At 62.0% G+C, this 113,788-nt stretch carries 101 protein-coding genes and 5 tRNA genes (2 of these 106 running past the window's edge); 60 read left to right on the forward strand and 46 right to left on the reverse strand.

Features of this window, described 5'->3' with window-relative positions; translation table 11 throughout:
* Positions 1-300 carry the start of an MFS transporter gene (locus ACIPZH_RS09155; protein WP_400635991.1) on the reverse strand. It extends 870 nt beyond the left edge of the window, so 300 of the gene's 1,170 nt are visible here — the first part of the coding sequence; it begins with the start codon at positions 298-300; its stop codon lies beyond the left edge, outside the window.
* 106 nt (positions 301-406) lie between these two features.
* Between ACIPZH_RS09155 and ACIPZH_RS09160 the strand changes: the two genes are divergently transcribed.
* Complete coding sequence (locus ACIPZH_RS09160; protein ID WP_241804683.1) at positions 407-1,300, forward strand: putrescine utilization regulator PtrR; 894 nt, start codon at positions 407-409, stop codon at positions 1,298-1,300.
* Between the two features lie 124 nt (positions 1,301-1,424).
* On the forward strand, positions 1,425-1,553 hold the full coding sequence (locus ACIPZH_RS09165; protein ID WP_008090807.1) for a PA1414 family protein: 129 nt from the start codon (positions 1,425-1,427) through the stop codon (positions 1,551-1,553).
* A 146-nt stretch (positions 1,554-1,699) separates the two neighbouring features.
* Here the strand turns inward: ACIPZH_RS09165 and ACIPZH_RS09170 are convergent, their stop codons facing one another.
* Positions 1,700-3,079, reverse strand: coding sequence for a sodium:solute symporter (locus ACIPZH_RS09170; protein WP_241804682.1), 1,380 nt, complete (start codon positions 3,077-3,079; stop codon positions 1,700-1,702).
* Between the two features lie 133 nt (positions 3,080-3,212).
* Positions 3,213-4,163, reverse strand: coding sequence for an agmatinase (speB, locus tag ACIPZH_RS09175; protein WP_012315641.1), 951 nt, complete (start codon positions 4,161-4,163; stop codon positions 3,213-3,215).
* A 224-nt stretch (positions 4,164-4,387) separates the two neighbouring features.
* Here speB and ACIPZH_RS09180 point away from each other — a divergent pair, with 224 nt between their 5' ends.
* The 3 genes from ACIPZH_RS09180 to ACIPZH_RS09190 all read left to right on the forward strand — a co-directional run bounded on the left by ACIPZH_RS09180 (position 4,388) and on the right by ACIPZH_RS09190 (position 7,658).
* Entirely contained in the window at positions 4,388-5,281 is an 894-nt protein-coding gene (locus tag ACIPZH_RS09180; RefSeq protein ID WP_400635992.1) for a LysR family transcriptional regulator, read from the forward strand.
* Between the two features lie 137 nt (positions 5,282-5,418).
* Positions 5,419-6,984: a methyl-accepting chemotaxis protein gene (locus ACIPZH_RS09185; RefSeq protein ID WP_400635993.1), complete on the forward strand. Its 1,566-nt coding sequence runs from the start codon at positions 5,419-5,421 to the stop codon at positions 6,982-6,984.
* A 74-nt stretch (positions 6,985-7,058) separates the two neighbouring features.
* Positions 7,059-7,658 carry a tRNA-uridine aminocarboxypropyltransferase gene (locus ACIPZH_RS09190; protein ID WP_400635994.1) on the forward strand — a complete coding sequence of 200 codons (600 nt, stop codon included), beginning with the start codon at positions 7,059-7,061 and terminating at the stop codon, positions 7,656-7,658.
* Between the two features lie 121 nt (positions 7,659-7,779).
* On the opposite strand, the gene ACIPZH_RS09195 is transcribed toward ACIPZH_RS09190, so the two are convergent.
* The 3 genes from ACIPZH_RS09195 to ACIPZH_RS09205 all read right to left on the reverse strand — a co-directional run bounded on the left by ACIPZH_RS09195 (position 7,780) and on the right by ACIPZH_RS09205 (position 12,731).
* Positions 7,780-9,135 (reverse strand): HlyD family type I secretion periplasmic adaptor subunit, encoded by a 1,356-nt coding sequence (locus ACIPZH_RS09195; protein WP_400635995.1) that lies wholly within the window; start codon positions 9,133-9,135, stop codon positions 7,780-7,782.
* Between the two features lie 9 nt (positions 9,136-9,144).
* On the reverse strand, positions 9,145-11,280 hold the full coding sequence (locus ACIPZH_RS09200; RefSeq protein WP_400636086.1) for a type I secretion system permease/ATPase: 2,136 nt from the start codon (positions 11,278-11,280) through the stop codon (positions 9,145-9,147).
* A gap of 77 nt (positions 11,281-11,357) precedes the next feature.
* Entirely contained in the window at positions 11,358-12,731 is a 1,374-nt protein-coding gene (locus ACIPZH_RS09205) for a TolC family outer membrane protein (protein WP_400635996.1), read from the reverse strand.
* Between the two features lie 470 nt (positions 12,732-13,201).
* Here ACIPZH_RS09205 and ACIPZH_RS09210 point away from each other — a divergent pair, with 470 nt between their 5' ends.
* A complete protein-coding gene (locus tag ACIPZH_RS09210; protein WP_400635997.1) occupies positions 13,202-20,806 on the forward strand; it encodes a retention module-containing protein in 7,605 nt (2,534 codons plus the stop codon).
* Positions 20,807-20,937: 131 nt separating this feature from the next.
* On the opposite strand, the gene ACIPZH_RS09215 is transcribed toward ACIPZH_RS09210, so the two are convergent.
* The 12 genes from ACIPZH_RS09215 to ACIPZH_RS09270 form a co-directional block, all read right to left on the reverse strand.
* Positions 20,938-21,195 (reverse strand): PAAR domain-containing protein, encoded by a 258-nt coding sequence (locus tag ACIPZH_RS09215; RefSeq protein ID WP_400635998.1) that lies wholly within the window; start codon positions 21,193-21,195, stop codon positions 20,938-20,940.
* On the reverse strand, positions 21,192-21,791 hold the full coding sequence (locus ACIPZH_RS09220) for a DUF6708 domain-containing protein (RefSeq protein ID WP_400635999.1): 600 nt from the start codon (positions 21,789-21,791) through the stop codon (positions 21,192-21,194). The genes ACIPZH_RS09215 and ACIPZH_RS09220 overlap by 4 nt, the downstream gene beginning before the upstream one ends.
* 315 nt (positions 21,792-22,106) lie before the next feature.
* The gene (locus ACIPZH_RS09225; protein WP_400636000.1) at positions 22,107-22,367 is read right to left on the reverse strand and encodes a PAAR domain-containing protein; all 261 of its coding nucleotides are present in this window, start codon (positions 22,365-22,367) and stop codon (positions 22,107-22,109) included.
* Entirely contained in the window at positions 22,364-23,167 is an 804-nt protein-coding gene (locus ACIPZH_RS09230) for a DUF6708 domain-containing protein (RefSeq protein WP_400636001.1), read from the reverse strand. Before ACIPZH_RS09230 ends, ACIPZH_RS09225 begins: the two co-directional genes overlap by 4 nt.
* A gap of 149 nt (positions 23,168-23,316) precedes the next feature.
* The gene (locus tag ACIPZH_RS09235) at positions 23,317-23,457 is read right to left on the reverse strand and encodes a hypothetical protein (protein WP_400636002.1); all 141 of its coding nucleotides are present in this window, start codon (positions 23,455-23,457) and stop codon (positions 23,317-23,319) included.
* Positions 23,454-24,257 carry a DUF6708 domain-containing protein gene (locus ACIPZH_RS09240; RefSeq protein WP_400636003.1) on the reverse strand — a complete coding sequence of 268 codons (804 nt, stop codon included), beginning with the start codon at positions 24,255-24,257 and terminating at the stop codon, positions 23,454-23,456. Before ACIPZH_RS09240 ends, ACIPZH_RS09235 begins: the two co-directional genes overlap by 4 nt.
* A complete protein-coding gene (locus tag ACIPZH_RS09245; protein ID WP_400636004.1) occupies positions 24,254-27,466 on the reverse strand; it encodes a T6SS effector BTH_I2691 family protein in 3,213 nt (1,070 codons plus the stop codon). Before ACIPZH_RS09245 ends, ACIPZH_RS09240 begins: the two co-directional genes overlap by 4 nt.
* Entirely contained in the window at positions 27,463-28,386 is a 924-nt protein-coding gene (locus tag ACIPZH_RS09250; protein ID WP_400636005.1) for a hypothetical protein, read from the reverse strand. Before ACIPZH_RS09250 ends, ACIPZH_RS09245 begins: the two co-directional genes overlap by 4 nt.
* Positions 28,383-30,455 carry a type VI secretion system Vgr family protein gene (locus tag ACIPZH_RS09255; RefSeq protein ID WP_400636006.1) on the reverse strand — a complete coding sequence of 691 codons (2,073 nt, stop codon included), beginning with the start codon at positions 30,453-30,455 and terminating at the stop codon, positions 28,383-28,385. The genes ACIPZH_RS09250 and ACIPZH_RS09255 overlap by 4 nt, the downstream gene beginning before the upstream one ends.
* Before the next feature lie 26 nt (positions 30,456-30,481).
* Entirely contained in the window at positions 30,482-31,363 is an 882-nt protein-coding gene (gene icmH, locus ACIPZH_RS09260) for a type IVB secretion system protein IcmH/DotU (protein WP_400636007.1), read from the reverse strand.
* Between the two features lie 195 nt (positions 31,364-31,558).
* Positions 31,559-31,924 (reverse strand): YbaN family protein, encoded by a 366-nt coding sequence (locus ACIPZH_RS09265; RefSeq protein WP_400636008.1) that lies wholly within the window; start codon positions 31,922-31,924, stop codon positions 31,559-31,561.
* Positions 31,925-31,931: 7 nt separating this feature from the next.
* Positions 31,932-32,519, reverse strand: coding sequence for a YecA family protein (locus ACIPZH_RS09270; RefSeq protein WP_012315632.1), 588 nt, complete (start codon positions 32,517-32,519; stop codon positions 31,932-31,934).
* 244 nt (positions 32,520-32,763) lie between these two features.
* Between ACIPZH_RS09270 and recQ the strand changes: the two genes are divergently transcribed.
* Together recQ and ACIPZH_RS09280 are read left to right on the forward strand one after the other, a co-directional pair.
* Positions 32,764-34,908: a DNA helicase RecQ gene (recQ, locus tag ACIPZH_RS09275; RefSeq protein WP_267817868.1), complete on the forward strand. Its 2,145-nt coding sequence runs from the start codon at positions 32,764-32,766 to the stop codon at positions 34,906-34,908.
* Positions 34,909-35,049: 141 nt separating this feature from the next.
* Positions 35,050-35,487, forward strand: coding sequence for a MarR family transcriptional regulator (locus tag ACIPZH_RS09280; RefSeq protein WP_241804662.1), 438 nt, complete (start codon positions 35,050-35,052; stop codon positions 35,485-35,487).
* Positions 35,488-35,508: 21 nt separating this feature from the next.
* On the opposite strand, the gene ACIPZH_RS09285 is transcribed toward ACIPZH_RS09280, so the two are convergent.
* Positions 35,509-37,692, reverse strand: coding sequence for a patatin-like phospholipase family protein (locus ACIPZH_RS09285; RefSeq protein ID WP_241804661.1), 2,184 nt, complete (start codon positions 37,690-37,692; stop codon positions 35,509-35,511).
* A 66-nt stretch (positions 37,693-37,758) separates the two neighbouring features.
* Here ACIPZH_RS09285 and ACIPZH_RS09290 point away from each other — a divergent pair, with 66 nt between their 5' ends.
* On the forward strand, positions 37,759-38,040 hold the full coding sequence (locus tag ACIPZH_RS09290) for a SelT/SelW/SelH family protein (protein WP_241804660.1): 282 nt from the start codon (positions 37,759-37,761) through the stop codon (positions 38,038-38,040).
* Here the strand turns inward: ACIPZH_RS09290 and ACIPZH_RS09295 are convergent, their stop codons facing one another.
* Together ACIPZH_RS09295 and ACIPZH_RS09300 are read right to left on the reverse strand one after the other, a co-directional pair.
* Positions 38,041-38,931, reverse strand: a complete 891-nt coding sequence (locus ACIPZH_RS09295; protein ID WP_400636009.1) for a DMT family transporter — start codon at positions 38,929-38,931, stop codon at positions 38,041-38,043.
* Positions 38,932-39,041: 110 nt separating this feature from the next.
* The gene (locus ACIPZH_RS09300; RefSeq protein WP_241804658.1) at positions 39,042-39,815 is read right to left on the reverse strand and encodes an AraC family transcriptional regulator; all 774 of its coding nucleotides are present in this window, start codon (positions 39,813-39,815) and stop codon (positions 39,042-39,044) included.
* Between the two features lie 127 nt (positions 39,816-39,942).
* On the opposite strand from ACIPZH_RS09300, the gene ACIPZH_RS09305 reads away from it, so the two are divergent.
* Positions 39,943-40,755, forward strand: coding sequence for a UDP-2,3-diacylglucosamine diphosphatase (locus tag ACIPZH_RS09305; protein WP_241804657.1), 813 nt, complete (start codon positions 39,943-39,945; stop codon positions 40,753-40,755).
* 15 nt (positions 40,756-40,770) lie between these two features.
* Here the strand turns inward: ACIPZH_RS09305 and ACIPZH_RS09310 are convergent, their stop codons facing one another.
* Positions 40,771-41,082 (reverse strand): DUF962 domain-containing protein, encoded by a 312-nt coding sequence (locus tag ACIPZH_RS09310; RefSeq protein WP_241804656.1) that lies wholly within the window; start codon positions 41,080-41,082, stop codon positions 40,771-40,773.
* 155 nt (positions 41,083-41,237) lie between these two features.
* Between ACIPZH_RS09310 and ACIPZH_RS09315 the strand changes: the two genes are divergently transcribed.
* Positions 41,238-42,299 carry an AraC family transcriptional regulator gene (locus ACIPZH_RS09315; protein ID WP_400636010.1) on the forward strand — a complete coding sequence of 354 codons (1,062 nt, stop codon included), beginning with the start codon at positions 41,238-41,240 and terminating at the stop codon, positions 42,297-42,299.
* On the opposite strand, the gene ACIPZH_RS09320 is transcribed toward ACIPZH_RS09315, so the two are convergent.
* Positions 42,256-43,710 (reverse strand): TrkH family potassium uptake protein, encoded by a 1,455-nt coding sequence (locus tag ACIPZH_RS09320; RefSeq protein WP_400636011.1) that lies wholly within the window; start codon positions 43,708-43,710, stop codon positions 42,256-42,258. The genes ACIPZH_RS09315 and ACIPZH_RS09320 overlap by 44 nt on opposite strands.
* Before the next feature lie 181 nt (positions 43,711-43,891).
* On the opposite strand from ACIPZH_RS09320, the gene ACIPZH_RS09325 reads away from it, so the two are divergent.
* Positions 43,892-44,449: an NAD(P)H nitroreductase gene (locus ACIPZH_RS09325; protein WP_267817849.1), complete on the forward strand. Its 558-nt coding sequence runs from the start codon at positions 43,892-43,894 to the stop codon at positions 44,447-44,449.
* A gap of 113 nt (positions 44,450-44,562) precedes the next feature.
* Here ACIPZH_RS09325 and ACIPZH_RS09330 read toward each other — a convergent pair whose 3' ends face one another.
* The 5 genes from ACIPZH_RS09330 to ACIPZH_RS09350 all read right to left on the reverse strand — a co-directional run bounded on the left by ACIPZH_RS09330 (position 44,563) and on the right by ACIPZH_RS09350 (position 48,218).
* The gene (locus ACIPZH_RS09330) at positions 44,563-45,903 is read right to left on the reverse strand and encodes an ATP-binding protein (RefSeq protein ID WP_400636012.1); all 1,341 of its coding nucleotides are present in this window, start codon (positions 45,901-45,903) and stop codon (positions 44,563-44,565) included.
* A 58-nt stretch (positions 45,904-45,961) separates the two neighbouring features.
* Positions 45,962-46,378, reverse strand: coding sequence for a Spy/CpxP family protein refolding chaperone (locus ACIPZH_RS09335; protein WP_400636013.1), 417 nt, complete (start codon positions 46,376-46,378; stop codon positions 45,962-45,964).
* Between the two features lie 189 nt (positions 46,379-46,567).
* The gene (locus tag ACIPZH_RS09340; RefSeq protein WP_241804650.1) at positions 46,568-47,245 is read right to left on the reverse strand and encodes a response regulator transcription factor; all 678 of its coding nucleotides are present in this window, start codon (positions 47,243-47,245) and stop codon (positions 46,568-46,570) included.
* A gap of 78 nt (positions 47,246-47,323) precedes the next feature.
* A complete protein-coding gene (locus ACIPZH_RS09345; protein WP_400636014.1) occupies positions 47,324-47,623 on the reverse strand; it encodes a YciI family protein in 300 nt (99 codons plus the stop codon).
* A gap of 1 nt (position 47,624) precedes the next feature.
* Positions 47,625-48,218, reverse strand: coding sequence for a septation protein A (locus ACIPZH_RS09350; RefSeq protein WP_241804649.1), 594 nt, complete (start codon positions 48,216-48,218; stop codon positions 47,625-47,627).
* A gap of 67 nt (positions 48,219-48,285) precedes the next feature.
* Between ACIPZH_RS09350 and ACIPZH_RS09355 the strand changes: the two genes are divergently transcribed.
* The 6 genes from ACIPZH_RS09355 (at position 48,286) to ACIPZH_RS09380 (ending at position 55,132) form a co-directional block, all read left to right on the forward strand.
* Positions 48,286-49,146 (forward strand): PHP domain-containing protein, encoded by an 861-nt coding sequence (locus ACIPZH_RS09355; protein WP_400636015.1) that lies wholly within the window; start codon positions 48,286-48,288, stop codon positions 49,144-49,146.
* A gap of 13 nt (positions 49,147-49,159) precedes the next feature.
* A complete protein-coding gene (locus ACIPZH_RS09360) occupies positions 49,160-49,789 on the forward strand; it encodes an L-threonylcarbamoyladenylate synthase (protein WP_241804647.1) in 630 nt (209 codons plus the stop codon).
* 125 nt (positions 49,790-49,914) lie between these two features.
* Positions 49,915-50,640 (forward strand): ScpA family protein, encoded by a 726-nt coding sequence (locus ACIPZH_RS09365; protein WP_241804692.1) that lies wholly within the window; start codon positions 49,915-49,917, stop codon positions 50,638-50,640.
* Positions 50,627-51,430, forward strand: coding sequence for an SMC-Scp complex subunit ScpB (gene scpB / locus ACIPZH_RS09370; protein ID WP_400636016.1), 804 nt, complete (start codon positions 50,627-50,629; stop codon positions 51,428-51,430). The genes ACIPZH_RS09365 and scpB overlap by 14 nt, the downstream gene beginning before the upstream one ends.
* A 227-nt stretch (positions 51,431-51,657) precedes the next feature.
* The gene (gene rluB, locus ACIPZH_RS09375; protein ID WP_241804645.1) at positions 51,658-52,722 is read left to right on the forward strand and encodes a 23S rRNA pseudouridine(2605) synthase RluB; all 1,065 of its coding nucleotides are present in this window, start codon (positions 51,658-51,660) and stop codon (positions 52,720-52,722) included.
* A 988-nt stretch (positions 52,723-53,710) separates the two neighbouring features.
* A complete protein-coding gene (locus ACIPZH_RS09380; RefSeq protein ID WP_400636017.1) occupies positions 53,711-55,132 on the forward strand; it encodes an amino acid permease in 1,422 nt (473 codons plus the stop codon).
* Between the two features lie 142 nt (positions 55,133-55,274).
* Here the strand turns inward: ACIPZH_RS09380 and ACIPZH_RS09385 are convergent, their stop codons facing one another.
* A complete protein-coding gene (locus ACIPZH_RS09385; RefSeq protein WP_267817833.1) occupies positions 55,275-56,159 on the reverse strand; it encodes a LysR substrate-binding domain-containing protein in 885 nt (294 codons plus the stop codon).
* 152 nt (positions 56,160-56,311) lie between these two features.
* Here ACIPZH_RS09385 and ACIPZH_RS09390 point away from each other — a divergent pair, with 152 nt between their 5' ends.
* Positions 56,312-59,329 (forward strand): FAD-binding and (Fe-S)-binding domain-containing protein, encoded by a 3,018-nt coding sequence (locus tag ACIPZH_RS09390; RefSeq protein ID WP_400636018.1) that lies wholly within the window; start codon positions 56,312-56,314, stop codon positions 59,327-59,329.
* A 29-nt stretch (positions 59,330-59,358) separates the two neighbouring features.
* On the opposite strand, the gene ACIPZH_RS09395 is transcribed toward ACIPZH_RS09390, so the two are convergent.
* The 4 genes from ACIPZH_RS09395 to phhA all read right to left on the reverse strand — a co-directional run bounded on the left by ACIPZH_RS09395 (position 59,359) and on the right by phhA (position 62,164).
* The gene (locus ACIPZH_RS09395; protein WP_400636019.1) at positions 59,359-60,546 is read right to left on the reverse strand and encodes an MFS transporter; all 1,188 of its coding nucleotides are present in this window, start codon (positions 60,544-60,546) and stop codon (positions 59,359-59,361) included.
* A gap of 95 nt (positions 60,547-60,641) precedes the next feature.
* Positions 60,642-60,767: a hypothetical protein gene (locus ACIPZH_RS09400; protein WP_256215917.1), complete on the reverse strand. Its 126-nt coding sequence runs from the start codon at positions 60,765-60,767 to the stop codon at positions 60,642-60,644.
* Between the two features lie 212 nt (positions 60,768-60,979).
* Positions 60,980-61,336: a 4a-hydroxytetrahydrobiopterin dehydratase gene (locus ACIPZH_RS09405; RefSeq protein ID WP_003254532.1), complete on the reverse strand. Its 357-nt coding sequence runs from the start codon at positions 61,334-61,336 to the stop codon at positions 60,980-60,982.
* 39 nt (positions 61,337-61,375) lie between these two features.
* Entirely contained in the window at positions 61,376-62,164 is a 789-nt protein-coding gene (phhA, locus tag ACIPZH_RS09410) for a phenylalanine 4-monooxygenase (protein WP_012315607.1), read from the reverse strand.
* A gap of 256 nt (positions 62,165-62,420) precedes the next feature.
* On the opposite strand from phhA, the gene ACIPZH_RS09415 reads away from it, so the two are divergent.
* On the forward strand, positions 62,421-63,980 hold the full coding sequence (locus tag ACIPZH_RS09415; protein ID WP_400636020.1) for a sigma-54-dependent transcriptional regulator: 1,560 nt from the start codon (positions 62,421-62,423) through the stop codon (positions 63,978-63,980).
* A 71-nt stretch (positions 63,981-64,051) separates the two neighbouring features.
* Here ACIPZH_RS09415 and ACIPZH_RS09420 read toward each other — a convergent pair whose 3' ends face one another.
* Positions 64,052-64,306 (reverse strand): DUF2790 domain-containing protein, encoded by a 255-nt coding sequence (locus tag ACIPZH_RS09420; RefSeq protein WP_241804639.1) that lies wholly within the window; start codon positions 64,304-64,306, stop codon positions 64,052-64,054.
* A 426-nt stretch (positions 64,307-64,732) separates the two neighbouring features.
* Between ACIPZH_RS09420 and acs the strand changes: the two genes are divergently transcribed.
* The 21 genes from acs (at position 64,733) to mgtE (ending at position 86,383) form a co-directional block, all read left to right on the forward strand.
* Positions 64,733-66,694: an acetate--CoA ligase gene (gene acs, locus ACIPZH_RS09425; protein WP_241804638.1), complete on the forward strand. Its 1,962-nt coding sequence runs from the start codon at positions 64,733-64,735 to the stop codon at positions 66,692-66,694.
* Positions 66,695-67,201: 507 nt separating this feature from the next.
* Positions 67,202-67,987 (forward strand): ABC transporter substrate-binding protein, encoded by a 786-nt coding sequence (locus ACIPZH_RS09430; protein ID WP_400636021.1) that lies wholly within the window; start codon positions 67,202-67,204, stop codon positions 67,985-67,987.
* A gap of 88 nt (positions 67,988-68,075) precedes the next feature.
* Entirely contained in the window at positions 68,076-68,765 is a 690-nt protein-coding gene (locus tag ACIPZH_RS09435; protein ID WP_241804636.1) for an ABC transporter permease, read from the forward strand.
* Positions 68,762-69,460 (forward strand): ABC transporter permease, encoded by a 699-nt coding sequence (locus ACIPZH_RS09440; RefSeq protein ID WP_241804635.1) that lies wholly within the window; start codon positions 68,762-68,764, stop codon positions 69,458-69,460. Before ACIPZH_RS09435 ends, ACIPZH_RS09440 begins: the two co-directional genes overlap by 4 nt.
* A gap of 22 nt (positions 69,461-69,482) precedes the next feature.
* Positions 69,483-70,247 carry an ABC transporter ATP-binding protein gene (locus tag ACIPZH_RS09445; protein WP_241804634.1) on the forward strand — a complete coding sequence of 255 codons (765 nt, stop codon included), beginning with the start codon at positions 69,483-69,485 and terminating at the stop codon, positions 70,245-70,247.
* 100 nt (positions 70,248-70,347) lie between these two features.
* Positions 70,348-71,328 carry a transcriptional regulator ArgR gene (gene argR, locus ACIPZH_RS09450; RefSeq protein ID WP_267817816.1) on the forward strand — a complete coding sequence of 327 codons (981 nt, stop codon included), beginning with the start codon at positions 70,348-70,350 and terminating at the stop codon, positions 71,326-71,328.
* A 329-nt stretch (positions 71,329-71,657) separates the two neighbouring features.
* A complete protein-coding gene (locus ACIPZH_RS09455) occupies positions 71,658-72,878 on the forward strand; it encodes an aspartate aminotransferase family protein (protein ID WP_400627409.1) in 1,221 nt (406 codons plus the stop codon).
* Between the two features lie 139 nt (positions 72,879-73,017).
* A complete protein-coding gene (aruF, locus tag ACIPZH_RS09460) occupies positions 73,018-74,037 on the forward strand; it encodes an arginine/ornithine succinyltransferase subunit alpha (RefSeq protein ID WP_039602670.1) in 1,020 nt (339 codons plus the stop codon).
* 54 nt (positions 74,038-74,091) lie between these two features.
* On the forward strand, positions 74,092-75,120 hold the full coding sequence (astA, locus tag ACIPZH_RS09465; protein ID WP_349976545.1) for an arginine N-succinyltransferase: 1,029 nt from the start codon (positions 74,092-74,094) through the stop codon (positions 75,118-75,120).
* Positions 75,121-76,584, forward strand: coding sequence for a succinylglutamate-semialdehyde dehydrogenase (gene astD / locus ACIPZH_RS09470; RefSeq protein WP_400636022.1), 1,464 nt, complete (start codon positions 75,121-75,123; stop codon positions 76,582-76,584).
* 23 nt (positions 76,585-76,607) lie between these two features.
* Entirely contained in the window at positions 76,608-77,957 is a 1,350-nt protein-coding gene (gene astB / locus ACIPZH_RS09475; protein WP_400636023.1) for an N-succinylarginine dihydrolase, read from the forward strand.
* Between the two features lie 15 nt (positions 77,958-77,972).
* Positions 77,973-78,263 (forward strand): hypothetical protein, encoded by a 291-nt coding sequence (locus tag ACIPZH_RS09480; protein ID WP_039602667.1) that lies wholly within the window; start codon positions 77,973-77,975, stop codon positions 78,261-78,263.
* Between the two features lie 10 nt (positions 78,264-78,273).
* Positions 78,274-79,281 carry a succinylglutamate desuccinylase gene (gene astE, locus ACIPZH_RS09485; protein ID WP_241804628.1) on the forward strand — a complete coding sequence of 336 codons (1,008 nt, stop codon included), beginning with the start codon at positions 78,274-78,276 and terminating at the stop codon, positions 79,279-79,281.
* 338 nt (positions 79,282-79,619) lie between these two features.
* Positions 79,620-82,244, forward strand: a complete 2,625-nt coding sequence (gene alaS / locus ACIPZH_RS09490) for an alanine--tRNA ligase (protein WP_400636024.1) — start codon at positions 79,620-79,622, stop codon at positions 82,242-82,244.
* Between the two features lie 85 nt (positions 82,245-82,329).
* Positions 82,330-83,565 (forward strand): aspartate kinase, encoded by a 1,236-nt coding sequence (locus tag ACIPZH_RS09495; protein ID WP_400627422.1) that lies wholly within the window; start codon positions 82,330-82,332, stop codon positions 83,563-83,565.
* Positions 83,566-83,732: 167 nt separating this feature from the next.
* Positions 83,733-83,921 (forward strand): carbon storage regulator CsrA, encoded by a 189-nt coding sequence (gene csrA, locus ACIPZH_RS09500; RefSeq protein ID WP_003254503.1) that lies wholly within the window; start codon positions 83,733-83,735, stop codon positions 83,919-83,921.
* Positions 83,922-83,993: 72 nt separating this feature from the next.
* Positions 83,994-84,084, forward strand: a tRNA-Ser gene (locus tag ACIPZH_RS09505).
* Positions 84,085-84,190: 106 nt separating this feature from the next.
* A tRNA-Arg gene (locus ACIPZH_RS09510) sits at positions 84,191-84,267 on the forward strand.
* A 72-nt stretch (positions 84,268-84,339) separates the two neighbouring features.
* Positions 84,340-84,416, forward strand: a tRNA-Arg gene (locus tag ACIPZH_RS09515).
* A gap of 72 nt (positions 84,417-84,488) precedes the next feature.
* Positions 84,489-84,565: transfer RNA gene (locus ACIPZH_RS09520), tRNA-Arg, on the forward strand.
* A 375-nt stretch (positions 84,566-84,940) separates the two neighbouring features.
* Positions 84,941-86,383: a magnesium transporter gene (gene mgtE, locus ACIPZH_RS09525; protein ID WP_267817799.1), complete on the forward strand. Its 1,443-nt coding sequence runs from the start codon at positions 84,941-84,943 to the stop codon at positions 86,381-86,383.
* Positions 86,384-86,531: 148 nt separating this feature from the next.
* On the opposite strand, the gene ACIPZH_RS09530 is transcribed toward mgtE, so the two are convergent.
* Positions 86,532-86,858: an Arc family DNA-binding protein gene (locus ACIPZH_RS09530; RefSeq protein WP_003254499.1), complete on the reverse strand. Its 327-nt coding sequence runs from the start codon at positions 86,856-86,858 to the stop codon at positions 86,532-86,534.
* Positions 86,859-87,202: 344 nt separating this feature from the next.
* On the opposite strand from ACIPZH_RS09530, the gene phnN reads away from it, so the two are divergent.
* Both phnN and ACIPZH_RS09540 read left to right on the forward strand, forming a co-directional pair.
* Positions 87,203-87,790 carry a phosphonate metabolism protein/1,5-bisphosphokinase (PRPP-forming) PhnN gene (phnN, locus tag ACIPZH_RS09535; RefSeq protein ID WP_400636025.1) on the forward strand — a complete coding sequence of 196 codons (588 nt, stop codon included), beginning with the start codon at positions 87,203-87,205 and terminating at the stop codon, positions 87,788-87,790.
* A 115-nt stretch (positions 87,791-87,905) separates the two neighbouring features.
* Positions 87,906-87,982 (forward strand) — tRNA-Arg (locus ACIPZH_RS09540).
* Positions 87,983-88,004: 22 nt separating this feature from the next.
* Here ACIPZH_RS09540 and ACIPZH_RS09545 read toward each other — a convergent pair.
* The 3 genes from ACIPZH_RS09545 to ACIPZH_RS09555 all read right to left on the reverse strand — a co-directional run bounded on the left by ACIPZH_RS09545 (position 88,005) and on the right by ACIPZH_RS09555 (position 89,971).
* Positions 88,005-88,976 (reverse strand): endonuclease, encoded by a 972-nt coding sequence (locus ACIPZH_RS09545; RefSeq protein WP_400636026.1) that lies wholly within the window; start codon positions 88,974-88,976, stop codon positions 88,005-88,007.
* A gap of 136 nt (positions 88,977-89,112) precedes the next feature.
* Positions 89,113-89,307, reverse strand: coding sequence for a hypothetical protein (locus tag ACIPZH_RS09550; RefSeq protein ID WP_400636027.1), 195 nt, complete (start codon positions 89,305-89,307; stop codon positions 89,113-89,115).
* 100 nt (positions 89,308-89,407) lie between these two features.
* Positions 89,408-89,971: a hypothetical protein gene (locus ACIPZH_RS09555; protein ID WP_400636028.1), complete on the reverse strand. Its 564-nt coding sequence runs from the start codon at positions 89,969-89,971 to the stop codon at positions 89,408-89,410.
* Positions 89,972-90,197: 226 nt separating this feature from the next.
* Between ACIPZH_RS09555 and ACIPZH_RS09560 the strand changes: the two genes are divergently transcribed.
* On the forward strand, positions 90,198-91,196 hold the full coding sequence (locus ACIPZH_RS09560; protein ID WP_400636029.1) for a diguanylate cyclase domain-containing protein: 999 nt from the start codon (positions 90,198-90,200) through the stop codon (positions 91,194-91,196).
* Positions 91,197-91,277: 81 nt separating this feature from the next.
* On the opposite strand, the gene lpdA is transcribed toward ACIPZH_RS09560, so the two are convergent.
* Genes lpdA through ACIPZH_RS09580 form a run of 4 tightly spaced genes read right to left on the reverse strand, consistent with a single transcriptional unit; the run spans position 91,278 to position 96,224 of the window.
* Positions 91,278-92,657, reverse strand: coding sequence for a dihydrolipoyl dehydrogenase (lpdA, locus tag ACIPZH_RS09565; protein ID WP_400636030.1), 1,380 nt, complete (start codon positions 92,655-92,657; stop codon positions 91,278-91,280).
* Positions 92,658-92,659: 2 nt separating this feature from the next.
* Positions 92,660-93,931 carry a dihydrolipoamide acetyltransferase family protein gene (locus tag ACIPZH_RS09570; protein ID WP_400636031.1) on the reverse strand — a complete coding sequence of 424 codons (1,272 nt, stop codon included), beginning with the start codon at positions 93,929-93,931 and terminating at the stop codon, positions 92,660-92,662.
* Positions 93,932-94,990: an alpha-ketoacid dehydrogenase subunit beta gene (locus ACIPZH_RS09575; RefSeq protein WP_012315573.1), complete on the reverse strand. Its 1,059-nt coding sequence runs from the start codon at positions 94,988-94,990 to the stop codon at positions 93,932-93,934. It lies immediately after the preceding gene.
* A gap of 1 nt (position 94,991) precedes the next feature.
* Positions 94,992-96,224 (reverse strand): 3-methyl-2-oxobutanoate dehydrogenase (2-methylpropanoyl-transferring) subunit alpha, encoded by a 1,233-nt coding sequence (locus tag ACIPZH_RS09580; protein ID WP_241804611.1) that lies wholly within the window; start codon positions 96,222-96,224, stop codon positions 94,992-94,994.
* Positions 96,225-96,421: 197 nt separating this feature from the next.
* On the opposite strand from ACIPZH_RS09580, the gene bkdR reads away from it, so the two are divergent.
* The 3 genes from bkdR to ACIPZH_RS09595 all read left to right on the forward strand — a co-directional run bounded on the left by bkdR (position 96,422) and on the right by ACIPZH_RS09595 (position 99,809).
* Entirely contained in the window at positions 96,422-96,907 is a 486-nt protein-coding gene (gene bkdR / locus ACIPZH_RS09585; protein WP_008098689.1) for a Bkd operon transcriptional regulator BkdR, read from the forward strand.
* Positions 96,908-97,105: 198 nt separating this feature from the next.
* Positions 97,106-98,347: a glutamine synthetase family protein gene (locus ACIPZH_RS09590; protein ID WP_400636087.1), complete on the forward strand. Its 1,242-nt coding sequence runs from the start codon at positions 97,106-97,108 to the stop codon at positions 98,345-98,347.
* Between the two features lie 130 nt (positions 98,348-98,477).
* Positions 98,478-99,809, forward strand: coding sequence for an MFS transporter (locus tag ACIPZH_RS09595; RefSeq protein ID WP_400636032.1), 1,332 nt, complete (start codon positions 98,478-98,480; stop codon positions 99,807-99,809).
* A gap of 148 nt (positions 99,810-99,957) precedes the next feature.
* On the opposite strand, the gene ACIPZH_RS09600 is transcribed toward ACIPZH_RS09595, so the two are convergent.
* The 4 genes from ACIPZH_RS09600 to flgA form a co-directional block, all read right to left on the reverse strand.
* Positions 99,958-100,701 carry a flagellar brake protein gene (locus tag ACIPZH_RS09600; protein WP_400636033.1) on the reverse strand — a complete coding sequence of 248 codons (744 nt, stop codon included), beginning with the start codon at positions 100,699-100,701 and terminating at the stop codon, positions 99,958-99,960.
* A gap of 80 nt (positions 100,702-100,781) precedes the next feature.
* Positions 100,782-101,249 carry a flagella synthesis protein FlgN gene (locus tag ACIPZH_RS09605; protein ID WP_115274169.1) on the reverse strand — a complete coding sequence of 156 codons (468 nt, stop codon included), beginning with the start codon at positions 101,247-101,249 and terminating at the stop codon, positions 100,782-100,784.
* A gap of 49 nt (positions 101,250-101,298) precedes the next feature.
* On the reverse strand, positions 101,299-101,610 hold the full coding sequence (flgM, locus tag ACIPZH_RS09610) for a flagellar biosynthesis anti-sigma factor FlgM (RefSeq protein WP_241804607.1): 312 nt from the start codon (positions 101,608-101,610) through the stop codon (positions 101,299-101,301).
* Between the two features lie 151 nt (positions 101,611-101,761).
* Positions 101,762-102,514, reverse strand: coding sequence for a flagellar basal body P-ring formation chaperone FlgA (gene flgA / locus ACIPZH_RS09615; protein WP_267817769.1), 753 nt, complete (start codon positions 102,512-102,514; stop codon positions 101,762-101,764).
* Between the two features lie 78 nt (positions 102,515-102,592).
* On the opposite strand from flgA, the gene ACIPZH_RS09620 reads away from it, so the two are divergent.
* From ACIPZH_RS09620 to flgK, 13 genes are all read left to right on the forward strand, one after another.
* Positions 102,593-103,522 carry a chemotaxis protein CheV gene (locus ACIPZH_RS09620; protein WP_241804605.1) on the forward strand — a complete coding sequence of 310 codons (930 nt, stop codon included), beginning with the start codon at positions 102,593-102,595 and terminating at the stop codon, positions 103,520-103,522.
* Positions 103,523-103,573: 51 nt separating this feature from the next.
* Positions 103,574-104,401 (forward strand): protein-glutamate O-methyltransferase CheR, encoded by an 828-nt coding sequence (cheR, locus tag ACIPZH_RS09625; RefSeq protein WP_012315563.1) that lies wholly within the window; start codon positions 103,574-103,576, stop codon positions 104,399-104,401.
* Positions 104,402-104,735: 334 nt separating this feature from the next.
* Complete coding sequence (gene flgB, locus ACIPZH_RS09630) at positions 104,736-105,146, forward strand: flagellar basal body rod protein FlgB (protein ID WP_012315562.1); 411 nt, start codon at positions 104,736-104,738, stop codon at positions 105,144-105,146.
* Between the two features lie 2 nt (positions 105,147-105,148).
* Positions 105,149-105,592 carry a flagellar basal body rod protein FlgC gene (flgC, locus tag ACIPZH_RS09635; RefSeq protein ID WP_012315561.1) on the forward strand — a complete coding sequence of 148 codons (444 nt, stop codon included), beginning with the start codon at positions 105,149-105,151 and terminating at the stop codon, positions 105,590-105,592.
* Between the two features lie 15 nt (positions 105,593-105,607).
* A complete protein-coding gene (gene flgD / locus ACIPZH_RS09640) occupies positions 105,608-106,315 on the forward strand; it encodes a flagellar hook assembly protein FlgD (protein ID WP_400636034.1) in 708 nt (235 codons plus the stop codon).
* Between the two features lie 30 nt (positions 106,316-106,345).
* Entirely contained in the window at positions 106,346-107,701 is a 1,356-nt protein-coding gene (flgE, locus tag ACIPZH_RS09645) for a flagellar hook protein FlgE (protein ID WP_267817763.1), read from the forward strand.
* Between the two features lie 72 nt (positions 107,702-107,773).
* On the forward strand, positions 107,774-107,959 hold the full coding sequence (locus ACIPZH_RS09650; protein WP_349976555.1) for a hypothetical protein: 186 nt from the start codon (positions 107,774-107,776) through the stop codon (positions 107,957-107,959).
* Positions 107,960-108,150: 191 nt separating this feature from the next.
* On the forward strand, positions 108,151-108,891 hold the full coding sequence (gene flgF, locus ACIPZH_RS09655; RefSeq protein WP_042111635.1) for a flagellar basal-body rod protein FlgF: 741 nt from the start codon (positions 108,151-108,153) through the stop codon (positions 108,889-108,891).
* 47 nt (positions 108,892-108,938) lie between these two features.
* The gene (gene flgG / locus ACIPZH_RS09660; protein ID WP_012315556.1) at positions 108,939-109,724 is read left to right on the forward strand and encodes a flagellar basal-body rod protein FlgG; all 786 of its coding nucleotides are present in this window, start codon (positions 108,939-108,941) and stop codon (positions 109,722-109,724) included.
* A 34-nt stretch (positions 109,725-109,758) separates the two neighbouring features.
* Positions 109,759-110,454 (forward strand): flagellar basal body L-ring protein FlgH, encoded by a 696-nt coding sequence (flgH, locus tag ACIPZH_RS09665; protein ID WP_241804601.1) that lies wholly within the window; start codon positions 109,759-109,761, stop codon positions 110,452-110,454.
* Positions 110,455-110,466: 12 nt separating this feature from the next.
* Positions 110,467-111,576, forward strand: a complete 1,110-nt coding sequence (locus ACIPZH_RS09670; RefSeq protein ID WP_241804600.1) for a flagellar basal body P-ring protein FlgI — start codon at positions 110,467-110,469, stop codon at positions 111,574-111,576.
* 11 nt (positions 111,577-111,587) lie between these two features.
* On the forward strand, positions 111,588-112,754 hold the full coding sequence (flgJ, locus tag ACIPZH_RS09675) for a flagellar assembly peptidoglycan hydrolase FlgJ (RefSeq protein ID WP_400636035.1): 1,167 nt from the start codon (positions 111,588-111,590) through the stop codon (positions 112,752-112,754).
* Between the two features lie 12 nt (positions 112,755-112,766).
* On the forward strand, positions 112,767-113,788 hold the 5' portion of the coding sequence (gene flgK, locus ACIPZH_RS09680; protein ID WP_400636036.1) for a flagellar hook-associated protein FlgK. It continues 1,009 nt past the right edge of the window; only the first 1,022 of its 2,031 coding nucleotides appear in the window; the start codon lies at positions 112,767-112,769; its stop codon lies beyond the right edge, outside the window.

The raw sequence follows: 113,788 nt of genomic DNA on the forward strand, positions 1-113,788 counted from the left end.
CAGCAGCAGGTGGCTCCAGAACCCGTCCGCAGCCCAGGACGCCAGGGTCAGCACCACACAGAGCCACAGCCCGCCGTGCAGGCACAGCCTGACCTGGGCGGGGGTGCGGGCGAACATGGCATACGCCGCACCAACGAAATAGCCCAGGTAGTTGGCTGCTGCGACAAGCCCGGCGCCGGTCAGGTCGAACTGGCCTTCGGCGATCAGTTGCGGCAGTTGCGGGGTGAGAGCGAAGCGGCCGATGCCCATGGCCATCATCAGCGCCACGGCGCTGGCCAACAGTTGTACGAATGGCGACATGTGGACACTCCCGCAAGGCTGTAAACGATGAAGGGAAGGTTAGGGCGCTTTTATTTTCAATAAAATTGAATAATGATGATAAAGTTGTTCTGTTTTGGAGAATGTCATGGAGTTCAGCCAGCTGCGTATCTTCCAGGCGGTCGCTGAGGAAGGTTCCATCACCCGCGCCGCCGAGCGCTTGCACCGGGTGCCGTCGAACCTTTCGACGCGCTTGCGCCAACTCGAAGAGCAACTGGGCGTGGAGCTGTTCTTGCGTGAGCGCCAGCGCCTGCAGTTATCACCCGCCGGCAAGGTGCTGCTGGATTACGCCAACCGTCTGGCGGCGCTGCGGGACGAAGCCATGGCGGCAGTGCAGGGCGGGCAGCCGGCCGGCGATTTCATCCTGGGTACCATGTACAGCACGGCTGCCATTCACCTGCCAGCGTTGTTGGCGCGTTACCATCAGGCCTATCCGGCCGTTAACCTGCAGGTGCAGGCTGCCCCCAGTGGCGAGTTGCTCGAGGGGTTGCTCAGCCACCGCCTGGACGCCGCCTTGGTGGACGGGCCGCCGAGCCTGGCGGGGCTGGATGGTGTGCCCTTGTGCGAAGAAGAACTGGTACTGATCACCAGCCCCGAACACCCACCGGTGCACAGCGCCAGCGATGTGGCGGGCAAGGCGGTGTTCACATTTCGTCAAGGGTGCTCCTACCGGATGCGCCTGGAGGCGTGGTATGCCCATGCCCATACGCCGATGGGGCGGGTAATGGAAATCGAGTCTTATCAGAGCATGCTGGCTTGTGTGATAGCTGGCGCGGGCGTGGCGCTGATGGCGCAGTCGATGCTCGACAGCCTGCCGGGGCGGGACCGCGTCCGGGTCCACCGGCTGCAGGCGCCGTTCGATCAGGCGGTGACCTGGCTGATGTGGCGGCAGGGGATGCGTGGGGCGAATTTGCAGGCGTGGGTCGATTTGCAACAAAGCGAAACGATTAACCAGCCGTCGGAATCCACCGTTTCCGCTTGATCCGCGTCAAACTTGCCCCTATCTGTAACAACAAGGGCATGCGTAATACAGGACATCGGACTATGATCTGTATGAAACATCGTAGGATTGATTGACCGAGAGGCTGACCCGTCAAGGGGGCACTATGAAAAACCAAATGTTCAACTGGCTCCACGACTTGGCTGTCGCCCTGGGGCTGATACCACCACCTCTACAGCCGGTGCCGATCCCGACTGATGAAGAGCAGCGCAGGCGCCAGCCGCGTCGTCGCTGAACACAACGAGGCCGCGATATCAGTGATGATGGCGCGGCTTTTTTCGTTGTTGCCGGGATGCATGCTTTGATTTTGCGCTTGTTTGGGACCGAGCACTGCCCGCGCGGCACTCGATCCCAAGGGCGCTGTTAAGGCCTGCGCCATCCTCAAGCCAGCGTAACCACTCCCACCGGTTTGCGCGACAGCAGGCTGACCAGCACGAAACTCACCAGGCCAACCGCCAGGCTGTAGTAGATCGGCGTATTGGCGTCCAGCCCATCCTTGAACATGAACAACAGCGCCGTGGCAAAGCCCAGCGTCATGCTGGCGATGGCCCCTGCGGTGGTCGCACGTTTCCAGAAGATCGCCCCGATCAGCGGGATCAGCATGCCGCCGACCAGCAGGTTATAGGCCAGGGTCAGTGCGCTGATCACATCGTTCACCGCCAGCGCGATGCCCAGCACCACCAAGCCGGTGAGCAGGGTGAACAGGCGGCTGACACCCAGGCTCGATTGCTTGCCGCCACGCAATTTAGGCAGCAGGTCCTCGGTAATGGTGGTCGAGGCGGCCAGCAGGCCGGCACTGGCGGTCGACATCATCGCAGCCAGGGCAGCGGCCATCAGCAGGCCACGGATACCATCAGGCAACTGGCTCTTGATCATCTCGGCGAACGCGTTGTTCGGGTTGGCCAGGTCCGGCATCAGCACGTGCGCGGCCATGCCGATCAGGGCACAAGCCAGGCCATAGAGCACGCAGTACAGGCCTGCAGTGGTACCGGCACGTTGGCAGACCTTCTCGTCGCGGGCGGTGAATACCCGCTGCCAGATGTCCTGGCCAATCAGGATGCCGAAGAAGTAGATCAGGAAGTAGGTGATGATGGTGTCCCAGCCGATGGTGGTCCAGGCGAAGCTGGCCGCCGGCAGCTTGGCTACCAGGGTGTCCCAGCCACCAGCGTTGTACAGGCACACCGGCAGCAGGATGAACATCAGGCCCACGGTCTTGATCACGAACTGGACGATGTCGGTCAGGGTCAACGACCACATGCCGCCGATGGTCGAGTAGACCACCACCACCCCGCCGCCGAGCAGCAGCGACATCCAGAACGGCAAGTCCAGCAATACCTGCAGGACAGTCGCCATGGCCAGGGTCGAGGTGACGCCGATCATCAGCGCGTAGGCCAGCATGATTGCCGCACTGGCCTGGCGCGCCATGGGGTTGTAGCGCCGCTCCAGTACCTGGGTCACGGTGAAGATCTTCAGGCGCAGCAGCGGTTTGGCGAGGAACAGGTTGAGGGCGATGATGCCCAGGCCCAAGGCTGCGCACAGCCAGAAGCCGGAGATGCCGTGCACATAGCCAAGGCGTACGGTGCCGACGGTGGAGGCGCCGCCGAGCACGGTGGTGGCCATGGTGCCCATGTACAAGGTCGGGCCCAGGTTGCGCCCTGCCACCAGGTAGTCTTCGTGTGTTTTCGCGCGCCGCATGCCATACCAGCCCAGCCCGAGCATGCCGGCGGTATAGATCATTACAACAATGATGTCCAAGGCCATTGGGGGTCTCCCGATTATCTTTATTATGGCGAGATCGACCACTCAGGCGGCCTCACGGCGCCTGGCGGTCTTGTCTTGTGTTGGCGGGCCTCTGTGGCCCTCCCTCATGGCTCCTGCCGGGGTGCAACAAGTTTCAGCGGCGCACGACGCCCGGTAGCACGCAGAGCATTTCGAACAGCAGGTTGGCACCGAGCAGCGAGGTGTTGCCGGTGGTGTCGTAAGGCGGGGAGACTTCGACAAGGTCACAGCCGATCAGGTCCAGGCCGTGGCAGCCGCGAATGATCTCCATCGCCTGGATGGTGGTCAAGCCGCCAATTTCCGGGGTGCCGGTGCCAGGTGCCCAGGCTGGGTCGATACCGTCGATGTCGAAGGACAGGTACACCGGACCGCCGCCGACCTTTTCACGTACTTCGGCCATCAGCGGTTCCAGTGACTTGTGCCAGCACTCTTCGGCCTGCACCACGCGAAAACCTTGGCGGCGGCTCCAGTTGAAGTCGTCGGCGGTATAGCCCTGGGCGCGCAGGCCGATCTGGACCACGCGGTCGCAATCGAGCAGGCCCTCTTCCACCGCGCGGCGGAAGGTGGTGCCGTGGGCGATTTTCTCGCCGAACATGTGGTCGTTGACGTCGGCGTGAGCGTCGATGTGCACCAGGCCGATCTTGCCGTGTTTCTTGTGCAGGGCGCGCAGAATCGGCAGGGTGATGGTGTGGTCGCCACCCAGCGTCATCGGGATGACGTTGTGCTCGACGATCTCGTCGTACGCTTCTTCGATGATGCGCACGGCATCGAGCAGGTTGAAGGTGTTGATCGCCACGTCACCGATGTCGGCCACCGACAGCGAGTCGAACGGGGCGGCACCGGTGGCCATGTTGTACGGGCGGATCATCACCGATTCGGCGCGGATCTGCCGTGGCCCGAAGCGGGTACCGGAGCGCAGCGAGGTGCCGATGTCCAGGGGTACGCCGATGAACGCGGCATCCAGGCCTTCAGCGCTTTGCAGGTGGGGCAGACGGAGCATGGTGGCGATGCCGCCGAAACGCGGCATTTCGTTGCCGCCCAGTGGTTGATGGAGAACTTTGTCCACGGTGGGCCTCATCAGTCGGTCGATTGTTTTGTTTGTTCGAACCTGTGCCGCCGCGCGCCTTGAAATACGGTTATGCCGGCGGGCAGGGACATTTCGGCCAAGTCTGCTGAAGGTAGTGCGTGGGAAAAATCGCTACCGGCAAATACTTACTTCAGGAATTTCTGAACTAAACGCCACCGTAGCGGGTAGACTGCGCGCAAATGACACTGCGGAACCGCTGCACCATGGCCTCGACCCTGCCTGACCTGAAACTGCTGCGCATCTTTGTCAGCGTGGTGCGCCACCAAGGCTTTGCCAATGCACAGCGCGATCTCAACCTGTCGACCTCGGCCATCAGTACCTACATGAGCCAGCTCGAAGGGGCCTTGGGCATCGTGCTGTGCCACCGGGGCCGTGGCGGCTTCAGCCTGACCAGCAAGGGCGAGCTGTTCCACCAGGAGACCTTGCGCCTGCTGGCGGAGCTCGATGGCTTCGAGCAATACGCCGCAGCACTCAAGGGGGAGCTGCGCGGTACGCTCAACCTCGGGGTGATCGACTCAACCGTGGGCGACCGCGCGCTGCCTTTGGCTGAAGCGATCGGCGCCTACAGCCAGGAGCACCCGGCGGTGCACCTGCACCTTTCGGTGTCCAGCCCCTATGAGCTGCAGCTGGGCGTGCAGGACAACCGCCTGGACCTGGCGATCGGGGCATTCTCCTCGCGCATGAGTGGCCTGGTTTACCAGCCGCTGTACCGCGAGCAGCATTGGTTGTACTGCAGCAGTCGCCACCCGTTGTTCCTCGAGCGGCGTATCCCCGAGCCGGTGGTGACCCAACAGCGCATGGTCGGGCGTGGTTACTGGAGCCAGGCGGAGTTGGCCCGGCACGGCTTCAAACACAGCGCGGCGACCGTCGAGAGTATGGAGGCGCAGCTGATTCTGATCCTGTCCGGTGCCTATATCGGCTACCTGCCCGAGCACTATGCCCAGGCCTGGGTGGACAAGGGCGACTTGCGTGTACTATCTCCGGCCACCTTCGGCTATCAAGCGCCATTTTCGTTGATCATCCGCCGCGGTCGCAGCCGGGAGCCCTTGATTCAGACCTTCCGCGACCTGCTCAAAAGCCAACTCAATGTTGGCTGATGTACAAGGCGTTCCGGTCATTCCGTCGGGATGAGTAAATTTCCTACAAACCTGACCACTACGCTGATGGCGTTCTGCTAAACCTCTACTTGCTTTGATGATTTTTCCCTTCATCTATACAAGCAAGGACCGCCCAGATGCGCATGAATTTGCCCGTCACTGAGCATGAAAGAACCTTTTCCAGCGACCAGCGGCTGATCTCTACCACCGACCTGAACAGCCACATCACGTACTGCAACGACGCGTTCGTGGCGATCAGCGGGTTCACCTACGACGAGCTGGTGGGCCAGCCCCACAACCTGGTGCGTCACCCCGACATGCCACCGGCGGTTTTCGGGCATATGTGGGACACCCTCAAACAAGGTAAACCTTGGATGGGCGTGGTGAAGAACCGCGCCAAGAATGGTGATTTCTACTGGGTGAGTGCCTATGTCACCGCCATCTATGAGAACGGCCGCGTCAGCGGTTACGAGTCGGTGCGTTCGGTGCCCAGCCGTGAGCAGATCCGCCGCGCAGAGCGGCTGTATGCGCGCCTGCGCGGCGGGCGCCCGGCCGTACCCTGGGCCGCGCGGCTGGCGCGTGGCGTTGGCGATGGCTGGCCGCTGATCGGTGCAGGCCTGCTGTCGGCTGCCGGCTACCTCTGGTTACCGCCCTATGCAGCGTTGGGCGTACTGATGGCCAGTATGCTGTTGGCCTGGTACCTGATCGAACAGCGGCATAACCAGGCGATCCGCCGCACACTGGCCGAACATCCCAAGGCCTTCACCAGCCCGCTGGTAGCGCTGACGTACAGTGACAACCCGGGCCTGCATGGCCAGCTCGACCTGGCAATCATCAGCGAGGAAGCCAGGCTGCAGACCGCCCTGACGCGGCTGGTGGACGCCGGCGTCGGCGTGAAGTCGCGGGCCGCTCAGTCGGCCGACCTGTCCGATGCCCAGGCACAGATGCTCGATCGACAGCGCAGTGAGACCGACCAGTCGGCCACCGCCATTGCGCAAATGGCGGCGACCATTCAGGAAGTGACGCATAACGTGCAAAGCACCGCGCATGCGGCAGGCGATGCCGACCAGTTGGCGCAGCAGGGCAGCGAACTGGCCCAGCAGAGCCTCAAGGCGATGGGCAGCATGAGCGAGGCGGTCAGCGACATTGGCCAGGCGGTCAATGCCCTGGCTGAACAGACCCAGTCGATCGGCAGTGTGGTCGACACCATCACCTCGATTGCCGAACAGACCAATTTGCTCGCGCTCAATGCCGCGATCGAGGCGGCGCGGGCGGGTGAGCAGGGCAGGGGCTTTGCCGTGGTGGCCGATGAGGTGCGCTCGCTGGCGCAGCGCACGCGCAGCTCGACCGAGGAGATCCACCAGATCATCGCCTCGCTGCGCGCTGGCGCCGAGCGGGCGGTGAGTACTGCCAGCCGTGGCGAACAGATTTCACGCGACAGCGTGCACAGTGTCGAGGCGGTGCAGTCGGCGCTGGCCGGGATTGCCCAGGCGGTCAGCCGTATCACGGGTATGAGCCAGCAGATGGCGACGGCGTCCGAGCAGCAAAGCCACGTGGCTGAAGACATCAACCAGCAGATCGTGCGCATCGCCCAGTTGTGTGACCAAACGGCGGGGCAGGCCAAGCAGGGGGCTGAGATCAGCCAGGACCTGGAGCGAATGGCGGAGTATCTGCACAGTCTGGCGGAGCGCTTCAACCGCTGATTACAGCCTTTCCCACAAGGATGTGGGGCTTTTCCTCAGAGCTGTGGCACACTGCGCCCGGTAAGGAGAAGCCGATGTCCAGACCCCGCTGCGAGCGCTGCCAGCGCCCGCTCGATCACTGCCTTTGCCCACTGATCCCCTCGCTCGACAGCCGCACCCGTGTGGTCCTGCTGCAGCACCCCAGTGAAATTTCGCACGCCCTGAACACCGCACGCCTGGCTGCGCTTGGGCTGGTCAATGCCGAGTTGCGCGTTGGCGAGGTGTTTGAAGACCTGGGTGATTTGCTGAGCGCACCGGGGTATCGGCCGGTGCTCTTGTTCCCAGGTGAGCAGGCCCAGGTGCTCGCCGCCTATGGCGATGCAGAGGGCAGGCCGCTCATGCTGATTGTCCCCGATGGCACCTGGCGCAAGGCCCGCAAGCTTTTGTACCTCAATCCCCTGCTCGAAGCGTTGCCCAGGGTGACGCTGGCGCAGGTGTCGCCCTCGCGCTACCGCGTGCGCAAGGCGCCTGAGCCGGGAGCGGTGTCGACCATAGAGGCGGTGGTGCAGGCCTTGAATGTGCTGGAGCAGCCGGCGTGTTTCGATGCGTTGCTGCGCCCGTTCGAAGCGTTGATCGAAGGGCAGATCAGGGCGATGGGGACTGAGACGTTCCAAAGAAATCATGGTGAAGGCTGATAACGGCACTGGCGGGGGCTTTATCTGCCAACGATTGCAGGCGTTTTTTTAGCCTGTAGCCTCGTGCCAGGGCGGCTGTGCGCGGGAGACCTCAAGGTCTGCCGAGTTCCAGGCTCCCGGTTCACCGCTCCCGCAACGCCTCGGTCCGTGCTTTGAGCACCGGCTTGAGCAGATAATCCAGCACACTCTTCTGCCCGGTGATGATATCCACCGTGGCCACCATCCCGGGGATGATCAGCAGCGGCTTGTTGTCGCCGCCCAGGTGATTCTTCTCGGTGCGTACCTGAATCAGGTAAAACGCATTGCCTTTGTCATCGGTCACGGTATCGGCACCGATCAGCTCGAGCTTGGCCTTCATACCGCCATAAATGGTGTAGTCATACGCACTGAACTTCACCATCGCCGGTTGCCCCGGGTGCAGGAACGCCACGTCCTGTGGCCGCACCTTCGCCTCGATCAGCAGGTTGTCCTCGATCGGCACGATCTCCACCAGGTCGCTGCCCGGCTGCACCACGCCGCCAATGGTGTTGACCTTGAGCATCTTGACGATACCTCGCACCGGCGACACCACGGTGGTGCGGTTGACCCGGTCGTCGATGGCGATGCTGGTGGCGGTGATCTTCGACAGCTCCGTGCGTTTGTCGTTGAGCTCCTTGGCGGCGTCGGAGCGAAAGGCGGCCTCTGATTCCTGGATCTTGCTCCTGATCTCAGCCACGGCTGCCTCGGCACGGGGGATGGCCAGGTTGGTGGCGTTGAGTTGGCCGCGAGCTTCCACGGTGCGTTGCTTGAGCCGCAGGATTTCCACCGGTGAGATGGCACCTTTGCTCACCAGGGGGGCCGACATGTCCAATTCCTGTTGCAGCAGGCCTACCGCCGAGCGGTACTGCTCGACCTTGGAACGGAACTCGGCCAATTCCTGGGTCTTCTGTCGCAACTGCTCGTTGAGGGTTTGCTTTTCACTGGCCAGGCGACGCTGGCGCGAGTCGTACAGCGACAGCTCGTCCTCGGCCACCTGGGGCGCCTTGGCCCGTACCTCGTCGGACAGCACGAAGGGCCGGCCTTCGGCTTCTGCTGACAGGCGCTCGACCTGGGCAGTCAAGGCATAGCGGTCAGCCTCGCTTTCGCCTTTGTTGGACTGGAACCGCGTGTCGTCCAGGCGCAGCAGGGTGGCGCCTTTGTCCACCATCTGGCCTTCGCGCACGAAGATCTCGGTGACGATGCCGCCTTCAAGGTTCTGCACCACCTGCACCTTGCTCGAAGGGATCGCCTTGCCTTCGCCGACCGTCACCTCGTCGAGCACTGCCAGGCTTGCCCAGATCACGGCCGCCAGCAGTAGCGCCGCCGCCAGCCACACGGTCAGGCGCGACAGGCGCGGGGAATCCTGCAGGGTGGCGCTGGCCAGCTCTGGCATGTAGTCGTGTTCGGTGCGCTTGTCGGCGCTGCTGTGGGTGCTGCGCACGCTGTGGCCGATGGGCATGTGAACCTCCTAGAGAGCTGCGCCGATGCGGCCCTTGCGCAGGGCATCGATGACCGCATCCTTGGGCCCGTCGGCGACGATCTTGCCGTTGTCCAGCACCAGCAGGCGGTCCACCAGGCTCAGCATCGAGGTGCGGTGGGTGACCAGCAGCAGGGTCTTGCCAGGCACCCAGTTCAGCAGGCGTTGGCGCAGTTGCTCTTCGCTGCTGTTGTCCATGTGGCTGGTAGGTTCGTCGAGGATCAGGATGGGCGGCTCCAGCAGCAGCGCACGGGCCAGTAGCACGGCCTGGCGCTGCCCGCCGGAGAGCAGCTGGCCGCGTTCGCCCACCGGGCGGTCGAAACCCTGCGGGTGCTGGCGGGCCAGCTCGCTGACGCCGGTCAGCTCGGCCACTTCGAGCATGCGCGCATCGCTCACGTGGCGGGCACCGAGGGTGAGGTTGTCACGCAGGCTGCCGGCCAGCAGGGGCAGGTCATGGGCCACGTAGCCAAGCTGGCTGCGCAGGTCGGCGATGTCCAGTTGGCGCAGGTCGAGGTTGTCCAGCAACACCTGGCCTTCTTCTGGGTGATGGAAGCCCATCAGTAGCCGGCCCAAGGTGCTTTTGCCCGAGCCGCTGCGGCCAATGATGCCGATCCGCTCACCCGGCTTGATGGTCACATTGACATCCTGCAGTGCCGGGCCGATCTGTGCTGGGTAACGGAAGCTGACATGGCTGAGGGTCAGGCCGCCCTTGAGGGCGGTGTGTTCCAGGGCTTGCTGTTCGGCCTGGCGTTCTTGCGGCAGGGCCATCAGGGCATCGGTGCTGCGCATCGTCAGTTGCGCTTGCTGATAGCGGGTGATCAGCCCTGCGATCTGGCCGAGCGGTGCCAGTACTCGGCTACCGAGCATGTAGCTGGCGACCAGGGCGCCGACACTGAGGTTACCGGCGATGATGCTGTACACCCCGGCGACGATGGTGGCCATGCCGCAGAACTGTTGGATGAACAGCGTGCCGTTGCTCGCCAGCGACGACAGGTTGCGGGCGTGGGCGTCGAGCCGGGCGATGGCGCCATTGGTGTGTTCCCACTGGTACTGGCGCTCGCTCTGAGCACCGCAGGCCTTGAGGGTTTCCAGGCCACCGAGGGTTTCGATCAGCAATGCCTGGCGTACCGCACCGAGGCTGAGGCTTTTTTGCACGGTGTCGCGCAGGCGTACCTGAATGAGCAGGGCAAAGCCCACCGCCAGCGGGAAGGCGATCAGCGGGATCAGTACCAGCCAGCCGCCCAGCAGGCCGATCACCAGTAGCATGAGGGCGACGAAGGGCAGGTCGATGATGCTGGTCAGGGTGACTGCGGTGAGGAATTCGCGCAGGCCCTGGAAGTCGTGGATGCTCTGGGCGAAGCCGCCGACGCTGGCAGGTTTGGCCTTCATCGCCATGCCGGTGATGCGTTCGAACAGGGCGGCGGAGAGGATCAGGTCGGTCTTCTTGCCGGCTTGGTCCAGCAGGTGGGCGCGGACCATGCGCAGCACCAGCTCGAAGGCGGTGCCGATGAACAGGCCAGCGACCAGCACCCACAGGGTCGAAAGAGCCTGGTTGGGTACTACGCGGTCGTAGGTCTGCATCACGAACAGCGGCACCATCAGGCCCAGCAGGTTGATCAGCAGGCTGGCCAGCAACGCATCGCCGTACAGCCAGCGGGAATGGCGCAATGTATCGCGGAACCAGGCCTCGACCCGCGGTAGCAGTGGCGAGCGGACCTCCTCCAGGGTATGACGGGGGCGTGCGAACAGGGCGTGGCCTGCGTAGGCCTGTTCCAGCGCCTCGCGCTCTACCCATTGTTCGCCGCCTTCAGCCTCGCAGGGCAGGATCAGCGCCCGGCCATCTTCGCCCCAGCGCTGCAGCACGGCGCTGCGGCCGTCTTTGAGCAACAGCAGCACCGGCAGGTTGAGCGGCGAAATGGCCTCCAGTTCACGCTGCAACACACGCCCTTGCAAACCGGCACGCGCCGCAGCGCGTGGCAGCAAATCCGCCCCCAGGCGTTGCTGGAACAGTGGCAGCCCACTGCTCAGGCTGGCGCGGCTGGCCGGCCGACCATGCAGGTGGCATAGGATCAGCAGGCCATCGAGCAGCGGGTCATCGATATCGGGGCGCGGTTGTGCGCTTTGCATACTGGTCACGATGAACTACTCCCGCCACGGTATTAGGGGTGAGGTGCGGTACTGCGTGCCAGTTGCGTGCGACTGGCTCAACGCATGTCAGGCAACCTGGCTTCGATGCGTACGTCGTTGTTGGCAATGGCCTCCGGCGGCAGCGAAATACGCTGTTTGCTCAACAGCTCACCCATGGTCGCCAGCACGCGATACATCGAGTACTCCTCGGTGTAACGCACCTCGGTGTAACGGCGGTTGGCGTTGTAGAGCTCATTCTCGCTGTCGAGCACATCGAGCAGGGTGCGTTGGCCCAGGCCGAACTGGTCCTGATAAGCGGCGCGCACACGCTGCGTCGTTTCTGCGTACTCGCGGGCGGTAGGGGTCTGCTTACGCGCGTTGTTCATGGCGTTCCAGGCCAGGCTGAGGTTTTCGGTCAGCTCGCGCAACGCGTTGTTGCGGATGTCCAGCGCCTGGTTGATCTTGTGAGCGTCGGACTGCAGGCGGGCCTTGTCGCTGCCGCCGCGGAACAGGTTGTAGGTGAGTTCTACGCCGGCCTGCCAGTCGTTGTTGCTGTGGCCTTTTTCACCACCGAGGTTGTTGTTGGCGCCGGTGGCCAGCACCGCGTCCAGGCGCGGGTAGAACGGTGATTTGGCCACTTCGTACTGCTGCTCGGCGGCATTGACGTCGGCCTGGGCAGATTTCAGGTAGGGGTTGTTCTGGCGCATGCCTTCGCGCGCCTCGTCCAGCGTGCCCGGCATTTGCACCTTGACCGATTGCGGGCCTTCCAGCTCATCCGGCAGGCGGCCGACCACGCTGTAGAAATTGGCTTCGGCATCGGCCAGGTCGACCTCGGCGGTGTCCAGATTGTTTTCCGCCAGAGCCCGGCGTGCGCGGGATTGGTCAAGGTCGGCAGTGCTGCCCACGCCCCGCTCGCTACGCAGGCCTATCTGGTCGCTGACGCGCAAGTGCGCCTGCAGGTTGTTCTTTGCCAGGGTCACCAACTCGCGGCGTTTGAGCACTTCCAGGTACACCTCGATGGCGCGCAGGGCGACATCTTGGGCGACGGCCTGTGTGTAGTAGGCGCGGGAGGTCGCTACCGCCTCGGTACGCCCCACTTCGTTGGCGGTGTTGAAACCATCGAAGATCATTTGCCGAAGACGCAACTCCGACTGGGTGTAGTTCAGGGTTTCTTTGTTGTGGTTGCGCGTACCGTCAGGGTTCAGGCCGCGGGTGTTGAGGTTGTCCGAACGCTGCCTACCGTACCCGGCTACCAGGTCGACGGTTGGGTAGTAGCCGCCACGGGCGAATTTCACGTCCTCGTCGGCGGATAACCGGCTGTTACGGTTGGAGCTTATTTCCGGGTGGTAGTCCACGGCGCTCTGGACGGCCTCGGTGAGTGACATCGCCTGAACGTTGGCGCACGCCATGGCCAACAGAATTGCACTGGTGATGGGGTTGAAAACGCGCATGGGGTACTTCTCCCTGATCTCAAAATGGTCCTGCTATTCGCCAAAAAAATGACGATTTTTTTAGTTAAAACCGTTTCATGTTTGTAACAACTGAGCTAAGAACATTTAGCGCGCGAGCTAAGAAGATTTTTTCATAAGCCCTATGCGAAAAAAAACTTATGCGCTCTATCGAAACCAAGACATTGTTTTACCCAAGTGATTTGGGAAGCCGCTGTAGCCTGCGAGTTTCCTGCATCGCAAAGAGTTCCAGAGTTTTTATGGCTAAGGACGTGGGGTAGGTAGGTAAAAGCGGAATTTGGCGACAAAAATTTGGCATCAACTGATGGCAAATTCACATTGTTACTATCGCCAAATCAGTGACCTTCGCGCACGATTCTCACGGTTGAGACAATCGGACGGACGCGAAGCCGTTGACCTCCCTCTGCCATGTTGTTGGCTGTGTAGCCAATCGGTTAGGGAGGCGTGCGCTCATGGCTAAGTCAGTCGGTGTGGTCAGCAAGGTGGTGGGGCAGGTATTCGCCGTTGGCAGCGATGGCAGCCAGCGTCTTCTGATCGAAGGTGACCGCCTGTACGCGGGCGAGCAGTTGCAAACGGGTGTCGCCGGCGCCGTGGCTGTGCGCTTGGATAACGGCGCCGAGCTGACACTCGGCCGCGATAGCAGCCTTGTGATGACCCACGAACTCCTGGCTAACCAGCCAGCCCACGTTCAGACGCAGGATGTTGCGCCGAGCCAGGCGCAATTGAGCGACGTCGAGCGTATTCAGCGGGCGATTGCCGCCGGCGACGACCCCAGTGTCAGCACTGAAGCGCCTGCCGCTGGTAATGGTGGCAATGGCGCGCCAGGGGCACTGGGCGGTGGCCACAGTTTTGTGATGCTTACCGAAGTGGCGGATCGGGTTGACCCGGTGGTGGGCTTTCCCACGGCTGGCTTCAATGGCATTCCTGAATTGGCCAACCGCTATGTGGGTGACGAATCTGGCGCTGACAACGCAGGCAACGGGGGCTTGCCGCCCAGTCCGCCGGAGCAGCCAAATCCACCCGTCACGCCCATCGATGAAGACCGCCCGGTAGAGCTTTCCGGGTTGGATGTGAGCCCTGGCGAACTGACGCTGGATGAGGCCAATCTGCCCCTGGGCTCGGCCAGCGACCCCGCAGCCCTGACCCAGCAAGGCAGCTTTACCGTGCTGGCGCCAGACGGGGTGTACAACCTCAGTGTGGGTGGCATCAACGTGGTTACGGCTGGTGTGGTCACTGGTGTTGGCCAATCGATAACCACAGGCCTGGGCAACACCCTGACCATCACCGGGTATAACCCTGCCACGGGCGTGGTGAGCTACAGCTACACCCTGACCGGTGCCGAGCAGCACGTCGACGGCGCGGGCAACAACTCCCAGAGCGAACATCTCCGGGTACTGGTCAGCGACAGTGACGGCGATGTCGCCCAAGGGTCGCTGGACGTGGTCATCCGTGACGATGTGCCCCAAGCTGTGGATGACAGCAATGCGGTTGCGGCCACCGAACAGCACACCGCACTGACCGGGAATGTACTGGGCAATGACATACAGGGCGCCGACCGTGTGCCCGGTGGCCCGGTAATCGCCGGGACCTTCACCGGCACTTACGGCACCTTGGTGCTCGGCGCAGACGGTTCCTACACCTACACGCTGAACACCAGCGACCCGGACTTCAAGAACCTGGGTGGCGGCGGCCAGGGCGTGGAAAGTTTCAACTACACCATCAAGGACGCCGACGGCGACACCAGCAGCGCGACGTTGACGCTGAACGTGACCAACCTCAACGACCCGGTCTCGCTCGACGGCTTGGGTGTGCAGGGTGGCGAGCTGACGGTCTACGAGAAAAACCTGCAGGACGGCAGCGCACCCGATGCCGGCGCCCTGACCCAGCAGGGTACCTTCAAGGTCACTGCACCAGACGGTTTGCAGAGCCTGAGCGTGGGTGGCATCAGCGTGGTCAGCGGTGGCGTGGTGGCGGGCTTCCCGCAGTCGATTGTCACGCCTGAAGGCAACACCCTGACCGTGACTGGGTATGACCCGGCGACGGGCGTGGTGAGCTACAGCTACACGCTGACGGGTGCAGAACAGCATGCCGACGGCGCGGGCAGCAACTCGCTGAGCGAGCACTTCCAAGTGGTCGCCAAGGATGTCGATGGCAGCACGGCGACCGGCAGCCTGGATGTGACCATCCGTGACGATGTGCCCCAAGCTGTGGATGACAGCAATACGGTTGCCGCCACCGAACAGCACACCGCACTGACCGGGAATGTACTGGGCAATGACATACAGGGCGCCGACCGTGTGCCCGGTGGCCCGGTAATCGCTGGGACCTTCACCGGTACTTACGGCACCTTGGTGCTTGCCGCAGACGGTTCCTACACCTACACACTGAACACCAGCGACCCGGACTTCAAGAACCTGGGCGGCGGCGGCCAGGGCGTGGAGAGTTTCAACTACACCATCAAGGACGCCGACGGCGACACCAGCAGCGCGACGTTGACGCTGAACGTGACCAACCTCAATGACCCGGTCTCGCTCGATGGCCTTGGCGTGCAGGGTGGCGAGCTGACGGTCTACGAGAAAAACCTGCAGGACGGCAGCGCACCCGATGCCGGCGCCCTGACCCAGCAGGGTACCTTCAAGGTCACTGCACCAGACGGTTTGCAAAGCCTGAGCGTGGGTGGCATCAGCGTAGTAAGCGGTGGCGTGGTGGCGGGCTTCCCGCAGTCGATTGTCACGCCTGAAGGCAACACCCTGACCGTGACCGGGTATGACCCGGCGACGGGCGTGGTGAGCTACAGCTACACGCTGACGGGTGCAGAGCAGCATGCCGACGGCGCGGGCAGCAACTCGCTGAGCGAGCACTTCCAAGTGATCGCCAAGGATGTCGATGGCAGCACCGCGACCGGCAGCCTGGACGTCAACATAATCGACGACCTGCCTCAGGCTCATGACGATCACGCCGCCGTGGATAAAGGCGGTGTGGTGTACGGCAATGTGATGTACAACGACGTGGTCGGTGCCGATACACGCGGCGACGGCCAGCACGTGGTCGGCGTGCGTGCCGGCAGCGATACCTCCACGTCGGCTATCGGCCAGCTCAATACCCAGGTCAACGGCCAGTACGGCTACCTGATCATCGATGCCCAGGGCAACGCTGAGTACCACTCCAACCCCAGTGTCGTTTCTCCACGGGACGCTGTAGACACCTTCGTCTATACCATTCGCGACGCCGATGGCGACGAAAGCACCACGACCATAACCGTGAATGTGCACAATTCGTTGATGGCCTGCGAAGACCGTGACATCACGGTTTACGAGAACGCCCTGGACCTGCAAAAGGACGGTAACGACCTGGCCGCCGGCAATGTCACGGGCAGCGACCCGGGTTCGAGCCAGGAAACCACATCCGGTACATTGGTCGGCTCAGCCAGCGGCGGGGTAGGTGCGCTTACCTACACACTGGTCGGAAATGCCGTAGGCCAGTACGGCCAGATTCAGCTCAACGCTGATGGCTCCTACACCTATACGCTGACTTCGCCGGCGAACTCCCCGAACCCTGCCAATGACGGCGCCAATACCGTGACCGAAACCTTCACCTACCAGGTGCAGGACTCCCTGGGCAATTCGACCACCAGCACCATCGTCATAACCGTCGTCGACGACGTGCCCACCGCCAACAGCGATTTTGTCAGCGTCTTCAAAGGCGACGTGGTGCGCGGCAACGTGATGTACAACGACGTGGTGGGCGCCGATACCCGCGGCGACGGCCAGTATGTGGTAGGTGTGCGTGCTGGCAGCGATACCTCCAGTTCGGCCATCGGCCAGCTCAATACGCAGGTGAACGGCCAGTACGGCTACCTGACCATCGATGCCTATGGCAACGCGGAATACCATTCCAACCCCGCTATCGCCTCGCCCCGGGATGCCATCGACACCTTCGTCTACACCATCCGTGACGCCGACGGTGACGAAAGCACCACGACCATTACCGTCAATGTGCATAACGGTCTGATCGTCTGTGCAGACCGTGATGTGACCGTGTATGAAAACGCGCTGGACTTGCACAAGGACGGTAGCGACCTGGCGGCAGGTACGGTCACCGGCAGCAACCCTGGCTCGACCCACGAAACGGCGTCCGGCACGCTTACGGTCGGTGGGGTGGGCGCGTTGACCTTTACCCTGGTGGGCAATGCCGTAGGCCAATACGGCCAGATCCAGCTGAACGCGGATGGCTCCTACACCTACACGCTTACCTCGCCCGCCAATTCGCCCACCCATGCCAACGATGGGGCGAATGCCGTGACCGAGACCTTCACCTACCAGGTGCAGGATTCGCTGGGCAATTCGGCCATCAATACCATCGTTATCACCATCGTCGACGACGTACCCACCGCCAACAGCGATTTCGTCAGCGTTGACAAAGGCGATGTGGTGCGCGGCAACGTCATGTACAACGACGTGGTCGGTGCTGACACCCGAGGCGATGGCCAGTATGTGGTCGGCGTGCGCGCCGGCAGCGATACTTCGACCTCTGCCATCGGCCAGCTCAACACCCAGGTCAATGGCCAGTTTGGCTACCTGACCATCGATGCCTACGGCAATGCCGAGTACCACTCCAACCCCAACGTTGCCTCGCCGCGTGATGCCGTCGACACCTTCGTCTACACCCTCCGCGATGCCGACGGCGACGAAAGCACCACCACCCTCACCATCAACGTGCACAGTGCACTGATGACCTGTGAGGACCGCGATGTGACGGTGTACGAGAAGGCCCTGGACCTGCAAAAGGACGGCAACGATCTTGCGGCAGGCACGGTTACGGGGAGCGACCCCGGCTCGCCGCAGGAAACAGCTGCCGGCACCTTGGCCGGCTCCACCAGCGGCGGCGTTGGCGCGCTGACCTACACCTTGGTCGGCAACGCTGTAGGCCAATACGGGCAGATCCACCTGAACGCAGATGGGTCCTACACCTACACGCTGACTTCACCGGCGAATTCGCCGACCCATGCCAACGATGGCGCGAATACCTTGACGGAAAGCTTCACCTACCAGGTGCAGGATTCCGCCGGCCATTCGACCACCAGCACCATCGTCATCACCATCGTCGACGACGTGCCCACCGCCAACAGCGACTTCGTCAGTGTGTACAAGGGCGACGTGGTAAGCGGCAACGTGATGTACAACGACGTGGTCGGTGCCGACACCCGTGGCGACGGCCAGTACGTGGTCGGCGTGCGCGCCGGCAGCGACACCTCCACGTCTGCCATCGGCCAGCTCAACAGCCAGGTGCATGGCCAGTATGGTTACCTGACCATCGATGCCCAGGGCAATGCCCAGTACCACTCCAACCCGGATGCCGTGGCACCGCGTGATGCGCTCGACACGTTCGTCTACACCATTCGCGATGCCGATGGCGACGAGAGCACCACGACCCTCACCATCAATGTGCACAACCCGGCGCTGCAGCCGTGCGGTGACGGTGGCGTGTGGGTGTACGAGAACGCCCTGGACCTGCACAAGGATGGCAACGACCTAGCGGCCGGCAGCGTCACTGGCAGTGACCCCAGCTCAACCCGCGAGACTGCGTCCGGCAGCCTGGTCGGGCAAGTCGCTGGTGGCGTGGGGGCGTTGACCTACACCCTGGTCGGCAATGCCGTCGGCCAATTCGGCCAGTTGCACCTGAACGCTGACGGCTCCTATACCTACACGCTGACCTCGCCGGCGCATTCGCCGACCCATGCCAACGACGGCGCCAATACCGTCAGTGAATCCTTCACCTACCGGGTGGAGGACACGGTGGGCAACTGGACCACCAGCACGGTCAAGATCACCGTCGTCGATGACGTCCCGCAGGCCCATTGCGACTTTGTCAGCGTGGCCAAAGGCGACGTCGTGCGCGGCAACGTGATGTACAACGACGTGGTCGGTGCCGACACCCTGGGCGACGGCGCCTACGTGGTCGGGGTGCGCGCCGGTCATGACACCTCCAGTTCGGCGGTTGGCCAGCTCGGCAGCCACGTCTACGGCCAATACGGCTACCTGACCCTCGATGCCCAGGGCAACGCGGAGTACCACGCCAACCCCAATGCCGTGGCGCCGCGCGACGCGATCGACACCTTCGTCTACACCCTGCGCGATGGCGACGGCGACGAAAGCACCGCCACCGTGACCATCAACGTGCACGACAAATCGCTGCACCCATGCGGCGATGGCGGCGTCACCGTGTTCGAGAAAGCCCTGGACCTCAACAAGGACGGCCATGACCTGGCGGCCGGTAGCGTCAACGGCAGTGACCCAGGTTCGACAGCGGAAACCGCCTCCGGCAGCCTGGTCGGGCAGGTGGGGGGTGGAGTGGGGGCACTGACCTACACCTTGATCGGGCACGCCGTCGGCCAGTACGGCCAGATCCATCTGAACGCAGACGGTTCCTACACCTACACGCTGACCTCGCCAGCCAATTCCCAACCCCACGGCAACGATGGCGCCACTACCGTGAGCGAATCCTTCACCTACAGGGTCGAGGACACGGTGGGCAATTGGACCACCAGCACGGTCAACATCACCATCGTCGACGACGTACCGCAGGCCCATTGCGACACCGTGAGTGTCAGCAAAGGCGATGAGGTGCGGGGCAACGTGCTGTACAACGACGCCATCGGTGCCGATCTGCCCGCCGACTGCGGCTACGTGGTGGGCGTGCGCGCCGGCCATGACACCTCCACCTCGGCCATCGGCCAGCTGGGCAGCCATGTGGCAGGCCAGTTCGGCTACCTCACCCTGGATGCCCAGGGCAACGCGGTCTACCACTCCGACCCGAACGTTGCTGCGCCGCGCGATGCCATCGACACGTTCGTCTACACCCTCCGCGATGGCGACGGCGACGAGAGCACCGCGACCATTACCATCAATGTGCACGACAGCTCGATGTCCGAATGTGCTGACGGCTATGGCAGGGCGCAGGGGCAGCGGGTGATCGATCGCGGCGCGTTCACCCTCGATGCCAGCAGCATGACTGCAGCGTTGGTGGTGCTCGGCTACCTCGGCGCCACAGGCGCGGCCGCGGCGCAAGGCAATGCCGAAGAGGTGATCAACGTTAGCCTGCGCAAGGGTGAGACCCTGCAGCTCGACCACGACCAGCACGGTGGCAACCTGGCGCTGGAGTGGAAGGACGCCGGTGGCAGTTACCAGCCCATTGCCGCCGGTGGCAGCTTCACGGCGAGCCATGACGGGGTGTACAGCATCCATGCCAGCGACCCGACGGGGGCGGGCAAGGCGGGCGAAAGCTACAAGCTGAGCCTGGTCGTGGACTATGCGCAGGCCGCGGCGCCGCACATCAATGGCGGAACTGAGCACTCCGCTGCGGGCCTCTCCAGCCCGGTCGACATCGCATCGCTGCAGGCGCCTGCACCTGCCGGCGATGAGCACGACGGCCACACTGCCAACTACGCGCAGGCCAAGGCCGCGGTAACAATCGACCTGAGCCATGAAGGCGCGCAGGACACCGGTGGTGCCGGTGTGGAGACCTTGAACGGCATCCACAACCTGGTCGGCTCGGACTACGGCGATACCCTCATCGGCAACAGCGCCGACAACGTGCTCGACGGCGGCGCGGGCAATGATGTGCTCAAGGGTGGGGGTGGCAACGACATCCTGATCGGCGGGCCGGGCAACGACAGCATGACCGGCGGCAACGGTAACGACACGTTCGTCTGGCACAAAGGCGACACGGGCCATGACACCGTCACCGACTTCACCCCGGGCAGCGATAAGCTCGACCTGTCACAACTGCTGCAGGGGGAACACGGCACCGCCGCGTCATTGGACGACTACCTGCACTTCAAGGTCAGCGGCACAGGGGCCGATGTGGTCTCGACCATCGAGGTCAGCAGTGTGGCGGGCGCTGCGCCGGTACAGACCATCGACCTGGCTGGCGTAGACCTGGCTCAGCATTACGGGGTGTCGGCAGGGGCAGGGGGAGTGGTATCGGCGGGGCATGACACGGCGACCATCATCAACGGGATGCTGGATGACCATTCGTTGAAGGTGGATACAGTGTGAGGTGTCCGGACGTGCGTTGAACGGGCTGGCCTCATCGCGGGCAAGCCCGCTCGTACAGGTTTGCCGCTGGCCTGTAGGAGCGGGCTTGCCGCGATCAGGCCAGCACTGGCGACCTAAAACACCAAGCCCAGTCATTCAACTAGCCAATCACTATCGCCCTCGACCAGCATCCCATCGTGGTCCGTCCGATCGCCTTCGCGTGCGACCTCTTTGCCCTCGATCAGATAACTCGCCGAACCACCGGTGATCACCGCACCACAACTGATGCGGTCGCCCACTCGGGCAACGGCCTTGCCATTGAAGGTGTATTCGGCGCTGCCTGTTTCCACTACGCCAATGCCATGTATCGGGCAATCATGGCGGTGACCCACCAGGACGACGGGATTCATGGATGTTCTCCTTGGGCGGGGGCGGTGCGGGATTCCAGGTCCATTTCGGGGGGCCATTGGACTTTGGGCGCTAGACGATGAAATGGGTTGCGCAGATCATCACTGTTCCAGTCCGTAGGCGCGTGGGTAAATGTTGGGAGGGCGTCCGGGCCTTCCTGCATAAAAATTCTCGCAAGTGCCCAGAATTGTTTGCCCTGTTCAATATTACCGGCGAAAAAAACGCGGTCGATCACTTCGTCGGTGCCGGGTTTGCGGACTGAGATCATGACTTTTTCAACTCGCCCACCGTATCCCATTGGGGCAGTAACACTATAGACTTCGGCGGTAAGCTGTTCCCAGTCGTAGGCAACAGGTTTAACGCCCCAGTTTTTCCGACCAAAGGGGTGCAGTCGATCATGTCTGTATTGATAGAAATAAACCCTCTGGCGGCGCCTGTTGAATCGAATAGGCTCGTTGCGAGGGTATGTAAGGTCCATGCGTATGTACGCAAATGTGATGAAGAAACAAATTGCATAAGTGGCTGCAATTGTGAGTAGTCCGCTAACGTCTGCTCTGGTGGGGGAGGTGAAATCGTCGTAGATGAAGTAGATGAGCATAATTAACCCCGCGAGCATGAGTGAGCCGCCTACAATAGGGTTGTAGCCTCTGAATTTGAATAGTGATCTCGGAAGCTCAATGTATATTGAGTCAACATGGCTTGGTGGTGTTAGAGATCTTTCTATCACTGGGCGAAAATCTAAAGGGGTGGACGGGGCTGGTAAGTCATATATCCAGCCGAAAGATCTTCCGGGCAACGTCATATGTTAACTTCCTGTGGTTAAATTTCGGCCTATGCACTTGGGATGTCGCGCTCTGGCAATAGGTCAAACCTCGTCGCGGCCAAGCCCGCTCGTAAAGGTTTGTCGCTGGCCTTAGAGGCGGGCTTGCCCGCGATGAGGCCAGTAATGGCGACCCCCATCGTGGATCGTCTGATCTCCTTCGCATGCGACCTCTGTGCCCTTGATCAGATAACCCGCCGAACCATCAGTGATCACCGCACCACAACTGATCCGGCCGCCCACTCGGGCAACGGCCTTGCCATTGAAGGCGTAGTCGGCGCTGCCTGTTTCCACTACGCCAATGCGATGTTTTGGGCAGTCATGGCGGTGATCTACCAGGACGACGGGATTCATGGTTGTTCTCCTTGGCCGGGGGCGGTGCGGGATTCAAGATCCATTTCGGGGGGCCATTGGACTTTGGGGGCTAGGCGTTCGAACGGGTTGGAAAAGTCTTTTGTATTCCAGTCAACGGAGCTATGCACGAATGCTGGAATAGCTTCGATACCCTCCTGCATGAAAAGCTTCGCAAGCTCCCAGTACTGCTTCCCTTGTTCGAGATCACAGGAAAAAAATACCCGGTCGATTACCTCATCAGTTTCCGGGTTGCGAACTGATAACAGGATGTTTTCAATAAGTCCGCCGCCCCCCATGGGTCTGTAGATACGATAGACCTCTGCTGTAAGATCATCCCAGTTGTGAGCGACAGGTTTAACTCCCCAATTTCTTTTGCCTAAAGGGTTAAGTCGATCAAATCGGTACTGGTAGAAGTAGACCTTTCGACGAGCCCTGTTGAAGCGAATAGGTTCGTTGCACGGTGTTTCTATTTCCATTCTTATGTATGGGATTATGAGCCAATAACATAAAAGGCATGTGGAAAGGGCGATTGCAGTCGTTTCCAAGGCTGTTTGTGACGGTGAGGTCAATGCTTCCAGGGTCGCCCAGCCTATTACGAAGAGGCTCAGTGGCGTCGTTATGATCCCTGTTAGAATCCAGTAGCCTCTGATTCTTATCGTCTTTCTGGTGAGCTCCATGTAGATACTACTCACATGGGTGGGTGCTATGTCCAGTTGAGCTGTGATGCCATCCGTTTTGGCTGGAATGTTTGGGCCGGGTAAGTTGTAAGCCCTACCTCGTGGGCAATAGACGTCTGGCATTAGATGTAATCCTGAATTGTGATCTCGGTGTAACTGTTCGGGCTGTCGCAACTGCTGCAGGGTGAACACAGTACGGCCGCGTCATCGGGCGACTACCTACACTTCAAGGCCAGCGGCACAGGGGGGCGATGTGGTCTCGACCATCGAGGTCAGCAGCGGGGCGGGGGCTGTGCCCGTACTCGCGCAACGGCCTTGCCATTGAAGGTGTAGTGGGCGCTGCCTTTTTCCACTACGCCAATGCCATGTTTTGGGCAGTCATGGCGGTGATCTACCAGGACGACGGAATTCATGGTTGTTCTCCTTGGCCGGGAGCGGTGCGGGATTCAAGATCCATTTCGGGTGGCCATTGGACTTTGGGGGCTAGACGATGAAATGGGTTGCGCAGATCATCACTGTTCCAGTCCGTAGGCGCGTGGGTAAATGCTGGGAGGGCGTCCGGGCCTTCCTGCATAAAAATCCTCGCAAGTGCCCAGAATTTTTTGCCCTGTTCAATATTACCGGCGAAAAAAACGCGGTCGATCACTTCGTCAGTGCCTGGTTTGCGGACCGAGATCATGACTTTCTCAGCTCGCCCACCGTATCCCATTGGGGAATAAACACTATAGACCTCGGCGGTAAGCTGTTCCCAGTCGTAGGCCACAGGTTTAACGCCCCAGTTTTTCCAACCAAAGGGATGAAGTTGATCATGCCTGTATTGATAGAAATAAACCCTCTGGCGAAGTCTGTTGAAACGAATAGGCTCGTTGCGCGGATATGTAAGGTCCATGCGTATTTGCGCAAATATGAAGAAAAAAACAAAAGCATAACTGGCTGCAAATATGAGCAGTCCACCAGCGTCTGCTTTGGTGGTGGAGGTGAAATCGTTGTAGATGAACGAGATCAGCGTAATTAACCCCACGAGCAAGATTGAGCCGCCTACAATAGGGTCGTAGCCTCTGATTTTGAATATCGATCTCGGAAGCTCAATGTATATTGAGTCAATATGGCTTGGTGGTGCCAGAAATTCTTCTATCACTGGGCGAAAATCTGAAGGGGTGGCTGGGTCGGGTAAATCATATTTCCAGCCGAAAGCTCTGGCGGGCAAAGTCATACGTTGATCTCCTGTAGCTCAATTTCCGCATATGCACTTGGGATGTCGCGATCTGGCCAATAGCTCAAACAGAGCGTTGCGGCTTTAATATTGTGGCTTCCCAGCGTCGATAGTGATACCGAACCACTGACGGTCACATACTTTTCTTCGTCAGGCTGACTTTGTTCTGCTTTGCGCTTGGGCCTCGTAAACTCAATGCTATCTTTGAAGTAGTCGAGGGGGTTAGGTGCGGTAGAGACATTTAGCTCGCTGAGTGTACGCATCCTCTTCGAGATTGCCTGCGTATAGTTCATCTCATTAATGAGTATCTCCCCACCGCTAAACTGTGGTGCTTTACCATCTCCATGACGATGGATTACCAAAATCCAATGGTAGCTTGAAATGTGCTCGGTGAAGTCAGGGAGTGCAAAGCTGAACTCCAAGACGTGTCGTGCTTTGAGGCTGATAATGCCCTTACTTTTTGAGGTAGTGGTTGGGGCTGTCCACTGAGTTTTGAACTTAAGGGCACCGCTGATGCCCAGAGTTGCCGCATTGAGTTCGGAAAAAGCAATATCGGCGTCATTCGGTGAATGCCAGTGTACAGGAGGCGTTTCATCAGCGGCTCCAAAATGGCATCGCTTGACCCAAAGCTCGAGCGGTGTAGACTCATTATTTATCGCGTGTTTACTGAAGCTGTAGGCGATCAATCCCAGTGCGACGGCGAACCCTAATGGTCCTAGTAGCGAGGCTTTTAATATCGCTTGGTATGCCGCATACGCCCCGGCTGTATTAAATAATGCGGCGGTGGAGTGATACACGCTGGCACGGGTATCACCTGAACGAGCATTGCGTCTAATCGCCTGTATTGACTGAAATGTGTCGATCACTCCCACTGCAACACCGATAATCGCCCCAGCTCGATAAATCGATTGTCCAGCGGCGACTCTGGTAGGATTGTATTTTTGAATAACGAGACCTAATGCCTGAATCCCACCCCCAATAATCCCTGCGCTAGATCCATAGAGCGCAAGCGTCGCCTCTGTAGACTTCGCCCCAGTTTCCTCTTCCACTTTTTTCAGGTTCTTGCCCAGGCTGTCACTCAGCAAATACAACCCGCCCAGCGTGAGCAGCAACTCTCCACTTCCCGCCACCCCCTTCAGCCCAGAAAAACTGCGTCGCACCATCTGCGACGCCTGCAGCGCGCTGATCCGTATCCCCTCGAGCATTTTCCGCGCACCGGGCTCCAACGTGCCCGCCGCGACCCGTATGTCTACCAGGCTCATCTGCGCCGCGTGACTGAGCTGGTTCACATTCTGGCTGACCTCCTGAAGCAGCTGCTCTCGCAACACCTCAGCCTTGCCCTCGACCCAGACGCTGACGTCGATCAGCGTATGCGCCACCTTGGGATCGAGGACCGCTAGGCTCAACAAACTGCTCTGGATAATCGGTTGTACCTTGCGGGCGTTCATCTGGGCGCCGGCTTTCAGTTCTTCGAGACTAGGCATCATCCGGTCTCGCGCTTTGGCCAGCGTGGCGCTTGCCTTGTTTTGCAATTCCCGAAGGTGCGCGCTCTGCAGGGCGTAGTACTCGCCCAGTTTCATCTTTACCTGCAGCTCGACCAGGTGTACGCCGTTATAGAGGTACTGACTGGCGCTGTTCAGATGTCGCACGGCTTGCTGGATACCTGGGCCGAGCAGGGCCTGCAGGCGTTGACTGGCTGCATTCAACGCGCCTTGAGTTTGCGCGACCGCCTGATTGAGCTGATGACGCAGGTGAAGACGACCCTCTTCGCTGGTGATCATCTTGCTCAACGCCGCGTAGAGCTTTTCGCTGTCGTTCCAGTTGATGGGGGCGCTGGCGGAAAAACTGGGCAGCAGTGCCGCCAGTAGAAATTCATTGCGTAGCAACACGGCGCGGTAGGGTGGGCTGTTTGGGTCCTGCAGCCATTTGAGCCACAGCGCTTCGCTGGTGCCGGAGGACGGCTGGCCATGCGCTGCGCTGGTTGCAGCCGCCTCGGTGACGCCGCCAGCCAGGCAACCGGCCATGGTCTTGCTGTAGGCCACGCCGGACTCACGGTCATGGCCGTCATAGTCGTATTGCTCGATCAGCGTGAACATCTGGCTTTGGCAGCGTTCGGCATAGGCGTTGGCGTTCTGGTCGATATAGGCCTGGAACTGGCGTTCCTGCCGATCGTATTCGTCCTGGAACGCGGCACGCTGGGGCTCGTGGTAGCGCTCCTCAAGGCGTTTATCGCTTTGTTGCTCCTGCACCGCGACGAGCCGTTGCCTCTCCACCTCGGGCGCAGCAAAGGCCGGTGCCCCATCACCTGTAGTGGGGGCTCCGAACGGCGCGACCTGCTGCGCCGCCCACTGTCTGTGCGTAGCCCGAATGATCTGCAGAATTTGCGATGTCTGGAATTGGTAGGCGCGCAGCGGGTCCTCGCGCCATGCCTGGCGTTTGACGAGCCAGCTCAGGCGCTGATGGTTGTACTCCTGCACCAGCCCGACCGTGTCATCCAGCACCACGGCTAGCACGCCCTGTTCGAGTTGGTGCCTGTTCATGGCATTGACCACGAAGCCACGCAGGGCGGTTCGGCGCAACAGCCGGCTGTGAAAGCCATGTGCACTGTCGAAGGGGGCGCAAAGCTGCTGGGCGTATTCAAAGACCTGCTTGTCTACCTGCAGGTTGTCCGGGGTCATCGCCAAGCCCAGCAGTTGCGGGTGCTCACGCGCCTGAACCAGGTCCAGGCCCTCGAAACGCTGCGCAGGTGCATGGCCGCGCTTGTACGCATCCAGCACGCTGCGCGGCCAGGCGTCACTGGAAAAGGCCAGCCAGGCCGAGCCGTAGGCTTCGCTGTCGAGGGTGAGAAAAGACGAGGGGATATCGTGGTTTTCGTTGAGGCACCGGGCGGGCAGCGAAGGCGGCGGGCCGGGCGGTGGCTCGTAGGGGTTGAAGCGGCGCAGGTGGCCTTGGTCGGTGACCTCGTAGGCCTGCCAGATGCGCTGGTCGAGCAGCACGTACAGGTAACCGGAGCGCAAGGTGCGCAGCCCCATTCGGGTCTCGACATGGGGCTCACCGGCCACGGTGCCGGCGTAGCCCGGGCGCGTGTCGGGCACCAGGGCGCGGCGCAGTGGCAGGATCGGCAGGCCTTGCCGCTCACAGGCCCTGCACGGGTCGACCGAGACTGCGGCTTCGGCGAGGGCGGTGGCGACGCGTTGGCTGATGCTCATGGGCGAACCTCTGAAGGGCCAAGGGTGGCGATCATTTGCCGCCAGTGCGCATCGTCGTGGCGGGCGAGCAGTGGCGCGAGGGGACGTTGCTGTTGCACAGCGGCGTCGATGATCTGGCGCACGTAGGGCGCGGCGTGCAGGCGAGGGTGCAGGTACAGGTGGTACAGGGCGAAAACCAGGATGTCATCGGTTGCGCTCAAGCCCAGCCTGCGAGCGTCATCTATGTGGTTGGAGGCTTTTACCGCAGCGAACGCCGGTAGCGGCCTTGGCTTCGGATCAGCAGGGTCTGATGGCAGGGCTCGCCAGGCCGCGAGGAGCATTTCTATCAACGCCACGTCGTCCTGAATGCGCAAGGCGGACGCAGGCAAGCCGCTGCGAGGACGGGCTTCACCGCTGAAACCAGCCAGCTGCGCGCCGCTGCTCACGAACAGCCAGTGCTCGATCGGCCACCAAGGCCCGCGCTCCACGTGTTCGAAGCTCGCAGCCAGCAGCTCGAGGCGCACGGGTTCGTAGAGGGGGTAGAAACGGGGCTCGCTTGCGGAACCGGGAAGCCGGCACAGCGCCGCCAGGTGCGCAGCGATTACCGGTGCCGGTGCTTCGCTCAGCAACCAGCCACACACGTGGCGCTTTCGGCGCTGGTTATCACGTTGTGCTGCATGAGCAGTCATCTTCAGCAGTGGCAGGCTCGGTTTCGCGCCGGGTGATGACAGGCAGGCCAGCACGGGGTGCAGCTGCGGGGCATGGGGCAAGTCGGCTCGAATCACCCGACTCATCGCACCTTCCCCCAACGCTTTGTTCAAGTGTGAAAGCACGGATTGGTCGCTGTTCTCGGGTATTGCCAGCGGGTCGATCAGTACATGGCAGTGCAGCTCTGGGGTGTGGTAGTCGGCGATGAGTTGGAGCAAGGCTTCTGTGCTCATCGGCGTCGTTCCTCGCACTGGCTGCCGGTAACGGCGGCGAGGTCCAGTGCCAGGGCGTTTCCAGCGCCTTTTGCCCCGGCTTTGGTCGGCCCAAGCAGGGTGAGTGACAGGCCATTGAGGGTGATGCCTTCGGCGTCCAGCACGATGCTGCCCCCCGGGCTTCTGAACTCGATACGTTCGCTGGCGCGGAGCTGGTAGACGGTCGTTTGCTGATCCACGCCATCGCCGACGCTGATCTTCTGGCCGCCTTTGACGAGTAGTGCGCTTTGACCTCCGATGGTGACAGAGTGATTGACCCCCGTGGATTCGCAGCGGTCATTGCCGACGTGCTCGATCAGGTCGTAGCCAACCTTCACCTTGCACGTTCGCCCCGTCCGTTCGGTGCGGTCCTGGCCTATGTCCTGGCAAAGATTGTTGCCAACACTCAGCTGTTCATCATTGCCCACTTGCTCTACACGGTTGCGCCCGATGCAGGTCGACTCATCGTTGCCGACTTCTATGTTCTGGTCCCGTTGCGCATGGATATAGAGTTCCTCGCGCCCCAGCTCATCCTCGAAGCGCAGCTCATTGAAGCCTGTGCCCTTGTGAGTCTGGCTCTTGATGGTCATGCGCGTCTTGTGCTGTGGCAAGTCGTAAGGGGGCAGCTGATTACCGCAGTAGGTGCGCCCGGTGATCATCGGTTGGTCCGGGTCGGCGTTGACGTAGTGGATGATCACGTCCTGGCCAATGCGCGGGATGGCCATCGAGCCCCAGCTCCCACCGGCCCAACCTTGCGAAACACGCACCCAGCAGGAACTGAACTCGTTGTTCTTGCTTTCCCGGTCCCAGGGGAAGCTGACCTTGACCCGGCCCCACTCATCGCAATAGATCTCTTCGCCGGCCGGACCGACCACGGTGGCCATGTGTGGGCCATCGATGCGCGGTTTGGGCAGCGGCTGTGGGCGCCACTCGAAGCGGCCGGGTACCAGTACTGCAGTCTGCTGGTAACGGGTACCCTGCTCGGCACCAGCGGCTTCGTCCTCCAAGCTGGAGTACTGGATGCCTTCGTGGGCCACGCTTTTCACGCGCCAGTGCACGTTGAGGTCGTCACGCTCGTGGTTGACGAGGTTGAAACTCAGGCCGGGTTGCAAGCGCTCGTCATCGCCTTCGACCTCGGCAACGCGTGCGTCATGGCGCAAACCGGTGATGCGGGTTTCGGTGAAGGGCTTGCCGACCGCGTCGCGTTTGTAGCGGCCGGGGTAATCGAAGCGTTCGTACGCCTTGGACTGGTGCTCGAGGTGAGCACCGGTGGCGCGATGCTCCTGGCGGTACTCGGGGTTGGTGAAGGTATGGTCGCGTTGCACCTGGCGTGCTGTGCGTACTTGTTCGCTGTAGTGGAAACGACGCAGGCAGGGTTCGGCCTGATAGCCGCCGCTGTTTGGGTTGTACAGCACGGTGTAGCCAGCTGCGGTTTCATCGCGCTCGGCGGGGGCCAGCTCTCTATCCTTGATCACGCTGATCGTGCCCAGCGAAAGCACCCGGTCAGTGATGACCAGTTCGTGCCGTTCAGCGGTGTGCTTGAAGCGATAGACGAACCCTGCCTCGCCTGCCAGGCGGGCGAAGAAGTCAAGGTCAGTTTCGCCGGCCTGAACACAAAACTCGCGGGGTGGGTCGTCGTTTCTGATAATGAACTGGGACCGGGTAATGCCTTGGCGTTCGAGCATCAGCTCAAGAATCTGTCGTGTGGTTTTGTGCTGGAAGATGCGCCAGTTCGAGCGCAGGCTGGCCCGGGCCAGTTGCGGTTCGACCAGCGCTTTGTAGCGCGTACGATGAAAGCCGGTCTCCCCTTGAGTGAAGCTGCTGACCAGGCCGTGCACATAACGCACCGGGCGCTCGTCACGCCAGATCGTGAACAGCACAGGTTTGTCGAGCAGGTGACCGAAGTCGACAGCGTGCTCGAAACTGACCAGTTCCAGCGTCAGGGTGAACGGCTGGCTCAGTTCCTCTTTGAGGGTGAACGACACCACATCGAATTCGCCATCGCCCACGAGCGGCTCAAAGGTGTAACGCAGATCGGATTGGCTAGACACGGTTCCTCCTGGAAGCACTTTTCCAGCTACTGCTGCAAAATGAGGTCGAGCGATTCGAGTACTTCTGCGGTGAGCAGGCCCAGGCGGTAGCTGTAATAGCTGTACGCAGCTACCATGGCCAAAGCCGATATCACCAATGGACTCCACCAAGGCAGCCAATCGCGTGGCTTTTTGTACGGGCGCATGACGACATTGGTATAAGGGTCGCAAACGTCTTCAGGCACGGGCCCGCGAAGTTGGCGGATGATGCCGTGAAGTTCCGTTATCAGTGCGTCCAGCAGTTCATCGCCTTTGGGCTCTAGGGCGTACTTGCCTTTCAGGCCAAAGCACAGGCACAAGTAGAGAAATTCCAGAACATCCTGGAAACGCTCAGGCTCTTGCATCATGCGCGAAAGCACCGCGAATATTTTTTCGCCACCCTGAGTGTCCTGATGAAAATCGCTGAGCAATGTTCGGCCACTCCAGACGGAGTTGCTGCCCCACGGTGTGGCCATGACGATTTCGTCGAGGTGCAGGCACAAGGCATAGGAGTAGGCCTGCATCTGGATAGCGTCGTAGCCGCGCTGGCCCACCTCTTCGAGAATGGCGCAAATCTGCGTGTGCACCTGCTGGCGTAGCGCCGCGATATGGGGGAGTGCGTCCAGGGTGCGAAGGCGCATGGCCAGGCCGAACAGCGGCATGGCTGCATCGACCATCAGGTTGCTGTGGCCGCCCCTCAGCTGGAATTGCGGGTCGGCTGGATAGCCGCAAACGTTGATTTCAGGGCCCGCTGAAGAGCCTTGAGCCGATGAGGGGGGATCGCCCCACACCGCCTGTTTGAGCAGCAGATTTGCTCGGCGCTCGGTTACGTCGTAAGGAGGAAGGTTCGAATCGTCCGTTTCAGTGCAACGCCTCGTTTTATCTGGCATTGGTAATCCTCGCGCACTGTTAGTGTCCATGTTTTAGCTGTGGACCTAACACTAACGGGGAACTGAATCTTAGTGCAGATTTTGGCGTCCTAAAATGATGTAGGAATTGTCGCCAATATATGTTTGTAATTGTTGCAGTGAAAATAAACGGCAACAATTAATCAACAGGAAGTACCCGTTGGCAACAGGGCCAACTCATTCAGGTTTGCGCAACGTCTTCTGCTTCAGAATATACAGGCTGACCAGCACCGCACTGGTCAGCATGAATGCCCGCGCCCAAAACAGGGGTACCAGGAAGCACGACAGGCCGATGCTCGCCCACATCAGGCCGATGGCGTATACCTTGCCCTTCAAGGGGATACCTTCACCGCTCAGGTAGTCACGGATCCACGGCCCCAGGGTGGGGTGGTTGACCAGCCAGTGATGAAAGCGTGGCGAGCTGCGGGCGAAGCAGGCCGCCGCCAGCAGCAGAAAAGGGGTGGTGGGCAACACCGGCAGGAAGATCCCCAGCACCCCCAGCGCAACGCTGAGCCAGCCGATGGCCAGCAGCAGGTAGCGCACAGCCGACTCAGTGGTGGCGGGGCTTGAGCAGCGCAGGCTTCTCATCAGGCGCGTGCAGCAGCAGGAACAACGCGCTCAGCGCCTCTGGGATCTGCACGATCATGTCGTCCTGCAGGTTGGCGTTGCTGGCGATGTCGGCGAACTCCGGTTGCTCGTCGAACAGGCCCGAACCGACCATGATCGGCAGCAGCATCTCGCTGACTTCTTCTTCGGCGTTCTCGAACCAGGCCTCTTCACGCAGGAAAACGCCTTCCATGAAGCCGATGCACCAGCCGCGCAGGTCGGAGTCGTCCGGCTCGTCGGTCAGGTCCAGGTCGCACGGCAGGTCGAATTCTTCGTCGCTGGCCAGCTGACGGGCGATGTGGCCCTTCAGTGCCACCAAGGTAGCTTCGATCTCGGTGCGCTGGGCATCGCTGGCGTAATGAGGCTCTTCGGCGAACAGCGCGTCGATCCATTCACGCTCGGGGACGTCTTCCGAGCAGATCGACAGCGCGGTCAGGTAGCCGTGGGCGGCGACGTAGTCCAGCGCTTCTTCGTGCAGCTCGTCGGCGTCGAGGAAGGCTTGCAGGCGGGTCAGTTGCTCGGCGAAGGACATTACAGGGCTACCTTGGGGAATAAACGATAGTGAATTCTAGCACCTTGCGGCGATGGCGGGGCAAAGGGAACGTCTGTCACCGGGCATCCTGTACAGGCTGGCACTGGGGTATACTTCGCGGTTTTTCACCCAGGGGCGGGTTTCCCCGGCTTCTGGCAAAAGCCGCTTACGCATTTGGCGTGTGCGGAGCGGGTTTTTCGTCCAGCCTGTGTCCAGGATGGTACGGCGATTTGTGGAGTTGCACATGCTCGAACAGGCTCAGCGCGTTCTCAAGGATATCTTCGGCTACGACAGTTTCCGTGGGCGCCAGGCAGCAATCATCGAATGCGTGGCCAATGGTGGCGATGCCCTGGTGCTGATGCCCACCGGCGGCGGCAAGTCGCTGTGTTTCCAGGTGCCGGGGTTATTGCGCCCGGGCCTGACCGTAGTGGTGTCGCCGCTGATCGCGCTGATGGACGATCAGGTCGCCACGCTCGATGAACTCGGGGTCGCGGCCGCGGCCCTGAACTCCACCCTCAGTGCCGAACAGCAGCGTGATCTGGCCGGGCGGCTGCGCCGCGGTGAAGTGAAGATGCTGTACCTGGCGCCTGAGCGCCTGGTGCAGCCGCGGATGCTGGATTTCCTGCGCGGCCTGGACGTTTCCCTGTTCGCCATCGACGAGGCCCACTGCGTTTCGCAATGGGGCCACGACTTCCGCCCCGAATACCTGCAACTGGGCCAGCTGGCCGAGCTTTTCCCGCATGTGCCACGCATCGCCCTTACCGCCACCGCCGACATGCGTACCCGTGAGGAAATCGTCCAGCGCCTGCACCTGCAGGGCGCCGAGCGCTTCCTGTCGAGCTTCGACCGGCCCAATATCTTCTACCGCATCGTGCCCAAGGAGTCGCCGCGCAAGCAGTTGATGGCCTTCCTCGGCGAGCGCCGCGGCAATGCCGGCATCGTTTACTGCCTGTCACGCAAGAAGGTCGATGAGACCGCCGCCTACCTGTGCGCCCAAGGCTTCCCGGCGCTGCCGTACCACGCCGGCCTGGCTGCTGAAACCCGTTCGGCCAACCAGCATCGCTTCCTCAACGAGGAAGGGCTGATCATGGTCGCCACCATCGCTTTCGGCATGGGCATCGACAAGCCCAACGTGCGCTTCGTCGCCCACCTCGACCTGCCCAAGTCGCTCGAGGCTTACTACCAGGAGACGGGGCGTGCCGGCCGGGATGGCTTGCCGTCCGATGCCTGGATGGCCTACGGCCTGCAGGACATGGTGATGCTCAAGCAGATGCTGCAGAACTCCGACGGGGACGAGCGTCACAAGCGCGTCGAGCAACACAAGCTCGATGCCATGTTGGCGCTGTGCGAGGAAACCCGTTGTCGCCGCCAGGCGTTGCTGGCCTATTTCGATGAAGTCCTCGAACAGCCGTGCGGGCATTGCGACAACTGCGTCGACCAGGTCCAGACCTGGGACGCCACCGAGCCTGCGCGCCAGGCGCTGTCGGCGGTGTTCCGTACCGGCCAGCGGTATGGTGTCGGCCACCTGATCGATGTGCTGCTTGGCAAGGATACCGAAAAGGTACGCAATTTCGGCCACGAGAAACTGTCGGTGTTTGGTGTTGGCAAGGCGATGGCCGAGGTCGAATGGCGCTCGCTGTTCCGCCAGTTGGTGGCGCGCGGCCTGGTCGACATCGACCTGGAAGGCTACGGTGGCCTGCGCCTGTCCGACAGCTGCCGGCCGCTGCTGCGCGGCGAAGTGACCTTGCAGTTGCGTCGCGACCTAAAGCCCCAGACCGTGGCGAAAACGTCCTCGGGCGGCGGCAGCCCGGCCAGCCAGTTGGTGCGCGCCGAGGAGCGCGAACTGTGGGACGCGCTGCGCACGTTGCGCCGCAAGCTGGCCGAAGAGCACAGCGTGCCGCCTTATGTCATCTTCCCGGACTCCACGCTGCTGGAGATGCTGCGTAGCCAGCCTACCAGCCTCAGCGACATGGCCCAGGTCAGCGGCGTGGGTGCGCGCAAGCTGGAGCGCTACGGGCAGGCCTTCCTCGAAGTGCTCAATGACGCCGGTGGCACCACGGAGGCGCCCAAGGTGGTACTCGATCTGCGCCACGAACTGGTCAGCCTGGCCCGTGCCGGCATGACCCCGGCGCAAATCGCCGGCCAGCTCAATTGCAGCGAAAAGAACGTCTACAGCTTGCTGGCCGAAGCCATCGGCCGTCAGGAGCTGAGCCTGGACCAGGCGCTGGACCTGCCAGAAGACTTGCTGATGGAGGTGCAGGATGCCTTCCTCGATGGCGAAGGCGAGCTGCCGCCGGTCTCGGCCATTGCCCCGCTGTTCGGCGCGCGCCTGCCCGAAGGGGTGCTGTACTGCGTGCGTGCCGCGTTGGCGGCTGAGTTCGAGCTCTGATGATGGAAGACATTTCGGACATCCACTGATCAATGTCATCCTTTTTGACGACTTTCAGACATTTCCGGGCGGGGCAGCCTTGCCTGATGGCCCGGGGCATGGTTAGCTGACTAATAATTAGTTCTAGTCAATGAGTTGTTTATGCCCCTGACCGACAACCAACACCGTTTCGGCATGCAGCTGGCCCAGATGTCCCGTGGCTGGCGCGCCGAACTGGATCGCCGCCTGGCCGGGCTCAATCTGTCCCAGGCGCGCTGGCTGGTGTTGCTGCACCTGGCTCGTTTCGAAGAAGCGCCTACCCAGCGCGAGCTGGCCAAAAGCGTCGGCGTTGAAGGCCCGACCTTGGCGCGTCTGCTGGACAGCCTGGAAAGCCAGGGCCTGGTTCGACGCCAGGCAGTGCTTGAGGACCGGCGGGCGAAGAAGATCCAGCTGTGTCCTCCGGCAAAGCCGCTGATCGAACAGATCGAAACCATCGCCAATGCCTTGCGCCTGGAATTGTTCACCGGGGTTGATGAGGCTGACCTGGATGTGTGCATGCGCGTGCATGCAAAGATTCTGGCCAACCTGGAAAAGTCCTGAAGCCCGATTCGGGCTTCAAGCTTAGAACGTGTTCCCCAGGTTCAAGTAGATTGCCTGCTCATCCGCCGTGTTGGCGCCATAGCTGAGGCTCAGCGGCCCCAGTGGCGTGTCCAGGCCCAGGAAGATACTGGCGGCATTGATGTAGCCACTGTCGAACTCATTGTCATTGTTCCACGCCCGCCCGCGCTCCAGGGACCCGCCGATGTAGAGTGGAAAGTCCAGCGGCAGATAAGAGCGCGGCGTGAGGCGGCGGTAATAGACCATGCGCAGCAGGCTCACGTTCTGCCCGGATACCGAGTCCTGGCGGAACCCGGACAGTTGCCGTGCCCCGCCAAGCACAAAGCTCGACGTCACCACCTCGGTGTCGTCGAGCGTGCGACCATACCCCCCACCGAGTACCAGCGTGTTCGGCCCGCTGCTCAATGCCTTGTCCAGATTGAACATCCATTGGCGGTAGTCCGCGTCCGAGTCCAGCGATTTGTCGTATTTGCGCAGGGTCAGGCCTATGTTCTCGCCACTGTGGGGGAAGTACACATTGTCGAGCGTGTCGAACGAGTATTTCAGCTCGTAGAAGCCTTCGTTGAAACTGACCTTGGGCAGGTCCTGTTCACCGATGCGCACCTCGGCCTCGCCCCAGGCCTTGCCCGCACCCAGGCGCACTTCGCCATAGGTGCCGATCTGGCGGCCGATGTTGAGGCCAAAGCCATAGCGTTCGAGGCGGTATTCGGCTATCGGATCGCTGTCCAGGGTGGCTTCGATATTCTGCGAGCCGAAGTCCAGATAAGGGGCGATGAAGTAGCGTGAACCCACGTCAAGTGGCTGGTAGAACTCGCTGTAAAGCTCTTGCTTGTCCCCGATCTGCGCGCGCGTCAGCCACTCGGCGCCCAGTTGGTTGATACCGTTGACCCGATAGCTGGCGCCCAGGTTGAAGGCACTGTCCCCGCGCAGGTCATCCGACAGGTTCAGGCCCAGGCGCAGGTAATCGGTGCCGCCGCGCTTGCCGCGGGCGTTGATCACCAAGGTGTTGTCGTTGCCTTTGTGGACCACGCGGTATTGCACGCGGTCGAAGTAGTCCAGGCCATACAAGGTGCCCATGTCGGTTTGCAGGCGATCGAGCTCCAGCGGCTCGCCGATCGGCTGGCGGATGTAATAGCGGATCACGTCATCGCTGACCTTGGAGTCGTTTTCCACCTTGATGGCGGTGATCACCGGGGTGCGTTGGCGCGGTGAGCGTGCCATGGCCAGTTCGGCGTCCCCTTCGGGCTGGCGCAGGGCAGCCAGGCGAGGGTCGAGCAGGCGGGTTGCGCGGTAGCCGGCTTCGATCATGTCGCGCGCGCGGCCGAAGTCAGTGACGCCGAACGCCGCCAGCTGTGGCTGGATGAGGATGTCATCTCTGTGCAAACTGGCCAGCTGCTCTTCGGAATTGCGCCGGGTCATCAGCGTGATGGACTGGTTGAGTACGTCCACCACCGTGGCCAGTTGTTTGCGGTCACGCAGCGGGGTGCCGATATCGACCACGATGGCCAGGTCAACGCCCATGTCCCGGGCGACATCCACGGGTATGTTGTCGACCATGCCGCCATCGACCAGCAGGCGCCCATCAAGCTCGACCGGGGCGAATACCGCCGGGATCGACATGCTGGCGCGGATCACTTGGGGCAGGTGGCCGCGGCGAAATACCACCTTCTCGCCGCTGGCGATGTCGGTTGCCACGGCGCGGAACGGTATCGGCAATTTGTCGAAATCGCGGGTATCGGCGGTGTGGGCCAGCTTGCTTTCCAGCAGCAGTGCGAGGTTCTGGCCTTGAATCACGCCCAGTGGCAGGCCGAGGCTGCCGTCGTCTCGAAAACTCAGCTTCTGCTTGACCAGGAAGTCGCGGTCATCCTGCTTGCGCCGGAAGGGCACGTCCTTGCGCGGCGGGGCATCGGACAAGGCTTCCTGCCAGTCCAGCGTGGTGGCGAGCTTTTCCAGCTCCTCGACGCTGTAGCCGGACGCATACAGGCCGCCAACCACGGCGCCCATGCTGGTGCCGGCGATGGCGTCGATGCGCACGCCCTGTTCCTCCAGGGCCTTGAGCACGCCGATGTGGGCCAGGCCACGGGCGGCGCCCCCGGAGAGTACCAAACCGACCTTGGGGCGTGCCGCCTCGGCGAGCACGGTGAAGGAGCTGAGCGTCAGCAGGAGGCAGAACAGCAGGCGGCGCATCGTGAGTCTCAAACAGGGGGCTAAAGACCGCTAGTATAAGCGGCCATCACCTGGAGAAAGCGCACCATGGCCGACAACAAGCCGGAAATCATCATCACCTATTGCACGCAGTGCCAATGGCTGCTGCGCGCCGCCTGGCTCGCCCAGGAACTGCTCAGCACCTTCGCCGATGACCTGGCCAGGGTGGCGCTGGAGCCTGCTACCGGCGGTACTTTCCGCATCACTTGCAATGGCGTGCAGATCTGGGAACGCAAGGCTGACGGTGGCTTCCCTGAGGCGAAGGTGCTCAAGCAGCGTGTGCGTGACCAGATCGACCCGCAACGCGACCTTGGGCACAACGACCGCTGATCAGGCGCCCTCGGCCACGGTGCGTGGTCTGGGCGGCTGCTCGGCGGCAAGGCGGCTGGAGAGCACGATGGCGAAGATGATCAGTGCACCGCCCAGCAGCATGCGCAGGGTTGGGGTTTCGGCGAACACCATCCAGGCAACAGCGATGCCGTAGATCGGTTCCATGCCGAAAACCAACGCGGCAGTACGTGCCTTGATCACCGCCAGGCTGGCGACGAACAGGCTATGGGCGACGCCCGTGCAGAAAACCCCCAGCAGGGCGATCCACAGCCAATCCATGGGCTTTACCGTACCCAGGCCCTGCGCAGCGAACGGCAGCAGGCACAGGCCGACCACGAGGTTTTGCCACAGCGCTGCCTGAACGGCAGGCAAGCGCCCGGAGCCTGCCCGGTTGGTCAGCGACAGTAGCGAAAACAGCAGGCCGGAAAGCAGGGCCCATAGCAGCCCGCCCGTGGCGTCGCTGGCCAGGTCGAAAGAGGGCGTCACCAGCACCAGGCCGATACTCACCAGCAGCACCAGCAGCGCTTCGTTGCGGCGGATGCGTTCACGGAACAGCAGCCCTTCGAGCATCACGGTGAATGCCGGGAAACTGGCGAAGCCGAGGGTGGCAATAGCCACGCCACCGACTTTGACGGCGATGAAGAAGCTGACCCAGTGGCCGGCCAGTAGCACACCGCCCAGCAAGAGGCGCTGGACGTCCTGGCTGCGCAGGCGCTGCCAGCCTGGGCCGGCGATGCTGGCGAACAGCGCAAGGGCAAGGACGGCAAAGGCGGCGCGGCCGAAGACGATGATGGCTGGGCTCGCGCTGGCGGCCAGTTTGCCAAAGACGCCGGTCAGGCCGAAGAACAGTGCGCCGATGTGCAGGGCGCCCAGGGCGGTACGGTGGTTCATGGTGATCCTTTGAAATCCGTCTGGTCAGGCCCGGCCTTGTCGTGCGGTTACCCCAACAGGCCGGGGCAGGCACAGTGTAAAGCCGCTGCCAAGCCCGGTCTGTCGCCACCCTAGCGTGGTTTGTCGCCAGATTCTCGTCGCAATGCACTCGGCACGCATCCGAACATGCGCAGCATCGCCGCCGAAAACGCACTTTGTGAGCTGTACCCCACCTGCGCGGCGATCTCTCCCATCGGCAGCAATGTCTGGGTAACCAGCTCGCGCGCCTTGAGCAAGCGCCGCTGGCGGATGTAATCCATTGGCGTCATGCCGCACTCGGCCGTAAATCGCGCATGCAGCCGCGCACTGGACAACCCGGCGATGCGCGCCAGGTCGGCGACCTGCAGCGGGTAGGCTGCGTGTTGCTCGATATGGCTGTCGAAAGCGGCGTAAGGCAGGCGATGGCTGGGTGTGACATTGGCCGACGCCGCAGGGTTGAGGCAGGCCAGCAACAGCGCTGCGCCTTGGCGGGCGATCAGCGGGTCGTCCACCGGGCTTGCCGCCAGCCAGTCCACCAGTTGCTGTTGGCGAGGGTCCAGGCCCAGCGCGCCAGAGCGGTCCAGCAGGCGGCGGCTGGCGTCGGCATGCTCGCCGAGTTGCTCGTCCAGCCAATGGTCGCTCGGTACATCGAGCACCAGGCAGTGGCTGCCAGTATCGCTGCCACAGGTATGGTGGGCACCGGCGGGCACCACGATCAGGCCTTGACGGTCGATCCGTGCCCCGTGCCCTTGTACCTCGAAATCCAGCCGGCCGCGCAGGCCGAACACCAACTGTGGGTGGTCGTGGCTGTGAGCGATTACGTCATCGCGGTAGTGGCGAAGGGAAAGAATCGGGCCGGCGGCCATGGTGGGTCCTCGCAGGGCAGAGCGTCATTGTGCATCAATCCTGGCTGGTCAGCACCGGTCACATCGCTGCCACCAGCCTGTCATGTACCGATGCCAGTCTCCAGCAAACAGCGCCGGAGCCCGCCCCATGACCCATGCCGAACTCTCTCGCCCGTCGCGCAAGCAGCGCGTACGCACCCTGTGGATCTCTGACGTGCACCTGGGCACCCGCGACTGTCAGGCCGAACACCTGTCGCGCTTCCTCAAGGGCTACCAGGCCGACCGTATCTACCTGGTCGGCGACATCATCGATGGCTGGAAGCTGCGTGGCGGTATCTACTGGCCCCAGGCCCACACCAACGTGATCCGCCGCTTGTTGACCCTGAGCAAACGCGGCACCGAGGTGATCTACGTGACGGGCAACCATGATGAGTTCCTGCGGCGCTACTCCAGGCTGGTTCTGGGCAACATCCACCTGGTGGACGAGGCTGAGCACCTCACGGCCGATGGCCGTCGGTTGCTGGTGATCCATGGTGACCAGTTCGATGTGATTACCCGCTACCACCGCTGGCTAGCGTTCCTTGGCGATCGTGCCTATGAATGCACCTTGGTGCTCAACCGCTGGCTCAACCATTGGCGGGCCCGCTACGGGTATGGTTATTGGTCACTTTCGGCCTACCTCAAGCACAAGGTCAAAGGTGCGGTGAACTTCATCAGCGATTTCGAGGATGCCATTGCCCATGAGTGCACCCGTCGTGGCTTTCACGGGGTGGTGTGCGGGCATATCCACCATGCCGAAATCCGCAAGGTCGGGAACGTGGATTACCTCAACTGTGGCGATTGGGTGGAGTCCTGCACTGCGCTGATCGAGCATTGGGATGGCAGCATCGAGCTGTACCGGTTGGCCGACGCCCAGCTACGGCAGGCAGAGGGCGTGGCGGCGTCGCGCGAACCTGCGTGACCGCCGCCCGGGCAACTAGAGGCTGATCCTGCCCAGCAGAATGTCGCGGAACATGGCGAAATCGCCAATCAGGCTGTACAGCGGATGCTTGAAGGTCGCTGGCCGGTTTTTCTCGAAAAAGAAGTGCCCGACCCAGGCAAACCCATAGCCGAACACCGGCACCGCCAATAGCAGCAGCCATTTGCCGCTGGCGATGGTGTACGCCAGCAGGGCGATCACCAGGCTGGTGCCGACGAAGTGCAGGCGCCGACAGGTGGGGTTGCTGTGCTCCCCCAGGTAATAGGGGTAGAACTCGGCAAAACTGCGAAACTGCGCTGAGCTGTTCATGGGCAGTGCTCCAGGATTGACACTTTTTGACAGGATACACGGCGTGGAGCCTGAATCGAGTCTAGAGTCATTGGCGGAGCCTACCAGTGACAATAGGCGCCAAATGAGTATCCTTGGGGTTAACCGCATGAAGCGGTCAGCATAAGAAGCCTGTCATGAGCGAGAGAACCACGTCAGCCAGCTGGGCATCAGGGATTGTGAAGGCGCTCGAGCTGGAAGGGCTCGATTGCCCGGCCATGTTCGAGCAGCTCGGCCTGGATTTCGCTGCCCTCGACGACCCCGATGCGCGCTTCCCGCAGGATGCCATGACCCGCCTTTGGCAACTGGCTGTAGAGCTGTCGGGCAATGAAGCGATTGGCCTGAACATGGCACGGGTGGTCAGACCGGCTTCGTTCCATGTGGTGGGCTACGCCTTGATGTCCAGCCGCACCTTGGCCGAAGGTTTCGAGCGCCTGGTGCGCTACCAGCGCATCATCGCCGAAAGCTCCGATCTGAGCTTCCGCCTGGGGCCTGAGGGGTATTCGCTGATCCTCACCGTGCACGGTGATCACCTGCCGCCGACGCGGCACAGTGCGGAGGCTTCGCTGGCCTGCGCGCTGGCGCTGTGCAAGTGGCTCAGCGGGCGACCCATCCAGCCGCGGCGGGTACTGATCCAGGGGCCTCAACCCAAGGACGTCGAGCCCTACAAGGTGGCTTTCCATTCCCCGCTGGTGTTCGGTGCGCCCCACGATGCGCTGGTGTTCGAGCGCGCCGATATGGAAGCTGCGCTACCTACCGCCAATGAGGCCATGGCCATTCTGCACGACCGGTTTGCCGGGGAATACCTGGCACGCTTCGCTGAAAGCCGGGTGACCCACCGGGTGCGCCAGGTGCTTTGCCGCATCCTGCCTCAGGGCGAACCGAAGCGGGAAACCCTGGCCCAGGCGCTGCACCTGTCCCAGCGCACGCTGCAGCGCCGCCTGCAGGAGGAGGGCACCAGCTTTCAGGCATTGCTGGACGACACCCGTCGTGAGCTGGCCGAGCAGTACCTCGCCCAGCCCGGCATGACCTTGCTGGAAACCGCCTACCTGTTGGGGTTCGCTGACCCGAGCAACTTCTACCGGGCCTTCCGCCGCTGGTTCGACGTTACCCCCAGCGAGTACCGCGCCCGTCTGGGCGCGGACCCCGAGGCGGTCAGTGACGCCAAAACGCCGGCATGCACAGCACCAGCACCGTGATGATCTCCAGGCGGCCGAGCAGCATCCCGCCGGCAAGAATCCACTTGGCAGCGTCCGGCAGCATGGCGTAGTTGCCTGCCGGGCCGATCACTTCACCCAGGCCCGGGCCGACGCCTGAAACGGTTGCCGCGGCGCCGGTCAGTGCGGTCATCCAGTCCACGCCCAGCAGCGACAATAGCAACGCCATCACGCAGATGGTGATCGCGAAGAAGAACGAGAAGGTCAGGATCGAGCGCACGATCTCTTCGTCCAGGCGATGGCCGTTGTATTTCTGCTTGATCACCGCACGTGGATGGATCAACTGGTTGAGGCTGGCCTTGAGCAGGATGTAGGCCACTTGGAAGCGAAAGATCTTGATACCGCCGGCGGTCGAACCAGAGCAGCCACCGACGAAGCCCAGGTAGAAGAACAGCATCAGCGAAAAATTGCCCCACAGGCTGTAATCGCCCAGGGCGAAACCGGTGGTGGTGACCACGGAGGTCACGTTGAACGCAACGTGGCGCAAGGCATCGAGCCAAGGCAGGTTGGTGGTGACCCAGTACCAGGTGCCCAGCACCAGCCAGGTGACCACCAGCAAGCCAAGCAGCCCCTGGACCTGCTGGTCGCGAATCAGTGCCCCGCGGTTGCCGCGCAGGGTGGCCACGTACAAGGCGAAGGGCAGGCTGCCCAGAATCATCACGACCACCGCGACCCAGTGCACGGCAGGGATGTCCCACTTGGCCAGGGACTGGTCAGAGGTGGAGAACCCCCCGGTGGAAATGGCTGACATGGCGTGGTTGATGGCGTCGAACGGCTTCATGCCGGCCCACCAGAAGGCCAGGGCGCCAAGCACCGAGAAGCAGACGTACACCCCGACGATCGACTTGGCGACCATGTGTGAGCGCGGCATGACCTTTTCCGAGCGGTCGGACGATTCGGTCTGGAACAGGCGCATGCCACCGATGCGCAGCAGCGGCAGGATCGCCACCGCCATGGCGATGAAGCCGATACCGCCGAGCCAGTGCAGCATCGAGCGCCACATCAGGATGCCCGGCGACATGGTGTCCAGCCCGCTGAGCACGGTGGCACCCGTGGCAGTGATGCCGGACATGCTTTCGAAGAAGGCGTCTGTGTAGCTGATGTGCTGGGTCAGCAGGAAGGGCAGGGCGGCGAATACGCCTACCACCAGCCAGCTGCTGACGGTCAGCAGGTACATGTCGCGCGGACGCAGGTGCACATGCTCTGGACGGCCCTGGACGATCAGGAGCAAGCCTGCGACGAAGGTGATCAGGCTTGACCAGAGGAACGACGGCATGTCGCCGGTACGCTCGAAGATCACCAGCGTCGCCATGGGTACGACCATGCTGACCGCCAGGGTGATCAGGAAGATGCCGATGATGAAACCAATGATCCTTAAGGTCGGCAACGCCATGTGATCTGCTCTGACTTTGAACGGAGGGGCGCCATTCTACCTATGGGTCTGCCAGCTGCAAGCCGAGAGCTACCCGCAGGCAGAAATGGCAGTGTGCACCGGGTGGCTTCTGCGTGGCGCTTGCAGCTTGTGGCTTGCAGCTTGAGAATGGCCGCACATTCAACTGCCAGGAGGGTAGCCGATGGAGGCTCTCGACGCATTGCTCAACCGTGTATCCGTGCCACGCCTGACTGAACCTGCGCCCAATGCCGCCCAGCGCGAGGCGCTGTTCCAGGCTGCGCTGCGCGCGCCCGATCACGGCCAGCTGCGGCCATGGCGCTTTCTGACCATCGAAGGCCAGGGCCGCGACAAGCTCGGCGAGCTGTTTGCCGAAGCGGTACAGAACAAGGGCGATGCCACCCAGGCTGCGCTGGACAAGGCCCGCGCCATGCCGTTGCGTGCGCCGCTGCTGATCGTGGTGATCGCCAAGCTGCAGGAGCACTACAAGGTGCCGATGTCAGAACAGCGCCTGGCCGCTGGCTGTGCCGCGCATGGCATTCTGATTGCCGCGCATGCCCAAGGCATCGGTGCCGTGTGGCGTACCGGCGATATGGCCTTCGATGCCCATGTGCACAAGGGCTTGGGGCTGGGCGAGAACGAAGAGTTGATCGGCTACCTGTATGTCGGCACGCCGCTGGCCGAGCCGCGTACGGCGCCAGTGCTGCAAACCGCCGAGTTCGTCAGCGCCTGGGGCCAGTAACGCCAGGGCCGCTGTGGCTTGATCGCCGGCAAGCAGGCCCCCGCAAGGTGGTTTGCGTCAACGTTTAGACATTGGGTAAGGCAGCTGCTCCCACTGCTGCGGGAACGCTGAATTCAGCTGCCAACCTCCACTTCCAGCGGCAACTCCAGGCGGGCGACAAAACCACCCTGTGGGTGGTTCGCAAGTACCAGGCTCCCGCCATGGCGCTCCGCCGCCTTGCGCGCAATCGCCAGCCCCAGGCCATGCCCCGCTGCTTCCTGCCCGGGGGCACGGAAGAAGGGCTCACCCAGCTGCGCCAGGTGCTCGGCAGACACCCCAGGCCCATGGTCACGCACACTCACGACGATGCGCCCCTGCTCGCGCCCGGCGCGCACTTCGATCGGCTGCCCCTGTGGGTTGAAACGCAAGGCATTGCGCAGCAGGTTGTCAACGGCACGTTCGATCAGCGTTGGCCAGCCTTGCAAGGTCAAGCCCGGTTGCGCCTCCAGCCGAACGTCCTGCTCTGGCGCGCTGAGCTGTGCATCCTTGCGCACGCTGCCCAGCAGGGCGTTGAGGTCGACCGTTTCGGCGTGAGACTGTTCGGCATCGACCCGGGCCAGCGTGAGGATCTCGCTGATCAGGTCCTCCAGGCGGTCACATTCGCGGGTCAGGCGCGGCCACAAGGCTTGGCGTTGCTCGGCTTCAGCCCGTTCGGCGAGCGCCAGGGCGATGCGCAGGCGTGCCAGCGGCGAGCGCAGTTCGTGGGAAACGTCGCGCAGCAACTGGCGCTGGCTGCCGATCAGGCTCTGCAGGCGGGCGCCCATCTTGTTGAAGTCCTTGGCCAGCACGCCGAACTCATCGCGCCGTGCAGCCAGGCGCGCCAGGCTGTTCTGCTGGTAGCTGGCCTGGCCGAGGTCGTGCACGGCACTGCGCAAGCGGCTCAGAGGGCGGGTGATGGACAGGGTCACCAGCAGGCTGAACAGGGTCAGCACCACCAGGGCTATACCCAAGGCACTCAACGGCCAGAGCAGGCTCTCGCGGTGCCAGGCATCCAGTTCCGGGTGTGGAATTCGGTAGATCAGCAGGTACGTCTCGCCGCTCTCGGGGCTGGTGTACTCCTCGGTCAGGCGACGCCACGGCAGGTGCCGCTCGTCATTGCGCTGGCGCGCCTCGAAGGCTGCGGCGCGGCGCGGGAAGGTACCGGGCACCACCGCCTGGCCACTGTCGTCGAGTACCTGTACATCGATCTTGAAGCGCTGCTTGCGACGTTCGAGGAAATGCTGGGCCGACGCCAGGCCTTGGTGTTCATAGTGCTTGACCCAACGGCTGGCGAGGTTGCTGAGGCCGGGGTGGCGGCTGAGTATCCAGGCATCCTGGTTGAGCATGTGGCCCAGCAGGATCGACAGGCCTGCGACCAGGGTGATAGCCAGCCAGAAACTGGCCAGGATGCGCCAGAACAGAGAACGCAAGAGCACCTCCTAAACGGGAAAAGCCCGGCCCGCTTGGGGGCGGGCCGGGCATGGGTGGGACAGCTTACTGGGCCTTGGCGGCTTTTTCAGCTTTCCAGGCCTGGAATTCCTTCCATTCAGCCTTGCGTGCTTCGCGGGCTTTCTGCAGTTCGTCGAACTTCTTTTGCTGCTCTGGCTTGAGCAGGGCGCGGACCTGGCTGTCGGTCTTGTCGCGGCTGGCCTTGAGTTCGTCCTTCATGGCTTTCTGGTCTGCTGCTGGCAGTTTGGCCAGGTAGCGTTCGGTGATGTCGTGGTGGTTTTTCATCTGCTCGCCCATCAGTTTGCCAATCTGCTGGCGCTGGTCGCGGCTCAGGTCCAGTTGGGCGAAAGGCGCGTCACCGCGATGATGCGGGCCGTCGTGACGCGGGCCGCCGTCGGGCATGGCCATGGCCACGGTCGGCAGGGCTGCGGCGAACATCAGGGCGATCAAGGTCTTGCGCATGGTGTCTCTCCTGTCATGGGCCGGTGGTTACCGGATGAGCTCAGTTTAGGGAGATCAAGGTCAGGCGCGGTCAGCGAACGGTAAAGGCTGGGTAAAGAAGGGGCTGCGAGCTGCGAGCTGCAAGCTTCAAGCAAGAGCGAGCGCGCACGCCGGGCTTTTTCTTGCAGCTTGCAGCTTGAAGCTTGCAGCTCAGAGACTGTAGTAGTAGCCGCGGCTACGCAGTGCGACGATGCGGGGGCGGCCGTCGGCGTGCGGGCCGATCTTCTTGCGCAGGTTGCTGACATGCATGTCCAGGCTGCGATCGTAAAGGGTCAGCTTGCGGCCAAGGCCGATTTGCGCAAGCTCCTGCTTGTCCAGCGGCTCGCCAGGCTGGCGCAGCAAGGCTTCGAGGATGCGGCTCTCAGACAGCGTAAGGGTCATCTCGCGGCCATCGATGCTGACCACCCCGCGCACAGGGCTGAAGGCCAGATCGCCGATCTCCACCTGCGTCGTGGTGGCTGTCGGGTGGCTACGGCGCAGCACTGCGCGCAGGCGGGCGGTCAGCTCGCGTGGGTCGCAGGGCTTGGCCAGGTAATCATCAGCGCCCAGTTCCAGGCCAAGAATGCGGTCCAGAGGCTCGCCGCGGGCCGACAACATCAGCACCGGCAGTTCAGCGTGGTCGCTACGCAACTGCTTGAGCAGCTCAAGGCCGCTACCGTCAGGCAGCATCACGTCGAGCACCACAGCTGCCGGCGCATGTTCGGCCAATGCCTGGCGCGCGCTCTGGCCATCATGGCAGGCGCGCACGGCAAAACCTTCCTGGGTCAGCCAGCTGCCGAGCAGCTCGCAGAGTTCCTGGTCATCATCAATCAGTAACAGCTCGCTCATGACTCACTCAATTCAAATCGACGGCGTCTGACGCGCTCGCCAGTGGCAAAGATACCGCAGACGCCGACAATTTATCGATCAGGGCAAGACTTGCTTGAAGGGTTTGACGATGACCTGGTCGTAAACACCCGCAGCGATGTACGGGTCGGCATCGGCCCAGGCCTGGGCAGCGCTCAGGGAACCGAACTCGGCGACGATCAGGCTGCCGCTGAAGCCGGCTTCGCCCGGGTCGTTGCTGTCGATAGCCGGGTGCGGGCCGGCCAGCACCACGCGGCCTTCGCTCTGCAGCTGCTTCAGGCGCTCGATGTGCGCCGGGCGCGCGGCCAGGCGTTTTTCCAGGGAATTTGCGACGTCGCTGGCAATGATGGCGTAAAGCATGTCAATCCTTGGGTTTGGAGGTAGAAGGGTCGTCGTGCAGGTGGCGCGACAGGTACAAGCCTTGCGCTACCAGGAATATCACGGTCATGCCCAGGCTGCCGAACACTTTGAAGTCGACCCAGAAATCCTGGAAGGTGAAAGCGACAAACAGGTTGGCCGCGCCACAGAACAGGAAAAACGCGATCCACGCCACGTTCAGTCGGGTCCAGATGGCATCGGGCAAGCTCAAGGCGTGGCCCATGATGCGCTTGATCAGCACCCGGTCGCCGATGAAATGGCTGCCGGCAAAGCCCAAGGCGAACAGCCAGTTGACTACCGGCGCCTTCCACTTGAGGAAGGTTTCGCTATGGAAGGTCAGGGTCAGGCCGCCGAATACCAGGCAGGCCACCAGCGTCAGCCACTGGCCTTTCTCCAGCTTGCGCTGGCGCAGGAACAGCGCGCCATACACCACCAGCGAGCTGATGATCAGCATTGCCGTGGCGCTGTAGATGCCGCCGAATTCGAAGCTGTGCCCGGCAACTTCCATGGGGCGTGGGTCAAGCTTGTAGACGATGAAGAACAGTAGCAGCGGGATGAAATCGATGAATTGTTTCACAATGGCAGCCAGAATCGGGATGTGGCGGCATAATAACAAACATCGAATCCAGCGGTAGCGCTCCTCCATGAATGTTGATCTGCACTGTCACAGCACGGCCTCCGACGGCGCCCTGCCGCCTACGGTCCTGGTCGCCCGGGCCCATGAGCACGGGGTGCAGACCTTGGCACTGACCGACCACGACACCCTTGAAGGCCTGCCCGAGGCCCGCCAGGCCTGCGTCGAACGGGGTATGCGCTGGGTCAGCGGCGTGGAGCTTTCGTGCACGTGGGGGGGCGCGACCATCCATGTGCTGGGGTATGACTTCCCGCTTGATGCCCCGCCGTTGCTCGAAGCGATCGAAGCCCTGCACCGTGGCCGCTGGCTGCGTGCCGAGGAAATCGACAAGCGGCTGGCGGCCAAGGGCATGCCAGGTGCCCTCGAGGGTGCCCGCGCCGTGCAGCAGGCGTTGGGCGACAGCGGTAATGCACCGGCGCGGCCGCATTTTGCCGAGCACCTGGTGCGCGCGGGCCACGTCAAGGACCGTGGTGAAGCGTTTCGCAAGTGGTTGGGGGCCGGCAAGCTGGGTGACGTCAAACTGCATTGGCCGACGCTCGAGGAAACCGTTGCCACCTTGCGCCGGTCCAAAGCCTGGGTGAGCCTGGCCCACCCGATGCACTACGATCTGACCCGCAGCAAGCGCAGGCGCCTGATTGCCGACTATATTCAGGCAGGCGGGCAGGCGCTTGAAGTGGTCAATGGGATGATGCCTGCCGAGCAGGTGGGCACGATGTCCATCCTCACTCGTGAGTTCGGCCTGCTGGCAAGCGCTGGCAGCGATTTCCACGGCCCCGGCACCTGGAGCGAGATCGGTGCCTACCGGCCATTGCCTGAGGATCTGCCACCTCTGTGGCGCCGATTCAGCCATGAACAACCTATGGCGATATGAACAGGAAGACTTCGTGAGCCAATTTTTCCAGATTCATCCGGAAAACCCCCAGCCGCGGCTGATCCGTCAGGCGGTGGAAATCATCCGCAAGGGCGGTGTGGTCGTCTACCCGACCGATTCGGCCTACGCACTGGGATGCCAGATCGGTGACAAGGCAGCGATCGAACGGGTTCGGCGTCTGCGTGGGTTGGACAAGACCCACAATTTCACCCTGATGTGCTGCGACATGTCGCAGCTGGGCCTTTACGCCAAGGTCGACACCGGTACCTTCCGCCTGCTCAAGGCCCACGTACCCGGCCCCTACACGTTCATCCTCAATGGCACCCGTGAGGTGCCGCGGCTGTTGCTGCACGAGAAGCGTCGCACCATCGGCCTGCGGGTGCCGGACCACGGCATCACCCTGGCATTGCTGGCTGAGCTGGGTGAGCCGCTGATGAGCGTGAGCCTGATCCTGCCCGGGGATACCGAGCCGATGACCGACCCCTATGAAATCCGCGAGCGCCTGGAACACCATGTGGACCTGGTGATTGACGGCGGTTTCGGCGACCTCAAGGCCTCGACCATCATCGACCTGTCCGGCGAAGAGCCTGAACTGATCCGCGAAGGTTGCGGCGACCCCACGCCATTTCTGGTCAACGCGTGAGCCAGATGGAGCTACCCGAGGCTTCGGCCATCGAAGCCGAACTGCCTCGGCAATTGCAGTTGGCCCTGGTCTACGGCGAAGCCCTGACCGAGATGCCGGTGGACCTTTACATTCCGCCGGACGCGCTGGAGGTCATCCTCGAGGCCTTCGAAGGCCCGCTCGACCTGCTGCTTTACCTGATCCGCAAGCAGAACATCGACATTCTCGACATCCCCGTGGCGGAGATCACCCGCCAGTACATGGGTTATGTCGAGTTGATGAAAAGCGTGCGCCTGGAGTTGGCCGCCGAATACCTGGTGATGGCTGCCATGCTTGCCGAGATCAAGTCGCGCATGTTGCTGCCACGCTCCGCCGAGGTCGAGGAGGAGGAAGGCGACCCGCGTGCTGAACTGATTCGCCGCTTGCAGGAGTACGAGCGTTTCAAGGCTGCAGCCGAAGGCATCGACGAGCTCCCGCGTGTTGGCCGTGACGTCGTGGTGCCGCGTCTGGAGGCGCCCCAGGCCAAGGTGCGCAAGCTGTTGCCCCAGGTCAGCCTGGAAGAATTGTTGGTCAGCATGGCCGAAGTCATGCGCCGCAACGATCTGTTCGAAAGCCACCAGATCACCCGTGAAACGCTCTCTACCCGTGAGCGCATGAGCGAAGTGCTGGCGCGCCTGAAGGGCGGCGGCTTCGTGCCTTTCGTCGAACTGTTCACGGCTGAGGAAGGCAAGTTGGGTGTGGTGGTCACCTTCATGGCCATTCTTGAGTTGGTGAAGGAATCGCTGATCGAACTGGTGCAGAATGAGCCTTTCGCCGCTATCCATGTCCGGGTGCGTGCCGAGTCTGTCGAAGAACCTGATGAATCTGAATGAACCCCGCGACCTGGCGTCGCTGATCGAGGCGTTTCTACTCGCCTCAGGCAAGCCGCAATCTCTCGAACGGCTGTACGAGCTGTTCGAGGAGGCCGAGCGCCCTGAGCCGAAGGTATTCAAGAAAGCGTTGGAAGTGCTCGGCAAATCCTGCAGTGGTCGGGCCTTCGAGCTCAAGGAAGTGGCCAGCGGCTATCGCTTGCAGATTCGCGAGAATTTCGCGCCGTGGGTGGGCCGCCTGTGGGAAGAGCGGCCGCAGCGCTATTCCCGTGCGCTGCTCGAAACCATGGCCTTGATCGCTTACCGCCAGCCCATCACCCGCGGCGAGATCGAGGACGTGCGGGGTGTTGCGGTCAACAGCAACATCATCAAGACCCTGATGGAGCGTGAATGGATCCGGGTGGTTGGCCATCGCGAGGTACCTGGGCGGCCGGCGATGTTCGCCACCACCAAGGCGTTTCTCGATCATTTCAACCTCAAGAGCCTGGACGAGTTGCCGGCCTTGGCCGAGCTGCGCGAGATGGAGCCGGCGCCCTCGATCGACCCGGATGATGCACCGGTGCCGGCGCATTTGCAGGCGTTGGCCGATGCCAGCCTGGCCGACGAGCAGGCGGTTGCCGACCCTGAGGAGAAAACGAGCTTTCGTAGCCTGCTGGTGGAACTGGATGCGATGGAGGAGGGGCTCAAGACCGATTTCGATGATTTGCCAGAGCAGGATGCGCCAGAGCCAGAGCCAGAGCCAGAGCCAGAGCCAGAGGCCTCGGTCGAGGATCAAGGCAAGCTGCAGCCCTGAGTCTTGTGCGCCAAGATCACAGGTGCTGCGCGGTCGGGTGGGCGCCGGCTTGCCGGCGATGAGGCCGGGGCTTTCAATACGAAACCGCTGGGCAGAAAACCACTTCACCCCCTGAAAACCCTCTAAGCTCCAGTGCGTTCCCCGTTAGAAGCGCGTATGATGCGCGACCTTTTGGCGCGTTCGTCGCCAGAATCTCTGTTTTCATTCCTACACCGGGAGGTGCCCAGATGAGTGAGCAAGACCTGCAAAACACCGAAATCACCCCGCCAGCCGGCGAAAAGCTGCAGAAAGTGCTGGCGCGCATTGGCGTGGGTTCGCGCCGTGACGTCGAGGCCTGGATCAGCCAGGGCCGTATCAAGGTCAATGGCGTCGAGGCCACCCTCGGCCAGCGCGTCGACCTGCACGATGCCATCGCTGTCGACGGCAAGCTGATCAAGCGCGAAGAAGCCGCCGAGGCCACGCGCCGGGTGATCATGTACAACAAGCCCGATGGCGAGATCTGCACCCGTGACGACCCGGAAGGCCGCCCGACGGTGTTCGACCGCCTGCCGCGGCCGAAGGAAGGCCGCTGGATCAACATTGGCCGCCTCGACATCAACACCACCGGCCTGCTGCTGTTCACCACCGACGGTGAGCTGGCCAACCGCCTGATGCACCCGTCCTACGAGATGGACCGCGAATACGCGGTGCGTGTGCGTGGCGAGGTCGATGACGAGATGATCGAACGCCTGAAGGCGGGCGTGATGCTTGAAGACGGCCCGGCCAAGTTCACCGACATCCAGAAGGCTCCAGGGGGTGAAGGTTTCAACCACTGGTACCACTGTGTGGTGATGGAAGGGCGCAACCGTGAGGTACGCCGCCTGTGGGAATCGCAGGGCATGGTGGTCAGCCGCCTCAAGCGCGTGCGTTTCGGCCCGGTGTTCCTCAACTCCGATCTGCCGATGGGCCGCTGGCGTGAAATGACCCAGGGCGAAATCGACATCCTGGCCGCTGAAGTGGGCCTGCAGCCGGTGGCGCTGCCTGCCATGAACCTGAAGGCCAAGGACAAGATGGAGCGCCTGCAGCGCAAGTCGACGCGGCCGATGGGGCGTAGCGAGCGTGTGCGCAGCCTGCGGCCGGCGCAGGATGCCGCGGCTGCCGAGCGTCCGGCTCGCCAGCCGCGTGAAGAGGCGCCACGCAAGGGCAGCCGCGGCAGCGCCGTTGCTGAGCGTCCGAGCGAGATGCGCAAGCGCCCGGCCAAGCCTGACGGTGACAAGCCGGCAGGGCGTGGTCGCGGCAAACCGCGCGGCTGATCCGCTAAGGCCAGTCAGTTAAGCGACTTGGGGCCGCTGTGCGGCCCATCGCCGGCAAGCCGGCTCCCACCCGGACCGCGCAGTCTTCAGATTTGCGCGGTGACCTGTGGTCCGGCTTGCCGGCGATGGGCTGCACAGCAGCCCCAGCAACGCTGACAGGCACCACCCAATCCTTCAGGCCGGCTTTCTGAAGCCCAACGCGGTCCAGGTGGGAGCCGGCTTGCCGGCGATGGGCTGCGTAGCAGCCCCAAGAACCCTGACCGGCACTACATCATCCTTCATGCCGGCTTTCTGAAGCCCAACGCGGTCCAGGTGGGAGCCGGCTTGCCGGCGATGGGCTGCAAAGCAGCCCCAATAAAGCTCACAGCCAATACCCCATCCTTCAACTTGGCCTATTGCGCCCGCAGCAGCTCCGTGCACGCCTCACCGCGCGCCAAGATATTGAAGAAAAAGATTTTTTCGGACGACTGGCAAGTTTTCGAACCGCGCTGTAAAGAAAACTATACGAATTCACCCGATTTCTCTACTCGGCCCCCCTCCCTGTAAACAGATCTTGCCGCACCCCACCGCCCAAGACCCCACCTACGCCCGTCAACCCTATTGCTCAAACCCCCGTCCCACGCTGATATAGCGACCATTGCCGTGCGCAAAAGCCCGTCCACAGAGCCGGGCACACAGAACAACAAATGGAGGCGCCATGTACGCCGATCACTCCGCCTTTCAAGGCTTCCTACCACAGGATCGCTGCGTTTTTTCCGAGGAAACGACGCAACGCGTTGACGCCTGCGCGCTTGCAGGGGTATACAGTGCGCCGCGTTTTACCTGTGACCCTCTTGCGTACCGCGCACTCTTGCTCACACCCGGCTGATCCGCTCCGGCAGCGGCTGTGTTCAAGAAACCAAGGTAACCACCTTGCCCATTCCGCTGCGCCACGAGCGCGGTGGGTCCGATTCCGTCACAGATAAAAACAATGCAGGTGACTTCGTTCATGAGTGAACACAACATGCATTCAGGCGAGCTCAAGCGGGGCCTGAAGAACCGCCACATCCAGTTGATCGCCCTTGGCGGCGCGATTGGTACCGGCCTGTTCCTTGGCTCGGCAGGCGTGATGAAATACGCCGGCCCGTCGATGATCCTGGGCTACGCCATCTGCGGTTTCATCGCCTTCATGATCATGCGCCAGCTTGGGGAGATGATCGTCGAAGAGCCGGTGGCCGGTTCGTTCAGCCACTTTGCCCATAAGTACTGGGGCGGTTTTGCCGGTTTCATGTCAGGCTGGAATTGCTGGGTGCTGTACATCCTGGTGGGCATGTCGGAGCTGACGGCGGTCGGCAAGTACATTCACTACTGGTGGCCGGAGATCCCGACGTGGGTCACGGCAGCAGGCTTCTTCCTGCTGATCAACGTCATCAACCTCATGAACGTGAAGGTGTTCGGCGAAGCCGAGTTCTGGTTCGCCATCATCAAGGTCGCCGCTATCGTCGGCATGATCGGCCTGGGTGCCTACCTGCTGACCAGCGGCAGCGGCGGCCCCGAAGCTTCGGTGACCAACCTGTGGGCGCATGATGGCTTCTTCCCGAACGGTGTCAGCGGCCTGGTCATGGCACTGGCGTTCATCATGTTCTCCTTCGGTGGCCTGGAAATGCTCGGCTTCACTGCAGCCGAGGCAGACAAGCCGAAAACCGTGATCCCCAAGGCCATCAACCAGGTCATCTACCGCATCCTGATCTTCTACATCGGTGCACTGGTCGTCCTGCTGTCGCTGACCCCGTGGGATACCCTGGTCGCCAGCATCGATGCTTCTGGCGGCAGCTACGGCAGCAGCCCGTTCGTGCAGGTGTTCTCGCTGCTGGGCAGTGACGTGGCCGCCCACCTGTTGAACTTCGTGGTCCTGACGGCGGCACTGTCGGTGTACAACAGTGGTACCTACTGCAATGCCCGCATGCTGCTGGGTATGGCCGAGCAAGGCGATGCCCCTGCAGCCCTGGCCAAGGTCGACAAGCGTGGTGTGCCGGTGCGTTCGATCCTGGTGTCGGCAGCCGTTACCCTGATCGCCGTGCTGCTCAACTACTTCATGCCGCATGATGCGCTGGAGCTGCTGATGTCGCTGGTCGTGGCGACCCTGGTGATCAACTGGGCAATGATCAGTTTCTCGCACCTGAAATTCCGCCAGCATTTGAACCGCACCGGCCAGAAGCCGCTGTTCAAGGCGCTGTGGTACCCCTATGGCAACTACATCTGCCTGGCGTTCGTGGTACTGATCCTGGGCATCATGCTGCAAATCCCGGGCATCCAGGTTTCGGTATATGCCATTCCAGTGTGGGTGCTGATGATGTTCCTGTTCTACATCATCAAGCCCAAGCGCCGTGAGCTGGGCAGCGGCGCAGCAGCCGGTACTGTTGCCAAGTAAGCGCAGCGGGCGGTGAACGAAACCCGATGTCAGGTAGCTGGCATCGGGTTTTTCATTGCCTGCCCCCAGCGTTTTCGCGGCCATTGCTGGAGGCTGTCTGCGTCGCCTTGCCAGCGACAGGGCCTGTGACGGGAGAAAGCACTCAGATCTGCTCGAGCAGCCAGCCACGAAATGCCCGCAGCGAGGGCAACGCTTCGTTCCGTGGGGGGTAGATCAGGTAATAGCTGCGCTGGCTGGCGAACGCCGTGCCCGGGCTGAACAGTTCGCCCTTGGCCAGCTCCTCGTCCACCAGTATCCGCGGCACCAGGCCGATGCCGATCCCTGCGCGCACCGCCTGAATCAAGTGTGACGTCAGCTCGAAGCTCGGCCCCAGGCGCATCGCCCGGTGCGCCAGGCCATGGTGCGAAAACCATTCGCCCCAGGCATGAGGATTGTTGGCGACGTTGAGCAGTACCTCGGCACTGATGCGTGCCGGGTCCCAGGCCTGGGCATCGCTGCCGGCTTGCGGCGGGAGGATCACCACCAGCTCCTCGGCGTGCAGCCGATGGCAGATCAGCCCCGGCAGGTCATGGCTGGCCACGCCGATGGCGGCATCGATCTCGCTGGTATCGAAGTTGATCGCTTCGATCCGCGAATGAATGTGCACCAGCATGCCCGGGTGGGCGCTGTAGAAGGCATGCAGGCGCGGCAGCAGCCACTTGGAGCCGAAGGTGGGCAGGGTAGCCAAGCGCAGCGTGCCGACCCCGGACTGGTAAGCCAGGGCTTGCAAGGTGGCGCTGCGGATGCGGCCCAACGCTTCGCTCAGTTCGCGCTGGTACAGCCGGCCCACGTCGGTGAGTTGTACCTGGCGGCCTTCGCGGCGGAACAGGGTCAGCCCGAGTTGCTGTTCCAGCGCCTGCACTTGCCGGCTGACCGCGCTCTGGGTCAGGGACAGTTCGGCAGCGGCGCGGGTGTAGCTTTCATGCCGGGCGGCAGCCTCGAAAGCCAGCAGCAATGACATGGAGGGTGTCAGGTGACGGTAATTCATTCATTAAAGTCATTGATAGCGGCAGGATTATCCGTTTGCCCCTGGGGCGAAACTACAGGAACATTGGCCCATTCGTCATCCTTGCGTGGCTCAATCCATGCCAAGGCGACAGGAATCCCGTGAATTAGCCCATTTCAAGAGGCCATCCTTCGATGATCGCCCAACTGCCGACCACTGCGCCAACCGCCGGTTACCCAGAATTCCTCGAAGCCCTGCGCAACAGCGGCTTCCGGGGCCAGATCAGCGCCGATTACGCCACCCGTACCGTGCTGGCGACTGACAACTCCATCTATCAGCGCCTGCCCCAGGCGGCGGTATTCCCGCTGGACGCCGACGATGTCGCGCGGGTGGCCGCGCTGATGGCCGAAGAACGCTTCCAGCAGGTCAAACTGACCCCGCGCGGTGGCGGTACCGGCACCAATGGCCAATCGCTGACCGACGGTATCGTGGTCGACCTCTCGCGGCACATGAACAGCATCCTCGAAATCAATGCCCAGGAGCGTTGGGTGCGGGTGCAGGCTGGCGTGGTCAAGGACCAGCTCAATGCCGCGCTCAAGCCTCACGGGCTGTTCTTTGCGCCTGAACTGTCCACCTCCAACCGCGCTACCGTCGGCGGCATGATCAACACCGACGCCAGCGGCCAGGGCAGCTGCACCTACGGCAAGACCCGCGACCACGTGCTGGAACTGCACAGCGTGCTGCTCGGTGGTGAGCGTCTGCACAGCCTGCCGATCGACGATGCAGCGCTGGCGCAGGCTTGTGCGGCCCCCGGTCGGGTGGGGGAGGTGTACCGGACTGCCCGCGACATCCAGCAAACCCAGGCCGAGCTGATCGCAGCCACCTTTCCCAAGCTCAACCGCTGCCTGACCGGCTACGACCTGGCGCACCTGCGCGACGAGCAGGGCCGTTTCAACCTCAACAGCGTGCTGTGTGGCGCCGAGGGGTCGTTGGGTTATGTGGTCGAAGCCAAGCTCAACGTGCTGCCGATTCCCAAGTATGCGGTGCTGGTCAACGTCCGCTACACCAGCTTCATGGACGCGCTGCGCGATGCCAATGCACTGATGGCGCACAAGCCCCTGTCGATCGAGACCGTGGATTCCAAGGTGCTGATGCTGGCGATGAAGGACATCGTCTGGCATAGCGTTGCCGAGTACTTCCCGGCCGACCCGCAGCGCCCGACGCTGGGTATCAACCTCGTGGAGTTCTGTGGCGATGAGCCTGCCGAGGTCAATGCTCGGGTTGAAGCCTTCATCGATCACCTGCAGCGCGATACCAGTGTCGAGCGCCTGGGCCATACCCTGGCCGAAGGGGCTGAGGCCGTGACTCGCGTGTACACCATGCGCAAGCGTTCGGTGGGGCTGTTGGGCAACGTCGAGGGCGAGGTGCGCCCGCAACCTTTCGTTGAAGACACTGCGGTGCCGCCCGAGCAACTGGCCGACTACATTGCCGATTTCCGCGCGCTGCTCGACGGCTATGGCCTGGCCTACGGCATGTTTGGCCACGTCGACGCCGGCGTGCTGCACGTACGCCCGGCTCTGGACATGAAAGACCCCGCCCAGGCGGCGCTGGTCAAGCCGATTTCCGATGCAGTGGCAGCGTTGACCAAACGCTACGGCGGCCTGCTGTGGGGCGAGCACGGCAAAGGGTTGCGTTCGGAATATGTGCCGGAGTACTTCGGCGAACTGTATCCGGCTCTGCAGCGCCTCAAGGGTGCCTTCGACCCGCGCAACCAACTCAACCCTGGCAAGATCTGCACCCCGCCGGACAGCGCCGAAGGGTTGACCAAGGTAGATGGCGTGACCTTGCGGGGCGACCTCGACCGTACCATCGACGAGCGTGTATGGCAGGACTTCGACAGCGCCGTGCACTGCAACGGCAATGGCGCCTGCTACAACTACGACCCCAACGACGCCATGTGCCCTTCGTGGAAGGCCACCCGTGAGCGCCAGCATTCGCCCAAGGGGCGCGCCTCGTTGATGCGTGAATGGCTGCGCCTGCAGGGTGCAGCGAACATCGATGTGCTGGCTGCGGCGCGCAACAAGGCATCCTGGCTCAAAGGGCTGCCGGCGCGGCTGCTCAACAACCGGGCACGCAACCAGGGCCAGGAGGACTTTTCCCATGAGGTCTACGACGCCATGGCCGGCTGCCTGGCGTGCAAGTCATGTGCAGGCCAGTGCCCGATCAAGGTCAACGTGCCAGACTTCCGCTCGCGCTTCCTCGAGCTGTACCACGGCCGCTACCAGCGCCCGGTGCGTGACTACCTGATAGGCTCGCTGGAGTTCACCATCCCCTACCTGGCCCATGCACCTGGGCTGTACAACGCGGTGATGGGGTCGAAGTGGGTCAGCAGGTTGCTGGCGGACAAGGTCGGCATGGTCGACAGCCCGCTGATCAGTCGCTTCAACTTCCAGTCCACCCTCACGCGCTGCCGGGTTGGTGTGGCCAGCGTTCCGGCGCTGCGCGAGCTGACCCCGGCCCAGCGCGAGCGCAGCATCGTGCTGGTGCAGGATGCCTTCACCCGTTACTTCGAGACACCGCTACTGGCGGCGTTCATCGAGCTGGCCAATCGCCTTGGTCACCGTGTATTCCTGGCGCCTTACAGTGCCAATGGCAAGCCGCTGCACGTGCAGGGCTTTTTGGGGGCATTCGCCAAAGCGGCAATCCGCAATGCCACCCAGCTCAAGGCCCTGGCTGACTGCGGTGTGCCGCTGGTGGGCCTGGACCCTGCCATGACCCTGGTTTACCGCCAGGAGTACCAGAAGGTGCCGGGCCTGGAGGGCTGCCCCAAGGTGCTGTTGCCGCAGGAGTGGTTGATGGAGGTGCTGCCCGAGCAGGGGCAGGCCGAGCCTGCAAGCTTCCGGCTGATGGCCCACTGCACCGAAAAAACCAACGTGCCGGCCAGCACCCGCCAGTGGGAGCAGCTATTCGCGCGCTTGGGCCTGAAGCTGGTGACCGAGGCCACGGGGTGCTGCGGTATGTCCGGTACCTACGGGCACGAGGCACGTAACCAGCAGACGTCGCGGACCATCTTCGAGCAATCCTGGGCGACCAAGCTGGACAAACAAGGGGAGGCGCTGGCAACCGGCTATTCGTGCCGTAGCCAGGTCAAGCGCATGACCGAACGGCAGATGCGTCATCCGCTGGAAGTGGTGTTGCAGTACGTCCGCTGAAGCGAGGAGTGGGGGCGCTTCGCCCCCACTCAACTCTGCCTGAAACGCCGTGCCTGACGGTACAGATACAGGCTCAACAGCAGCCCGCTGCAGGCTGCCGCTGCCGCGAACAAAAACATCGAAGCGAAGCCGAACCCCGAGGCCACCGCGCCCACCAGTGGCCCGGTAATCCCCAGCGACAGGTCGATGAACAGCGAGTACGCCCCCACCGCCGCCCCGCGGTTGGCTGCCGAAACCTGGTTCACCGCTTCCACGCCCAGTGCCGGGAATACCAGCGAGAAGCCGAAGCCACTTAGCGCCGCGCCGGCCAAGGCGAGCTCTGCACTGGGTGCCAGCCACAGCATCAACAGCCCCAGTGTCTCGACCGACAGGCACGCGATTGCCACCTTGAACCCGCCAATCCGGTTGATGAGGTTGCCGAACAGCAGCCGCGCACAGATGAAACTGGCACCGAACAGGCTCAGGGTCAGTGCTGCGTTCGCCCAGCCACGGCTGGCGTAGTACAGGGTGATGAAGGTGGCGATGGTGCCAAAGCCGATCGCGCCCAAGGCCAGGCCCGAACCGTGTGGGAACACCTTGCCCAGTACCCGCAGAAACGGCAGGCGCACGCCGCTGACGATCGGCGCAGCGCGTTTTGGCCATGCCAGCAGCAAGCCTGCCGCGCACAGCGCGATGATGCTCGCCCCCATGCTCCACAGCCCCAGGTGCTTGACCATCAGCACGCCCAGTGGGGCGCCGATGGCCAGTGCACCGTAGCTGGCGATCCCGTTCCAGGAGATGACTTTAGCGGTGTTTTCGGCGCCGACCCGGCCAATCCCCCAGCCTATCGAGCCCGAGCCCACCAGGCTCTCTGCACTTCCCAGTACCAGGCGGCCGACCAGCAGGCAGGCCAGGCTCAGCCAGGGCAGGTGGGTGAGAAAGGCGCAGGCGAGCATGAACACGCCACTCAGGCCGCAACCGGCGAGGCCATACATGACGGCCTTCTTGCTGCCCAGGTTGTCGATGATGCGGCTGGCTGTGGGGCGGCTGAGCAGGGTGGCGAGGTATTGCACGCTGATCACCAGGCCGGCGACGACGGTGCTGAAACCCAGATCGTTGTGCACATAGCCAGGCAGTACGGCGAGGGGGATGCCGATGTTCAGGTAGCCGATGAAGGTGAACAGGACGATGGAGACGACTTGCAGGGTGACCGCAAGGGGGCGCGGTGAGTCGGGCATGGGGGCCTACGTGGCAGAGGTTCTGGACGGTGTGAAAACGTGATGACAGCGGTAATCCGAAAGTCAGCCGTTTTCACACAGTCGGGGTTGCGCGGTTATTCCTGGTCAGCGCTGGATTGATCGTCGCCATCCTCGACGGCAGGCGTCGGTTCGGAATGAGCGGCAACGGTTTGCTCTTCGGGGTTCAGGCTTGGGAAGGGAAGATTCGGGATTTCGTGCATCTCGTCGTTCCTCGCAAGTGTGAGTCAAAAGGCTGCGCCAGGCGCGTTTGGAGCTTCGCAAAGCTGACGCAGGATACACAAGTCTGGATGACAGTTTGTAATTTTTCCCGGTCGCTTGTCGGTTTTGCGGGCGGATACCGGACATTGCCCGGGCACGAAAAAGCCGCTGCGCCCCCCGCGAGCAGGGCGCGCAGCGGCCTTGGCCAGCGCGTTTACTTGCGCCCTTCAGCGGTTTCGGCAACCTTGTCGGTGCGCGCGCACATGATGAAGTCGTTGCGGTGCAGGCCTTTGATGGAGTGGCTCCACCAGGTGACAGTCACTTTGCCCCACTCGGTCAGCAGGCCTGGGTGATGGCCTTCAGCTTCAGCGATTTCGCCTACGGCATTGGTGAAGGCCAGGGCATGCTTGAAGTTCTTGAACAGGAACACGCGCTCCAGCTCCATATGACCGTCACGTACTTCGATGTTCCAGTCCGGGATCTCGCGGATGAGTTCGGCCAGTTCCTCGTCGGTGACTTTTGGCGCATCGGCGCGGCAGGCTTCGCAGTGGGCTTGGTTCAAGGCATTCATGAGGTGTTTTCCGATTCGAGTTGTTGTCGGCGAGGTCGCTCAGGCGGCGACCTTGGGTGGAAATTTCGGTGCATGCAGCCCCAGCTGCATGGCTTGCTGGACCATGCCCATGATGTCTTCGTGGGCCAGGTCGAACAGGCGCTTGAGGTTCGGTAGCACGAAGTACAGCGGCTGCAGAATGTCGATACGGTAGGGGGTGCGCATGGCTTCGATCGGGTCGAAGGCCTGGTGCTCGGGCTCACCGGACAGACTGTAGACGGTTTCCTTGGGCGACGAGAGGATGCCGCCGCCATAGATCTTGCAGCCCTGCGCGGTTTCCATCAGGCCGAACTCAATGGTCATCCAGTACAACCGCGCCAGGTAGACGCGCTGCTCCTTGGTCGCGGCCAGGCCCAGCTTGCCATAGGTGTGGGTGAATTCGGCGAACCAGGGGTTGGTCAGCAGTGGGCAGTGGCCGAAGATCTCGTGGAAGATGTCGGGCTCCTGCAGGTAGTCCAGCTCTTGTGGGGTGCGAATAAACGTGGCGACCGGGAAGCGCTTGCTGGCCAGCAGCTCGAAGAAGGTCTGGAAAGGGATCAGCGCCGGCACACGGGCAACTTGCCAGCCGGTGGTGGCGCCCAGCACCTTGTTGATCTCGCCCAGCTGCGGGATGCGGTCATGGGGCAGTTTGAGCTGATCGATGCCATCAAGGTACTCCTGGCATGCCCGGCCTTCGATGACCTTCAGCTGACGGGTGATCAGGGTATTCCACACCGCATGCTCTTGCTGCGGGTAGTCGATGAAGCCTTGCGCATCGGGCTCGCGTGCCACGTATTGCGTCTGTTTCATGTGGCTCTCCTGGTGAGGGCTTTTATTGTTATGTCCACGACATACCCAAGAAATATCCCTTCATCCGACCGATTGCACGGGGTGCCCGAACCCTTGGGCGGCAGTTCCCAGGTGATTTTCGTAACGATAATTTTACAAATGCTGCAGGGTCGCGGAAAATTTGGTGTGTCGGGCTGACCGTTGCTGTGTTTACGTCAGCTTTTCTTTACGGATTTTATGCGGCCGGTTGAAAAACTTCGCCGCTTCGAGAGCTTTCATGCGTATCAAAGTGCATTGCCAGAACCGCATCGGCATCCTGCGCGACATTCTCAACCTGTTGGTGGAGTACGGTATCAACGTGCTCCGTGGTGAAGTCGGTGGCGACCATGGCAACGCCATCTACCTGCACTGCCCGAACCTGATCAACCTGCAGTTCCAGGCTCTGCGCCCGAAGTTCGAGTCGATCGCCGGGGTGTTCGGGGTCAAGCGCGTCGGCCTGATGCCCAGTGAACGACGGCACATGGAGCTCAACGCGTTGCTGGGTGCCCTGGACTTCCCGGTGCTGTCGGTCGACATGGCTGGCAGCATCGTCGCCGCCAACCGCAGCGCGGCGCAGTTGCTGGGCGTGAGGGTTGACGAGGTGCCGGGCATCCCGTTGGCGCGTTACGCCGAAGACTTCGACCTGCCGGAACTGGTGCGGGCTAACAAATCGCGAATCAATGGCCTGCGGGTCAAGGTCAAAGGCGACATTTTCCTGGCCGACATCGCACCGTTGCAGTCCGAGCATGACGACAGCGAGGCATTGGCTGGCGCGGTATTGACCCTGCACCGTGCCGACCGCATCGGTGAGCGGATCTACAGCGTGCGCAAGCAGGAGCTGCGCGGTTTCGACAGCATATTCCAGAGCTCGCGTGTGATGGCGGCGGTGGTGCGTGAGGCGCGGCGCATGGCGCCACTGGACGCGCCGTTGCTGATCGAAGGCGAGACAGGTACCGGCAAGGAGCTGCTGGCGCGTGCCTGTCATCTGGCCAGCCCGCGCGGCCAGGCGCCCTTGATGGCACTCAACTGTGCCGGCCTGCCAGAGTCCATGGCGGAAACCGAGCTGTTCGGTTATGGCCCCGGTGCGTTCGAGGGCGCGCGCGCCGAAGGCAAGCTGGGCCTTCTGGAGTTGACCGCGGGTGGCACACTGTTCCTCGACGGGGTGGGGGAGATGAGCCCGCGCCTGCAGGTGAAGCTGCTGCGCTTTCTGCAGGATGGCTGCTTCCGCCGGGTAGGCAGTGATGAAGAGGTGTACCTGGATGTACGTGTGATCTGCGCCACCCAGGTGGACCTGTCCGAGCTGTGCGCCCGGGGTGAATTTCGCCAGGACCTGTACCATCGCCTCAATGTGTTGTCGTTGCACATACCGCCGTTGCGCGAGTGCATGGACGGCCTGGAAGGGTTGGTGCAGCACTTTCTCGATCAGGCCAGCCGGCAGATTGGGTGTGCCATGCCGCGTCTGGCGCCTGCGGCGATGGACAAGCTGGCGCACTACCATTGGCCGGGCAATGTCCGGCAACTGGAAAACGTATTGTTCCAGGCGGTATCGTTGTGCGAAGGCGCAATGGTGAAGAGCGAACATATTCGCTTGCCGGATTACGGCGTACGGCAACCCTTGGGTGAGTTTACCCTTGAAGGTGATCTTTCGCAGATTGTCGGGCGCTTCGAAAAGGCTGTACTGGAAAGTCTGATCGGTGAATACCCAAGTAGCCGGGCGCTGGGTAAACGGCTGGGTGTTTCACATACGACCATTGCCAACAAGTTGCGGGATTATTCGTTGGGCAAGTCGAACGAATAGTGCTGGATTGAACTCAAGCGGTTCATTATGCAATCGTTAATGAATGGGCCCCGCAGGGCCCAGATCATTCATCAGCCGTTGGAGCAGCCGTTACCCATCACGCGGTATTCGAGAATATGCTTCTGGCCCTTGGAGTCCTCATAGGTCATGCGGGCCGGCACGACTTCGCACACGTTTGGCACTTCGCTCATGGAGATGACGCGGGCGATGTCCAGGTGCTGCGAATAACTGTACTGCTCAACCGGAATCTGCTCGACATCTTTTGCTTCACCGGCGATTGCCGCACTGCAAAGACCGCCAAGTACCAATACCAGTAACGCTTTCATTTTCAATTTACCTGTCTAAGGTCGTAAGAGGGCATGCGGCGCTTGTGGCGCCGCAAGTAAAGCCAAGTGTTCAACTGTCGGATTAGAGTGGGATTAACGTATTGCCTTCGTGGGGGCTGTTACTGTTACCAGTTGTTAATCGCCTTGCCGTTGCTGGCGAGGTGAATGTTATGCCTGGGTAATTACGGGAAACAGTAGGGGTTTTGATAAAGTTTTTTCGCCTTTTGACAGAAACTGTAACAATCCCCCCGGCCAAATCTTGTGCATTCCCTCTCGCCAGGCTGCCAGCTGCGGCCTAGAGCCTTTCCGGCGGGTCACGAGGTGCGCAGCCCGTCGCGTTACTACCATCGTCGTATGGCTTTTGCCGCTCTGGTACAGTTACAAACGGTTCCATACAAAAACAACTATTACACCGAGGTAACACAGATGAGTGCGGCTCCACTGTATCCCGTTCGTCCCGAGGTTGCGGCCACTACCCTGACCGACGAGGCCACCTACAAGGCCATGTACCAGCAATCGGTGATCAATCCGGACGGCTTCTGGCGTGAGCAGGCCCAGCGCATTGACTGGATCAAGCCTTTCACCAAGGTCAAGCAGACTTCCTTCGACGATCACCATGTCGATATCAAGTGGTTTGCCGATGGCACTCTGAACGTTTCCTCCAACTGCCTGGACCGCCACCTCGAAGAGCGCGGCGACCAACTGGCAATCATCTGGGAAGGCGACGACCCTTCCGAACACCGCAACATCACCTACCGCGAACTCCACGAGCAGGTCTGCAAGTTCGCCAACGCCCTGCGCGGGCAGGACGTGCACCGTGGCGATGTAGTGACCATCTACATGCCGATGATCCCCGAGGCCGTGGTGGCGATGCTGGCCTGTGCCCGCATCGGTGCGATTCACTCGGTCGTGTTTGGCGGTTTCTCGCCTGAAGCGCTGGCCGGGCGCATCATCGATTGCAAGTCCAAGGTGGTGATCACCGCCGACGAAGGTTTGCGCGGCGGCCGCCGTACTCCGCTCAAGGCCAACGTCGACCTGGCGCTGACCAACCCTGAAACCAGCAGCGTGCAGAAAATCATCGTGTGCAAGCGCACCGGTGGTGACATCGCCTGGCACCAGCACCGCGACATCTGGTACGAAGACCTGATGAAGGTGGCTTCCAGCCATTGTGCGCCAAAGGAAATGGGCGCCGAAGAGGCGTTGTTCATTCTTTACACCTCCGGCTCCACCGGCAAACCCAAGGGGGTGCTGCACACAACGGGTGGTTACCTGGTGTACGCCGCGCTGACCCACGAGCGCGTCTTCGACTACCGCCCCGGCGAGGTCTACTGGTGCACCGCGGACGTCGGTTGGGTCACCGGCCACAGCTACATCGTCTACGGCCCGCTGGCCAATGGTGCTACCACGCTGCTGTTCGAGGGCGTGCCGAACTACCCGGACATTACCCGGGTGTCGAAGATCGTCGACAAGCACAAGGTCAACATCCTCTACACCGCGCCTACCGCGATCCGCGCCATGATGGCCGAAGGGCAGGCGGCCGTTGAGGGGGCCGATGGCTCGAGCCTGCGCCTGCTGGGTTCGGTCGGTGAGCCGATCAACCCTGAGGCGTGGAACTGGTACTACAAGACCGTCGGCAAGGAGCGCTGCCCGATCGTCGACACCTGGTGGCAGACCGAGACCGGCGGCATCCTGATCAGCCCGCTGCCAGGCGCCACGGGCCTGAAGCCGGGTTCGGCGACCCGTCCGTTCTTCGGTGTGGTGCCGGCGCTGGTGGACAACCTGGGCAACCTGATCGATGGCGCAGCCGAGGGCAACCTGGTCATCCTCGATTCCTGGCCGGGCCAGTCCCGCTCGCTGTATGGCGATCATGACCGCTTCGTCGATACCTACTTCAAGACCTTCCGTGGCATGTATTTCACCGGCGACGGTGCGCGCCGTGACGAGGATGGTTACTACTGGATCACCGGCCGCGTGGATGACGTGCTCAACGTTTCCGGCCACCGTATGGGTACCGCAGAGATCGAAAGTGCCATGGTCGCCCATGCCAAAGTGGCCGAGGCTGCGGTGGTGGGTGTGCCGCACGACATCAAAGGGCAGGGCATCTATGTGTACGTGACCCTCAACGCCGGTGTGGAGCCCAGCGAGCAGTTGCGCATGGAGCTGAAGAACTGGGTGCGCAAGGAAATCGGCCCGATTGCCTCCCCGGATGTCATTCAGTGGGCGCCTGGGCTGCCGAAGACGCGCTCGGGCAAGATCATGCGGCGGATCCTTCGCAAGATCGCCACGGCGGAATACGGCTCGCTGGGGGATATCTCCACCTTGGCCGACCCGGGCGTGGTGCAGCACTTGATCGATACGCACAAAGCGATGAGCCTGGCATCGGCTTGATGAGCTGAGCAGGGCTGCAGCGCAGTTCTGCTTCAAACGAAAACCCCGTACGGGCGACCGGCGGGGTTTTTGCTTTACTGTTACCCGACATTCATCGGTAACTCTGTTTGTCACCGATTACGCACAGTCACGGGGCGAGCGGGAACATTCATGACTCGTTTCGGTGCGTTCATGGCGCCATTTTTCCCATGGCGGCACGCTGCACTTGCCGTCGTACAAGGCTTTGCCAATAATAGGCCCAGTAATTGCTAGGTCTGTAGGTTGTTTTCCTTGTGCTCTTGCATATCTTGCAGGGGCTGTCAACCTCGCCCGCTGCCGTTTCAAGCGCTTCTGTAAGTAGTTGTCGCTTTGAAGAAATATCGACTACCGGGCTGTCGTTAAAATGCCACTCACTCGCTCGTGGTCTGCGACCTTGGTCGAACCCTGCGCGGCTCGCGTTGTACCCATTCGCATATCGGGCAGTTGTTACTCCTGCCTTGTATTGCCCCGTACCGATGGAGTTACCTGATGAAGAAGCTCGCACTGCTTGGCGCCCTGGCGCTTTCCGTGTTTTCCCTGGTGTCGCAGGCTGATGAAAAACCGTTGAAAATCGGTATCGAAGCCGCTTACCCACCCTTCGCCTTCAAGCAGCCCGACGGCAGCCTCGCTGGTTTCGACTACGATATCGGCAACGCCCTGTGTGAAGAGATGAAAGCCAAGTGCACCTGGGTAGAACAGGAGTTCGATGGTCTGATCCCGGCACTGAAAGTGCGCAAGATCGACGCAATCCTGTCGTCCATGTCGATCACCGAAGACCGCAAGAAGTCGGTCGACTTCACCAAGCGCTACTACCTGACCCCGGCTCGCCTCGTGATGAAGGAAGGTACTACCGTGAGTGACAGCCTGGCTGAGCTCAAGGGCAAGAAGATCGGCGTGCAGCGTGGTTCGATCCACGACCGCTTCGCCAAGGAAGTGCTGGCCCCGCAAGGCGCTACCGTGGTGCCGTACGGTACCCAGAACGAAATCTACCTGGACGTCGCCGCTGGCCGCCTGGACGGCACCGTGGCCGATGCCACCCTGCTCGAAGACGGCTTCCTGAAAACCGACGCTGGCAAGGGCTTCGCCTTCGTGGGCCCGTCGTTCACCGACGTGAAATACTTCGGTGACGGTGTCGGCATCGCCGTGCGCAAGGGTGACAAGGCCAACGCCGAGCGCATCAATGCCGCGATCGACGCCATCCGTGCCAACGGCAAGTACAAGGCGATCCAGGACAAGTACTTCAATTTTGACATCTACGGTCCAGACTCGAAGTAAGACGTCGGGTTTCACCTGTGCAATGGTGCAAACAGCAGAGGCTCTGAGGTTTGCACCATTTTTCATTCTCTAGGTCGAGGACCTCATCATGTTGAAAGGCTACGGGGCAGTCATCCTCGACGGGGCGTGGCTGACGCTGCAGCTCGCCCTGTCGTCGATGGCCCTGGCCATCGTGCTCGGCCTGATTGGCGTGGCGCTGCGCTTGTCGCCGGTGCGCTGGCTGGCCTGGTTGGGCGATATGTATGCCACGGTGATCCGTGGTATTCCGGACCTGGTGCTGATCCTGCTGATCTTCTACGGCGGGCAGGACATCATCAACCGTGTGGCGCCGCTGGTCGGCTATGACGATTACATCGACCTGAATCCGCTGGTGGCAGGGATCGGTACCTTGGGCTTCATCTTTGGCGCCTATCTGTCGGAAACCTTCCGTGGTGCCTTCCTCGGTATCCCCAAGGGGCAGGCGGAGGCCGGCGCGGCCTACGGCATGAGCGGGCGGCAGGTGTTCTTCCGCATCATGGTGCCGCAGATGATCCGCCTGGCGATTCCGGGTTTCACCAACAACTGGCTGGTGCTGACCAAGGCTACGGCGCTCATTTCGGTAGTGGGCCTGCAGGACATGATGTTCAAGGCCAAGCAGGCGGCAGACGCCACCCGCGAACCTTTCACCTTCTTCCTGGCGGTGGCTGCGCTGTACCTGGTGCTCACCAGTGTCTCGCTGCTGGCGCTCAAGTATCTCGAGAAGCGCTACTCGGTGGGCGTCAAGGTGGCTGAGCTATGATCTTCGACTACAACGTCATCTGGGAAGCCATGCCGCTTTATATCGGCGGGCTGCTGACCACGCTCAAGCTGCTGGCGCTGTCACTGTTGTTCGGTTTACTGGCGGCGGTGCCGCTGGGCCTGATGCGGGTGTCCAAACAGCCGCTGGTGAACATGACGGCCTGGCTGTACACCTACGTCATCCGCGGTACGCCGATGCTGGTGCAGTTGTTCCTGATCTATTACGGCCTGGCCCAGTTCGAGGCGGTGCGCCAGAGCATCTTCTGGCCGTGGCTTTCCAGTGCGACCTTCTGTGCCTGCCTGGCGTTTGCCGTCAACACCAGCGCCTACACCGCCGAAATCATCGCTGGCAGCCTCAAGGCCACGCCGCATGGCGAGATCGAAGCAGCCAAGGCCATGGGCATGTCACGCATGAAGATGTACCGCCGCATCCTGCTGCCTTCGGCCTTGCGCCGGGCGCTGCCGCAGTACAGCAACGAAGTGATCATGATGCTGCAGACCACCAGCCTGGCGTCGATCGTCACCCTGATCGACATCACCGGTGCCGCACGTACGGTCAATGCCCAGTATTACCTGCCTTTCGAGGCCTACATCACGGCGGGCGTGTTCTATCTGTGCCTGACCTTCATCCTGGTGCGCCTGTTCAAGATGGCCGAACGCCGCTGGCTCGGCTACCTGGCGCCGCGCAAGCACTGAACGCTCTGTGAGAACCGACAGCATGTACAAACTAGAAGTCCAAGACCTGCACAAGCGCTACGGCAGCCATGAAGTGCTCAAGGGTGTGTCCCTGGCGGCCAAGGCAGGCGATGTGATCAGCATCATCGGCTCCAGCGGTTCGGGCAAGTCGACCTTCCTGCGCTGCATCAACCTGCTCGAGCAGCCGCACGCCGGCAAGATCCTGCTCAACAACGAAGAGCTGAAGATGGTCGCCGGCAAGGACGGCGCCCTCAAGGCTGCCGACCCGCGCCAACTGCAGCGCATGCGCTCGCGGCTGTCGATGGTGTTCCAGCACTTCAATCTGTGGTCGCACATGACCGCGCTGGAAAACGTCATCGAGGCGCCGGTGCATGTGCTTGGCGTGAACAAGAAGGAAGCCCTGGAAAAAGCCGAGCACTACCTGGCCAAGGTGGGCGTGGCCCATCGCAAGGACGCTTTCCCGGGGCATATGTCCGGCGGTGAGCAGCAGCGTGTGGCGATTGCCCGGGCGCTGGCCGTTGAGCCGGAGGTGATGCTGTTCGACGAACCGACGTCGGCGCTGGACCCGGAGCTGGTCGGCGATGTGCTGAAGGTCATGCAGGCCCTGGCCCAGGAAGGCCGGACCATGGTGGTGGTGACCCACGAGATGGGCTTTGCCCGCGAAGTGTCCAACCAGCTGGTGTTCCTGCACAAAGGCCTGGTCGAAGAGACGGGTTGCCCGCGCGAAGTGCTGGTCAACCCGCAATCGGAGCGGCTCAAGCAGTTTCTCTCTGGCAGCCTGAAGTAAAGGCTGCACCTTTGCACCAGAATAGGGCATGCTGCGCAGCAGTGCGCAGTCTGCCCTGGCGCCACAGACTCGAACGACTTCAGGTTTCGGACCTTACCCTATGACCACCCAGCGAATCGGTTTTCTCATCTGGCCAAGCACCAAGCCCTTGACGTTGGCGCTGGCGGAGGAAGTATTGCTGGTGGCCCAGCGGGTACATCCTGACGTGGTATACGAGCTGGCCTTTCTCCAGGCCGAGCCTGCGCAGGAAGGCGCCTGGCGCCTGCCGGGCGAGCCCTGGAGCGGGCGCCTGGAAGGGTGTCACAAGCTGTTCCTGCTCGCTGACGAACTGCCCCAGGCATTGGGGTCGGCGCTGTCCACGGCGCTCAAGCAACTGGCCCGCAGCGGCTGCATCATCGGTGGGCTGTCTGCAGGTGTGTATCCGTTGGCCATGCTCGGCCTGCTCGATGGTTACCGCGCTGCGGTGCATTGGCGCTGGCAAGACGATTTCGCCGAGCGTTTCCCCAAGGTCATCGCCACCAGCCATCTGTTCGATTGGGACCGTGATCGCCTGACCGCCTGCGGCGGTATGGCGGTGACCGATCTGCTGTTGGCGGTGCTGGCACGTGATCACGGGGCCGAGCTGGCGGGTGCGGTCTCCGAAGAGCTGGTGGTCGAGCGCATCCGTGAGGGTGGGGAGCGTCAGCGCATTCCGCTGCAGAACCGCCTCGGCTCCAGCCATCCGAAGCTGACCCAGGCGGTGCTGTTGATGGAAGCCAATATCGAAGAGCCGCTGACCACCGACGAAATCGCTCAGCATGTGTGCGTATCGCGCCGGCAGCTGGAGCGCATCTTCAAGCAGTACCTCAACCGTGTGCCTAGCCAGTACTACCTGGAGCTGCGGCTGAACAAGGCACGGCAGATGCTGATGCAGACTAGCAAATCGATCATCCAGATCGGCCTTTCCTGTGGCTTCTCCTCCGGCCCGCATTTCTCCAGTGCCTACCGCAATTTCTTTGGCGCCACGCCACGGGAAGACCGTAACCAGCGGCGTAACAGCAGCCCCTTCGAATTGAGTTCGGCGCCTGCCGAAAAAGGCTGAACGCTGCCCGGTGCACTGCGCCTCTGTCGCCTGCAAGCCTGCGTCCAGGCTGATCGGGTTGCCGCCGGCCCGGTGGCGGCCGGCTTGCCGGTGAGGGCGGCGGTGCAGCCGGCCTATCTTCTTATGTGAACACCCGTTCACCCAGTCCCGCTCTGCCGTTACACTGCGCGATTGCGACAGTGTTTGTCGCATTGCCGAAAGCCTGGGTAAAACTGGGTTTTGCGCTGTAACAAGTTGTCGCTTGGCCGCAAGGACAGGCGCAGATCAGTCCTTACAATCCCCCCATCGCTCGCCACTTCCAGGCCAGCGTTCCTCTTCAGGAGACTCAGATGTCCGTTGAGCAAGCCCCGGTGCAGCGTGCCGATTTCGACCAGGTCATGGTCCCCAACTATTCTCCGGCGGCCTTCATTCCTGTGCGAGGCGAGGGTTCCCGCGTGTGGGACCAGTCGGGCCGCGAGCTCATCGACTTTGCCGGCGGCATCGCGGTGAATGCCTTGGGCCACTGCCATCCGGCACTGGTCAAGGCCCTGACCGAGCAGGCCAATACCCTCTGGCACGTTTCCAACGTCTTCACCAACGAGCCGGCACTGCGCCTGGCGCACAAACTGGTCGACGCCACCTTTGCCGACCGGGCTTTTTTCTGCAACTCAGGCGCCGAATCCAACGAGGCCGCCTTCAAGCTGGCCCGTCGCGTCGCCCATGACCGCTTCGGTCCTGACAAGCACGAAATCATCTCCGCCGTGAACAGCTTCCACGGTCGCACCCTGTTCACCGTCAGCGTCGGCGGTCAGCCGAAGTACTCGGATGGTTTCGGCCCGAAGATCACTGGCATCAGCCATGTGCCCTACAACGATCTGGAAGCGCTGAAGGCACAGATTTCCGACAAGACCTGCGCCGTGGTGATCGAGCCGATCCAGGGCGAGAGTGGTGTGGTCCCGGCCGACAAGGCGTACCTGGAAGGCGCCCGCAAGCTGTGTGACGATCACAACGCCCTGCTGATCTTCGATGAAGTGCAGACGGGTGTGGGCCGTACCGGCTCGCTGTACGCCTATCAACATTACGGTGTGACGCCAGACATCCTGACCAGCGCCAAGAGCCTGGGCGGTGGCTTCCCGATCGGCGCCATGCTCACCACCACTGAGCTTGCCAAGCATCTGGCGGTCGGTACGCACGGCACCACCTATGGCGGTAACCCGTTGGGCTGCGCCGTTGCCTGCGCGGTACTGGACGTGATCAATACCCCAGAAACCCTGGCCGGTATCAAAGCCAAGCACGAGCGCTTCAAGGCGCGCCTGGAGCAGATCGGCCAGAAGGCTGGCCTGTTCTCTCAGGTGCGTGGTGTCGGCCTGTTGATCGGCTGCGTGCTGACCGAAGCCTGGCAGGGCAAGGCCAAGGACATCCTCAATGCCGCCGAGAAAGAAGGCGTGATGGTGCTGCAGGCCGGCCCGGACGTGGTGCGCTTCGCGCCGAGCCTGGTGATCGAAGATGCCGATATCGATGAAGGTCTGGACCGCTTCGAGCGGGCTGTGGCCAAACTGACCCAGGCCTGATTCGCCGGCGGTCCCTTCGCCGGCCCCGTCGGGCCGGCGATAGCAGAATCCCAGTGCGGGCGCGTGCTTGCAGACTCAACACGCGCCCGCCGTTTTTCCGTGCCGCCAGAGCGGCCAGTTTTTCCAAAGGAGTGACACCATGCTGGTGATGCGCCCCGCGCAAATGGCTGATCTGAACGAAGTGCAGCGCATGGCTGCAGACAGCCCCGTTGGTGTCACTTCGCTGCCAGATGACGCTGCCCGTCTGGGCGACAAGATAGCCGCCTCGGAAACGTCGTTTGCTGCCGAAGTCAGTTTTAATGGCGAAGAAAGCTACTTCTTTGTGCTCGAGGACAGTGTCACCGGCAAGCTGGCCGGTTGCTCGGCAATCGTCGCCTCGGCAGGCTACTCCGAGCCTTTCTACAGCTTTCGTAACGAAACCTTCGTGCACGCCTCCCGCGAGCTGAAGATCCACAACAAGATCCACGTGCTGTCGCTGTGCCATGACCTCACCGGCAACAGCCTGCTGACCAGCTTCTATGTCCTGCCTGAACTGGTGAACAGTGGCTGGGCCGAGCTGAATTCGCGTGGTCGCTTGCTGTTCATGGCTTCGCACCCTGAGCGCTTTGCCGACTCGGTGGTCACCGAGATCGTCGGTTATAGCGATGAGCAAGGCGAGTCGCCGTTCTGGGATGCCATAGGGCGCAACTTCTTCGACCTCAACTACGCCCACGCCGAGCGCCTGTGCGGCCTGAAGAGCCGTACTTTCCTCGCCGAACTGATGCCGCACTACCCGATCTACGTACCCCTGCTGCCGGACGCTGCGCAGGAGGCCATGGGCCAGGTGCATCCGCGCGCGCAAATCACGTTCGACATCCTCATGCGTGAGGGCTTCGAGACCGAGCACTACATCGACATCTTCGATGGCGGCCCCACCTTGCATGCGCGTGCCTCGGGCATCCGCTCGATCGCCCAGAGCAGGGTGGTGCCGGTCAAGCTCGAGGAACTGCCGGCCAAGGGCGGGCGCCCGTACCTGGTGTGCAACGGCCAACTGCAGGATTACCGTGCGGTGCTGGTCGAGCTGGACTGGGTGCCGGGCAAGCCTGTGAGCCTCAGTGCCGAGGCTGCCGAGGCGCTGGGTGTGGGCGAGGGCGCCAGCGTGCGCCTGGTCGCGGTCTGAGGCCTGGGAACAGAGAGTTTTGCGGTAGCCACAGCTGCCGCACAAGGAGATAGCATGATCGTTCGTCCTGTACGCAGCAGCGATTTACCTGCGCTGATCGAGTTGGCACGCAGCACCGGTACCACCGGGCTGACCACCTTGCCGGCCAACGAGGAGCGCCTCGGGCACCGTGTCGGCTGGGCCGAGAAGAGCTTCCGGGGTGAAGCCGAGCGCGGAGACACCGACTACCTGTTCGTGCTGGAGAACGACGAAGGCCTGGTGGTCGGCATCAGTGCCATCGCCGGCGCCGTCGGCCTGCGCGAGCCCTGGTACAACTACCGGGTGGGCCTGACCGTCAGCGCCTCGCAGGAGCTGAACATCTATCGCGAGATCCCCACCCTGTTCCTGGCCAATGACCTGACCGGCAACTCCGAACTGTGCTCGCTGTTTTTGCGCAGTGACCACCGCTCTGGGCTCAATGGCCGCTTGCTGTCGCGGGCGCGCATGCTGTTCATCGCCGAGTTCCCGGAACTGTTCGGCAACAAGATCATTGCCGAAATGCGCGGCATGTCCGACGAGCAGGGCCGTTCGCCGTTCTGGGAGAGCCTTGGCCGGCACTTTTTCAAGATGGAGTTCAGCCAGGCCGACTACCTCACTGGCGTAGGCAACAAGTCGTTCATTGCCGAACTGATGCCCAAGTTCCCGTTGTACACCTGCTTCCTGTCGGAGGCCGCACGCAGCGTGATCGGCCGTGTGCACAGCGACACCGAGCCTGCGCTGGCCATGCTCAAGCAGGAAGGCTTCAGCTACCAAGGGTATGTGGACATCTTCGACGCAGGCCCCGCCATCGAGTGCGAAACCTCGAAAATTCGTGCCGTACGCGAGAGCCAGACCTTGGTGCTGGCCGTGGGTACGCCTGGCGATGACGCAACCCCTTACATCATCCATAACCGCAAGCGCGATGACTGCCGTATCACTGCCGCGCCCGCACGCCTGGCGGCGGGCACCCTGGTGGTCGACCCGCTGACCGCCAAGCGCCTGCGCATGGGCGCGGGTGACAACGTGCGCGCCGTGCCGCTGTCGGCAAGCCGGGAGGCCCAGTAAATGACCACGCATTACATCGCCGGCAGCTGGCAGGCCGGCCAGGGTGAAGCCCTGCAGTCGCTCAACCCGGTCACGCAAGCCGTTGTCTGGCAAGGGCAGGGCGCCGATGCCGGCCAGGTCGAGGCTGCCGTACAGGCTGCGCGTCAGGCTTTTCCAGCCTGGGCGCAACTGAGCCTGGAGGCGCGCATCGACGTACTGGAAAAGTTCGCCGAACAGCTGAAGCAGCATTCCGAGGCGCTGGCTCACTGCATTGGCGAAGAAACCGGCAAGCCGCTGTGGGAGTCGGCTACCGAAGTGAGCAGCATGGTCAACAAGGTCGCGATCTCGATACAGAGCTACCGCGAGCGCACGGGCGAGAAAAGCGGCCCGCTGGCAGAGGCTACCGCGGTACTGCGGCACAAGCCCCACGGAGTGGTGGCGGTGTTCGGCCCCTACAATTTCCCCGGCCATTTGCCCAATGGGCACATCGTTCCGGCACTGCTGGCGGGTAACTGTGTAGTGTTCAAGCCCAGCGAGCTGACCCCCAAGGTCGCTGAGCTGACCGTCAATTGCTGGATCGCCGCGGGCCTGCCTGCCGGCGTGCTGAACCTGGTGCAGGGCGCGCGCGATACGGGGGTGGCGCTGGCTGCCAACCCGGGTATCGATGGCTTGTTCTTCACAGGCTCCAGCCGCACCGGCAACTTGCTTCATCAGCAGTTTGCCGGCCGTCCGGACAAGATCCTTGCCCTGGAAATGGGCGGCAACAACCCATTGCTGGTGGATGAGGTCAAGGACCTCGATGCGGCGGTGTACACGATCATCCAGTCGGCGTTCATCTCCGCGGGCCAGCGCTGCACCTGCGCTCGCCGCCTGCTGGTGCCGCAGGGCGCCTGGGGCGATGCGCTGCTCGCGCGGTTGGTCGAGGTGTGCAAAGGCATCACGGTCGGCGCTTTCGATCAGCAGCCGGCACCTTTCATGGGTTCGGTCATTTCGTTGCAGGCTGCGCAGGCGCTGATCACGGCCCAGGCTGAGCTGCTCGCCAAAGGCGCCACCCCGTTACTGGAGATGACCCAGCCCCAGGCCGATGCCGCATTGCTGACCCCGGGCATCATTGATGTCACTGCCGTGACCGACCGGCCCGACGAAGAATTTTTCGGCCCGCTGCTGCAGGTGATTCGTTACGTGGACTTCGATGCCGCCATCGATGAGGCCAACAACACCCAGTACGGCCTGGCGGCTGGCCTGCTGTCCGACTCCCGTGCCCGCTACCAGTACTTCTGGCTGCGCAGCCGCGCCGGCATCGTCAACTGGAACAAGCAACTGACCGGTGCCGCCAGCAGCGCGCCGTTCGGGGGGGTAGGCGCCAGTGGCAACCATCGCGCCAGCGCCTACTACGCCGCCGACTACTGCGCTTACCCCGTGGCTTCGCTGGAGACTGCCAGCCTTGCCCTGCCGGCGACCCTGACGCCGGGCGTCACCCTATAACAACAGGTCACGGAGCCTAGCCGATGAAATCCTATGAAGTGAATTTTGATGGCCTGGTGGGGCCTACCCACAATTACGGCGGCCTGTCCTACGGTAACGTGGCCTCGCAGAGCAACAGCCAGCAGGCCTCGAACCCGCGTGAAGCGGCGCGCCAAGGCCTGGCCAAGATGAAAGCGCTGGCCGATATGGGCTTCAAGCAGGGCGTGCTGGCGCCGCAGGAGCGCCCGGACGTGGCCGCTCTGCGTCGTCTGGGCTTCAGCGGTAGCGATGCCGAAGTGATCCGGCGCGCCGCCAAAGAGGCCATGCCGCTGTTGGTCGCCAGCTGTTCGGCATCGAGCATGTGGGTGGCCAACGCGGCCACCGTCAGCCCCAGCGCCGACACCGCTGATGGCCGCGTGCATTTCACCGCTGCCAACCTCAACTGCAAGTACCACCGCAGCATCGAGCATCCGACCACCAGCCGTGTGCTGGCCGCCATGTTCAGTAATGAGCAGCACTTTGCCCATCACCCGGCGCTGCCTGCCGTGGCGCAGTTCGGCGACGAGGGCGCGGCCAACCATACGCGCTTCTGCCGCAGCTACGGCGAGGCGGGCGTCGAGTTTTTCGTCTATGGTCGCAGCGCGTTCGACGGCCGTTATCCCGCGCCGCAGAAGTATCCGGCACGCCAGACCCTGGAAGCCTCACAGGCCGTGGCACGGCTTCACGGTCTGAGCGATGACGGTGTGGTCTACGCTCAACAGAACCCATCGGTGATCGATCAGGGTGTATTCCACAACGATGTGATTTCGGTGGGCAATGGCGAGGTGCTGTTCTACCACGAAGATGCTTTCCTCGAGACTGACGCGGTGCTTGGCCAGCTGCAAGCTAAACTGGCCAGCAAGGGTGGCAACTTCCAGGCCATCCGTGTACCACGGGCAGCGGTGGCGGTAGAGGATGCGGTGCGTTCCTACCTGTTCAACAGCCAACTGCTCAGCCGCGACGACGGCTCGATGCTGCTGGTGGTGCCGGATGAGTGCCGCAACAATGAGCGGGTCTGGGCGTACTTGCGGCAACTGACCAGCCAGGGTGGCGCGGTGAAGGAGGTCAAGGTGTTCGACCTCAAGCAAAGCATGCAGAACGGCGGCGGCCCGGCATGCCTGCGCTTGCGCGTGGCTTTGAAGGAATCGGAACTGGCGGCGGTCAATCCAGGCGTTATCATGACCGCCCCGCTGTACGACACACTGGTGCAGTGGGTCGACAAGCACTACCGCGACCGCCTGGGCGAAGCGGACCTTGCCGACCCGCAGTTGCTGGTCGAATGCCGTACGGCGCTGGATGAGTTGACCCAGATTCTGAAGTTGGGCTCGGTCTATCCGTTCCAACGCCAACCTTGAAGAGAGACTTTTGTAATGACCGACGCCCTGCGCCTGATCCTTGAAGATGTAGACGGCACCCAGCTGGAAACTTCCTGCACCCGCTTTGCCGTTGTCTGGCAGGGCAAGGAAGTGTGGATTCAGCAAGACGGCCGTGGCCAATTGCTGATCGGTGTCGACGTCGATGAGAACGACACCGAGTACGCCAACCTGCTCCTGCGCCCGATGGCTACCAACCTGGTCAGCCTGCAGCTGGAGATGGAGCCGGCAGAAGTCGGTGAAGACGATGACCACGTCCATGGCCCCGACTGCGGCCACGACCACTAAGGAAGCGCCTATGCTCGCCCTTGGCAAATTGCTTGAGCTGACCCTGACCGATCACGAGCCGGCCGAGAAGACCCAAGTTACACCCAAGGGCGTGCGTTTACGCTGGCTGGGGGAGGGCGCACTCGAGGTGCGTCCGCCCGAAGGCGACGATTGCGGGCTGGACCTGCTGTTGTCGGCCGGTATTCATGGCAATGAAACAGCGCCGATCGAATTGCTCGAACGGCTGCTGCACGGCGTGGCCAATGGCAAGATCAAGCCGCGTTCGCGAGTGATGTTCCTGTTCGGCAACCCAGCGGCGATCCGCAAGGGCGAGCGCTTCATCGAGCAGGACATCAACCGCCTGTTCAATGGTCGTCACGAGCTTTCCAGTGGTTTCGAGGCACTGCGTGCCGCGGAGCTTGAGCAGTTCGCCCGGGTGTTCTTCAGCAAGCCTGAGCGTACCCGTCTGCATTACGACCTGCACACCGCCATTCGTGGCTCCAAGATAGAGCAGTTTGCCCTTTACCCCTATAAAGAGGGGCGCAAGCATTCCCGCCGTGAGCTGGCTCGGCTGGCTGCTGCAGGCATGGAGGCGGTGCTGCTGCAGAGCAAGTCATCGATCACCTTCAGTGCGTTCACCTATGAGCAACTGGATGCCGAAGCATTTACCTTGGAGCTGGGCAAGGCGCGGCCGTTCGGGCAGAACGAGCAGGTCAACCTCGACAAGCTGGAGCAGCGCCTGATCCAGATCATCGAAGGCGATGAGCCTGAGGCCGGGGAGTCGCTCGATGGTCTTAAACTGTTCAGTGTGGCTCGCGAGATCATCAAGCACAGTGAGGGCTTTCGCCTGCATCTGCCGGCGGATATCGAGAACTTCTCCGAGTTGAGCAAAGGTTATCTGCTGGCCGAGGACCTGGCTGAAATGCGCTGGGTGGTGGAGGAGGAGGGGGCGCGGATCATCTTCCCCAACCCCAAGGTCAAGAACGGGCTGCGCGCCGGGATTCTCATCGTCCCGGATTCAGGGCAGCGTCTGGGCTGAGTTTGCGCAGTGCCTGGCAGGAGCGGCCTTGTTGTCGCCAAAGGGCGCTTCTGCCAAGGCCGGTCGTCGCTGAACCTTGCCCATGACAATCATTTAATTCACCGCCTGTTCCATTTTCCCTTCCCTTGAGCGGTAATAGGCTTGCCAGCGGCAAAAGCCTGCATTTAGCATCCGGTCATGTCATTTTCGTTTGCACGCGCTTCAAAAGCCGTCCAATCGACGTTTTGCATCGCATAAACACACTGCACCGAGATTGCAGGACCGATATAATGCGGCCCTTTGCCGTCGTTTCGTCGACGCGTTTGCCCCCAGGGGCCGTCGTTTCCGTGGAAGAACCTATGAAAAGCGCAGAAATCCGTGAAGCCTTCCTTCGCTTCTTCGAAGAGCAGGGCCATACCCGAGTCGCCTCCAGTTCGCTGATTCCGAACAACGACCCGACCCTGCTGTTCACCAACGCAGGCATGAACCAGTTCAAGGACTGCTTCCTCGGTGCCGAGAAGCGCGCCTACACCCGTGCGGTCAGCAGCCAGAAGTGCGTGCGCGCCGGTGGCAAGCATAACGACCTGGAAAACGTCGGTTACACCGCGCGTCACCACACCTTCTTCGAGATGCTGGGCAACTTCAGCTTCGGCGACTATTTCAAGCGCGATGCGATCACTTTCGCCTGGACCTTCCTGACCTCCGACAAGTGGCTGAACCTGCCCAAGGAGAAGCTCTGGGTCACCGTCTACGCCAGCGACGACGATGCCTACGACATCTGGACCAAGGAAGTCGGCGTGCCGGCCGAGCGCATGGTGCGTATTGGTGACAACAAAGGCGCCCCGTACGCCTCCGACAACTTCTGGACCATGGGCGATACCGGCCCGTGCGGCCCTTGCACCGAGATCTTCTACGACCACGGTGCCGATATCTGGGGCGGCCCACCCGGTTCCCCGGAAGAAGACGGTGACCGCTACATCGAGATCTGGAACAACGTCTTCATGCAGTTCAACCGTACTGCCGATGGCGTGCTGCACCCGCTGCCAGCGCCGTCGGTGGACACCGGCATGGGCCTGGAGCGCATCAGTGCGGTCATGCAGTACGTGCACTCGAACTACGAGATCGACCTGTTCCAGAACCTGCTGAGCGCTGCGGCCAAGGCCATCGGCTGCAGCAACGACGGCCAGGCTTCGCTGAAAGTCGTGGCAGACCACATCCGCTCCTGCGGCTTCCTGATCGCAGACGGCGTGCTGCCGTCCAACGAAGGCCGTGGCTACGTGCTGCGCCGCATCATTCGTCGCGCCTGCCGTCACGGTAACAAGCTGGGTGCCAAGGGCAGCTTCTTCTACCAGATCGTCGCAGCCCTGGCTGCCGAGATGGGCGAGGCGTTCCCCGAGCTCAAGAGCCAGCAGGCCCACATCGAGCGCGTGCTCAAGGCCGAAGAAGAACAGTTCGCCAAGACCCTCGAACAGGGCCTGCGCATCCTCGAGCAGGACCTTGCCCAGCTCAAGGGCGACGTCGTGCCGGGTGACGTGGTGTTCAAGCTCTACGACACCTACGGCTTCCCGATGGACCTCACCGCCGACATCGCCCGTGAGCGCGAGCTGACCATCGATGAAGCGGGCTTCGAGCGCGAGATGGATGCCCAGCGTGAGCGTGCCCGTTCGGCCAGTGCCTTCGGCATGGATTACAACAGCCTGGTCAAGGTCGATACCGCCACCGATTTCGTCGGGTACAACGCCACCGAAGGTCAGGGCAAGGTCATTGCCCTGTACAAGGACGGCCAGTCAGTCGACCAGTTGGGCGAGGGCGAGCAAGGCGTCGTGGTGCTGGACCGCACCCCGTTCTATGCCGAGTCCGGTGGCCAGGTCGGCGATACCGGCTACCTGCAGTCCGGCGCCGTGCGCTTTGACGTGCAAGACACCACCAAGACCGGCGGCGCTTTCCTGCACCATGGTGTGGTCGCCAGCGGCGCGCTGCTGATCGGTTCTCCGGTCGACGCCAAGGTCGATGCCGAAGTACAGCACGCCACCTCGCTGAACCACTCGGCCACGCACCTGCTGCACGAAGCGTTGCGCCAGGTGTTGGGTGAGCATGTGCAGCAGAAGGGCTCGCTGGTCGACAGCCAGCGTCTGCGTTTTGACTTCAGCCACTTCGAGGCGGTGACGCCTGCGCAGATCAAGGCGCTGGAAGATATCGTCAACCGCGAAGTGCGCAAGAACACTCCGGTGGAAACTGAAGTTACCGATATCGAAACCGCCAAGCGCAAGGGCGCGATGGCCCTGTTCGGCGAGAAGTACGGCGATACCGTGCGCGTGCTGAGCATGGGTGGCGATTTCTCCGTCGAGCTGTGCGGTGGTATCCACGCCAAGCGCACCGGCGATATCAGCCTGTTCAAGATCATCAGCGAAGGCGGCGTGGCCTCTGGCGTGCGCCGTATCGAAGCGGTGACCGGCGCTGCTGCACTGGCCTACCTGAACGCTGCCGAAGAGCAGGTCAAGGAAGCCGCGCAGCTGGTCAAGGGCAACCGTGACAACCTGATCGACAAGCTGACGGCTGTGCTCGAGCGCAACCGTCAGCTTGAGAAGCAGCTGGAACAGCTGCAGGCCAAGGCCGCCAGCGCCGCAGGGGACGATCTCTCCAATGCGGCTGTTGAGGTCAAGGGTGCCAAGGTCCTCGCCGCCCGCCTGGATGGGCAGGATGGCAAGGCCCTGTTGGCCCTGGTCGATCAGTTGAAGAACAAGCTCGGCCACGCAGTGATCCTGCTGGGCAGCGAGCATGAGGGCAAGGTCGTGCTGGTGGCCGGCGTGACCAAAGACCTCTCCAGCCAACTCAAGGCTGGTGACCTGATGAAACAAGCCGCTGCGGCAGTGGGTGGCAAGGGCGGTGGCCGTCCGGACATGGCTCAGGGCGGTGGCGTCGACGTCGCTGCGCTGGACCAGGCCCTGGCGCTGGCCGTGCCGTTCGCAGAGCAGGGACTTTGAGATGGAGGGGCCGATGGTCTAGTCATCGGCCCCTCCATGTTGGATGGTTTTTTTGAGGCCCGGTATGGGCTGAGGCACCATTGAAATGGCGTTGATCGTACAGAAATTTGGCGGTACCTCTGTCGGTTCCATCGAGCGGATCGAGCAGGTTGCCGACAAGGTCAAGAAACACCGTGAAGCGGGCGACGACCTGGTGGTTGTGCTGTCGGCCATGAGTGGCGAAACCAATCGCCTGATCGACCTGGCCAAGCAGATCACCGATCAGCCGGTTCCGCGTGAGCTGGACGTGATCGTGTCCACCGGCGAGCAGGTCACCATTGCCCTGCTGGCCATGGCCTTGATCAAGCGTGGTGTGCCGGCGGTGTCCTACACCGGCAACCAGGTGCGCATCCTCACCGACAGCGCGCACAATAAAGCACGCATCCTGCAGATCGACGACCAGAAGATCCGCGCCGACCTCAAGGCCGGGCGCGTGGTGGTTGTAGCCGGTTTCCAGGGCGTTGACGAGCACGGCAGCATCACCACCCTGGGCCGCGGCGGCTCCGATACCACGGGCGTGGCCCTGGCGGCCGCGCTCAAGGCTGACGAGTGCCAGATCTACACCGACGTCGATGGCGTTTACACCACCGACCCGCGCGTCGTGCCGCAGGCGCGCCGCCTGGAGAAGATCACCTTCGAAGAGATGCTGGAAATGGCCAGCCTCGGCTCCAAGGTGCTGCAGATCCGCTCGGTGGAGTTCGCCGGCAAGTACAACGTTCCGCTGCGCGTGCTGCACAGCTTCAAGGAGGGTCCAGGTACCCTCATTACCATTGATGAAGAGGAATCCATGGAACAGCCGATCATTTCCGGTATCGCCTTCAACCGTGATGAAGCCAAGCTGACCATTCGCGGCGTGCCGGACACCCCGGGCGTCGCTTACAAGATCCTCGGCCCGATCAGCGCTTCGAACATCGAAGTGGACATGATCGTGCAGAACGTTTCGCACGATAACACCACCGACTTCACCTTCACCGTGCACCGCAACGAGTACGAGAAGGCTCACAGCGTGCTGGAAAACACCGCACGTGAAATCGGTGCCCGCGAAGTGATCGGTGATACCAAGATCGCCAAGGTGTCGATCGTCGGTGTTGGCATGCGTTCCCATGCTGGTGTTGCCAGCCGCATGTTCGAAGCCCTGGCCAAGGAGAGCATCAACATCCAGATGATCTCCACGTCCGAGATCAAGGTGTCGGTCGTCATCGAAGAGAAGTACCTGGAGCTGGCCGTTCGCGCGCTGCATACCGCGTTCGAGCTTGACGCTCCGGCCCGACAGGGCGAGTAAGGCGTTGCCTTGAGGGGCGCGGCTTGCCGCGCCCTTCGCGTTTCTGCGCGTCACGCAGGCCCTGTCCTGCCAGCGTGACGTGCTACGGAGCCCTGTGTCGTCGTCCACGGCCAGGCCCTGTTGTTCCCAGACTGTTATCCCTGAATGTCTTGCGTAAGGAGAAAGCTATGTTGATTCTGACTCGTCGGTGCGCCGAGAGCCTGATCATTGGAGATGGCGAGATCACCGTGACGGTGCTCGGCGTCAAAGGAAACCAGGTGCGTATCGGCGTCAGCGCGCCCAAGGAAGTGGCCGTTCACCGCGAGGAAATCTACCTGCGGATCAAGAAAGAGAAGGATGAGGAGCCAAGCCTTTAATTTTTTTGAAGTTTTTTTCAAAAAAAGGGTTGCAAACGAGGAAGAGCCTGTTTAATATTCGCCTCGTGTTGCGGTGAGGTGGCCGAGTGGCCGAAGGCGCTCCCCTGCTAAGGGAGTATACCTCATAAGGGTATCGGGGGTTCGAATCCCCCCTTCACCGCCATTATTCGCTTAGGGCGCTGTAATCGGTAAGAACGCTAAGTCGTTGAATTTAAACGAAAAAGTTCTTGCAAAAATGTTTCAGCGACCTATAATGCGCGGCAAGACACGGACTCATAGCTCAGCTGGATAGAGTACTCGGCTACGAACCGAGCGGTCGGAGGTTCGAATCCTCCTGAGTCCGCCACTTTTGAAGTGGCTTTGCTTACAAAGCTGCTTCAAGCAACCAGTGGTAATCTGGTCTAAAACTACCAACTACGGACTCATAGCTCAGCTGGATAGAGTACTCGGCTACGAACCGAGCGGTCGGAGGTTCGAATCCTCCTGAGTCCGCCACTTTTGAAGTGGCTCTGCTTGCAAAGCGGCTTCAGTCAGCCAGTGGTAATCTGGCCTAAAACTACCAACCACGGACTCATAGCTCAGCTGGATAGAGTACTCGGCTACGAACCGAGCGGTCGGAGGTTCGAATCCTCCTGAGTCCGCCACATATCAAGAAGCCCGCTCAATTGAGCGGGCTTTTTGTTGTGCGCCGTTCACTGATTTATCAGTGATGCCCGCTAGACTGAAAATCAACCCGCCCGACACTCCTTTGCGCCGCATGTGTTTTTTCGCTGGCTCGTGCCGTCGCACACATGGCTTCGAGCGTTGTCATAGCTTTATCGCGCAAACGATTGTTCTGGCCAAAAATTTAAGCGATCTGACAGCTTAGGCAGTGTATGATTGCGCCCGTCAGCCCCGCCGGGGCTTGTGGAATACCACCATGGACTTACCCAGTAGTTACTCGTTAACAAGATTCTTACAGCCTGATCTGACCGATTGATTCCCCCGGCGTGCTCCGCTGCTGGGAGTGGAGTTCGCCTATGACTGAAGTAGAAGTAAAGAAAGCGCAAGAGAGCCTGCAGGATCGCCTGGCCCAGGTGGTCGAGCTGTTGCAGCGCCAGCGCGTCGTTGAAGACCTGACCCATCGTCAGGAAGGTCATCACCACGACCTGGTGGAAAACCTCGTCCACCGTCAAAACCTCGTCGAGTTGCAGCGTAAGCTCGACGACCTGCACCCCGCAGATATCGCCTATATCCTCGAAGCTTTGCCCCTGGAAGACCGCCTGACGGTCTGGCAGCTGGTGCGCTCGGATCGTGACGGCGACATCTTGCTTGAGGTTTCCGACTCGGTTCGTCAATCGCTGATCGCCGACATGGACGATCACGAGATCCTCGCTGCGGCCAAGGAAATGGACGCCGACGAGCTGGCGGACCTGGCGCCGGAATTGCCGCGTGATGTCGTCCATGAGCTCATGGAAAGCCTCGATGCCCAACAGCGTGAGCGTGTACGCTCGGCGTTGAGCTACGACGAGGAGCAGGTCGGTGCGCTGATGGACTTCGAGATGGTGACCATCCGTGAAGACGTCAGCTTGGAAGTGGTTCTGCGTTACCTGCGCCGCCTCAAAGAGCTGCCCAACCACACTGACAAACTGTTCGTGGTCGATTACGACGGCATCCTCAAAGGTGTGTTGCCGATCAAGCGCCTGTTGGTCAACGACCCGGACAAGAAGGTCGCGGAGGTCATGGCGGTTGATCCGGTGTCCTTCCACCCCGACGAAGATGCCTACGACGCTGCGCAGGCTTTCGAGCGTTACGACCTGGTTTCGGCGCCAGTTGTGGACAAGAGTGACCGCCTGATCGGCCGTTTGACCATCGATGAGATGGTCGACCTGATTCGTGAAGAGAGCGAGAGCGAAGTGCTCAACATGGCGGGTCTGCGCGAGGAGGAAGACATCTTCGCCTCGGTCTGGCGTTCATTGCGCAACCGTTGGGCCTGGCTGGCGATCAACCTGATAACTGCGTTTCTGGCCTCGCGGGTGATCGGCCTGTTCGAGGGCTCGATCGAGAAGCTCGTGGCCCTGGCGGCGCTGATGCCGATCGTGGCGGGTATTGGCGGCAACTCCGGCAACCAGACCATTACCATGATCGTTCGCGCCATGGCGTTGGACCAAGTGTCGCCAGGCAATACCAGCCGCCTTATGCGCAAAGAGCTGGCGGTGTCGCTGCTCAATGGCCTGATCTGGGGTGGGGTGATCGGTGCTGTGGCGTTCTGGCTGTATGACAGCTGGTCACTGGGGTTGGTCATGACTGCGGCCATGACATTGAACCTGTTGCTGGCAGCGCTCATGGGGGTATTGATCCCGATGACCCTGACGCGCCTGGGGCGCGACCCTGCCATGGGGTCCAGCGTGATGATCACGGCCGTGACCGACAGTGGTGGCTTCTTCATCTTCCTGGGGCTGGCTACGCTGTTCCTGCTGTGATGTTGCAGGTGTATGCGCCGCCCGTGCGGCGCTGGATACCCAGGCCGCCAGGGCGATCAAGGCATGTGCCCGGCCGGATCACCACCGACCAGTGAACAACCCAAAAAAAAGCCAGCTTACGCTGGCTTTCTTATTTTTGCTGCGCGCCTCAGGAGGCGTCGGCTGCCATTTCCACATCGTGAGCGATGAGGGCGACCAGCGCGTTCTGCTGTCGGTGGGACAACTGGCGGAAGCGTTGCAGCAACTCGCGCTCATGCAGGGACAGTTCGGGGCTGTCCAGGCGCATGCTCAGCTCGTCGCCCAGCGCACCTTCCTGGATAAGACTCTGCTCCAGGCGTGCGATGATCTCGGAGTTCATGCTGCGGTGATGATTGCGCGCTACCTCGGCAATGCGCTCACGCATTCCGTCTGGCAGGCGGACGACAAACTTGTCAGCGGTGCGGCTCGAATAAATAGCCTGTTTCATTGGGCGCATATAAATTAACCGGTTTTTGGTTCAGGGGAAGCGGTTCACAAATTGGCCGCACGGGATGCTGGTACGACCGTGGCGACGACAAAATGTTCAACCGCCTGGAAAATTTGGTGCTCATCTTGCCTCAAGGTCGCCGTTTCCTTGGCGTCAATTCTGTGACAAATAGTGATCTCGGTAAAGGCTTTTTGCCAGTACCAATTATCAGAAATGAGTACTGGTTGGAAAAGTTTTGCATTTCCAGGCTCGCTTTACCGTCAGCCCTCTGCCGTCAAAAACCCGTAAAACGCGGCAAAGGGTAGAGAAAACCCTTAAAATGCGCGGGTTTCCTTCCATAGAGCATAGTGGCTATGCAACATGACGCAAGCTCCCACGATAAAGCCTCGGGTCGCCTGATTTATTTGATAGGCCCCTCCGGTTCGGGAAAAGATTCTCTGATCGAGGCCGCTCGCTCACAACTGGCTGCCGCAGGTGTGGAAATCGCCCGGCGAGTGATCACACGCTCTGCAGAGGCCGCAGGTGAGGCGGCGCAGAGCGTCACGCCACAGCGCTTCGAAGCGATGCGTGCGGCAGGCGAGTTTGCCATGCATTGGCAAGCCAACGGCCTGGAGTACGGCATACCCAAGCAAGTGGACATTTGGCTCGCGCAAGGGCGATCGGTGCTGGTCAACGGTTCCCGTGGCTATCTGCCCGAGGCGTGCAGGCGCTACCCCAGCCTGCTGGCAGTGCGCCTGGAGGTTGACCCAGCGGTGTTGCGCGCGCGCCTGGTTGCCCGGGGCAGGGAGGCAGCGCAAGAGATCGATCAGCGCCTGGCGCGCAGCGCCAGGCTCCAGTCCTGCCCCGATCCCCGCGTGCACGTGCTGGACAACTCAGGGTCACTGGCCACGGCGGTCAGCACCTTGATGGACCTGCTGCGTCAGCACGGGGTGCCCGTTTGACACAAGCCTCCGAAAAGCCCTACGTGCAAAAAGCCCGATAGATGCATGACAAACGGCTGCCCGCTGGTTAACATGCTCGCCGTCCAGCTGTGCAGCGTTCGCTGCCGGTTCTCGTGTCTCAGTAGCTCAATTGGATAGAGCATCCCCCTCCTAAGGGGAAGGTTGCAGGTTCAAATCCTGCCTGGGACGCCATATCTTCTCTCGCTCCATACGCCTACTTGCAGTTCCCTGCCTTGCGGTAACCTGCACGCTGCGCTTCTGCTTCACTGCCAAAGGCTACCTGGTTTTTCTGAGCGACCTGGCTGTAGCTGGGGCAACCGCTGGCCAGGTGGTACACGTGGCTGTTACGGTTGCCAATGATCGCACCGCCAGCTGGCGCATTCGCCAGGGTCGGCTTGCCGACATCTCTCGCAGCCGTTTTCGCGGGAGCCGAAGCTACCACGTCCATCGCCCCGACAGGCTTGTAGCCCAGCGTCCATTTACGCTCGCCGGTGACGAAGGGGTTTGAGTGCCCCATGATCGCGGCGATGCGCTGATTGCGCTGCTTTTCCCATGCCGACACCGGGTGCTGTTTATCCCAGGCCATGAGCACCTGCTGCTGCTGGCGCGACATGCTCAACTTGTAGCGGTCGAACATGTAGAACGTGGTACGCGCAACCAGGCCTTTGACTTCGTCACGCGGCTCGGCGGTTTTTTGCTGGAAGTCGACCTTGGTGGTGCACTGTCCATACTGGCGCTCAACGCCGGAAACCATGCCGTAGTTGAAATTGCTGCGGTCACCGTTCACTTCACCCACAGACGGGTAAAGGTTGAACAGGTCCGCCTCCATGGCGCGGAAGGTCGGGTCTTCATTGACGCAATGCTCGCGACCACCGTTCTGCCAGCATTTGCGCTGGTGGCCAAACGTCCAGGCCGGCACGATGTGCTCCCATTCGGTACGTTCGGCGCGGGTTTGCACTTTGCGGGTTTCGTAGCCGCAGGACTTGGCGTCGACACGGCCACCGGACTTGCCGACCCACTTCCATTTGCAGCCACAGTACAGTTCGCCCATTGGGCTGTTTGCCTGGTCGAGGAAGATCTTCTGTTTGGCGACAACCTTGGCTTCGGTAAACGTTGCGGGGGGATTGGCGAAGGCGGCGGGGATGGCAGCGAGGACGAGGGTTACGACGTACAGCAGTTTCTTCATGAGAAAACATCATCGGATTTCTGGGAGGCGCGATTATACGGCGTGCCAGCGTCGATTGATGCCCTATCATTTTGGCACCACGCCTACAGACCCAGATACTTCAACACCCATAGCGTCGCCATGCCAACGCCCAGGGTTAGCAACGTGCTGCGCGTGCGCCAGGCCACCAGGCCACCAGGCCGGCGACGACTGCGGCGGGTATTTGCGGGTTGCTCCAGTCGACCCCGGCCTGCGCGTCCGGCAACACTCCGAGCCGCGCCGAGGCTTCGAGCGGGTGGTGGCAATCGGTCAGCCGGTGCCGCTCGGCTTGACCATCGCGGCATCGCGGCATGGCAGCAGCCGGGTGTGGTGGGCAACCCACGGGTGGTTGCGCTGGAAGAGGCGCTGTTGCTGCTGGCGTGAGGCCACCCCGCTCAGGGGTGGCCTTGTACTCAGCGTTGGACGGCCTCCAAGGCCTTCTCGCGTTGATCCGTGCCCTGTGAAGCGGCAATGTCCGTGCCCTGGCGAACCTGCTCGGCACGCACTGCCTGTTCCTCCACTTTAGCCTGGGTCTTTAGCGCGATGTCTTCCTTGATGCGCTGCGCTATTTGCTCGATGACTTTTTCTTTCTGTTCCGGTGGCAGCGCCTCGAATTCCTCTGGCGTCATGCCCAGTTCAGCGAGCACTTTTTCCTGCATTTTCTGCTCGGGGGTCTTGGCCATGTAGTCGCGGAAGTCCTGCGTGGCGCTGCTGGTTTCCTGGGTGCTGGCGCCGGCCTGCTGGCGTGCGGCAATGTCAGGGTTCTGTAGCAGCACCTTGAGCTTGGCGAAGGCTTCTTCGCGGGCGTCCTCGGCATTCTGCTGTGACGTGCTGCCTTGGCTGTTCTGTTGCGACGTGGTGTTGCTGGCGGCCAGCGGCGCACGCAGGGGCAGCACCTGCGCCAGAGGCTGTTCAATGTTGATACGGTTCTGCTGCTGGAGCGCGGGCCCCCAGCCTGAGCCAGTGAGTGTGATCACGGTGTTTCCTCCTTCTCCCTGGAAGTCTTGAAAGCGCCAGGGACAGGGGCAAAAGCCATGCCAGTCAACTAAACCAGGAAAATAGGGCGTCTGGGCTATTCCGGTAACCGGGCGCACGGCATAAGCTCGCCCGGCAGGGGAACGATCTTGCCGCTTACGGCAATTACGAGCACAGTCGGCAGCACCTTGACCGGGGCGCAGTTGCTGGACACCAGGGAGAGCGTCCATGAGTCAGGAATCAAGGCCGGTGCCGCCCGGCTTCAGTGAGCAACAGTTGCACATGCTGTTCGAATTGATCAGCGATGGTATCTGGGACTGGAATGCCAATACCGGCTACGTCTATCGCAACCCCGGCTGGTACGCCATGCTCGGCTACGCCAGCCATTCCATGGCCAACAGCGTGCTGACCTGGGAGAGCGTGATCCACCCCGAGGATTACCCGCGGGTGATGGCGCATTTCGAGGCTTACATCAACCAGCGCAATGAGCGCTACCTCATCGAATACCGTTGCCGCTGCCAGGATGGCAGCTACCTGTGGATCGAGGACAGCGGCCACATCATCGCCCGCAACGAAGATGGCTCGGTGGCGCGCATGCTGGGTGCGCACCGCAACATCGATGCCGGCAAGCGCCTGGTGGCCCAGCTCGAGCAGAAGAACCAGTCGCTGGAGGCCCAGGTGGCCGAGCGCACGCGCGAGCTGTCCTGGGTCAACCAGCAGCTACAGCGCCAGCTGGACGAAAACCGCGAGCTGGCCGAGCGTGATGCATTGACCCGTATCGCCAATCGCTACCGGCTGGAAAAGGCGCTGCAACAGGAGTGCAGGCGTGCCCAGCGCTTCCGTGAGCCGTTGGCGGTGATCGCCATGGACGTAGATGACTTCAAGCCGATCAACGATCGGTTTGGCCACGCTCAGGGCGATGCGGCCCTGGTTCACGTCGTCGAGTGCTTGCGTACGTGCCTGCGCGACCAGGACCTGCTGGCGCGCTGGGGCGGTGACGAGTTCGTCATGGTGTTGCCGCAGACCACACTGGGTGAGGCACTGGAAGTGGCAGCCCGGTTGCGCCAGGCGATGGTGCAGGTCGAGCAGGTTGGCGCGTGCCGCCTGACCCTGAGCTACGGCGTGGTGCAGTGGCAGGAGGGTGAAGATCAGCATGACCTGCTGGGGCGTGCTGACCAGGCCTTGTACCGAGCCAAGGGGGCGGGCAAGAACAGCATCTGCGAGTGAGCCGGTAGCGGCGCTGAATGAAAAAAGACCCGTGGCGCCTTGGGGGCGCCACGGGCCAAATCGGCCTTGGCCGCTTCAGTGTCAGATGTGCAGGGCGTGGCCCAGCGCCCGCAATGCCGCTTCCTGCACCGCTTCGCCCAGGGTCGGGTGGGCATGGATGGTGCCCGCGATATCTTCCAGGCGTGCGCCCATTTCCAGAGACTGGGCAAAGGCCGTGGACAGTTCCGAAACCGCCACGCCCACCGCCTGCCAACCCACGATCAGATGGTTGTCACGGCGTGCCACCACGCGCACGAAGCCGGTTTTCGACTCCAGGCTCATGGCCCGCCCGTTGGCGGCGAACGGGAACTGCGCGACGATGCAGTCCAACCCTTGCTCACTGGCCTGTTCCGGCGTGGTGCCGGCCACCACCACTTCCGGGTCGGTGAAACACACTGCGGCAATTGCACTGGGCTCGAAGCGCCGCGCCTTGCCGGCAATGATTTCGGCGACCATCTCGCCTTGCGCCATCGCGCGGTGGGCCAGCATCGGTTCGCCGGCCACATCACCGATGGCCCAGACGTTGCGCATGCTGGTCTGGCAGCGTTCATCGATGGCGATGGCGGCACCGTTCATTTTCAGTTCCAGGCTTTCCAGGTTGTAGCCCTGCGTGCGCGGGCGACGGCCCACCGCTACCAGAACCCGGTCGGCCTCCAGCCGCAACTGCCCGCCCTGGCCGTCGCGGGCCAGCAGGCAGCCGTTGTCATAGCCCTCGACGCTGTGCCCCAGGTGCAGGGCGATGCCCAGCTTCTTCAGCGATTCGGCCACCGGTGCGGTCAGCTCGCTGTCATAGGTCGGCAGGATGCGGTCGCGCGCTTCCACCACGCTGACCCGCGCGCCCAGCTTGCGATAGGCGATGCCCAGTTCCAGACCGATGTAGCCGCCGCCCACCACCACCAGGTGCTTGGGCAGCGTCTGCGGGGCAAGGGCTTCGGTGGAGGAGATGATCGGGCCGCCCAGCGGCAGCATCGGCAGTTCGACGCTGTTCGAGCCGGTGGCCAGCAGCAGGTGCTCGCACTGGATGCGCTGGCCGTCGACGTCGACATGCTTGCCGTCGATGATCTTCGCCCAGCCGTGGATCACCTTGACCCCGTGCTTTTTCAGCAGCGCGGCGACGCCGGTGGTCAGGCGATCGACGATACCGTCCTTCCAGGCCACGCTCTGGCCGATGTCCAGGCGCGGCGAGGCGACGCTGATGCCCAGGGGCGAGGGTTCGGTAAAGCGCGAAGCCTGGTGGAACTGCTCAGCCACATGGATCAGCGCCTTGGACGGAATGCAGCCGATGTTCAGGCAGGTGCCGCCCAGCGCCTGGCCTTCCACCAGCACGGTGGGGATGCCCAGTTGCCCGGCGCGGATGGCGGCCACGTACCCACCGGGGCCGCCACCGATGATCAGCAGGGTGGTGTCGATAGTCTGTTGCATGCTTACTCCACGAACAGGCAGGCGGGTTGTTCAAGCAGGCCACGTACAGCCTGAATGAACAGCGCGGCATCCATGCCATCGACCACCCGGTGGTCGAACGAGCTGGACAGGTTCATCATCTTGCGGATCACGATCTGGCCGTCGACCACCATTGGCCGCTCGACCATGCGGTTGACGCCGACGATCGCTACCTCCGGGGTGTTGACCACCGGTGTGCTGACGATACCGCCCAACGCACCGAGGCTGGTCAGGGTGATGGTCGAGCCGGACAGTTCCTCGCGGCTGGCCTTGTTGTTGCGCGCTGCATTGGCCAAGCGGCCAATCTCGCTGGCATTGCCCCACAGGCTGCCGGCCTCGGCGTGGCGCAGCACCGGCACCATCAGGCCGTTGTCGCCTTGGGTGGCGATGCCCACGTGCACCGCGCCATGGCGGGTGATGACTTGGGCTTCATCGTCATAGGTGGCGTTGATCTGCGGGAAGTCGCGCAGCGCCACGACCAAGGCGCGCACCAGGAACGGCAACAGGGTCAGCTTGCCGCGGCTGTCGCCGTACTTGCTGTTGAGTTGCTGGCGCAGGGCTTCCAGCGCCGTGACGTCGATTTCCTCGACATAACTGAAGTGCGCCACGCGGCGCTTGGCATCCTGCATGCGCTGGGCGATCTTGCGGCGCAGGCCGATCACTTGCACCTGCTCGCTGTCGGTGCGCTTGGCATAACCGCCAGGTGCCTGGCCGGCAGGGCTCTGCGGTTTGCTGATGAAGGCATCGAGGTCTTCGTGCAGGATGCGCCCGGCGGGGCCGCTGCCATGCACGTAACGCAATTCGATACCAGCATCCAGGGCGCGCTTGCGCACAGCGGGGGAGGCCAGCGGCTTTTCGTCGGCCTGGCGCGGCACGATAGGGGCGGCACTGTGCGACGTGGTGGCCGGGCAGGCAACCGGTTGTGCTTCGACACGAGGTTCCGACTTGGCGGCGACCGGTGCGGCCTGCGGCTCGACCGGCTTGGCCTGCGGCACATCCACGTGGTTGCCGCTGCCTTCCACTTCGATGCGGATCAGCTCGCTGCCGACCGCCATCACTTCACCCGGCTGGCCACCCAGGGCCAGCACCTTGCCACTGACCGGCGAAGGGATTTCCACGGTGGCCTTGTCAGTCATGACATCGGCGACCACCTGGTCTTCGGCGATCACATCGCCGACCTTGACGAACCATTCGACCAGCTCGACTTGCGCGATGCCTTCGCCAATGTCCGGCATCTTGATGACGTGCGTGCCCATTCAGACCTCCATGACCCGTTTCAATGCCGCACCAACACGAGATGGGCCTGGGAAATAAGCCCACTCCTGTGCGTGAGGGTAGGGCGTGTCCCAGCCGGTGACGCGCTCGATGGGCGCTTCGAGGTGATGGAAGCAATGCTCCTGCACCAGCGCTACCAGTTCGGCGCCGAAACCGCAGGTTCGTGTGGCTTCATGCACGACCACGCAGCGGCCGGTCTTCTTCACCGACGCGACGATGGTGTCCAGGTCCAGCGGCCAGAGGCTGCGCAGGTCGATCACTTCAGCATCCACACCGGTTTCCTCGGCGGCCACCTGGGCCACGTAGACCGTGGTGCCGTAGGTCAATACGGTGACGTCGTTGCCTGGGCGGGTGATGGCCGCTTTGTCCAGCGGCACGGTGTAGTAACCGTCCGGCACGGCACTTTGCGGGTGCTTGGACCACGGGGTCACCGGGCGGTCGTGATGGCCGTCGAACGGGCCGTTGTACAGGCGCTTGGGCTCGAGGAAGATCACCGGGTCATCGCATTCGATCGAGGCGATCAGCAGGCCTTTGGCATCGTACGGGTTAGAGGGCATCACCGTGCGCAGACCGCACACCTGAGTGAACATCGCTTCGGGGCTCTGGCTGTGGGTCTGGCCACCGTAGATGCCGCCACCGCAGGGCATGCGCAGGGTCAGTGGGGAGATGAATTCGCCGGCCGAGCGGTAGCGCAGCCGCGCCATTTCCGAAACGATCTGGTCGGAGGCAGGATAGAAATAGTCGGCGAACTGGATTTCCACCACAGGCCGCAGGCCATAGGCACCCATGCCCACGGCGGTGCCGACGATACCGCTCTCTGAGATCGGTGCGTCGAACACGCGCGATTTGCCGTACTTGGTCTGCAGGCCCTCGGTGCAGCGGAACACGCCGCCGAAGTAGCCCACGTCCTGGCCGTAGATCACCACGTTGTCGTCGCGCTCAAGCATGACATCCATGGCCGAGCGCAGGGCCTGGATCATGGTCATGGTAGTGGTGGCCATGGCGGTTTCCGGTTTGATGCTGTTGTTGTGGTCGTTCATCTCAAACCCCCAGTTCCTGGCGCTGACGGCGCAGGTGGTCGGGCATTTCCTTGTACACGTCCTCGAACATCGAGGCTGCACTCGGGATGTGGCCGTTGGCCAGGGTGCCGTATTGTTCGGCTTCCTTTTGCGCGGCGATGACGGCCGCTTCGAACTCGGCGGTGACGGCCTGGTGTTCTTCCTCGGACCAGTGGCCGATCTTGATCAGGTGCTGTTTCAGGCGGGCGATCGGGTCGCCCAGCGGGAAGTGGCTCCAGTCGTCGGCAGGGCGATATTTGGACGGGTCGTCGGAAGTGGAGTGCGGGCCTGCGCGGTAGGTGACCCACTCGATCAGGCACGGGCCCAGGCCGCGGCGGGCGCGTTCGGCGGCCCAGCGCGAGGCGGCATAGACAGCGACGAAATCGTTGCCGTCCACCCGCAGAGACGCGATACCGCAACCCACGCCACGGCCGGCGAAGGTGGTCGATTCGCCGCCGGCGATGGCCTGGAACGTGGAGATCGCCCACTGGTTGTTGACCACGTTGAGGATCACCGGGGCGCGGTATACGTGGGCGAAGGTCAGCGCGGTGTGGAAGTCTGACTCGGCCGTGGCGCCGTCGCCGATCCAGGCCGAGGCGATCTTGGTATCGCCCTTGATCGCCGAGGCCATGGCCCAGCCGACCGCTTGCACGAACTGCGTCGCCAGGTTACCGCTGATGGTGAAAAAGCCGGCTTCGCGTACCGAATACATGATCGGTAGCTGGCGGCCCTTGAGCGGGTCGCGCTCGTTGGACAACAGCTGGCAGATCATTTCCACCAGCGACACGTCGCGGGCCATCAAAATGCTTTGCTGGCGGTAGGTGGGGAAGCACATGTCGGTGCGGTTCAGCGCCAGCGCCTGGGCGCTGCCGATGGCTTCTTCGCCCAGGCTCTGCATGTAGAAGGACATCTTCTTCTGGCGCTGGGCAAGCACCATGCGGCTGTCGAAAATCCGCGTCTTGAGCATGGCGCGCATGCCTTGGCGCAGCAGCTGTGGATCGATGTCTTCGGCCCATGGGCCAAGGGCATCGCCATGCTCGTCGAGCACACGGACCAGGCTGTTGGACAGGTCGGCAGTGTCGGCAGCATCGACATCGATGGGTGGTTTACGGACTTGACCCGCGTCGTTCAGGCGCAGGTAGGAAAAATCGGTCTGGCAGCCTGGCCGGCCGGTAGGCTCGGGCACATGCAAACGCAGGGGGGCGTACTCGTTCATGCTTTTTACGCTCGCTCGGATGTTGTTTTTGTGAGCTTTGAAGCGGCCGCCGCTGACTACCGGCTTGTGACTGGCAGGTCAGCGTCAATTACATAGTAGTGACACCCTGGGAGAATTTTTCTCTCAAGTTGATTGCCTTTAGCGAGCGGGCCGGATAAACATTCTGCATAAACACAAAAAACCGGTGAATTTGTCTCATGCGCAAACTCGATCGTACCGATATCGGCATTCTCAACAGCCTTCAGGACAACGCCCGCATCACCAACGCAGAACTGGCGCGGTCGGTGAACCTGTCGCCCACGCCTTGCTTCAACCGGGTCAAGGCCATGGAAGAGCTGGGTGTGATCCGTCAGCAGGTGACCCTGCTGTCGCCAGAGGTGCTGGGGCTGGATGTCAATGTGTTCATCCATGTCAGCCTGGAGAAGCAGGTAGAGCAAGCGCTGCATCGCTTCGAGGAAGAAATCGCCGAGCGCCCGGAGGTGATGGAGTGCTACCTGATGACTGGCGACCCCGACTATTTGCTGCGGGTGCTGTTGCCGAGCATCCAGGCGCTGGAGCGGTTTCTCGATTACCTGACGCGACTGCCAGGTGTAGCGAACATACGCTCGAGTTTTGCCCTGAAGCAGGTCCGGTACAAAACGGCGCTGCCATTGCCTGCCAACGGCATGACCCTGCGCGAGTGAGGGGCAAGAACTGCGTCGTCGTGGATGCAGGTGCTTGATATTTTAAACACCCCCAGCCTATGTTGTTGCCAGCCCATAACAACAAGGACAAGCGTCATGACCACCGCAGCCCCGCGCTCACTCGCCGAGCATCTTCAGGGCATCGACCAGATCGAATGTGTCACTCCCGACCTTAACGGCGTTCCCCGTGGCAAGGTCATGACCGCCGATGGCTTCCTCGAAGGCCGGCGCCTGCAGATGGCACGTGGCGTCTTGTTGCAGTGCATCATGGGCGGCTACCCGCCAGCGAAATACTACGGCAGCGACGATGGTGACCTGGCCTTGGTCGCGGAGCCTGCGCAGATCCACCGCTTGCCCTGGAGCGAGGAGGGCCTGGCGCTGGCGATCTGTGATGCCAATGAGCTCGATGGCCGGCCGTCAGGGCTATCCACCCGCGGGCTACTCAAAGGCGTGATCGCCCGCTATGCCGCGCGGGGCCTGGCGCCGGTGGTGGCCACCGAACTGGAGTTCTTCGTCTTTGCGCCCAACAGCGACCCTGTACAACCGTTTGTGCCGCCGCTGGGCAAGGACGGCCGCCGAGAGCTCGGCCACTCGGCATTCAGTGTCAGTTCCAACAACGGCCTGCGGCCGTTCTTTCAGGAGGTTTACCGGTGCATGGCAGCGCTTGGCCTGCCGCGCGACACCTTCATGCATGAAATGGGCGTCAGCCAGTTCGAAATCAATCTGCTGCACGGCGACCCCTTGCTGCTGGCCGACCAGACGTTCCTGTTCAAGCACCTGCTCAAGGAGGTCGCGCTCAAGCATGGCCTGACGGTGGTGTGCATGGCCAAGCCCCTGGCGCATACGCCGGGCAGCTCGATGCATATCCACCAGAGCCTGGTAGAGACAGCCACGGGGCGGAACGTGTTCAGCGATGACCAGGGGCAGCCGAGCGAGACCTTCCATCATTTCATTGGCGGCCTGCAGGCGTGCATGGCCGATTTCACTGCGCTGTTCGCACCCAATGTCAATTCGTACCAGCGGCTGTGCCATCCCTATGCGTCGCCGAACAATGCTTGCTGGTCGCATGACAACCGCGCTGCCGGGCTGCGTATTCCGGCCAGCGGCCCCGCGGCGCGGCGCGTCGAGAACCGCCTGCCGGGCGCGGATGCAAACCCCTACCTGGCCATTGCCGCCAGCCTGGCAGCTGGCCTGCACGGCATCGAGCAACGCCTGGCGCCTGCACCGGCCATCCAGGGTGAGTTCCAGGTCCCTGAGCACCTGAGCCTGCCCTGCACCCTGCATGCGGCGCTGGAACGTCTCAAGCGCAGCGCCTTGGCCCGGGAACTGTTCGGGGCTGAGTTCATCGAAGGTTACGCTGCCAGCAAGACGCTTGAGTTGACTGATTTCTACAACGAGATCACGCCGTGGGAGCGGCGCGTGTTGGCGGCACAAGCCTGATCGCGACACGAACGCTACTGCATGCGCCCCTGTTCTGCTATTTCGCAGGCAGGGGACTGCGCCGCGGCTGATTTGCTTTTATGCTTGCCAGCAAGCCAACGCCACCTGAACAGGGAGCCCTACGGGACGTATGCGAAACATCTGGAAGCCGTTTCAGTCGTTGTATTTCGCTGCCTTGATGATGCTTATCGGCTCGGGTCTGCTCAGTACTTACCTGGCTTTGCGCCTGGCGGCCGACAATGTCGACAGCCTGTGGGTCGGTGCGTTGATGGCGGCCAACTATTTCGGCCTGGCTGTTGGTGGCAAGGTTGGCCACCGACTGATCGGCCGGGTAGGGCACATCCGGGCCTATACCACCTGCGCCGGCATCGTCTGTGCGGCGGTGCTGGGCCATGGCATGACCAACTGGCTGCCAGTCTGGGTCGGGCTGCGGATGCTCGTTGGCCTGGGCATGATGTGCCAGTACATGGTCATTGAGAGCTGGCTGAACGAGCAGGCTGACGCCAAGCACCGCGGCGCTGTGTTTGGCGGGTACATGATCGCCTCTTACCTGGGGCTGGTGCTCGGTCAGCTGATTCTGGTGGTGCATCCCGAGCTTGGCCCTGAACTGTTGATGCTGGTCGCGATGTGCTTCGCCCTGTGCCTGGTGCCGGTGGCGATGACCCGGCGCATTCACCCGGCGCCGCTGCGCCCGGCACCGATGGAGCCGAAATTCTTCATCAAGCGCGTGCCGCAGTCGCTGAGCACGGTGCTGGGTTCGGGGTTGATCGTCGGCTCTTTCTACGGCCTGGCGCCGCTGTATGCGTCCAGCCAGGGGCTTTCCACCGAGCAGATCGGCTTGTTCATGGGCAGCTGCATCTTTGCCGGGCTGCTGGTGCAGTGGCCGTTGGGCTGGTTGTCCGACCGCTATGACCGGGCCGTGCTGATCCGCAGCGTGGCTGTGGGGCTGGCGCTGGCGGCGGCGCCGCTGGCGATTCTGCCCAATGTGCCGTTGGAGTTGCTGTTCGGCATCGGCTTTCTGATTTCGCTGTTGCAGTTCTGCCTTTATCCGCTGGCTGTGGCATTTTCCAACGACCACGTGGAAAGCGAGCGGCGTGTCTCGTTGACCGCCATGCTGCTGGTCACCTACGGCGTGGGGGCGTGCATCGGGCCGCTGGCGGCGGGGGTACTGATGAAGGTGCTGGGCGCGCAGATGCTGTATGCCTTCTTCGTGTTCTTCGCCCTGGTGCTGGTGTGGCGGATTCGGCCGAAGGCGGTCACCGGGCTGCACCAGGTACAGGACGCGCCGTTGGGTCACGTGGCCATGCCGGCGGCGGGCTCGCCATTGTCGGCGGCGCTCGACCCGCGGGTGGATGAACAGACCGTGCAGGAGGTAATGCAGGCGCCTGTGGCGGCTGAGGATACCGAGGCTGAAGAGAAGGCCGAACCGGCTGATCCGGGCGAGGTCAGCAAGCCGGTTTGAGGCGGGCCCAGGGTAGGCACAAACGAATAGCCAGTCTCAGGTCAATGCCCGTGAGTACGCTTCATCAGGGCTTCATTAGGGCCGCAAAGCGGCCCTAATCGTTCAAAAGACTGGCATCAGCCTTCAGGGGGGCGTTCTAAGCAGACGATCAATAATCGTCTTTATCGAACCGCCGCGCTTCGCGCTGCAACTGGTACACGAAGCTCTCTATCTTGCGTTGCGCCGGGCCATTGAGGTTATGGAAGCGTACGCCGGCAAAGGTGGTGTTGATCCGCTCTTCGTAATGCAGGTGGCGCAACTCGACCATCATGTCCACCAGGCCCAGCGGGTTGCTGGCCTTGAAGCGCTCGTAAACCTGGCCCAGTTGCAGGCGCGCCTCGACGTCGCCGTCAAACCGCAGTTTGCAGCCAGTGGCGGAGATGTCGAGCAGCTTGCCGCGCAAGGCGCCATTACCCTTGAGATGGGTGCCATCGAGAATCACATCGACCAGCTGCGACAGCTTCAGCGCAGCGCGAAATGCATTGCGCCGCTGGTGGTAGGTCACCTCGTCCGGCAAGGCACCGCGGTAGGAGCGATGGCCATCGACCTCGGTGATCCTCAATTCGTGGTTGCACTCCCACGCAATGCGTACGCCGTCGTGGAACCCTTCAACGCGGAACGGCTCGCCGTTCTCGATGAATTTTTCGCCATCGCGCGGGATCATCTCGTCCAGCGCCAAAGTATTGCTGTCACGGTCCACATGAACCACGTAGCTCTGGAAACGCTGGCTGCGCTCATGGAAGGTGATGATCAAAGGATCATGGCTCTCCAGCAACTGGCGCAGGTTGGCCGCAATCTCCAAAGGAGTGTTCAGCACCTTTGGCGGCTGCGGAGCATCGGTTTCATTGAACACGGGTTATCAATCTCCAGGCAAAAACGACACACGCAAGTAAAGGCATTTTGCCAGTATGTTCCGTGCCTTGATAGAACTAATCACACTTGGCTGAGCGCCCGAGGCTTGGCCAGTGGCGAAGTGGCGCCACGGCTGTCGTAGAGCGACGGAGAATCGCCGCCCATGAGGATTCTGATCTGGTTGGCCGTGACGTGCTGCTGTACCTGGATGATCCGGCCATTGGTCTCGTTGACCTTCTGGCAGGCGTCCATCAGCTGGGTCAGCACATTGAGCTGCTGCATGATCACTTCACCGTTTGGCGACTGCGCAGCGACGGCCTGAACCCCAGCACGGTCGGCGCTCAGGCCTAGGCTGGTGAGCAGGTGATTGCGCCGCAGGCCTTGCTGCTCGAGCAGAACGATCAGCGATTGCTTGCGGGCCAGGATGCCCTCCAGCGGTGCCATATCGCGCCCATGCAGGGCGACTGCCTCCTGCTGAAGCAGGTCGAGCAGCTCCTGGGTGGGGGCGATGTCGTCTTCGATCAGTTGCAGCAATGTGATGTCGTGCATGGCTAACTCTTGGCTTTTCAAGCGTCCGTGAAGTCAGCGCGCCGAACGGTCAGCGCTGGGCTTCGAAATCGAGCAGTTTGCTGGCGACCCGGCCGGCATCGACCTGGTAGCTGCCATCTGCGATCGCCTGTTTCAACTGTGCCACGCGGGCATTGTCGACAACGGGCTGGTCGCGCAGCTTGTCGCTGACCTTTTGCAACTGCTGGGCCTCTTGGCTGAGGTGTACCGCTTCTCCGCTGGCGCTTGCGCTATTCGGCGCGGTGGTTTCGCCGGACTTGTCGGCGTTGCCGGGCGCGGCATTGCCGCGAACGCCGCCCGTGATGGACGGAGAGTTATTCAAACGACTGAAGTCGATGACCATGATCAGAAACCCCTGGGTATTTGGACGCTTGCCATGTTTTCGGCCATTGCGAAAGAAACTTTAGGCGTAAATGCTCAGCCGCCTCTCGGCAAGCCCGCGAACCCGTTCCTGATACAGTTTAGAAAAAGCGGTAATACACTGCCAGCCCAATCTACATGGCGACCTCCACCTGGCCGGGGGCGGTGACCCGGGCCTTCACTACCCTCTGCGAATTCAGGTTGCGCACCCGGATCTGTTCGCCCTGGCCGCCTTTGCTGAGGGCCTCGCCGGGCATGCGTACGGCCAGGCTGCCGCTGCGGGCGATGATCACCACATGGTCGCCCTTGCGTATCACTTCGGCCTGCTCCAGGTGCTGTGGGGTCAAAACCTGGTCGATCACCGTCGGGCGCAGCATCTTCATGCCAACCACCTGATCAAGGTCGGTGAGAAAGCCTTGGGTGAGGGTGCCAACGTCACGTTCGCGCAGGGCCACGTCACCTTCACCCACGATATTCTGGCGCTTCAGCGGGCGGGTAACCACCACCACATCGCGGAACAGCCGCACCGTGGCCGGCACGAAGACGGTCCACGGCGCGGCGCCGTCGCAGCGTACACGTACCGTGACACGCCCCAATGGCTGCGCCGGGCTTTCCAGCGAAGCGTCCAGTTGCTGGCTGCACAGCGGCATGCGCAGGCGCGGGTCGAGCGAATTGACCTGTATTTCGTAGCGGCCTGGTGTCTGCGTCGTGGCCAGGTAATCCTCTACGGTGAATTCAAGAAACCCTTGGGTGACACCGATAAGCTGTTCAGGCAAGGTAACCGCGTCCGCCAGCGTTCGAGCGCCGGGTGCCAGCAGGCACAGTGCAGCCAGCGAGCCGCTCAGCAGGTGCGTCAGTCGTCGGAAAATTGTCGTTTTCGTGTACATGACGCTCAAAAAAGCAAAGCCCGTGCCGACTCGCTGTAGGAGTGGCTACGATATGGCAGAAAGAAAAAGGAGTCAGGCATGGCGGGGGTTATGGATTCAGTCAACCAGCGCACACAGCTGGTTGGGCAGAATCGCCTGGAATTGCTGTTGTTCCGCCTCAATGGCGCGCAGCTTTACGGCATCAATGTGTTCAAGGTCCGCGAGGTGCTGCAATGCCCTGAGCTGACCGTGCTGCCCAAGTCCCACCCAGTGGTGCGTGGTGTGGCCAACATTCGTGGGGCGACCATTCCGATTCTCGACCTGTCGATGGCCACCGGCTTGCCCGGGCTGCAGGAAGAGACTCGCAACAGCTTCGTGATCATCACCGAGTACAACACCAAGACCCAAGGTTTTCTGGTGCACTCGGTCGAGCGCATCGTCAACATGAACTGGGAAGAAATCCACCCGCCACCCAAGGGCACCGGCCGCGACCATTACCTGACTGCGGTTACCCGGGTGGACAACCGCATGGTTGAAATCATCGACGTGGAAAAGGTACTGGCCGAGGTGGCGCCGTCGTCCGAGTCGGTGTCAGCCGGTGTGGTCGATGCCGACACCCAGGACAAGGCCGTGCTGCTGCGTGTGCTGACCGTTGACGATTCGTCGGTGGCGCGCAAACAGGTCAGCCGCTGCCTGCAGACGGTCGGTGTCGAGGTGGTGGCGCTCAATGACGGGCGCCAGGCCTTGGACTACCTGCGCAAACTGGTGGAGGAGGGCAAGCGGCCAGAAGAAGAGTTCCTGATGATGATTTCGGACATCGAGATGCCGGAGATGGACGGTTATACGCTGACCGCCGAGATCCGCAGTGACCCGCGCATGCAAAAGCTGCATATCTGCCTGCATACTTCGCTGTCCGGGGTGTTCAACCAGGCGATGGTCAAGAAGGTCGGTGCCGATGACTTCCTGGCCAAGTTCAGGCCGGACGACCTGGCCCAGCGCGTGGTCGACCGGATCAAGGCAACGCATTGAAGTAGCCGGGAGGCGACTCCCGGTACCTGTGATTGAAAAGAGGCCGCAGTAGTGTCTACGGGTAATTTGGATTTCGAACAGTTCCGGGTATTCCTGGAGAAAGCCTGTGGCATCCTGCTGGGTGAGAACAAGCAGTACCTGGTCTCCAGCCGTCTTAACAAGCTGATGGAGCAGCAGGGCATCAAGAGCCTGGGCGAACTGGTGCAGCGCATCCAGGCTCAGCCGCGTGGGGGGCTGCGCGAGCAGGTGGTGGATGCGATGACCACCAACGAAACCTTGTGGTTTCGCGACACCTACCCATTCGAAGTGCTGAAGAACAAGGTCATTCCCGAGTTCATCAAGAACAACCCCGGCCAGCGCCTGCGCATGTGGTCGGCGGCCTGCTCGTCGGGCCAGGAGCCGTACTCCATTTCGATGGCCATCGATGAGTTCGAGCGCAGCAACCTGGGCCAGTTGAAGATGGGCGCGCAGATCGTTGCCACCGACCTGTCCGGGTCGATGCTCAACAACTGCAAGACCGGTGAATACGACAGCCTGGCGATCGCCCGCGGCTTGTCCCAGGAGCGCCTGCAGCGCTACTTCGACACCAAGGGGCCGGGGCGCTGGGCGGTCAAGCCGGCGATTCGCAGCCGTGTCGAGTTCCGCTCGTTCAACCTGCTCGACAGCTACGCGGCGCTGGGCAAGTTCGACATCGTGTTCTGCCGGAATGTGTTGATCTATTTCTCGGCACAGGTGAAGAAAGACATCCTGCTGCGTATTCACAGCACCCTGAAGCCAGGTGGGTACCTCTTCCTGGGGGCGTCCGAGGCGCTCAATGGGTTGCCGGACCACTACCAGATGGTGCAGTGCAGCCCCGGGATCATTTACCAGGCCAAGTGATCGGCTGCGAGCGCCTGCCGGTCTGTTTCGGGCAGGCCTGAGCGCGAACGCCGCCCGCGCGGCGCTCGCGCTCAAAAGCCTGATGTTCCAAGCAGCGTGTTGCCCCCCAGCGCCACCCCCGCCTGTTGACGTCAATTTTTTGTTTTGCCGCTTTTGCCGCCCGGCAATTGCCGCTTTGCGTTGTTCAGGCGGAAGCCTTTTGCCGCTTTTCTGGCATCGCGCCATCAGCCATCCCCGCCCCAGCCCAGTGTTTCTGGCCTTTCCGGACATTGGCACAGCCCTTGCTATAGCTTGGCCAACGATATTCCGGTCAACCTTCGAAGGTTTCCCCGACATGAGCATCAGTTTCGACAAGGCGCTTGGCATCCATGAAAAGGCACTGGGCTTCCGCGCCCAGCGCGCCGAAGTGCTGGCCAACAACATCGCCAACGCTGACACGCCCAATTACAAGGCGCGTGACATGGACTTCTCTTCGGTGCTCGCCGCCGAAAGCCAGAAGCAGCAGAGCGGTGGCCGCTTTGCCATGGACCGAACCAACAGCCGTCACATCGAGGCCGAAGGCCTGGCCATGGCCGACGACACGCTGCAGTACCGCACACCGACGCAGCCGTCGATCGACCAGAACACCGTGGACGCCCAGATCGAGCAATCGAACTACACGGAAAACGCCATTGGCTTCCAGGCCAGCTTCACCCTGCTCAACAGTAAATTCAAAGGGCTGGTTTCTGCCCTGCGAGGAGAATGACCATGTCCCTGTCCAGTGTCTTCAACATTGCCGGTAGCGGCATGAGCGCGCAGAACACCCGCCTCAACACCGTTGCTTCCAACATTGCCAACGCCGAGACGGTTTCGTCGAGTATCGATCAGACCTACCGCGCGCGGCATCCGGTGTTCGCCACCACCTTCCAGAATGCGCAGGCTGGCGGCAGCCAGTCGCTGTTCGAAGACCAGGGCGAGGCAGGGCAGGGTGTGCAGGTCAAGGGCATCATCGAAGACCAGAGCAACCTCGAAGCACGCTACGAGCCCAACCATCCGGCGGCGAACAAGGACGGTTACGTCTACTACCCGAACGTCAATGTGGTCGAGGAGATGGCTGACATGATCTCCGCCAGCCGCGCGTTCCAGACCAACGCCGAGCTGATGAACACCGCCAAGAACATGATGCAGAAAGTGCTGACCCTGGGTCAGTGATAAGGAATCCGGACCATGGCAGTCGATAGCACCAGCGGTGTGAACCTCAATGATGTCCTGACAGCGTCGGGCGTCGGTGGTACCACCAAGAAAACCACCGATACCGTGTCCAAGACCGGTACCGATACGCTTGGCAAGGACGCGTTCCTGCAGTTGCTGGTTACCCAGATGCAGCACCAGAACCCGCTGGATCCGCAGGAGAACGGTGAGTTCGTGGCCCAGCTGGCGCAGTTCAGCAGCCTGGAAGGCATCACCTCCCTGAACGAATCGGTCAGCAGCATTACCAATGCCATGGCGTCGTCCCAGGCCCTGCAGGCCTCCTCGCTGGTCGGCCGTTCGGTGGTGGTGCAGAACGACAAGGCGGTGGTCGATACCACTGAAAGCTTCAATGCACAGTTCGTCGTGCCGCAGGCAATCAGTGAAGCGAAGATCACCATCAAGGACAAGGACGGCAATACCGTCAAGACCATCGAGCTGGGCGAGCAGAAAGCCGGCTATGCCGACTTCATCTGGGACGGCACCAACGACAGCGGCGAGAAGGTCGACCCGGGCACCTATACCTTCACCGCCAGCACCACCGTGGATGGCCAGTCGGTGCAGATGAGCACGCTGCTGCCGGCCAAGGTGACCAGCGTCAGCTTCAATGCCACCGGCGAAATGGTGCTCAACCTTGCTGGCGTCGGCAAGGTCTCCCTCTCTGACATACAAACCATCGGCATCTAAGGCCCGCCAGCGCGGCGCAGGAGCGAATTCATGTCTTTCAATATCGGCCTTAGCGGTCTGTACGCAGCCAACAAACAGCTGGACGTTACCGGCAACAACATCGCCAACGTCAATACCACAGGCTTCAAATCCTCGCGTGCCGAGTTCGCCGACGTCTATGCCGGTGCCAACCGCCTGGGTGTGGGCAAGAACCAGGTCGGCAACGGCGTGCGCCTGGCGGCGATCTCCCAGCAATTCACCCAGGGTGATGTCAACAACACGGGTAACGTGCTGGACATGGGTATCCAGGGCCAGGGCTTCTTCGTCCTGTCCGACAACGGTTCGCGCGTCTACACCCGTGCCGGTGCGTTCCAGGCCGACAAGAACAACTTCGTGGTCACCTCGGACGGCCTGCGCCTGCAAGGCTACGCGGCCGATGCGAACGGTAAGATCCAGAAGGGTGTGCTGACTGACCTGCAGATCGACACCTCGGCGCTGCAGCCAAAAGCCACCTCGCTGATTGACCAAGGCATCAACCTGAACTCCTCGGCCACCGATATTCCACTGGAAATCGATGATGGCACGGGTGCGATGGTGCCTAATCTGCCGTTCGACCCTACCGACGAGACGACCTACACCAAGTCGTTCCCGACCAAGGTGTACGACAGCCAGGGTAACGAGCACACCATGGAGCAGTTCTACCGCAAGACCGGTACGAACGAATGGACCATGTACACGTTGGTCGACGGTCGAAACCCGTTCGATCCTGCTTCCACCACGCCGCTGACCGGCACCATCAGTTTCAGCAGCGATGGTTCTGTGAGCAGCATGACTGCCGATAACACGGGCCATCCGGCGGGTGCTTCGTTCACCGTGACCAACAACACCTTCACCATGACCGGTTGGGTGCCAGCGGTCGAGGATTCGGCAGGCAACTGGGCGTCCAATGGCGCTGCGGGTAACGCCGACGGCATGAAACTGTCGATGAACAGCACCACGTCCTACAACACCGAGACCGCGCGCATGTCGCAGTCCCAGGATGGTTACGCCACCGGTATCCTGTCGAGCCTGAGCATCGACTCCACCGGCGTGATGTTCGCCAGCTTCAGCAACCAGCAGTCGCGCGCCATTGGCCAGGTGGCGCTGGCCAGCTTCGCCAATGAGCAGGGCTTGCAGCAGATCGGCGGCACCCGCTGGACCGAAACCTTCTCTTCCGGCATTCCCGGCATCGACGAGCCCAAGACCGGTACTCTGGGTAGCGTCGAGTCCAATGCCCTGGAGGCTTCGAACGTCAACCTGACCCAGGAGTTGGTCGAGCTGATCAAGGCGCAGAGCAACTATCAGGCGAACGCCAAGACCATCTCCACCGAAAGCACCATCATGCAGACCATCATCCAGATGACCTGATGGTCGCGGGTTGATTGTGTGAAGACGAACCCCTTTGCCATGAAGGGGTTCGTCGTTTTTGTGGGAGGGCTTATGAAAAAGTGGCTTGTCGCCGCGCTTGCCGTGTTCTGCCTGTATCAGGCTCATGCGGGTACTGCGCCCTGGTGGCGCTGGGAAAGCCAGGTGGATGGGCGCCTGGTGTGCTCGCAGTGGTCGCCGGGGGAGGGCTGGAAGCGTTTTGCCGGGCCCTACAACAATGGCGGTTGCCGCGATCGGTGATTGCCTGCGCCGGCTTTGCCGCTACCGGCAACCCCGCGCCGGATAACCGGCGTTCTCCTGCCTGGTAGCACCCTTCAAAGCCCGTATTTACGGGCTTTTTCAGCATTTCAAAAAGTTGGTTCGGAACTTGCTTTAGTGCCTGCACAGCAACGGCGAGCGGCAAACGATCGCCAGTGCAGCGGAGGATGACTGTGGACAAGATGCTTTACGTGGCCATGACCGGCGCCAGCCAGAACGCGCTGGCGCAGAAGGCCCACGCCAACAACCTGGCGAACATTTCCACCAATGGTTTCCAGCGTGACCTGGAGCAGGCGCGCTCGATGCCGGTGTTCGGTGACAGCTTTCCGTCGCGGGCGTTTGCCATGACCGAGCGTCCGGCCACCGACTTCAGTGAAGGGCCCATGGTCGAGACCGGGCGTGACCTGGACGTGGCGGTGGCGGGGCAGGGCTTCATTGCCGTGCAGGCCCCCGATGGCAGCGAAGCCTACGTACGTACCGGTAGCCTGAACATCGATGCCCTCGGCGTGCTGCGCGCCGGTAATGGCATGCCGGTGATCGGCAACGGCGGGCCGATCGCCATTCCGCCAGAGCAGAAAGTCGAAGTCGGCGCTGACGGCACCATCAGCATCCGCTCCATGGGTGAAGACCCGCGGGTGATGGCTGAGGTCGACCGGATCAAGCTGGTCAACCCGGACACCAAGGGCCTGACCAAGGGCCTGGACGGGTTGATCCACACCACCAGCGGCCAGCCGGCAGCTGCCGATGTCAACGTCAAGGTCGTATCTGGCTTCCTCGAAGGCAGCAACGTCAATGCCGTCGAAGAAATGACGTCGGTGCTGGCGCTGTCTCGCCAATTCGAACTGCACGTGAAGATGATGAACGCGGCCAAGGAAGGCGATGAAGCCATGGCGCGTGTTTTGCAACTCGGCTAACCACACTTGAACGGGTGCCGTAAAACAGGCGCACGAGGAGAATACTGATGCTTCCGGCTCTTTGGGTCGCTAAAACCGGCCTGTCCGCCCAGGACACCAACCTGACGGTCATTTCCAACAACCTGGCCAACGTTTCGACCACTGGCTTCAAGCGCGACCGCGCCGAATTCCAGGACCTGTTGTACCAGATCAAACGCCAGCCAGGCGCGCAGTCCACCCAGGACAGCGAACTGCCGTCGGGCCTGCAGGTCGGTACCGGTGTGCGCATCGTCGGCACCCAGAAAAACTTCCAGACCGGCAGCCTGCAGACCACCGAAAACCCGCTGGACATGGCGGTCAACGGCCGTGGTTTCTTCCAGGTGTTGCAGCCGGACGGTACGGTTTCGTACACCCGTGACGGTACCTTCCACCTGAACTCCGACGGCCAGATCGTCACCGCCAACGGCTTCGCGCTGGAGCCTGCGGTGGTCGTGCCGAACGACGCCCAGACCTTCACCGTAGGCCAGGACGGCACCGTGTCGATCACCACCGCTGGCAACCCGGCAGCGCAGGTCATCGGCAACATCCAGACCGCCGACTTCATCAACCCGGCCGGCCTGCAGGCGATCGGCGACAACCTGTTCCTGGAAACCGCTGCCAGTGGTGCCCCACAGGTCGGTACCCCTGGCCTGAACGGCTTCGGCACCACCCTGCAACAGACCCTGGAAAACTCCAACGTCAGCACCGTGGAAGAGCTGGTGAACATGATCACCACGCAGCGCGCCTACGAGATGAACTCCAAGGTCATCTCCACTGCTGACCAGATGCTGTCGTTCGTCACTCAGCAGCTGTAAGCCCAAGTCCCTGTTACACCGTGAGGTAAGCGTCATGAATCGTCTGTTGTCCCTGTTCGCCCTGGGGGGGGCGGTGTTGCTGGCTGGTTGCGTCGCGCCGACGCCCAAGCCCAACGACCCGTACTACGCGCCGGTTTTGCCGCGCACCCCGTTGCCGGCAGCGGCCAACAACGGTTCGATCTACCAGGCCGGCTTCGAGCAGAACCTGTACAGCGACCGCAAGGCGTTCCGCGTGGGTGACATCATCACCATCACGCTCAACGAACGTACCTCGGCCAGCAAGAATGCCGGTTCGCAGATCCAGAAGGACAGCAGCGCCAACATCGGCCTGACCTCGCTGTTCGGTGCCACGCCGAACACCAACAACCCGTTCGGCGGCGGCGACCTGTCGCTGGAGGCGGGCTACAGCGGTGAACGTGCCACCAAAGGTGACAGCAAGGCCACCCAGGGCAACACGTTGACCGGCTCGATCACCGTCACCGTCGCCGAAGTGCTGCCCAACGGCATCATTGCCGTGCGGGGTGAGAAGTGGATGACCCTGAACACCGGCGAAGAGCTGGTGCGCATCGCCGGGCTGATCCGCGCCGACGACATCGCCACCGACAACACCGTGCCGTCCACCCGTGTGGCCGACGCGCGCATCACCTATTCGGGTACCGGTTCCTTCGCCGACGCCAGCCAGCCTGGCTGGCTGGACCGTTTCTTCCTCAGCCCGCTTTGGCCCTTCTGAGTACGGATGAACATGTTCAACGTCAGGCAACTGATTGCCGCAACCTTGCTTCTGTCCTGTGCGTTCGGCGCCCATGCCGAGCGCCTCAAGGACATCGCCAGTATTTCGGGCGTGCGTTCCAACCAGTTGATCGGTTACGGCCTGGTGGTGGGCCTCAACGGCACGGGTGACCAGACCACCCAGACGCCGTTCACGCTGCAGACGTTCAACAACATGCTGTCGCAGTTCGGCATCAAAGTGCCCGCCGGCTCCGGCAACGTGCAGTTGAAGAACGTCGCCGCAGTGTCGGTGCATGCTGACTTGCCGCCCTTCGCCAAGCCGGGCCAGGTGGTGGACATTACCGTGTCCTCGATCGGCAACTCCAAGAGCCTGCGCGGCGGTAGCCTGCTGATGACTCCGCTCAAGGGTATCGACGGCAACGTCTACGCCATTGCCCAAGGCAACCTGGTGGTCGGCGGCTTCGATGCCGAAGGCCGCGATGGCTCGAAAATCACCGTCAACGTTCCGTCGGCGGGTCGTATTCCAGGTGGCGCTTCGGTGGAACGTGCAGTACCGAGCGGGTTCAACCAGGGCAATACCCTGACGTTGAACCTCAATCGGCCCGACTTCACCACCGCCAAGCGTATCGTCGACAAGGTCAACGAACTGCTCGGCCCAGGCGTCGCCCAGGCGGTGGACGGCGGCTCGGTGCGCGTCAGCGCGCCGATGGACCCGACCCAGCGTGTGGACTACCTGTCGATCCTCGAAAACCTCGAGATCGACCCGGGCCAGGCCGTTGCCAAGGTCATCATCAACTCGCGTACCGGCACCATCGTGATCGGCCAGAACGTCAAGGTTTCGCCGGCGGCGGTGACCCACGGCAGCCTCACCGTGACCATCACCGAAGACCCGATCGTCAGCCAGCCGGGGCCGTTCTCCAATGGCGAGACCGCCGTGGTGCCACGCTCGCGGGTCAACGCGCAACAGGAAGCCAAGCCAATGTTCAAGTTCGGCCCGGGCACCACACTGGATGAAATCGTCCGTGCGGTGAACCAGGTGGGCGCAGCGCCCAGCGACCTGATGGCCATCCTCGAAGCCCTGAAACAGGCCGGCGCCTTGCAGGCCGACCTGATCGTGATCTGAGGACGCCACGCATGAACTCGAAAAGCCTGGTTTCCAGCACGGCCGACAGCGGCGCCTACACCGACCTCAATCGCCTGAGCTCGCTCAAGCACGGTGATCGCGACAGCGATGCCAACGTGCGCAAGGTGGCCCAGGAATTCGAGTCGCTGTTCATCAGCGAAATGCTCAAGGCCTCGCGCAAGGCCAGTGACGTACTGGCCGACGACAACCCGATGAACAGCGCGACGGTCAAGCAGTACCGCGACATGTACGACCAGCAGCTGGCTGTGAGCATGTCCCGCGAGGGTGGCGGTATCGGCCTGCAGGACGTGCTGGTGCGCCAGCTGTCGAAGAACAAGAGCGCGCCGGTCAACACCAGCCCGTTCCCCCGTAGCGAAGGCAATGCGCCGGCGCTGTGGGGCAACAAGGTAGCCGACCCGGTACATGCCGTGCAGTCGACTGCCACCCGCAATGACGTTGCCGCGCTCAATTCAAGGCGCCTGGCGTTGCCGGGCAAGCTGACCGACCGCTTGCTGGCCGGTATCGTGCCCTCGGCGGGCAACCCGGCGGCAGCCACCAATACCGCCGCCGTACCGGCCCGCGATGGGCAGCAGGTGGCGCAGAGCTTCGCTGTGCCCGAGCGCGGGCTGCGCATCACCGGCCGTGCCGTGGCGCAGCCGCCTCTGGCGCCGAAAAAAGCGTTCACCGACAGCGACGCATTCGTCGCCACCATGCTGCCGATGGCCGAGCAGGCCGCCAAGCGCATCGGTGTCGACCCGCGTTATCTGGTGGCCCAGGCAGCCCTTGAAACCGGCTGGGGCAAGTCGGTCATGCGCAACAGCGATGGCAGCAGCAGCCACAACCTGTTCGGCATCAAAGCCACGGGCAATTGGGAAGGCGATTCGGCGCGGGCGATCACCAGCGAGTTCCGTGACGGCCAGTTCGTCAAGGAGACCGCAGCGTTCCGCTCCTACGACTCCTATCAGGACAGCTTCCACGACCTGGTCAGCCTGCTGCAGAACAATTCCCGCTATCAAGAAGCGGTGAAGGCGGCCGATAAGCCAGAACAGTTCGTGCAAGAGTTGCAAAAGGCCGGGTACGCCACCGACCCGAATTACGCCAGCAAGATCTCGCAGATCGCAAGACAGATGAAGTCGTACGAGAGCTATGCATCGCTCGGTACTACAACGAAACTTTAAGGGCATGGAACCATGGCGAGTCTGATCAACATTGGTATGTCGGGGCTTGGCGCCGCGCAGTCGGGGATGTACACCCTCGGTAACAACATCTCCAACGCCGACGTCGATAGCTACTCGCGCCAGCAGAACGTGCAGAAGACCAAGGGCGGCCAGCAGGTCGGCCAGGTCTTCATCGGCAGCGGCACCACGCTGGCCGATGTGCGCCGTGTCTACAACGCGTTCCTCGAGAACCAGTTGCGTACCACCACCTCGCTGAGCAGCGAAGCGTCCTCGTACCTGAATCAGATCACGCCGCTGGATACCGCCCTTTCCAGCAGCGACACCGGCATCACCGCGGCCCTGCAGAGCTTCTTCAGCGCCATGCAGGACGCCGCCGCCAAGCCGACCGAAGACGCCTCGCGCCAACTGCTGCTGACCAGCGCCCAGTCCCTGGCCAAGCGCTTCAATACCCTGTCGTCGCAGCTCAATCAGCAGAACAGCAACATCAACAGCAACATGGCCTCGCTGGCTGATCAGGTCAACAGCCTGACCAAGACCATTGCCGACCTCAACGATCAGATTTCCCGCGTCGCCTCCATCTCCGGCCAGCCCAATGACCTGCTCGACCAGCGCGACGGTGCGGTGCGTGAGCTGAGTGCTTTGATTGGCACCGATGTGGTCGAGCGTGACGGCAACTACGACATCTACCTGAAGAACGGCCAGGCGCTGGTGCTGGGCAAGACCACCCAGACCCTGGGCGTGGAGCCCAGTGCCACCGACCCGACCCGCATGAGCCTGATCCTCAACCGCGGTTCGACCAAGATGGACATCACCAACAGCACCACCGGTGGTGAGATGGGCGGCTTGATCCGCTACCGCAAGGAAACCCTCGACCCTGCGCTCAACGAACTGGGCCGTGTGGCGCTGGTGGTGGCCGACGCGATCAACAGCCAGCTGGCCCAGGGCATCGACAAGAATGGCGACTTCGGCGCCACCTTGTTCGGCGACATCAACAGCGCCGCCGCCATCGCCCAGCGCAGCATCGCCAAGACCGG

Source organism: Pseudomonas sp. NPDC089758 (genome assembly GCF_044748705.1).
Lineage (GTDB): Bacteria > Pseudomonadota > Gammaproteobacteria > Pseudomonadales > Pseudomonadaceae > Aquipseudomonas > Aquipseudomonas putida_X.

Excerpts from the sequence above, each read along its gene's own strand:
- ACIPZH_RS09160 (WP_241804683.1), top strand. The coding sequence starts at position 407 with ATGGAGTTCAGCCAGCTGCGTATCTTCCAGGCGGTCGCTGAGGAAGGT.
- ACIPZH_RS09165 (WP_008090807.1), top strand. The coding sequence starts at position 1,425 with ATGAAAAACCAAATGTTCAACTGGCTCCACGACTTGGCTGTCGCCCTG.
- ACIPZH_RS09170 (WP_241804682.1), bottom strand. The coding sequence starts at position 3,079 with ATGGCCTTGGACATCATTGTTGTAATGATCTATACCGCCGGCATGCTC.
- ACIPZH_RS09180 (WP_400635992.1), top strand. The coding sequence starts at position 4,388 with ATGGCCTCGACCCTGCCTGACCTGAAACTGCTGCGCATCTTTGTCAGC.
- ACIPZH_RS09185 (WP_400635993.1), top strand. The coding sequence starts at position 5,419 with ATGCGCATGAATTTGCCCGTCACTGAGCATGAAAGAACCTTTTCCAGC.
- ACIPZH_RS09190 (WP_400635994.1), top strand. The coding sequence starts at position 7,059 with ATGTCCAGACCCCGCTGCGAGCGCTGCCAGCGCCCGCTCGATCACTGC.
- ACIPZH_RS09195 (WP_400635995.1), bottom strand. The coding sequence starts at position 9,135 with ATGCCCATCGGCCACAGCGTGCGCAGCACCCACAGCAGCGCCGACAAG.
- ACIPZH_RS09200 (WP_400636086.1), bottom strand. The coding sequence starts at position 11,280 with ATGCAAAGCGCACAACCGCGCCCCGATATCGATGACCCGCTGCTCGAT.
- ACIPZH_RS09205 (WP_400635996.1), bottom strand. The coding sequence starts at position 12,731 with ATGCGCGTTTTCAACCCCATCACCAGTGCAATTCTGTTGGCCATGGCG.
- ACIPZH_RS09210 (WP_400635997.1), top strand. The coding sequence starts at position 13,202 with ATGGCTAAGTCAGTCGGTGTGGTCAGCAAGGTGGTGGGGCAGGTATTC.
- ACIPZH_RS09215 (WP_400635998.1), bottom strand. The coding sequence starts at position 21,195 with ATGAATCCCGTCGTCCTGGTGGGTCACCGCCATGATTGCCCGATACAT.
- ACIPZH_RS09220 (WP_400635999.1), bottom strand. The coding sequence starts at position 21,791 with ATGCTCATCTACTTCATCTACGACGATTTCACCTCCCCCACCAGAGCA.
- ACIPZH_RS09225 (WP_400636000.1), bottom strand. The coding sequence starts at position 22,367 with ATGAATCCCGTCGTCCTGGTAGATCACCGCCATGACTGCCCAAAACAT.
- ACIPZH_RS09230 (WP_400636001.1), bottom strand. The coding sequence starts at position 23,167 with ATGCCAGACGTCTATTGCCCACGAGGTAGGGCTTACAACTTACCCGGC.
- ACIPZH_RS09235 (WP_400636002.1), bottom strand. The coding sequence starts at position 23,457 with ATGAATTCCGTCGTCCTGGTAGATCACCGCCATGACTGCCCAAAACAT.
- ACIPZH_RS09240 (WP_400636003.1), bottom strand. The coding sequence starts at position 24,257 with ATGACTTTGCCCGCCAGAGCTTTCGGCTGGAAATATGATTTACCCGAC.
- ACIPZH_RS09245 (WP_400636004.1), bottom strand. The coding sequence starts at position 27,466 with ATGAGCATCAGCCAACGCGTCGCCACCGCCCTCGCCGAAGCCGCAGTC.
- ACIPZH_RS09250 (WP_400636005.1), bottom strand. The coding sequence starts at position 28,386 with ATGAGCACAGAAGCCTTGCTCCAACTCATCGCCGACTACCACACCCCA.
- icmH (WP_400636007.1), bottom strand. The coding sequence starts at position 31,363 with ATGCCAGATAAAACGAGGCGTTGCACTGAAACGGACGATTCGAACCTT.
- ACIPZH_RS09270 (WP_012315632.1), bottom strand. The coding sequence starts at position 32,519 with ATGTCCTTCGCCGAGCAACTGACCCGCCTGCAAGCCTTCCTCGACGCC.
- recQ (WP_267817868.1), top strand. The coding sequence starts at position 32,764 with ATGCTCGAACAGGCTCAGCGCGTTCTCAAGGATATCTTCGGCTACGAC.
- ACIPZH_RS09280 (WP_241804662.1), top strand. The coding sequence starts at position 35,050 with ATGCCCCTGACCGACAACCAACACCGTTTCGGCATGCAGCTGGCCCAG.
- ACIPZH_RS09285 (WP_241804661.1), bottom strand. The coding sequence starts at position 37,692 with ATGCGCCGCCTGCTGTTCTGCCTCCTGCTGACGCTCAGCTCCTTCACC.
- ACIPZH_RS09290 (WP_241804660.1), top strand. The coding sequence starts at position 37,759 with ATGGCCGACAACAAGCCGGAAATCATCATCACCTATTGCACGCAGTGC.
- ACIPZH_RS09295 (WP_400636009.1), bottom strand. The coding sequence starts at position 38,931 with ATGAACCACCGTACCGCCCTGGGCGCCCTGCACATCGGCGCACTGTTC.
- ACIPZH_RS09300 (WP_241804658.1), bottom strand. The coding sequence starts at position 39,815 with ATGGCCGCCGGCCCGATTCTTTCCCTTCGCCACTACCGCGATGACGTA.
- ACIPZH_RS09305 (WP_241804657.1), top strand. The coding sequence starts at position 39,943 with ATGACCCATGCCGAACTCTCTCGCCCGTCGCGCAAGCAGCGCGTACGC.
- ACIPZH_RS09310 (WP_241804656.1), bottom strand. The coding sequence starts at position 41,082 with ATGAACAGCTCAGCGCAGTTTCGCAGTTTTGCCGAGTTCTACCCCTAT.
- ACIPZH_RS09315 (WP_400636010.1), top strand. The coding sequence starts at position 41,238 with ATGAGCGAGAGAACCACGTCAGCCAGCTGGGCATCAGGGATTGTGAAG.
- ACIPZH_RS09320 (WP_400636011.1), bottom strand. The coding sequence starts at position 43,710 with ATGGCGTTGCCGACCTTAAGGATCATTGGTTTCATCATCGGCATCTTC.
- ACIPZH_RS09325 (WP_267817849.1), top strand. The coding sequence starts at position 43,892 with ATGGAGGCTCTCGACGCATTGCTCAACCGTGTATCCGTGCCACGCCTG.
- ACIPZH_RS09335 (WP_400636013.1), bottom strand. The coding sequence starts at position 46,378 with ATGCGCAAGACCTTGATCGCCCTGATGTTCGCCGCAGCCCTGCCGACC.
- ACIPZH_RS09340 (WP_241804650.1), bottom strand. The coding sequence starts at position 47,245 with ATGAGCGAGCTGTTACTGATTGATGATGACCAGGAACTCTGCGAGCTG.
- ACIPZH_RS09345 (WP_400636014.1), bottom strand. The coding sequence starts at position 47,623 with ATGCTTTACGCCATCATTGCCAGCGACGTCGCAAATTCCCTGGAAAAA.
- ACIPZH_RS09355 (WP_400636015.1), top strand. The coding sequence starts at position 48,286 with ATGAATGTTGATCTGCACTGTCACAGCACGGCCTCCGACGGCGCCCTG.
- scpB (WP_400636016.1), top strand. The coding sequence starts at position 50,627 with ATGAATCTGAATGAACCCCGCGACCTGGCGTCGCTGATCGAGGCGTTT.
- rluB (WP_241804645.1), top strand. The coding sequence starts at position 51,658 with ATGAGTGAGCAAGACCTGCAAAACACCGAAATCACCCCGCCAGCCGGC.
- ACIPZH_RS09380 (WP_400636017.1), top strand. The coding sequence starts at position 53,711 with ATGAGTGAACACAACATGCATTCAGGCGAGCTCAAGCGGGGCCTGAAG.
- ACIPZH_RS09385 (WP_267817833.1), bottom strand. The coding sequence starts at position 56,159 with ATGAATTACCGTCACCTGACACCCTCCATGTCATTGCTGCTGGCTTTC.
- ACIPZH_RS09390 (WP_400636018.1), top strand. The coding sequence starts at position 56,312 with ATGATCGCCCAACTGCCGACCACTGCGCCAACCGCCGGTTACCCAGAA.
- ACIPZH_RS09395 (WP_400636019.1), bottom strand. The coding sequence starts at position 60,546 with ATGCCCGACTCACCGCGCCCCCTTGCGGTCACCCTGCAAGTCGTCTCC.
- ACIPZH_RS09400 (WP_256215917.1), bottom strand. The coding sequence starts at position 60,767 with ATGCACGAAATCCCGAATCTTCCCTTCCCAAGCCTGAACCCCGAAGAG.
- ACIPZH_RS09405 (WP_003254532.1), bottom strand. The coding sequence starts at position 61,336 with ATGAATGCCTTGAACCAAGCCCACTGCGAAGCCTGCCGCGCCGATGCG.
- phhA (WP_012315607.1), bottom strand. The coding sequence starts at position 62,164 with ATGAAACAGACGCAATACGTGGCACGCGAGCCCGATGCGCAAGGCTTC.
- ACIPZH_RS09415 (WP_400636020.1), top strand. The coding sequence starts at position 62,421 with ATGCGTATCAAAGTGCATTGCCAGAACCGCATCGGCATCCTGCGCGAC.
- ACIPZH_RS09420 (WP_241804639.1), bottom strand. The coding sequence starts at position 64,306 with ATGAAAGCGTTACTGGTATTGGTACTTGGCGGTCTTTGCAGTGCGGCA.
- acs (WP_241804638.1), top strand. The coding sequence starts at position 64,733 with ATGAGTGCGGCTCCACTGTATCCCGTTCGTCCCGAGGTTGCGGCCACT.
- ACIPZH_RS09430 (WP_400636021.1), top strand. The coding sequence starts at position 67,202 with ATGAAGAAGCTCGCACTGCTTGGCGCCCTGGCGCTTTCCGTGTTTTCC.
- ACIPZH_RS09435 (WP_241804636.1), top strand. The coding sequence starts at position 68,076 with ATGTTGAAAGGCTACGGGGCAGTCATCCTCGACGGGGCGTGGCTGACG.
- ACIPZH_RS09440 (WP_241804635.1), top strand. The coding sequence starts at position 68,762 with ATGATCTTCGACTACAACGTCATCTGGGAAGCCATGCCGCTTTATATC.
- ACIPZH_RS09445 (WP_241804634.1), top strand. The coding sequence starts at position 69,483 with ATGTACAAACTAGAAGTCCAAGACCTGCACAAGCGCTACGGCAGCCAT.
- argR (WP_267817816.1), top strand. The coding sequence starts at position 70,348 with ATGACCACCCAGCGAATCGGTTTTCTCATCTGGCCAAGCACCAAGCCC.
- ACIPZH_RS09455 (WP_400627409.1), top strand. The coding sequence starts at position 71,658 with ATGTCCGTTGAGCAAGCCCCGGTGCAGCGTGCCGATTTCGACCAGGTC.
- aruF (WP_039602670.1), top strand. The coding sequence starts at position 73,018 with ATGCTGGTGATGCGCCCCGCGCAAATGGCTGATCTGAACGAAGTGCAG.
- astA (WP_349976545.1), top strand. The coding sequence starts at position 74,092 with ATGATCGTTCGTCCTGTACGCAGCAGCGATTTACCTGCGCTGATCGAG.
- astD (WP_400636022.1), top strand. The coding sequence starts at position 75,121 with ATGACCACGCATTACATCGCCGGCAGCTGGCAGGCCGGCCAGGGTGAA.
- astB (WP_400636023.1), top strand. The coding sequence starts at position 76,608 with ATGAAATCCTATGAAGTGAATTTTGATGGCCTGGTGGGGCCTACCCAC.
- ACIPZH_RS09480 (WP_039602667.1), top strand. The coding sequence starts at position 77,973 with ATGACCGACGCCCTGCGCCTGATCCTTGAAGATGTAGACGGCACCCAG.
- astE (WP_241804628.1), top strand. The coding sequence starts at position 78,274 with ATGCTCGCCCTTGGCAAATTGCTTGAGCTGACCCTGACCGATCACGAG.
- alaS (WP_400636024.1), top strand. The coding sequence starts at position 79,620 with ATGAAAAGCGCAGAAATCCGTGAAGCCTTCCTTCGCTTCTTCGAAGAG.
- ACIPZH_RS09495 (WP_400627422.1), top strand. The coding sequence starts at position 82,330 with ATGGCGTTGATCGTACAGAAATTTGGCGGTACCTCTGTCGGTTCCATC.
- csrA (WP_003254503.1), top strand. The coding sequence starts at position 83,733 with ATGTTGATTCTGACTCGTCGGTGCGCCGAGAGCCTGATCATTGGAGAT.
- mgtE (WP_267817799.1), top strand. The coding sequence starts at position 84,941 with ATGACTGAAGTAGAAGTAAAGAAAGCGCAAGAGAGCCTGCAGGATCGC.
- ACIPZH_RS09530 (WP_003254499.1), bottom strand. The coding sequence starts at position 86,858 with ATGCGCCCAATGAAACAGGCTATTTATTCGAGCCGCACCGCTGACAAG.
- phnN (WP_400636025.1), top strand. The coding sequence starts at position 87,203 with ATGCAACATGACGCAAGCTCCCACGATAAAGCCTCGGGTCGCCTGATT.
- ACIPZH_RS09545 (WP_400636026.1), bottom strand. The coding sequence starts at position 88,976 with ATGAAGAAACTGCTGTACGTCGTAACCCTCGTCCTCGCTGCCATCCCC.
- ACIPZH_RS09550 (WP_400636027.1), bottom strand. The coding sequence starts at position 89,307 with ATGCCGCGATGCCGCGATGGTCAAGCCGAGCGGCACCGGCTGACCGAT.
- ACIPZH_RS09560 (WP_400636029.1), top strand. The coding sequence starts at position 90,198 with ATGAGTCAGGAATCAAGGCCGGTGCCGCCCGGCTTCAGTGAGCAACAG.
- lpdA (WP_400636030.1), bottom strand. The coding sequence starts at position 92,657 with ATGCAACAGACTATCGACACCACCCTGCTGATCATCGGTGGCGGCCCC.
- ACIPZH_RS09570 (WP_400636031.1), bottom strand. The coding sequence starts at position 93,931 with ATGGGCACGCACGTCATCAAGATGCCGGACATTGGCGAAGGCATCGCG.
- ACIPZH_RS09575 (WP_012315573.1), bottom strand. The coding sequence starts at position 94,990 with ATGAACGACCACAACAACAGCATCAAACCGGAAACCGCCATGGCCACC.
- ACIPZH_RS09580 (WP_241804611.1), bottom strand. The coding sequence starts at position 96,224 with ATGAACGAGTACGCCCCCCTGCGTTTGCATGTGCCCGAGCCTACCGGC.
- bkdR (WP_008098689.1), top strand. The coding sequence starts at position 96,422 with ATGCGCAAACTCGATCGTACCGATATCGGCATTCTCAACAGCCTTCAG.
- ACIPZH_RS09590 (WP_400636087.1), top strand. The coding sequence starts at position 97,106 with ATGACCGCCGATGGCTTCCTCGAAGGCCGGCGCCTGCAGATGGCACGT.
- ACIPZH_RS09595 (WP_400636032.1), top strand. The coding sequence starts at position 98,478 with ATGCGAAACATCTGGAAGCCGTTTCAGTCGTTGTATTTCGCTGCCTTG.
- ACIPZH_RS09605 (WP_115274169.1), bottom strand. The coding sequence starts at position 101,249 with ATGCACGACATCACATTGCTGCAACTGATCGAAGACGACATCGCCCCC.
- flgM (WP_241804607.1), bottom strand. The coding sequence starts at position 101,610 with ATGGTCATCGACTTCAGTCGTTTGAATAACTCTCCGTCCATCACGGGC.
- flgA (WP_267817769.1), bottom strand. The coding sequence starts at position 102,514 with ATGTACACGAAAACGACAATTTTCCGACGACTGACGCACCTGCTGAGC.
- ACIPZH_RS09620 (WP_241804605.1), top strand. The coding sequence starts at position 102,593 with ATGGCGGGGGTTATGGATTCAGTCAACCAGCGCACACAGCTGGTTGGG.
- flgB (WP_012315562.1), top strand. The coding sequence starts at position 104,736 with ATGAGCATCAGTTTCGACAAGGCGCTTGGCATCCATGAAAAGGCACTG.
- flgC (WP_012315561.1), top strand. The coding sequence starts at position 105,149 with ATGTCCCTGTCCAGTGTCTTCAACATTGCCGGTAGCGGCATGAGCGCG.
- flgD (WP_400636034.1), top strand. The coding sequence starts at position 105,608 with ATGGCAGTCGATAGCACCAGCGGTGTGAACCTCAATGATGTCCTGACA.
- flgE (WP_267817763.1), top strand. The coding sequence starts at position 106,346 with ATGTCTTTCAATATCGGCCTTAGCGGTCTGTACGCAGCCAACAAACAG.
- ACIPZH_RS09650 (WP_349976555.1), top strand. The coding sequence starts at position 107,774 with ATGAAAAAGTGGCTTGTCGCCGCGCTTGCCGTGTTCTGCCTGTATCAG.
- flgG (WP_012315556.1), top strand. The coding sequence starts at position 108,939 with ATGCTTCCGGCTCTTTGGGTCGCTAAAACCGGCCTGTCCGCCCAGGAC.
- flgH (WP_241804601.1), top strand. The coding sequence starts at position 109,759 with ATGAATCGTCTGTTGTCCCTGTTCGCCCTGGGGGGGGCGGTGTTGCTG.
- ACIPZH_RS09670 (WP_241804600.1), top strand. The coding sequence starts at position 110,467 with ATGTTCAACGTCAGGCAACTGATTGCCGCAACCTTGCTTCTGTCCTGT.
- flgJ (WP_400636035.1), top strand. The coding sequence starts at position 111,588 with ATGAACTCGAAAAGCCTGGTTTCCAGCACGGCCGACAGCGGCGCCTAC.